This window comes from Hymenobacter terrenus, from assembly GCF_000972495.1.
Classification (GTDB): domain Bacteria; phylum Bacteroidota; class Bacteroidia; order Cytophagales; family Hymenobacteraceae; genus Hymenobacter; species Hymenobacter terrenus.
Genome location: NZ_LATM01000004.1, coordinates 114583 through 229925 on the forward strand (window position 1 = coordinate 114583; position 115343 = coordinate 229925).

General features: G+C 56.7%; 98 protein-coding genes and 1 pseudogene (2 of these 99 only partly in view). 29 read left to right on the forward strand and 70 right to left on the reverse strand.

The window, feature by feature from the left end; all coding sequences use genetic code 11:
* From chrA to WX88_RS08650, 3 genes are all read right to left on the reverse strand, one after another.
* Window positions 1–917, reverse strand: the 5' portion of a protein-coding gene (chrA, locus tag WX88_RS08640; RefSeq protein WP_082115926.1) for a chromate efflux transporter. It extends 376 nt beyond the left edge of the window; the window shows 917 of its 1293 coding nt (coding positions 1–917); it begins with the start codon at window positions 915–917; its stop codon lies off the left edge, out of view.
* Between the two features lie 335 nt (window positions 918–1252).
* On the reverse strand, window positions 1253–1753 hold the full coding sequence (locus tag WX88_RS29920; RefSeq protein WP_231590658.1) for a hypothetical protein: 501 nt from the start codon (window positions 1751–1753) through the stop codon (window positions 1253–1255).
* A 231-nt stretch (window positions 1754–1984) separates the two neighbouring features.
* On the reverse strand, window positions 1985–2962 hold the full coding sequence (locus WX88_RS08650) for an isopenicillin N synthase family dioxygenase (protein WP_046243954.1): 978 nt from the start codon (window positions 2960–2962) through the stop codon (window positions 1985–1987).
* Window positions 2963–3112: 150 nt separating this feature from the next.
* Between WX88_RS08650 and WX88_RS08655 the strand changes: the two genes are divergently transcribed.
* From WX88_RS08655 to WX88_RS08665, 3 genes are all read left to right on the forward strand, one after another.
* On the forward strand, window positions 3113–3955 hold the full coding sequence (locus tag WX88_RS08655) for a hypothetical protein (RefSeq protein ID WP_046243955.1): 843 nt from the start codon (window positions 3113–3115) through the stop codon (window positions 3953–3955).
* Window positions 3956–4082: 127 nt separating this feature from the next.
* A complete protein-coding gene (locus WX88_RS29925) occupies window positions 4083–5390 on the forward strand; it encodes an AAA family ATPase (protein WP_052732503.1) in 1308 nt (435 codons plus the stop codon).
* A gap of 106 nt (window positions 5391–5496) precedes the next feature.
* The gene (locus tag WX88_RS08665; protein ID WP_046243956.1) at window positions 5497–6534 is read left to right on the forward strand and encodes a 5-methylcytosine restriction system specificity protein McrC; all 1038 of its coding nucleotides are present in this window, start codon (window positions 5497–5499) and stop codon (window positions 6532–6534) included.
* 115 nt (window positions 6535–6649) lie between these two features.
* On the opposite strand, the gene WX88_RS08670 is transcribed toward WX88_RS08665, so the two are convergent.
* Window positions 6650–6913, reverse strand: a complete 264-nt coding sequence (locus WX88_RS08670) for a hypothetical protein (protein ID WP_046243957.1) — start codon at window positions 6911–6913, stop codon at window positions 6650–6652.
* A gap of 164 nt (window positions 6914–7077) precedes the next feature.
* Here WX88_RS08670 and WX88_RS08675 point away from each other — a divergent pair, with 164 nt between their 5' ends.
* The 3 genes and pseudogenes from WX88_RS08675 to WX88_RS32090 all read left to right on the forward strand — a co-directional run.
* Complete coding sequence (locus tag WX88_RS08675; protein ID WP_316932316.1) at window positions 7078–7656, forward strand: RNA polymerase sigma factor; 579 nt, start codon at window positions 7078–7080, stop codon at window positions 7654–7656.
* A 79-nt stretch (window positions 7657–7735) separates the two neighbouring features.
* Window positions 7736–8917, forward strand: a complete 1182-nt coding sequence (locus WX88_RS08680) for a S1 family peptidase (RefSeq protein WP_082115928.1) — start codon at window positions 7736–7738, stop codon at window positions 8915–8917.
* 468 nt (window positions 8918–9385) lie between these two features.
* Window positions 9386–9547 (forward strand): annotated as a pseudogene (locus WX88_RS32090) (YkvA family protein); the annotation flags it as partial.
* A gap of 468 nt (window positions 9548–10015) precedes the next feature.
* On the opposite strand, the gene WX88_RS08690 reads toward WX88_RS32090, so the two are convergent.
* The 5 genes from WX88_RS08690 to WX88_RS08710 all read right to left on the reverse strand — a co-directional run bounded on the left by WX88_RS08690 (window position 10016) and on the right by WX88_RS08710 (window position 17542).
* Window positions 10016–10282, reverse strand: coding sequence for an acyl carrier protein (locus tag WX88_RS08690; protein WP_046243959.1), 267 nt, complete (start codon window positions 10280–10282; stop codon window positions 10016–10018).
* Window positions 10283–10408: 126 nt separating this feature from the next.
* The gene (locus WX88_RS08695; RefSeq protein WP_046243960.1) at window positions 10409–13852 is read right to left on the reverse strand and encodes an efflux RND transporter permease subunit; all 3444 of its coding nucleotides are present in this window, start codon (window positions 13850–13852) and stop codon (window positions 10409–10411) included.
* Between the two features lie 110 nt (window positions 13853–13962).
* The gene (locus tag WX88_RS08700; RefSeq protein WP_046243961.1) at window positions 13963–15138 is read right to left on the reverse strand and encodes an efflux RND transporter periplasmic adaptor subunit; all 1176 of its coding nucleotides are present in this window, start codon (window positions 15136–15138) and stop codon (window positions 13963–13965) included.
* A gap of 71 nt (window positions 15139–15209) precedes the next feature.
* On the reverse strand, window positions 15210–16889 hold the full coding sequence (locus tag WX88_RS08705) for a TolC family protein (RefSeq protein WP_052732506.1): 1680 nt from the start codon (window positions 16887–16889) through the stop codon (window positions 15210–15212).
* Window positions 16890–16927: 38 nt separating this feature from the next.
* A complete protein-coding gene (locus WX88_RS08710; RefSeq protein WP_046243962.1) occupies window positions 16928–17542 on the reverse strand; it encodes a TetR/AcrR family transcriptional regulator in 615 nt (204 codons plus the stop codon).
* A gap of 328 nt (window positions 17543–17870) precedes the next feature.
* Here WX88_RS08710 and ispF point away from each other — a divergent pair, with 328 nt between their 5' ends.
* The 6 genes from ispF to WX88_RS08740 all read left to right on the forward strand — a co-directional run bounded on the left by ispF (window position 17871) and on the right by WX88_RS08740 (window position 24853).
* Window positions 17871–18350: a 2-C-methyl-D-erythritol 2,4-cyclodiphosphate synthase gene (gene ispF / locus WX88_RS08715; protein WP_046243963.1), complete on the forward strand. Its 480-nt coding sequence runs from the start codon at window positions 17871–17873 to the stop codon at window positions 18348–18350.
* Window positions 18351–18375: 25 nt separating this feature from the next.
* A complete protein-coding gene (locus WX88_RS08720) occupies window positions 18376–20046 on the forward strand; it encodes a M28 family peptidase (RefSeq protein ID WP_046243964.1) in 1671 nt (556 codons plus the stop codon).
* 154 nt (window positions 20047–20200) lie between these two features.
* A complete protein-coding gene (locus WX88_RS08725) occupies window positions 20201–21883 on the forward strand; it encodes a M28 family peptidase (RefSeq protein WP_046243965.1) in 1683 nt (560 codons plus the stop codon).
* Between the two features lie 53 nt (window positions 21884–21936).
* Window positions 21937–22308, forward strand: coding sequence for a GxxExxY protein (locus WX88_RS08730; protein WP_046243966.1), 372 nt, complete (start codon window positions 21937–21939; stop codon window positions 22306–22308).
* A 41-nt stretch (window positions 22309–22349) separates the two neighbouring features.
* The gene (locus WX88_RS08735; protein ID WP_046243967.1) at window positions 22350–23729 is read left to right on the forward strand and encodes a LutB/LldF family L-lactate oxidation iron-sulfur protein; all 1380 of its coding nucleotides are present in this window, start codon (window positions 22350–22352) and stop codon (window positions 23727–23729) included.
* 65 nt (window positions 23730–23794) lie between these two features.
* Entirely contained in the window at window positions 23795–24853 is a 1059-nt protein-coding gene (locus tag WX88_RS08740) for a hypothetical protein (protein WP_046243968.1), read from the forward strand.
* 149 nt (window positions 24854–25002) lie between these two features.
* On the opposite strand, the gene sdaAA is transcribed toward WX88_RS08740, so the two are convergent.
* The 3 genes from sdaAA to WX88_RS08755 form a co-directional block, all read right to left on the reverse strand.
* Window positions 25003–25908 (reverse strand): L-serine ammonia-lyase, iron-sulfur-dependent, subunit alpha, encoded by a 906-nt coding sequence (gene sdaAA / locus WX88_RS08745; protein ID WP_046244078.1) that lies wholly within the window; start codon window positions 25906–25908, stop codon window positions 25003–25005.
* 230 nt (window positions 25909–26138) lie between these two features.
* Window positions 26139–26594 (reverse strand): peptide-methionine (R)-S-oxide reductase MsrB, encoded by a 456-nt coding sequence (gene msrB, locus WX88_RS08750; protein WP_046243969.1) that lies wholly within the window; start codon window positions 26592–26594, stop codon window positions 26139–26141.
* Window positions 26595–26696: 102 nt separating this feature from the next.
* A complete protein-coding gene (locus WX88_RS08755) occupies window positions 26697–27209 on the reverse strand; it encodes an RBBP9/YdeN family alpha/beta hydrolase (protein WP_231590659.1) in 513 nt (170 codons plus the stop codon).
* Window positions 27210–27275: 66 nt separating this feature from the next.
* On the opposite strand from WX88_RS08755, the gene WX88_RS08760 reads away from it, so the two are divergent.
* A complete protein-coding gene (locus WX88_RS08760; protein WP_046243971.1) occupies window positions 27276–28841 on the forward strand; it encodes a bifunctional ADP-dependent NAD(P)H-hydrate dehydratase/NAD(P)H-hydrate epimerase in 1566 nt (521 codons plus the stop codon).
* Between the two features lie 117 nt (window positions 28842–28958).
* Here WX88_RS08760 and WX88_RS08765 read toward each other — a convergent pair whose 3' ends face one another.
* The 4 genes from WX88_RS08765 to WX88_RS08780 form a co-directional block, all read right to left on the reverse strand.
* On the reverse strand, window positions 28959–29837 hold the full coding sequence (locus WX88_RS08765) for a UbiA prenyltransferase family protein (protein WP_046243972.1): 879 nt from the start codon (window positions 29835–29837) through the stop codon (window positions 28959–28961).
* Between the two features lie 85 nt (window positions 29838–29922).
* Window positions 29923–30606 carry a DUF6766 family protein gene (locus tag WX88_RS08770; protein ID WP_046243973.1) on the reverse strand — a complete coding sequence of 228 codons (684 nt, stop codon included), beginning with the start codon at window positions 30604–30606 and terminating at the stop codon, window positions 29923–29925.
* Between the two features lie 100 nt (window positions 30607–30706).
* Complete coding sequence (locus WX88_RS08775) at window positions 30707–31273, reverse strand: inorganic diphosphatase (protein ID WP_046243974.1); 567 nt, start codon at window positions 31271–31273, stop codon at window positions 30707–30709.
* Between the two features lie 228 nt (window positions 31274–31501).
* Complete coding sequence (locus WX88_RS08780) at window positions 31502–33310, reverse strand: alkaline phosphatase family protein (RefSeq protein WP_052732507.1); 1809 nt, start codon at window positions 33308–33310, stop codon at window positions 31502–31504.
* Window positions 33311–33677: 367 nt separating this feature from the next.
* On the opposite strand from WX88_RS08780, the gene WX88_RS08785 reads away from it, so the two are divergent.
* Complete coding sequence (locus WX88_RS08785; protein WP_046243975.1) at window positions 33678–34394, forward strand: HAD family hydrolase; 717 nt, start codon at window positions 33678–33680, stop codon at window positions 34392–34394.
* Between the two features lie 49 nt (window positions 34395–34443).
* On the opposite strand, the gene WX88_RS08790 is transcribed toward WX88_RS08785, so the two are convergent.
* The 11 genes from WX88_RS08790 to WX88_RS28685 form a co-directional block, all read right to left on the reverse strand.
* Window positions 34444–35565, reverse strand: coding sequence for a PepSY-associated TM helix domain-containing protein (locus WX88_RS08790; RefSeq protein WP_046243976.1), 1122 nt, complete (start codon window positions 35563–35565; stop codon window positions 34444–34446).
* Window positions 35566–35578: 13 nt separating this feature from the next.
* Window positions 35579–37975: a TonB-dependent receptor gene (locus tag WX88_RS08795; protein ID WP_082115930.1), complete on the reverse strand. Its 2397-nt coding sequence runs from the start codon at window positions 37973–37975 to the stop codon at window positions 35579–35581.
* 259 nt (window positions 37976–38234) lie between these two features.
* The gene (locus tag WX88_RS30760; protein WP_197076724.1) at window positions 38235–38474 is read right to left on the reverse strand and encodes a T9SS type A sorting domain-containing protein; all 240 of its coding nucleotides are present in this window, start codon (window positions 38472–38474) and stop codon (window positions 38235–38237) included.
* A gap of 517 nt (window positions 38475–38991) precedes the next feature.
* On the reverse strand, window positions 38992–39876 hold the full coding sequence (gene atpG / locus WX88_RS08805) for an ATP synthase F1 subunit gamma (RefSeq protein WP_046243979.1): 885 nt from the start codon (window positions 39874–39876) through the stop codon (window positions 38992–38994).
* A gap of 145 nt (window positions 39877–40021) precedes the next feature.
* Window positions 40022–41605 carry a F0F1 ATP synthase subunit alpha gene (gene atpA, locus WX88_RS08810; protein WP_046243980.1) on the reverse strand — a complete coding sequence of 528 codons (1584 nt, stop codon included), beginning with the start codon at window positions 41603–41605 and terminating at the stop codon, window positions 40022–40024.
* Between the two features lie 9 nt (window positions 41606–41614).
* Window positions 41615–42175, reverse strand: a complete 561-nt coding sequence (atpH, locus tag WX88_RS08815) for an ATP synthase F1 subunit delta (protein WP_046243981.1) — start codon at window positions 42173–42175, stop codon at window positions 41615–41617.
* Between the two features lie 95 nt (window positions 42176–42270).
* Window positions 42271–42768 carry a F0F1 ATP synthase subunit B gene (gene atpF / locus WX88_RS08820; RefSeq protein WP_046243982.1) on the reverse strand — a complete coding sequence of 166 codons (498 nt, stop codon included), beginning with the start codon at window positions 42766–42768 and terminating at the stop codon, window positions 42271–42273.
* A gap of 151 nt (window positions 42769–42919) precedes the next feature.
* Window positions 42920–43195 carry an ATP synthase F0 subunit C gene (atpE, locus tag WX88_RS08825; RefSeq protein ID WP_046243983.1) on the reverse strand — a complete coding sequence of 92 codons (276 nt, stop codon included), beginning with the start codon at window positions 43193–43195 and terminating at the stop codon, window positions 42920–42922.
* A 121-nt stretch (window positions 43196–43316) separates the two neighbouring features.
* Window positions 43317–44378, reverse strand: a complete 1062-nt coding sequence (gene atpB, locus WX88_RS08830) for a F0F1 ATP synthase subunit A (protein WP_046243984.1) — start codon at window positions 44376–44378, stop codon at window positions 43317–43319.
* Window positions 44379–44417: 39 nt separating this feature from the next.
* Window positions 44418–44822 (reverse strand): hypothetical protein, encoded by a 405-nt coding sequence (locus WX88_RS08835; RefSeq protein ID WP_156176025.1) that lies wholly within the window; start codon window positions 44820–44822, stop codon window positions 44418–44420.
* A gap of 41 nt (window positions 44823–44863) precedes the next feature.
* Window positions 44864–45100 carry an AtpZ/AtpI family protein gene (locus tag WX88_RS28685; RefSeq protein ID WP_046243986.1) on the reverse strand — a complete coding sequence of 79 codons (237 nt, stop codon included), beginning with the start codon at window positions 45098–45100 and terminating at the stop codon, window positions 44864–44866.
* 167 nt (window positions 45101–45267) lie between these two features.
* Between WX88_RS28685 and porW the strand changes: the two genes are divergently transcribed.
* From porW to uvrC, 3 genes are all read left to right on the forward strand, one after another.
* A complete protein-coding gene (porW, locus tag WX88_RS08845) occupies window positions 45268–48417 on the forward strand; it encodes a type IX secretion system periplasmic lipoprotein PorW/SprE (RefSeq protein WP_156176026.1) in 3150 nt (1049 codons plus the stop codon).
* Window positions 48418–48501: 84 nt separating this feature from the next.
* Window positions 48502–50841 carry a penicillin-binding protein 1A gene (locus tag WX88_RS08850; RefSeq protein ID WP_231590661.1) on the forward strand — a complete coding sequence of 780 codons (2340 nt, stop codon included), beginning with the start codon at window positions 48502–48504 and terminating at the stop codon, window positions 50839–50841.
* A gap of 212 nt (window positions 50842–51053) precedes the next feature.
* Window positions 51054–52889, forward strand: coding sequence for an excinuclease ABC subunit UvrC (gene uvrC, locus WX88_RS08855; protein ID WP_046243988.1), 1836 nt, complete (start codon window positions 51054–51056; stop codon window positions 52887–52889).
* Window positions 52890–52983: 94 nt separating this feature from the next.
* Here the strand turns inward: uvrC and porN are convergent, their stop codons facing one another.
* The 10 genes from porN to lipB form a co-directional block, all read right to left on the reverse strand.
* Window positions 52984–53964 carry a type IX secretion system ring subunit PorN/GldN gene (porN, locus tag WX88_RS08860; protein ID WP_052732508.1) on the reverse strand — a complete coding sequence of 327 codons (981 nt, stop codon included), beginning with the start codon at window positions 53962–53964 and terminating at the stop codon, window positions 52984–52986.
* Between the two features lie 58 nt (window positions 53965–54022).
* Window positions 54023–55600: a type IX secretion system motor protein PorM/GldM gene (gene porM, locus WX88_RS08865; protein WP_046243990.1), complete on the reverse strand. Its 1578-nt coding sequence runs from the start codon at window positions 55598–55600 to the stop codon at window positions 54023–54025.
* A 56-nt stretch (window positions 55601–55656) separates the two neighbouring features.
* Window positions 55657–56463: a type IX secretion system motor protein PorL/GldL gene (gene porL / locus WX88_RS08870; protein WP_046243991.1), complete on the reverse strand. Its 807-nt coding sequence runs from the start codon at window positions 56461–56463 to the stop codon at window positions 55657–55659.
* A gap of 81 nt (window positions 56464–56544) precedes the next feature.
* A complete protein-coding gene (porK, locus tag WX88_RS08875; protein ID WP_046243992.1) occupies window positions 56545–57564 on the reverse strand; it encodes a T9SS ring complex lipoprotein PorK/GldK in 1020 nt (339 codons plus the stop codon).
* Window positions 57565–57811: 247 nt separating this feature from the next.
* Complete coding sequence (locus WX88_RS08880; protein ID WP_046243993.1) at window positions 57812–58810, reverse strand: PorP/SprF family type IX secretion system membrane protein; 999 nt, start codon at window positions 58808–58810, stop codon at window positions 57812–57814.
* A gap of 162 nt (window positions 58811–58972) precedes the next feature.
* Complete coding sequence (locus tag WX88_RS08885) at window positions 58973–59803, reverse strand: uroporphyrinogen-III synthase (RefSeq protein ID WP_046243994.1); 831 nt, start codon at window positions 59801–59803, stop codon at window positions 58973–58975.
* A 76-nt stretch (window positions 59804–59879) separates the two neighbouring features.
* On the reverse strand, window positions 59880–61010 hold the full coding sequence (locus tag WX88_RS08890) for a DUF4271 domain-containing protein (RefSeq protein ID WP_046243995.1): 1131 nt from the start codon (window positions 61008–61010) through the stop codon (window positions 59880–59882).
* Between the two features lie 66 nt (window positions 61011–61076).
* Window positions 61077–62168, reverse strand: a complete 1092-nt coding sequence (locus WX88_RS08895; protein ID WP_046243996.1) for an undecaprenyl-phosphate alpha-N-acetylglucosaminyl 1-phosphate transferase — start codon at window positions 62166–62168, stop codon at window positions 61077–61079.
* A gap of 62 nt (window positions 62169–62230) precedes the next feature.
* Window positions 62231–62647 carry a hypothetical protein gene (locus WX88_RS08900; protein ID WP_046243997.1) on the reverse strand — a complete coding sequence of 139 codons (417 nt, stop codon included), beginning with the start codon at window positions 62645–62647 and terminating at the stop codon, window positions 62231–62233.
* A gap of 45 nt (window positions 62648–62692) precedes the next feature.
* Window positions 62693–63463 carry a lipoyl(octanoyl) transferase LipB gene (gene lipB, locus WX88_RS08905; protein ID WP_046243998.1) on the reverse strand — a complete coding sequence of 257 codons (771 nt, stop codon included), beginning with the start codon at window positions 63461–63463 and terminating at the stop codon, window positions 62693–62695.
* 136 nt (window positions 63464–63599) lie between these two features.
* On the opposite strand from lipB, the gene WX88_RS08910 reads away from it, so the two are divergent.
* Window positions 63600–63959, forward strand: a complete 360-nt coding sequence (locus tag WX88_RS08910) for a YraN family protein (protein ID WP_046243999.1) — start codon at window positions 63600–63602, stop codon at window positions 63957–63959.
* A gap of 59 nt (window positions 63960–64018) precedes the next feature.
* Here the strand turns inward: WX88_RS08910 and WX88_RS08915 are convergent, their stop codons facing one another.
* Both WX88_RS08915 and WX88_RS08920 read right to left on the reverse strand, forming a co-directional pair.
* A complete protein-coding gene (locus WX88_RS08915) occupies window positions 64019–65071 on the reverse strand; it encodes a toxin-antitoxin system YwqK family antitoxin (protein WP_052732509.1) in 1053 nt (350 codons plus the stop codon).
* 121 nt (window positions 65072–65192) lie between these two features.
* Window positions 65193–66014, reverse strand: a complete 822-nt coding sequence (locus tag WX88_RS08920; protein WP_046244000.1) for a cyanophycinase — start codon at window positions 66012–66014, stop codon at window positions 65193–65195.
* 171 nt (window positions 66015–66185) lie between these two features.
* Between WX88_RS08920 and mgtE the strand changes: the two genes are divergently transcribed.
* Window positions 66186–67562: a magnesium transporter gene (gene mgtE / locus WX88_RS08925; protein ID WP_046244001.1), complete on the forward strand. Its 1377-nt coding sequence runs from the start codon at window positions 66186–66188 to the stop codon at window positions 67560–67562.
* Between the two features lie 6 nt (window positions 67563–67568).
* Window positions 67569–68315: a hypothetical protein gene (locus tag WX88_RS08930; protein WP_197076725.1), complete on the forward strand. Its 747-nt coding sequence runs from the start codon at window positions 67569–67571 to the stop codon at window positions 68313–68315.
* A gap of 297 nt (window positions 68316–68612) precedes the next feature.
* Here the strand turns inward: WX88_RS08930 and WX88_RS29930 are convergent, their stop codons facing one another.
* From WX88_RS29930 to WX88_RS31760, 7 genes are all read right to left on the reverse strand, one after another.
* Window positions 68613–68906: a hypothetical protein gene (locus tag WX88_RS29930; protein WP_156176028.1), complete on the reverse strand. Its 294-nt coding sequence runs from the start codon at window positions 68904–68906 to the stop codon at window positions 68613–68615.
* A 399-nt stretch (window positions 68907–69305) separates the two neighbouring features.
* Window positions 69306–69710, reverse strand: coding sequence for an alternative ribosome rescue aminoacyl-tRNA hydrolase ArfB (arfB, locus tag WX88_RS08935; protein ID WP_046244003.1), 405 nt, complete (start codon window positions 69708–69710; stop codon window positions 69306–69308).
* Window positions 69711–69796: 86 nt separating this feature from the next.
* Window positions 69797–70744 carry a 3-oxoacyl-ACP synthase III family protein gene (locus tag WX88_RS08940; protein WP_046244004.1) on the reverse strand — a complete coding sequence of 316 codons (948 nt, stop codon included), beginning with the start codon at window positions 70742–70744 and terminating at the stop codon, window positions 69797–69799.
* Window positions 70745–70844: 100 nt separating this feature from the next.
* Window positions 70845–71303, reverse strand: a complete 459-nt coding sequence (locus WX88_RS08945; protein WP_082115933.1) for a Uma2 family endonuclease — start codon at window positions 71301–71303, stop codon at window positions 70845–70847.
* A gap of 20 nt (window positions 71304–71323) precedes the next feature.
* Entirely contained in the window at window positions 71324–72058 is a 735-nt protein-coding gene (locus tag WX88_RS27400; RefSeq protein WP_052732511.1) for a head GIN domain-containing protein, read from the reverse strand.
* Window positions 72059–72144: 86 nt separating this feature from the next.
* The gene (locus WX88_RS31755; protein WP_316932319.1) at window positions 72145–72405 is read right to left on the reverse strand and encodes a Uma2 family endonuclease; all 261 of its coding nucleotides are present in this window, start codon (window positions 72403–72405) and stop codon (window positions 72145–72147) included.
* A complete protein-coding gene (locus tag WX88_RS31760; RefSeq protein ID WP_316932317.1) occupies window positions 72380–72631 on the reverse strand; it encodes a Uma2 family endonuclease in 252 nt (83 codons plus the stop codon). Before WX88_RS31760 ends, WX88_RS31755 begins: the two co-directional genes overlap by 26 nt.
* Window positions 72632–72981: 350 nt before the next feature.
* Here WX88_RS31760 and WX88_RS08960 point away from each other — a divergent pair, with 350 nt between their 5' ends.
* Entirely contained in the window at window positions 72982–73764 is a 783-nt protein-coding gene (locus WX88_RS08960; protein ID WP_197076726.1) for an alpha/beta fold hydrolase, read from the forward strand.
* A gap of 44 nt (window positions 73765–73808) precedes the next feature.
* Window positions 73809–74510, forward strand: a complete 702-nt coding sequence (locus WX88_RS08965) for an SAM-dependent methyltransferase (protein ID WP_046244006.1) — start codon at window positions 73809–73811, stop codon at window positions 74508–74510.
* A gap of 69 nt (window positions 74511–74579) precedes the next feature.
* On the opposite strand, the gene WX88_RS08970 is transcribed toward WX88_RS08965, so the two are convergent.
* From WX88_RS08970 to WX88_RS09030, 13 genes are all read right to left on the reverse strand, one after another.
* On the reverse strand, window positions 74580–75944 hold the full coding sequence (locus WX88_RS08970) for an ammonium transporter (RefSeq protein ID WP_052732512.1): 1365 nt from the start codon (window positions 75942–75944) through the stop codon (window positions 74580–74582).
* Between the two features lie 127 nt (window positions 75945–76071).
* Window positions 76072–77376, reverse strand: a complete 1305-nt coding sequence (locus WX88_RS08975) for a sensor histidine kinase (protein WP_046244007.1) — start codon at window positions 77374–77376, stop codon at window positions 76072–76074.
* A 121-nt stretch (window positions 77377–77497) separates the two neighbouring features.
* On the reverse strand, window positions 77498–78880 hold the full coding sequence (locus tag WX88_RS08980) for a sigma-54-dependent transcriptional regulator (protein ID WP_046244008.1): 1383 nt from the start codon (window positions 78878–78880) through the stop codon (window positions 77498–77500).
* Between the two features lie 165 nt (window positions 78881–79045).
* Window positions 79046–79753 (reverse strand): head GIN domain-containing protein, encoded by a 708-nt coding sequence (locus WX88_RS08985; RefSeq protein WP_052732513.1) that lies wholly within the window; start codon window positions 79751–79753, stop codon window positions 79046–79048.
* A gap of 195 nt (window positions 79754–79948) precedes the next feature.
* The gene (locus WX88_RS08990) at window positions 79949–81130 is read right to left on the reverse strand and encodes an ABC transporter permease (protein WP_046244009.1); all 1182 of its coding nucleotides are present in this window, start codon (window positions 81128–81130) and stop codon (window positions 79949–79951) included.
* The gene (locus tag WX88_RS08995) at window positions 81127–82383 is read right to left on the reverse strand and encodes an ABC transporter permease (RefSeq protein ID WP_046244010.1); all 1257 of its coding nucleotides are present in this window, start codon (window positions 82381–82383) and stop codon (window positions 81127–81129) included. The genes WX88_RS08990 and WX88_RS08995 overlap by 4 nt, the downstream gene beginning before the upstream one ends.
* A 40-nt stretch (window positions 82384–82423) precedes the next feature.
* Complete coding sequence (locus WX88_RS09000) at window positions 82424–83626, reverse strand: ABC transporter permease (RefSeq protein ID WP_046244011.1); 1203 nt, start codon at window positions 83624–83626, stop codon at window positions 82424–82426.
* Window positions 83623–84876 carry an ABC transporter permease gene (locus WX88_RS09005; protein WP_046244012.1) on the reverse strand — a complete coding sequence of 418 codons (1254 nt, stop codon included), beginning with the start codon at window positions 84874–84876 and terminating at the stop codon, window positions 83623–83625. The genes WX88_RS09000 and WX88_RS09005 overlap by 4 nt, the downstream gene beginning before the upstream one ends.
* A gap of 94 nt (window positions 84877–84970) precedes the next feature.
* Entirely contained in the window at window positions 84971–85663 is a 693-nt protein-coding gene (locus tag WX88_RS09010; protein WP_046244013.1) for an ABC transporter ATP-binding protein, read from the reverse strand.
* Between the two features lie 48 nt (window positions 85664–85711).
* The gene (locus tag WX88_RS09015; RefSeq protein WP_046244014.1) at window positions 85712–87172 is read right to left on the reverse strand and encodes a TolC family protein; all 1461 of its coding nucleotides are present in this window, start codon (window positions 87170–87172) and stop codon (window positions 85712–85714) included.
* Between the two features lie 12 nt (window positions 87173–87184).
* Window positions 87185–88432 (reverse strand): efflux RND transporter periplasmic adaptor subunit, encoded by a 1248-nt coding sequence (locus WX88_RS09020; RefSeq protein ID WP_046244015.1) that lies wholly within the window; start codon window positions 88430–88432, stop codon window positions 87185–87187.
* Window positions 88433–88637: 205 nt separating this feature from the next.
* Window positions 88638–90779 carry a ferrous iron transport protein B gene (feoB, locus tag WX88_RS09025; protein ID WP_046244087.1) on the reverse strand — a complete coding sequence of 714 codons (2142 nt, stop codon included), beginning with the start codon at window positions 90777–90779 and terminating at the stop codon, window positions 88638–88640.
* A gap of 36 nt (window positions 90780–90815) precedes the next feature.
* Complete coding sequence (locus WX88_RS09030) at window positions 90816–91094, reverse strand: FeoA family protein (protein ID WP_046244016.1); 279 nt, start codon at window positions 91092–91094, stop codon at window positions 90816–90818.
* A gap of 226 nt (window positions 91095–91320) precedes the next feature.
* On the opposite strand from WX88_RS09030, the gene WX88_RS09035 reads away from it, so the two are divergent.
* Window positions 91321–92220, forward strand: coding sequence for a carboxypeptidase-like regulatory domain-containing protein (locus WX88_RS09035; RefSeq protein WP_046244017.1), 900 nt, complete (start codon window positions 91321–91323; stop codon window positions 92218–92220).
* 99 nt (window positions 92221–92319) lie between these two features.
* On the opposite strand, the gene WX88_RS09040 is transcribed toward WX88_RS09035, so the two are convergent.
* Both WX88_RS09040 and WX88_RS27405 read right to left on the reverse strand, forming a co-directional pair.
* Window positions 92320–93585: an alpha/beta hydrolase family protein gene (locus WX88_RS09040; RefSeq protein WP_046244018.1), complete on the reverse strand. Its 1266-nt coding sequence runs from the start codon at window positions 93583–93585 to the stop codon at window positions 92320–92322.
* A 450-nt stretch (window positions 93586–94035) separates the two neighbouring features.
* Window positions 94036–94671 carry an OmpA family protein gene (locus WX88_RS27405; protein WP_052732514.1) on the reverse strand — a complete coding sequence of 212 codons (636 nt, stop codon included), beginning with the start codon at window positions 94669–94671 and terminating at the stop codon, window positions 94036–94038.
* 286 nt (window positions 94672–94957) lie between these two features.
* On the opposite strand from WX88_RS27405, the gene WX88_RS09050 reads away from it, so the two are divergent.
* Window positions 94958–95869, forward strand: a complete 912-nt coding sequence (locus tag WX88_RS09050) for a carboxypeptidase-like regulatory domain-containing protein (protein WP_046244019.1) — start codon at window positions 94958–94960, stop codon at window positions 95867–95869.
* 466 nt (window positions 95870–96335) lie between these two features.
* Here WX88_RS09050 and WX88_RS09055 read toward each other — a convergent pair whose 3' ends face one another.
* Entirely contained in the window at window positions 96336–97766 is a 1431-nt protein-coding gene (locus tag WX88_RS09055) for an alpha/beta hydrolase family protein (protein WP_046244020.1), read from the reverse strand.
* A gap of 475 nt (window positions 97767–98241) precedes the next feature.
* Complete coding sequence (locus WX88_RS09060; RefSeq protein WP_082115935.1) at window positions 98242–100776, reverse strand: bifunctional UDP-N-acetylmuramoyl-tripeptide:D-alanyl-D-alanine ligase/alanine racemase; 2535 nt, start codon at window positions 100774–100776, stop codon at window positions 98242–98244.
* Between the two features lie 173 nt (window positions 100777–100949).
* Here WX88_RS09060 and WX88_RS09065 point away from each other — a divergent pair, with 173 nt between their 5' ends.
* Window positions 100950–102407, forward strand: a complete 1458-nt coding sequence (locus tag WX88_RS09065) for a M16 family metallopeptidase (protein WP_052732515.1) — start codon at window positions 100950–100952, stop codon at window positions 102405–102407.
* 19 nt (window positions 102408–102426) lie between these two features.
* Window positions 102427–103893 carry a M16 family metallopeptidase gene (locus WX88_RS09070; protein WP_082115936.1) on the forward strand — a complete coding sequence of 489 codons (1467 nt, stop codon included), beginning with the start codon at window positions 102427–102429 and terminating at the stop codon, window positions 103891–103893.
* A gap of 101 nt (window positions 103894–103994) precedes the next feature.
* Here WX88_RS09070 and WX88_RS09075 read toward each other — a convergent pair whose 3' ends face one another.
* A complete protein-coding gene (locus WX88_RS09075) occupies window positions 103995–104555 on the reverse strand; it encodes a catalase (protein WP_046244021.1) in 561 nt (186 codons plus the stop codon).
* A gap of 48 nt (window positions 104556–104603) precedes the next feature.
* Here WX88_RS09075 and WX88_RS09080 point away from each other — a divergent pair, with 48 nt between their 5' ends.
* Window positions 104604–106043, forward strand: coding sequence for an amidohydrolase family protein (locus WX88_RS09080; protein WP_046244022.1), 1440 nt, complete (start codon window positions 104604–104606; stop codon window positions 106041–106043).
* A 39-nt stretch (window positions 106044–106082) separates the two neighbouring features.
* Here the strand turns inward: WX88_RS09080 and WX88_RS09085 are convergent, their stop codons facing one another.
* From WX88_RS09085 to WX88_RS09095, 3 genes are all read right to left on the reverse strand, one after another.
* Entirely contained in the window at window positions 106083–108728 is a 2646-nt protein-coding gene (locus WX88_RS09085; protein ID WP_052732516.1) for a DUF5686 and carboxypeptidase regulatory-like domain-containing protein, read from the reverse strand.
* A 161-nt stretch (window positions 108729–108889) separates the two neighbouring features.
* Window positions 108890–109864 (reverse strand): ferritin-like domain-containing protein, encoded by a 975-nt coding sequence (locus tag WX88_RS09090; protein ID WP_052732517.1) that lies wholly within the window; start codon window positions 109862–109864, stop codon window positions 108890–108892.
* Between the two features lie 43 nt (window positions 109865–109907).
* Complete coding sequence (locus tag WX88_RS09095) at window positions 109908–110684, reverse strand: ferritin-like domain-containing protein (protein ID WP_046244023.1); 777 nt, start codon at window positions 110682–110684, stop codon at window positions 109908–109910.
* Window positions 110685–111328: 644 nt separating this feature from the next.
* Between WX88_RS09095 and WX88_RS09100 the strand changes: the two genes are divergently transcribed.
* Complete coding sequence (locus tag WX88_RS09100; protein WP_046244024.1) at window positions 111329–111829, forward strand: regulatory protein RecX; 501 nt, start codon at window positions 111329–111331, stop codon at window positions 111827–111829.
* Window positions 111830–111887: 58 nt separating this feature from the next.
* Here WX88_RS09100 and WX88_RS09105 read toward each other — a convergent pair whose 3' ends face one another.
* Entirely contained in the window at window positions 111888–112523 is a 636-nt protein-coding gene (locus WX88_RS09105; RefSeq protein ID WP_046244025.1) for a DUF4230 domain-containing protein, read from the reverse strand.
* Window positions 112524–112586: 63 nt separating this feature from the next.
* On the opposite strand from WX88_RS09105, the gene WX88_RS09110 reads away from it, so the two are divergent.
* Window positions 112587–113768, forward strand: a complete 1182-nt coding sequence (locus tag WX88_RS09110; RefSeq protein ID WP_046244026.1) for a glycosyltransferase family 39 protein — start codon at window positions 112587–112589, stop codon at window positions 113766–113768.
* A 5-nt stretch (window positions 113769–113773) separates the two neighbouring features.
* Here the strand turns inward: WX88_RS09110 and WX88_RS09115 are convergent, their stop codons facing one another.
* Window positions 113774–114697 (reverse strand): 1-aminocyclopropane-1-carboxylate deaminase/D-cysteine desulfhydrase, encoded by a 924-nt coding sequence (locus WX88_RS09115; protein ID WP_052732518.1) that lies wholly within the window; start codon window positions 114695–114697, stop codon window positions 113774–113776.
* A 16-nt stretch (window positions 114698–114713) separates the two neighbouring features.
* Window positions 114714–115343, reverse strand: the 3' portion of a protein-coding gene (locus tag WX88_RS09120) for a YfhO family protein (protein WP_046244095.1). The gene runs 1956 nt beyond the window's last position; only the last 630 of its 2586 coding nucleotides appear in the window; its start codon lies off the right edge, out of view — the gene reads right to left on this strand; the stop codon is at window positions 114714–114716.

The window sequence follows — 115343 nt, forward strand, 5'->3', positions numbered from 1 at the left end:
ATGGCTAGCGCACCAATGTAGGCTGCAAACGAAAAATTGGGCCCCGGCATAGCCTGCACCAGGCCCAGCCCCGACAAGAATTCGGGCCCCGTGAGGTAATGCTTAAACTCCACAAATTCAGCATACAGTAACGGAGCCAGCACCTGCCCACCTCCAAAGACGAGAGAGCCGTTGCGGTAAAAATTCTCGAACAGCCGCACGGGCAGCAGTTGCGTATAGTGGCCCAGTATGGCCGCGCCTACCAGAATGCCCAGCCACAGCGCAAAATTGGCCCATTCAATGCGCAACGGCTTCTTCTCCTGAATGATGGCGTGCCGACGGTAGCGCGCGGTGGTCACGGCGCCACCAGCCAGCAGCAGCAGCGGCAGCATCCAGGGTAGCTGAAAGAAGTAAGCCAGCATAGCGGCAGCTACCATCAGGCCCACCGCGGTTTTGGTGTGAATAACTTTTTCGGCGATGCGGTAGGCTGAAAATGCTACGAAGCCCACCGCTACCGGCTGCACAAACTGCACCAGCGATGCCACCCGGACCGGGTCGAGGTGGCTGAGGGTGAGGCCGGCGAGGGTCATCAGCATTACCGCTGGGGTTATCCAGACCAGCAGCGTGAGGTAAGCCAAATTGGGGCCACCCAGCCGGAAGCCGATGACGGTAATGGTTTGGGTGGAAGTAGGGCCCGGCAGCAGCGCGCACAGCGCCTGTAGCTCCAGCAGCTCGGCGGCGCTCAGGTAGCGGCGCTTCTCCACCAGCAGCCGGAACATCATGGCCACGTGGGCCTGCGGGCCGCCAAATGCCGTGCAGGCCAGTAAGGCCACGTCTTTCAAAAAAATGATGCCTCGCACCTGCCGGGTACGTTTGCCCGAGCGCCGCGGGAGGGGCGTGAGCGAAACGGGGGCGGAGCGGGTAGGAATGGGGTGCATAGTCTAAAACAGCTACCTGGAACCGAAGGTAATGCAAACCAATAAGTCTATTGCAACTCTTTTAAAGGCATCTTAACAGTGCCGCGAACGGCCAAGCTCAACGCACCAATATTCACGTCGCTAATAAAATATTAGGAGCTGTAAAAGAGCCACTCAATAAGCCGGCAGTCAGTTCATCAAGGTATTTTACCCGTGATACTGCGTGCTGAATACGGAGAGAAAATGGGTCTTTTCTGGGTCGTTTTAAGCATAAATACTCGTCTGCCCCCCACGTATAGAACGCCAGATTTCAGTTTCACTTCCCAATTCATTTTTTCATTCTTTCCACCTATTATTTAGCTCATGAAACGTAAATGGCTTTCCCTGATGGGCGCCGTACTGTGCTCGTCATTAGTTCTTGTCACCTCCTGCGACGACGATGACGACGAGGCAACCCCCAGCACCACCTCGGGCACTACTTCCGGCAGTACGAGTGGTACCACCTCAGGCAGTACCAGTGGTACCACGTCGGGCACTACCACTAGCGGTACCACTTCGGGCTCTACCAGCGGCACTACCACCTCCGGCAGTACGAGTGGTACGACCTCGGGCACGACCAGCGGCACTACTACCTCGGGCACAACGGCCGGTTCGACCAGTGGTTCGACTTCGGGCACCACTTCTGGTACTACTACTTCTGGCACTACCAGCGGAACAACGGCTGGCTCTACTTCCGGAACGACGGCGGGCACAACGAGTGGCACGACAACTTCTGGCACCACATCTGGTACTACCACTTCCGGAAGTACCTCGGGCACCACATCTGGCACCACAAGCGGTACTACCTCCGGCAGCACCACCTAATCAGGGAGCTGACTATTGCCAACAACCTGTTTCGTAGTGCCAGCAGTGGCCTATTCGGAAAAGGGTAAATTGACAAAGTAAAAGGTCCCCGACAGCTAGTGTCGGGGACCTTTTACTTTTTTGGCTAATGAAGGCTGGACCGGCATCCGACCAGAAATAATTGAGCCTCCAAAAGCCTTGCCGCAGTAAGAAAAGTACCTTTTTTTAAGGTAGCAGCACAAGGCTTATTTTTTCTTCAAACCTAATTCAATCAGGCGCTCATTTAAGAATTCGCCGGCGGTGATGTCAGCTTCTTTCTTGGGATTATCGGGCGTGATGCAATGTTCGAGGGCGGCTAGGCTCATTTCTGAGCGCGGGTGCATAAAGAACGGAATGCTATAGCGTGAGGTATTCATTTTTTCGCGGGCCGGGTTCACCACGCGGTGAATGGTAGACTTCAGCACACCGTTGGTGAGGCGCTGGAGCATGTCGCCCACATTCACCACAATCTGGTCAGGCAGCGCGGTGATGGGAATCCACTTGTCGTCGCGGCGCTTCACTTGCAGGCCGTCGGCACTGGCTCCCATCAGCAGGGTAATCAGGTTGATATCGCCGTGTTCGGCGGCGCGCACGGCATCGGCAGGCACGGCGTCGGGGTCTTCGATGGGGAAATAGTGAATGGGACGCAGGATACTGTTGCCATTCTTCACTTTATCCTCAAAATAATTTTCGGGCAGTTGCAGGTACAGCGCAATAGCGCGTAGCACGTCCTGGCCGGCTTTTTCCAGGGTACGGTAAGCCGTGAAGGTACTGTCCTTAAATCCCGGCACTTCTTCGGGCCAGATGTTTTCGGGATACTCATTTTTGATGGGGTCGGTATCATCTTCCACTACCTGGCCCACGTGGTAAAACTCCTTTAGGTCGCCGGTATTACGGCCCTTGGCGTGCTCCTTGCCTTTGCTGATATAGCCGCGCTGGCCGGCCAGCTCCGGGTTTTCGTAGCGCTGCTTCGCCTCATCGGGCAGTTGAAAAAATGCCTGCACGTCGGCATACAACTTCTTGGTTTGTTCGTCGTTGAGGCCGTGATTTTTCAGCGCTACGAAGCCAATATTTTGGTAGGCCTCGCCAAGTTGCTGTACAAAGCGGGCCTTGCGCTCAGCATCGCCCGAACGAAAATCGGCGAGGTCGAGCGAGGGAATCTGGTCAAGGAGTTGGTCTTCCATAGGATAATTAAATTTACTTTGAGGCTTTTAAGCCCCACGATGGGCAACGATGCAAGTTAAGCAAAACCCCGCACCGTGCCTCTGCCGTAAGAAGCCAGAACTATACCTATAGTTCGGATTATTCCTACCCAATTTTTGAGCTTTCTCCGCATGAAACGTCCCATCTGGCTGCTGTGCAGCACGACCATCACCTTGGCCTTGTTAGCCAGCTGTGAAACCAGCAAGCCGGCCACCGACACCGGCACTGCGGCAAGCGGGGCTGGCCCCGTCGGGAGCGCCACCAGTGGGGAAAGTATGGAATCGAATGGTATTCGTCTGACGCCCTTTAATGATTCGCCCAGATTTGCTGAGGCTCAGCTGCAGCTGCGCACTCCCCCGCCCAACTCCTCAGCACCCAGCGGCGAAGTAACTTTTGACTACTTGGTTACCAACTTCCAGCTTACGAAGATGAGCGGCGGGGCGCGCATGGCCGAAATGGCTAACTCCACGAAAGGCCAGCATATCCACAACATCGTGGACAATGAACCCTACACGGCCCATTACGACGCCCGATTTAGCAAACCTATTCCCGATGGCCAGCACGTCGTGCTTTCCTTCCTATCGCGTTCCTACCACGAAAGCCTGAAGCACCGCGGCGCCTACGACCTGCGCATTATCAACGTGGGCAATGCCTCGCCGCCCGCCACGCCCATCCTCGACGTGAAGACGCCCCATCTGTTCTACAGCCGCCCCAAAGATACTTACTCCGGTGCCGATGCAAAGCGCATTATGCTCGACTTTTACCTCGTGAACACCACATTGGAAACTGGTGGAAACCGCGTTCGGGCCACCATCAACGGCTCCGAATTTATGCTCGACCACTGGATGCCTTACCAGATGGAGGGCCTGCCTGCCGGCGAAAACACTGTGAAGCTGGAGCTAATCGACAGCAGCGGCGCGCTCATTCCGGGCCCGTATAATTCCGTAACCCGCAGCTTTGTAGTAGCTCCGTAAAGACCAGCCAAACGGCGCGGGCAACACGCTTGTTCTTGTGTAAGTGTTTTTTCAAAAAGTCTCTTGGCCCAGCCAAGGGACTTTTTTAGTTGAAGCCGTTTGTTATTCTGGTTCTACCTTGCTTGCTATGCCCCCTGCCCTGCTTGATTCTGCTGCTTCGTCCTTGCCCGGCGCGGCCCCACTGCTTACCCGCGAGCAAGTGCTACGGGCCCTGCGCCAGATAGCACGCGAAGGTCGCCAGTTGCCCCCCAGCACGGTATATGAGCTGGTGTACCGGGGCCGTCGCTATCCACCCCGTGCCGTGGCGGAGCTGGCCTACCGCCTGGCCACCGGCAACCCCGCCGCCCCCTGGCCCCGCCCCGCTGGCGCCCCCACCAACACCCTCCTGGAAGGCCTCGATTTTACCATTACCACCAAACGACCCGTACTCACCTCCGGCTCGGGCCCCGATGGGGAAGAAACTGCCCGCCAGCAAGCTGAGGATTTGTACACCGGCTTCGAAGACGCAACGGCAGCAACAGCCCCCACCAGAGTGGCTGAACCCGCCGCTCCCTACCATGCTCCCGCATACCCCCGTTCTGCAGCTTTAGCGGAACTGTTCATCACTGAAGCGGAGTTGGATGCGGCGCTGGCCGGCCTGACGCGCCGCCGCAACCTGTTGTTGCAAGGGCCACCGGGCACCGGCAAAACCTTTCTGGCGCGCCGGCTGGCGTGGCTGCTGCTGGGCGCCCAAGACGAAAGCCGCATCGAATTGGTGCAGTTCCATCCCAGCTATGGCTACGAAGACTTTATGCTGGGCTTTCGCCCCGATGCGGACGGGCGCTTTCGCCTAGTGCCCGGCGTGCTGCCCCTCCTGTGCCAGCGCGCCGCCGCCGACCCGGATCGGCCGTATTTCCTGGTAATTGATGAGGTAAATCGGGGCAACGTGCCGCGCATCTTCGGCGAGCTGCTGCTGCTGCTCGAAGCCGATAAACGTGGCCCCGCTCACGCCCTGCGCCTACCCTATGCGCCCGCTAGTGCCCCACGGTTTTTCGTACCCAACAACCTATACGTCATCGGCACGCTCAACTTGGCCGACCGTTCGCTCAGCCCACTGGATTATGCTTTGCGCCGCCGCTTCGCCTTTGTTGAGTTGGAGCCTCAATTTGGTAGCCTGCTTCAGCAGTTTCTGGCCGGCCGGCAAGTTCCTAGCCCGCTCATCGAGCAGCTCTGCACTCGTATGCTGGCCCTCAATAAAACCATTGCCGATGACCCCGAGCTAGGTCCCGATTTCAAAATTGGCCATAGCTACTTCTGCCAGCCCCCGGCCCAGTCCGAGCAAGCCGCAGCATGGCTACGCTTAATAATAGAGCAGGAAATCGGGCCGCTTCTGGCCGATTATTGGCGCGAACAGCCAGCTACCGCCGCTACCCAATTGCGGAAGCTTTTGGCCTAGAAAAGAATCCAACAGTATGGTGAAAGAGCTCTCTTCAGAATGCGCTCCAGCACACTACATTAAACAAGAATCACATTCTGCGAAGACCACAAATCCGGCTAAATCCGTGATACCGATAGCCACGCTTTATTACTTTCTCTGCTATGCCTGGAACCGGCTACCCGAACCGGCCGTGCTGCAGGCCACAGAGGCCACGCCGTTTCACCGGCCGCTGGGACTACTGGCTCAGGTACTGCTGCACAGCACGCGCCGTCTGCTCAAGGCTGGGCTACCGCGCACGTTTCAGGCGCAGCAAGGGGAACTCACCAGCCTGCGCGGCCGCATCGAACTGGCACCTACCCTCAGCCGGGGCCTGCTAGAACGAGGCCGCGCCCTCTGCACCTTCGATGAGCTGAGCCCTGACTCGACACTGCACCGCCTTGTAGTTCAGACCTTAGCTACACTAGCCCGGGCTGCCGGCCTGCCCCTGGCTCTGCGCCGCGAGTTGAGTCAGGTACGGCAGCGGTTTCCCAACTCCCTTACCACCGCGCCGGTTATTGCGCCCACTGCTGGTTTATTTAGCGAGCTACGCCGACAGCGGCCAGGCAGCCAGGCGGCTTTTTTGCTACATGTGTGCGAGTTGGTATGGCAAACGGCCCTGCCCGAGCCCACCGCCGCCGGCCGGAGCCGCTTCACCGACTTCCGGCGCGACGAAGCGCTGATGGCCCGGCTGTTTGAGCAGTTCACCCGAAATTTTTTTCGCCGTGAGCAGCGTCGCTACCGCGTGTATGCCGAAACCATTGCTTGGCAAGCCGATGGCCAGACTGCTGACTTGGACCTCCTCCCCACCATGCTCACCGATACAACCCTGGAGGCGCCTGACCGCAAAATCATTCTTGATACAAAATACTACGCAGCAGCCCTGCGTCCGCGCTACGACCGGCAGCGCCTCATCGCCCCGCATCTGTACCAACTCTACGCTTATCTTCAAAACCAGCGCCCCGGCCCCGACCAGGCCCTGGAGGGCATTCTGCTCTACCCAGCAGCTACCCAGGCCATCGATGTGCGGTACACGTTGGGGGGGCATCCGGTGCGCGTCGTCACGCTCGACCTGCATCAGCCCTGGCCTGGCATTGCCGCCAATTTATTGGGTTTAATAGCCTGATTACTACGCTGATTATGTCAGCCAGGAATAAAAAAACAGCCTGAACTTTCCAGAAGGAAAATTCAGGCTGTTTTGAATGAGATAAGCATTGCGCTGGCACAAGGCCAGCGGCCAATTACTTCTTCTCTTCGGTAGTCGTAGTAGTGGTGCCAGCAGCAGGAGCGGTAGCATCAGCGGCGGGAGCAGCAGCATCCGTAGCGGGAGCAGTTGCATCAGCAGCAGGAGCAACAGCGGCGCTGTCAGTAGTCGTGGTGGTCGTGGTCTCGGTACCAGCAGCAGGAGTCTCGACAGTCGTTTCTTCAGTCTTCTTCGACTCGCACGACGACAGACCAGCGGTGAGGGCTAGGCCCAGAGCAGCAACTTTAAACAGGTTGTTCATTTTGAGGGTAATTTTGAAAATGGGTAACTAAAAAGCACCCTTTATCCCAACTTACTAAGAAGGTAACCCGGTCGATAAAAATATTTTTTTGTCGGGTTACTTGCGCCTCGCATTTGTATTAACCCCCAAAGTGAATGAGCAGGGGCAAATTAACATCCTCTTCTTTGACTCCTAACGATGACGCGCTGATTGCCGCTATCCGCAGCGGCGATGAGCGGGCCTTGGCCCACCTCTACCGGCTGCACTGGCCCATGGTGTCGCACTTCGTGCTGCAAAACAGCGGCTCGGAGGACGATGCCCAGGACGTGTACCAGGAAGGCGTGATGGTATTTTATGAGAAGGTTCGCGATGGCTCTTTGGAGTTGAGCTGCCAGATTAAAACCTACCTCTACGCTGTGTGCCGGCGCCTGTGGCTCAAGCGCCTAACCAGCAAAAGCCGCTTTGGCGTGCGCTTGCTCGACGATGAGGAGCATGGCCCCTACCTAAACACGGGGGCTGAGGAAGACCTACTCGCTGCTGAGGAACAAGACCGTCGCTTCACGACTATGAGCGAAGCGTTGAACCACCTTGGTGAGCCCTGTCGTTCGCTTCTGGAAGGCTTCTACCTGCTAGATAAATCGATGCAGGACCTAACCGCAGAATTCGGCTACACTAATGCTGATAATGCTAAGAATCAAAAATATAAGTGCCTTGTGCGGTTAAAAAAACTATTCTTTGCTCATTATAAGGAAGAGCCTATCTGATATGCATTAGTTGCGGGCCATTAGCCCGCATAATTCCTAATTCGCTTACCACTGCCGGTTCTGGCCGACAGTATTTACTATGATGACTGAAGCAGATTACTACGCCTTATTTGAAGCTTACTCACACGGCGAACTAGCCGGGCCCGCTCGTGCCAATCTCGAAGCGCGCCTCGCGGCCGACCCGGTCCTGGCCCTGCGCTACGCCGACTTCACCGAAATGACCGGCACCTTGCGCGCCTACGGCCAGCGCCACCAGGTGCGCCAGCGCTTGCGCGGCATCCACGCGGCCATGCTGGCCGCCGATGCGCCGGAAGAAATATCCAAACCTGAGACCACTGAGCCGGCCAAACTGACCTATTCAGTGAACCCAATGCTGAGCATTTCGCGCACCGAGCAGCGGCTGCGCGAATTCTGGAGCGGCCACCGTGCCACAGTGGGCGTAGCGGCTTCGGTGGCAATTCTGGCCGTGTTTGCTACACTGCTGGGCTTGGAACTGTATCGGACGTCGAAAACCCAGCCTTCACTCTACGGCTACCAGGTACTACGCCGGGAAGTCGAACGGATAAAAAAGAATCAGAAGGATTTAACACTAACGCTCAACCAATTCGGCAAGCCTAGTACAGGTGCTCCAGCTCCGGTGGTCAGCAAATTCAGCGGTACGGGCTTCGCGCTAACTTCGGAGGGGTACCTGGTCACCAGCTACCATGTCATTCAAGGAGCTGATTCGCTGCTGATTGAAGGCCGCGACCGGCAGCGCTACCACGCCGAACCCGTGTATTCTGACGTGAAGCACGATTTAGCTATTCTGAGGATTACTGACAAGAAATTCACCAGTTTCGGCCGCTTGCCCTACGCTATTAAATCGGGCCAGGCTGATTTGGGGGAGCGGGTGTTCACGCTGGGCTATCCACGCGAGGACGTAGTGTATGGTGAAGGTGCCCTGAGTGCCCGCTCGGGTTTTGAAGGCGACACGGCTTTCTACCAAGTGAGCATTCCAGTAAATCCTGGCAACTCGGGTAGCCCGCTGCTTGATGAGCGTGGCAACCTGATTGGCGTGGTAAGCGGGCGTCAGAACGATGCGCAAAGTGCAGCATTTGCCACCAAGTCATCGTATCTGGTGCGCTTGGTCGATTCGCTGGCGGCGGCCAAGCCCGCAGCACCTTATCACCTGCCGCGCTACGGGCAGCTGGGCTACGCTACGCGACCACAACAACTCAAGAAGCTGCAGGACTATGTGTTCGTAGTCAAGGTATTTGAATAGGCCTTGCGCGCTCCTAAGCTTGCACAAATGATGCGCTTCTAATCTCATATAAAAGCCCGTTTCTTCGCTGAAGCGGGCTTTTCTTTTTGCTGGATTTCCTATTAAAAAAGTTGCTACTACCTTCGCTCTGAAGCAGGCGAATCATTCGGGCAGACAGCTCCATTGGCAGATGCCCTTGTAACAACCTTGCACGCCTGAAATCAGTATTTAGGCTCAGGTAATCGCAGGTTACTCTCTTCTTTTTTGCATTCATTAATTCTGCACTCCGTGGCTCAAAAACAACAAACTCCGCCTACTGGTAACGATGTTGCCGGCTCGGCCATATTCAAAAAGTTTCTGCAGACGGCCGAAGGCTACATTCGTCAGCCCACCCGCATGAAAAAGCTGCTGACGGACGCTTACCAGAAAGCCAGTGAAAAGAATGACGTCGGCACGCTGGCCCATGAAGCCTGGGAAACCCTCCAGACCATGTTCCGGCTGATCAAAGCGTCAGTGTCGGGCGAATACACGGGCGTACCCGGCACCACAGTGGCAGCGGCCGTAGCCGTGCTTATCTACTTTTTGAGCCCCATTGACCTGATTCCGGACTTCATTCCAGTGCTGGGCCTGCTCGACGACGTGGCCCTGGTGGCTTGGTTCTCGACTACGTTGAAAGGCGAAATGGACAAGTTTCTGGAGTGGGAGTCGACTCGCCCGCAACTAGCCGCTATTGCGGCCACCTCGGCTGCGCCTGTTGCAACGGCTCCGGCTGGCTCCTCCCATGCTTCCGCCACTGCCTCTGACCGTGCCCAACCAGCTGCCGAATCGGCGAAGCAACACGGCACCACCGACGCGCCCACCAATCCCGCTTCTAATACCGACTCAGGACTGGGCTCGCCTGAAAGCAGCAGCCCTCGCCCGGTACATGAGGCTGGCCCCGATACCCAGCCTACGGGCACAAACAGCGGCACGGCCAACACCTGGGAAGGCAGCCGCAATGGCACCGACGCTGGCAATCTCGATACCGGCGGCAACGTGCGCTAGCTTTCGTTTCCGCTAAGCAAAAAAGCCCCGGCAACCTGTGTTGCCGGGGCTTTTTGCTGGAAATAACCCTTAGCCTTAGGCCGCCGCCGCGTGGTCGCGTACGTAGCGCACGAAGTCGCCCACTGTGTAGAGCGGCACCTCGTCGGGGATGACGATGCTGAAGTTGCGCTCCAGCTCAAGAATGATGTCAACAACGTCGACGGTGTCGAAACGCAGGTCGCGGGCGAGGCTAGCAGTTTTGCGCACACGGCTGGCCCGGATGGCCTTACGCTTGCTGATGATACGAAAAACCTGCTGCTCGATGGAAGCGGTGGGAGCTGGGTTAGTGGTGGATACGTACATAAATAGTGCAAAAAAGAGGTGAGTTCTGAGATATTGGGAATAGCTGGGGCGCGATTGCGGAGGTACCCGCCGATGGTTGATGCAGCAACAAGAACCGGCCGGCGGGTACCGACAACGCATAAATTATTAAGCTAGTACCGGCGGCGAATCCGCTTCTATTTTCCTAGAGTCTACCTCAACCGAATTGGTTGCAAGGGTATCCGGATTTTTTCCGGATATTTTTCCTTTTAGCGTTTCGCTCAGCAGGTACATTACCGGCACTACCACCAGCGTCACCAATGTGGCAAAGCTCAGGCCAAAGATGATGGTCCAGGCCAGTGGGCCCCAGAAAGTCACCGATTCGCCGCCAATGAAGAAGTGCGGGTGACCGGAATTGAACAGTTCGTAAAAGTCAATATTCAGTCCAATGGCCAGTGGAATGAGACCCAGGATGGCCGCGGTAGCCGTGAGGATAACCGGGTTGAGGCGAGTGCGGCCGGCCAAAATGATGGCCTCACGCATCGGCATGCCCTGCGAGCGGAGCATGTCAGTGAATTCGACCAACAGGATACCATTTTTCACCACGATACCCGCTAGGGCGATGATGCCCACCCCCGTCATCACAATGCTGATGTTCATGCCGGTGATGGCCAACCCGAGGAGTACGCCGATGATGGAAAAAATTACCTCCGACAAAATGATGAGCGGCTTGCTGAACGAGTTGAACTGCGTAACCAGAATGAGGAAAATCAGGCCCAGCGCACCGAGGCCAGCCATGGGCAGGAAGTCGCTGGTTTCTTTTTGGTCTTCTTCAGCGCCGCCCATTTTGATGGTGTAGCCAGGCGGCGTGGGGAAGGATTGAAGGGCGCGGCGAATATTGGCCACTACATCGGGACCGGTGAAACCGTTGAGCACGTTGGACGAGATAGTAATAACCCGCTTCACGTCTTTGCGTTTGATACCGCCGTAGGTGGTGCTGTAGGTAACATCGGCTACCGATGAGATGGGCACCTGACGCACCGAGCCCGTGGCATCGCGGAAGGTGAGTGGCGCGTTCACGATGGCATTCACGTCTTGGCGGTAAGGCTTGGCGTAGCGCACCTGAATGGGATATTCATCGTCGGATGTTTTGAATTTGCTTGCCTCAGTACCATAGATGGATGTGCGAACCTCGAAGCCAATCTGGCCGGTGGTGATGCCTTCGCGGTTGGCCCGCACACGGTCGATGTTGACGGCAATTTCCGGGTTGCGGTCTTCCAGGTTAGAACGCAGCTGCTCAACGCCCCCAATTTTCAGCGAGTCGATGTAGCGAGTCACTTTCTTGGAAAGGTTAGCCAACGCCACGTAGTCGTCGCCAGCTACTTCAATGGCTATTTCCTTGCCCGAGGGCGGGCCACTCGATTCCTGGTCTACCGATATCTCAGCTCCTGGAATGCCTTTTACCACTTCCCGAATTTTATCCATGTAAATACTGGTAGCCTGTCCCTTGCGCTCGCTGAGCTCCTTAAAAGCCACCGCTACCTTGCCCATATGCGACTGCGACACGCCTTGAGCAGTAGCTTCGGCTGGGTCGCCGGCACCAATGGCCACGTTGGTAATCAGCGATTCCACGTCGGGGTTATGCTCACCGATGACGCCATAGATGCGTTTCTCCAGCACACGAGTGATGGAGTCAGTTACCTCCACGCGGGTACCAACCGGCATCATGAGGTAGGTGTAAATGAACTTGGGGTCACCTTTGGGAAAGAAGGCGACTTTGGGCTGCCGAATGCCTACGGCCACGATAGAAATGATGAACAGGAACACCATACCAAGCATAACGAGGCCCTGGCGCCAGAGCGTGCCACCCGTCACGGTCCGCACCAGGTTGGCATAGCCGTTCTGGAAGCGCGGCAGAATGTTGCGCTGGAAACCAGCAATGAGGTGCACCAACACAAAGCGGTCGAGGAAGCAGAGCGCGATAATGGTCACCGTGAGGTTGCCCAGGAAGGTGGAGCCCGATACGTACCCGATGATGGCTACCAGCAGCAGCGCGCCCATGGCTAGCAGGAAGCCACGGGTCAGTTTGGGGCTACCTGCATCTTCAAGGTGCTCGTCACGCTTCATAAAGCTCACGGCAAATACCGGGTTCATGATGAAGGCCACGATGAGCGACGACATCAGTGTGAGAATGAGCGTGACCGGCAGATAATACATGAACGAGCCCACAATACCCGGCCAGAACAGCAGCGGCACAAACGGCGCCACTGTAGTCAGTGTACCGGCCAAAACGGGTACGAATACCTCGCCCGCCGCAAATTTGGCCGCCTTGGGCGTATCGAGGTTGGGGTGCTCGTGCAGCAGACGGTGGGTATTTTCGATAACCACAATGGCATCATCGACCACAATACCCAGCGCGAGCAGGAAGGCGAACAGCACAATCATGTTCAGCGAGAAGCCGAAGCCAGGAAGCATCACAAAGGCCAGGAACATGCTCAGCGGCACTGACAAACCAACGAACAATGCGTTGGTGGTACCCATGAAGAAGAGCAGAATCAACGTCACCAGCAGGAAGCCGATGATAATAGTGTTGATAAGGTCGTTGAGGGTAACGCGGGTGTCGTTCGACGTGTCACCAGTTACAGTGATAGTCAACTCCTTGGGCAATGACGATTTTGAATCAGCAATAATTTGCTTGATTTTATCGGAGGCATCAATCAGGTTCTCGCCCTGGCGCTTCACCACGTTCAGAGTAATGGCGGGCTTGCCATCGAGGCGAGCGTAGCTTTCGCGGTCCTTAAAGGCATCCTCGACGGTGGCGATGTCACCGAGCCGCACAGGCGAGCCATTGAGGTTCTTGATTTGGATATCGGCAATATCGGCGGCACGGACATACTGGCCGGCCACACGCACAGCCCGCTTCTGGGTGCCCACGTCGATAGAGCCACCCGATATGGTCACGTTCTCGCCACTAATGGCGCGGGTGATGTCGGAGAAAGCCAAGCGCGAAGCACGCAGCTTGTACAAGTCCACGTCCACGTTCACTTGCTGGTCGAGGGCACCAACGATGTCAACCCGCGTGATTTCGGGCAGGGCTTCCATCTTGTCCTGAAAGTCGTCGGCAAACTTTTTGAGCTGTACCACCGAGAGGTTGCCCGCCAGGTTGACGTACATAATGGGTTGCTCCGAGAAGTTCACCTCGTTAACCGTCGGTGGCGAGGGCAGGTCCGTGGGCAGTTCGGTAGAAGCCTTATCCACGGCATCCTTAATGAGCTGCTTAGCATACTGCACGTCTACGTTGGAGTTGAACTCCACGTCTACGATGCAATAGTCCTGGTTGGAGGTTGAGTTGATTTTCTTCACTCCGTTCACGCTCTTAATCTCTTTCTCTAACTGGCGCGTAACGAGGTTCTCAATGTCAGCCGGTGAGGTTCCGGGGTACACCGTGGCCACGATGATGCGCGGAATCACAATGTCCGGAAACTTCTCTTTGCCCAGTTTGATGTAGGCAAAAATGCCGGCCAGGCACAATATCACCGTGATGATGTAGATACTGGTTTTGTTGTTGATGGACCAACTGGTGGGGCCAAATTCTTTTTCGATGTCCTGCATGATTGGGTAATGCTAAGGAAAATAACTACTTATAACGCAACTTCTGACCTGTTGCCTCAGCACCAGCGGTACTAAAGGAGTTGAGGCAGCACCGACCTATCGAAAGCCCTCTAGCTAGCCGTCCCGGACACGGCTACTCGCTGGCCTTCATTGAGGTTCTGGTAGCCGCCGGAAATCACTTCGTCATTGGTAGCCAAGCCACTAATTACTTCTATCCGGCCGTTGTAGGTGTTGCCGGTCTTGATAAGGCGCTTCTTGGCTATGACCTTGCCGCCCTCCCGACCCACTACGTAAACGTAGCTGTTCTGCTCGTCTTTTTGCACCAAGTCTACAGGCAGCACATTGGTATTGACTCGGTTATAGTTCTGAATACGCACGGTAGCCACCATATTGGGACGCAATTGATTGGCCTTATTAGCCGGCAAGCGTAGCTCCACGGTGAAGGTGCGGCTGGTGGGGTCGATGGACTTGCCCACAGCGCGCACCGTAGAGGTAATTTCCTCACCACTCAGGTCCGGAATGGTCACGAGAGCTTTGTCGCCATTTTTGATGCCGTTGGCATAGGTCTCACTCACATCAGCCAGGATTTTACCGCCCGAGCCGCTGGTCAGGCGTACCACCGGCGTACCAGGAGCCACCGTTTCGCCTAGCTTAGGCATCACGTCGTCGACCGAGCCGCTGAAGGGTGCCACTACATTGTATAGCGCGCGCTGCTGGTTCAGAGTCGAGAGATTGCGCTGCAAGGCCTCGTAGTTGTTTTTGGCTTGTAGGTACTGGATTTCGGTGCCAATCTGCTGCTTCCACAGGCCACTTTGCTTTTCGTAGACCGTGCGGGCCAAGTCCATGCGGGTGCGTAGCTCGGCAATGCTGGCATCTAGAATGTTAGCGTCGATAGTAGCCAGCACTTGGCCTTTGCTCACCCGGTCGCCGCGCTGCACGCGCACACTGGTGAGGTTGCCCGCCGCCCGGGCTCCCACGGTGGCATTCTGGTCGTAGTCGACGCGGCCCTGCACTTCGAGGTAACTCCGAAAATTTTCGGGCTGCACCTTAATAATAGACACTGGCGTAGCGGCCACGGTGGCGGAATCGGCACCAGTGCCGGCCTTGGCTTCGAGCTCGGCTATTTTAGCCTGGGTCGCGGCTTGCTCTTGCTTCAGTTTGGCCAGCTCGGCCTTGGGGTCTTTGCTGCTACCGCCGCACGAAGCCAGAAATAAGCTGGTTGCTAATAGCTGATAGCTGATAGCTTTTTTCAGGAAGTTGTTATTGGTTGCAAAAGGAGTGTTCATCTGTTTCACGCGAGGTTTCAAAAATTGAGGGGAAGGCCATCAACTGCTAGCTGACAGCCGTGAGCTAACCGCTATTTCGTAGCCTGATACAGCTCGCCAGTCGCCTTATCGCGGTCGACCTTCGCCACGAGCACGTCGTAAATAGCACCGTAGTAGTTGGTCTGCGCCGTGCGCAGGTCGGTTTCGGCGGTGATGACTTCCAGGTTAGAACCCACCCCGGCGTTGAACTTGATGCGCGTGACGCGAGCCACGTCAGTGGCCAGGTCCAGGTTGGCTTTTTGGTTGTCGAGCACGTCGAGGGCGTTTACCAGCGTGGTGCGGCTTTGCGCGTCCTCCAGGTCGATGCTCTGCTTCAGTGTTTCGAAGCCTTTCTCAATGGTTTGCTGCGCGATGCGGCCTTGCTGCACCTGGTACTTCCGGCGGAAGCCGTCGAACACCGGCACCTGCAAGCTCAGCCCCACGTTGCCAAAGCCAAACCAGTTCTGGTTGGGGAAGCCATTGCTGCTGCGCGAGTTGGGGCCGCGGAAGGCAAATAAGTCGCTGGCCGATTTAGCCGAGCCCGTGAAGCCATATGCGCCCGTGAGTACGAGGCGCGGGTAAGCTCCCGCCTGCCGGTTGCGCAAGTCGAGGCCCGCCAGCGCCTGCTGCGTTTCCAGGGTCGTGAACTCGATGCGGTTGTTGTAGTTCAGGGCACCGCGGGCGGCTGGGGGCAGGCCACCCGAGAGCGCGTTTTGCTGGTCGAGGCGGTTTTGCACGGCCGCGTTATCAGTGTTGGGCGTTGTTGGCGCGGTGGGAACATTGCCTTGGCCGGCGCCCCCATTGGCAAAGTCGGCAGTACCGAGGCGCTGCCGAAGCGCGGCGGCATCCACCACCGCCGCCCCGAGGGAATCGGTGAGCTGCACGCTCTGCTGCTGGGGCAGGCCCATCTGAAACTTGAGCAGAGCCACGCTCAGCTCCGTTAGGCGCTGGGCTTTTTGCTGCTCTACCACCAGGTTGTTACGCTGCACACGTAGGCGGTCCACATCCAGCTTCTCAGCAAAGCCGGCTTTGAAGGTTTGGTTAGTTTGAAACAGCACGGTATCGAGCCGCTGCACATTGCGGGCCAGCAGAGCCAGGCGTGAGCGGGCTACGAGCGTGCTGTAGTAGGCCTTACTCACCTGTTCAACCACATCTATCTCAGCCTGCTGAGTTTGCTTTTTAGCCAGCTCAGTGTACACCTTAGCTGCCTTCAGCCCAATAAGATACGAGCCATCAAACAGCAGTTGCGACACCGAGGCGCTGGTGTTGCCGGCGTACCGCAGGCCGAAGGCAATGGCCTGCGGCGGTTGTGGTTCCGATGGCAGCGTAACGGGCCTGATATTAACTGTTTGACCCGATTGCGCAGCTGCAATATCAGTCGCCGTGAGGGGCGTAGCCGTGGGCCCGCCACCGAATCCGGAGAAATCGACAAGGCTCTTTTGCAGTTTGAAGTTGTCCGACAGGTTAGTAGCCAGGTTCACTTGGGGCAGGCCTTGGCTCTTGATTTCGCCCACGCGGGCTTTAGCCGTAGCTTCGGCCAAGCGGGTAGCCAGCAGTGAGGGCTTATTCTGCACCGCGTAACTAACAGCTTGTTGCAGGCTCAGGGGCATGATACCGGTAGCAGGCGGGGCCGTCGGCAGCGCCGAGGGCTGGGACTGGGCAAGCAGTTCTTGCGGCACGGCCGCACTCAGGGCAGCCAGCAGCAGGAATCTGGGTCGAAACAACATCTTCATAACAGCAAAAAGGGTAACGAGTAAGCGGGAATTGCGGGTTATTCTTCTTCAGTCACGTGGCGGTACTGGTTGATGAGCTTATGGCCCTTGATGGTGGCCACCCCCAGCATAAAATGCTCTACTAATGCAACTGAGACACGCTCGGCCCCAAACCGCTGGGGTGGGTAGAGAGTCGCGTCGAAGAGCAGTTCAATCTCTGCCAGACGCAGGCGAGCCAATACCTCCACGTCCAGGTCGGACCGATAGAGGCCTTCGGCAATGCCCCGGCGCAGGTTGTCGATGATTTGAGAGAGGATAAACTCGTGCTTGTGAACCATCCAGAGCTTCCAGGCTTCGGCGTGAAACTTCTGGAGGTCGTAAAAAATACTGGGGTGAATGTTGGTGAACTGCTGCTTCATCCACTCCATCATTCGAAACAGCTCGTCGATGGCTGACCCCGCGGCTTCTATCAAGCTAGTGCATTCGCGCTGAGTTGAGTCGAGGTGGTGAGTCATCATTCCAAGCACAATCTGGTCCTTGTTTTCGAACCATTTATAAAGAGTCTTTTTCGACATGGCCATATCAGCGGCGATGTCGTCCATGCTCACGCTTTTGATGCCATTGCGCATAAAAAGATTTTGCGCATGATGAAGAATTCGGTCTTTGATTTCCATAGTTAACACGACAAAGATACAATGGAAACTTTTATCGTCTCTAAAGTTTCCATTAATTTTATCGCAATCATCCTTTGGGTAGAATTCGTTCCCGCCCGGTGATGGACGAATTGTGGGACAATTTATTTTGGCCCTCATCGAAAAATTTCATTCCTCCGGCAACCTACAGACTAAATTCAGTAGCAATGTAAAGCTAATATCATTAGCTTACTTATCGCAACTAGTCCTATTATTAATTTATGAACAAGGGTCACCATTCGGTTAGTCTAAAGCACTATTGGCGGGTACTTTTGTATAGGCTCTGTCGGGCTGCTCTTATTTTACCCCCATGAAAATTCGCACTGGCTTCGGCTACGACGTTCACCAATTACAAGAAGGGTTGCCATTCTGGCTCGGTGGCATCCAGGTGCCGCACACGCACGGTGCCCTGGGCCACTCCGATGCCGACGTGCTCATTCACGTTATCTGCGACGCGCTGTTGGGTGCGGCTAACCTGCGCGACATCGGCTTCCATTTCCCTGATACTGACCCGCAATACAAAGGCATCGACTCGAAGCGCCTGCTCAGCGAGGTGATGCGCCTGCTGCGGGCCAAGGGCTACGAAGTGAGCAACATCGACTCCACTGTCTGCCTGGAGCAGCCCAAAGTAAACCCGCACATTGCCGAAATGCAGCGCGTGCTGGCCGCCGTGATGGGAATTGCCGAGGATGACATTTCCATCAAAGCAACCACCACCGAAAAACTTGGCTTTGTAGGTCGGCAAGAAGGCGTGGCGGCCTATGCCACCGTGCTCATTCAACAAGCCTAACAACCCTGTTATCCCTCTTCGCTTCATGAATAAAACGCTCCTCCTACTGGCCTGCTTAACCCTGGCTGATATTGCTCCGGCTCGTGCCCAGGGCAAGGTGAAAATCAAAACCAAAAAGAGCAGCCCCGTTCGGCCGGCAAAGAGTGAGGCCGCCACGCAGCCTACGCCAGCCAGTACCGACCTGAGCGTGAAATACGCCGACCTGGTATCGGCTGAGCGCTTGCGCACTCACTTAGCCGTGCTGGCTTCGGATGAGTACGAAGGCCGCGAAACGGGCACCAAAGGCCAGCACATGGCCGCCGCCTACATTACCGAGCAGTTCAAGAACGCAGGATTGCAAGGGCCAGTACCCAACACCGCCGACCTCTACCAGCAGCACTTCAACGTGGAGCAGGTGACGTGGGCCGAGGGCGCTACCTTGAAAGTGGGCAACACTAGCTACGCTTGGCTCACAGATTTCTATGGCTTAAACGACTCACCTTTCACGGAGGAAACTACAGTGAAGCCCGTGTTTGTGGGCTACGGCATTGAGCAGCCCGGCTACTCCGATTACGCCGGGCTGGATGTCAAGGGCAAAGATTTGCTCGTTGTCCTCGGCGAGCCGACCAGCGCTGACGGCAAAGCAGTGCTCAGCACCGACGGCTCGCCCACGAAATGGGGCAATGATTACCGCGCCAAGGCGTTGGTAGCGGCGCAGAAAGGGGCGCGCACGGTGTTTTTCGTGAGCTTCAACTCTACCAGCAATTTCGCTAAGCAGACGGCACGCCTCACGCCGTACATCACCCGGCCGTCCACCGTAATGGTGAGCGACGACAAACCCAGCCGGGCGCCGGCGTTTTTCGTTTCGCCGGCCGTGGGCCTGCAGGTGCTGGGCACCACCGATGCTGCGATACAGGCCTATCTGGCCAAAATCGCGGCGGCGAAGCAACCGGTACCGGCGCCGTTCAAGGTGAAGCCGATGCAGATTAAGGCGGTTCGGAAACGCACGACGCTCGACACGCAGAACGTGCTAGGCTTCCTCGAAGGCACTGATAAAAAGGAGGATGTCATCGTCATTTCGGCGCACCACGACCATTTGGGCATACAGGACGGAAAGGTCTTCAACGGGGCTGATGACGACGGGTCGGGCACTACGGCCATTATTAGCATGGCGGAGGCCTTTGCCCAGGCTAAAAAGGAAGGGCACGGCCCGCGCCGTAGCTTGCTCTTTCTGAGCGTGACCGGCGAGGAAAAGGGTCTGTTCGGTTCGGAATATTATTCTAAGCACCCGGTGTTTCCGCTGGCCAGCACCGAGGTCGATTTGAACGTGGACATGATAGGCCGCACCGACCCTGAACACGAGGGCAAGGCCGACTACGTGTACGTCATCGGCTCCGACAAGCTGGCCTCGGAGCTGAAAGTGATTAACGAAGCACAGAATAAGCAGTACACGCAACTCGACCTGGATTACAGGTTCGACGACCCGGACGACCCGAACCGCTTTTACTACCGCTCCGACCACTACAACTTCGCGGTGAACAAGGTCCCGGTAGCTTTTTTCTTCAACGGCGTGCACGCCGACTACCACCAGGATACTGACGAAATCAGCAAAATTCAATTTGACAAAATGGAGAAGCGGGCCCGCCTGGTTTTCCATACCGCCTGGGAGCTGGCGAATCGCGACGGCCGCATCGTAGTCGACTCCAACAAACCGTAGTGCAGCTGAAAAGCCCGGACGTCCTGTCGAGCTTGGTCCACCACCTCGTCCCTGTCCTCAAACGGCGGGGCTCGTACACGCGAGATGGATTGGCAAGCCCGACAGGGCGTTTCTGGTTTAATGCCCTTTGACAAATTCCCCTTTCCTAATTATCATGAAAAACATGGTGTTGTGCGGGCTGCTAGCCTTGGCCAACGGACTAACGGCTGCGGCCCAACAGGCACCTGCTAAAGCAAAACCCAAAGCCAAGAGCGCAGTCACGATTAGCAAGAGCGCGGCCCCGAATTGGTCGCGAACCTACGCCACCGGCATTCGGCCTGAAGAGCTGCGCCAGCACCTGACGGTGGTGGCTTCGGATGCCTTTCAGGGACGCGAGGCGGGGCAGCCGGGCCAGAAGCTGGCGGCAGAATATCTGGTAAAGCAGTTCGCGGAACTGGGCCTGCAAGGGCCCGTGACAGGCAGCGACAACCCGTATTTGCAGCACTTCCAGCTTACCCGAGGCAACTACGAAGGCGGAGGCTACCTGAAAGTAAATGGCCAACGGTACGAGTGGCTGAGCGACTTTTTCAGCTACGGACCGATGCCATCGCCTTTCCGGGCCGAGACCGTTACGCAGCCGATTTTTGTGGGCTTTGGGGTGGAGCAGGGCCCTTATTCGGACTACGCCGGGCTTGATGTGAAGGGCAAAGACGTGGTTGCCATTATGGGCGCGCCGCAGGACGAGCGGGGGCGTAACCTGCTCAAACCCTACGGCCGCAAGGCGGACTATTGGGATTCGGGCCTGCGCAAGGCGGCACTGGCCAAGGCCAAGGGCGCCCGCAGCATTTTTCTGATGACGTTTGCGCCCACGGCGGAATTTCAGAAGCAAGCCGTGCAATTTGCCGATCCACTGCACGAGCCCGCTTTTTCCCTGCCCGACCCCGGCCCGGAAATCATCGATACAGTACGGGAGGACCTCCCGCCGGGCATCGGCGTGTACCTGACTTCGCAGGAACTGGGATTGCAGCTGGCAGGCACTACCCTGCCGGGGCTGATGGAATACGTCCGGACCCTGGGGCAGGCGGGTGGGCCGGTAAAGGCCGGATTTCAGCCGCCCGCCGTGACTATTCACTTGCCCCAGGCGCAGGAGCAACTCACTACTGAGAACGTGTTGGGCTTCCTCGAAGGCAGCGATAAAAAAGAGGAAGTGCTGGTAATATCCGCTCACTACGACCACTTGGGCGTGAAACACGACACGATTTATAATGGGGCCGACGACGACGGGTCTGGCACGGTAGCGGTGCTGGCCCTGGCCAAAGCCTTTTCTCAAGCCAAGAAAGACGGCCACGGCCCGCGCCGCAGTATCTTATTTGCCACGATGACGGCGGAGGAAGAAGGCTTGTTTGGCTCGGAATACTACACCGCGCACCCGGTGTTTCCGCTAGCCAATACCATTGCCGACCTGAACATCGACATGGTGGGCCGCACCGACCGCAAGCATAGCCCGAAGAAGCGTTTTGTGTGTGTGGTGGGCTCGGATAAGCTGTCATCGGAGCTGCACCGGATTAACGAAGCGGCCAACCGCGACTACACCAAGCTGGAGCTGGACTACCACTTTAACATTCCCAACGAGCCCGAACATATCTACTACCGCTCTGACCATTACAACTTTGCACGCCGCAAAATCCCGGTGATTTTTTACACAACCGGCGAGCACGCCGACTACCACAAGGCTACTGACGACGTGGAGAAAATTGAGTTCGACAAGCTGGCCGAGCGGGCGCAGCTGGTGTTCCATACGGCGTGGGAACTGGTGAACCGGGAAGGGCGGATTGTAGTGGATTCCAACAAGCCCTGAGTTTATTTCGCACAGAGGTTAGGAGAGGTAAATGAGGTTTACAGAGTTATGTTATGGAGAAAGATGAGTTGACTGGTCAGATTTTGGGAGTGGCTTTTCGGGTGCATACCGCGCTTGGGCCGGGGTTATTGGAGTCGGTGTACGAGATTGTGCTGGCGCATGAACTGCGAAAAGAGGGTTTGCTAGTGGCTACACAGGTGGAAATGCCTGTCGTGTACGATGGCATTCGGCTGGACTTGGCTTTTCGGGCCGACATGATTGTGGAGAGCCGGGTGATTTTGGAGTTAAAATCTGTTGAAGCGTTAGCACCTGTGCATTCCAAGCAGCTGCTCAATTATTTGAAGCTTTCAGGCCTGAGAACTGGCTTGTTGATTAATTTCAATTCCATGCATTTAAAAGACCAACTCATTCGCCTTTCCAATTAGCTCGGGCAGACTCTTTTACCTCACCTGACCTCTGTGCGAAAATGAAAGCCGACCAATTCCTTAAAGACGCCGAAGCCAAAGCATTCGACCGCGAACACCGCCGCAAAATCCGCTTCAACATCGGCAAATACGACGCGGCCGTGAGCGCCGGGCTCAAGCTCTACGACCAGCATGACCTGGCCCGCGACCGCGGCGCCTATCTCAAAGCCACCGTGCTGGAAAAGCTCGACGAGTATCTGCTGCAATTCGAAGCTGCCTTCACCGCCCGCGGCGGCCGGGTGATTTGGGCACGCGACGCGGCCGAGGCACTGGCCGAAATCGGCAAGCTGGCCAAGGCGCGCGGAGCCAAAACTGTGGTGAAGGCCAAAAGCATGACTACCGAGGAAATCCACCTCAACCAGTACTTAAGCACGCAAGGCATTGAGTCCGTCGAAACGGACCTGGGCGAGTATATCGTGCAGCTGAACGGGGAACGGCCCTACCACATCGTGACGCCTGCCATGCACCTGAGCAAGGCCGACATCAACAACATTTTCGTGAAGCACCTCGGCACCGAGTCGACTGATGATGCCCAGCAGCTGGTGCTCACGGCCCGCCACCTGCTCCGCAACAAATACACCGCCGCCGAAGTGGGCGTGACCGGCGGCAACTTCCTCATCGCCGATGCCGGCGCCGTGGCCGTCACTGAGAATGAGGGGAATGCCCGCTTGTCGGCTACTTTTCCCAAGCTGCACATTGCGGTGGTGGGCCTCGAGAAAGTCATTCCCAGCCTCACGGATTTGGACCTGTTCTGGCCGTTGCTCAGCACCAGCGGCACTGGCCAGCAAGTCACGGTGTACAATACTGTGTACTTTGGGCCACGCCAGGCTGGCGAGGTAGACGGGCCGGAGGAAATGGTGGTTATCCTGCTCGACAATGGCCGCACCACCCTATTGGCCCAGCCCGACAAGCGGGCCGCCCTGCGCTGCATCCGCTGCGGAGCCTGCCTGAACGTGTGCCCGGTATACAAGAACATCGGCGGGCACACCTACGAAACCACTTATTCCGGGCCCATCGGCTCAGTCATTAGCCCGCACCTGTCTGGGCTGCCCGAGCACAAGCACCTGAGCTACGCCAGCAGCCTGTGCGGAGCCTGTACTAGCGTGTGCCCGGTGCGCATTCCGCTGCACAACCTACTGCTGCTCAATCGCCAGCAGAGTGTGCAGGAAGGACACGCCCCCACCGAGGAGCGCGCCGCCATCGGCCTGTGGAAGTGGAGCATGCAGCACCGCTGGGCCCTCGACGTGCTGCCCGCCAAAGTGAAAGACTGGAGCCTGGGCCGCCTGCTGGGCCAAGTGGGCTGGAGCAAGCGGCGGGCGGCGCTGGCGGTAGCGCCGGCCTCGTTCCGGGAACTGTGGAAGCGGCACGTGGCACCACAATAGCCAAGTTAATATTCTGGCAGTTCGACGTTTCTACGCATTTGCTCGTATCAAGCACTTTCGTTGGTATGCATCCGTATCTGCTTTTAGCTCTGCATGTGGTGGCTGGTTTAGGGGGTGTAGTACTGGTTGTCACCACCTTATCGGCAGCCATTCGCTCGTTCGTTCTGCCCCGCAACGAGGTAGTGCGACTGAACGTGTTGGTATTTGTCAGTATTCGGGTGTTCTTCGACTTGGCCGCCAAAAGGGCTAACTCCTACGAGCGGCGCGACAAGATTATGGCCCACTACGCGCCGGTGGCGTTGGTGGCGCTGCCCGTGATGTGGGAGGCGCTGGTCAGCCTGGGCTATACCTGCATCTACTGGGCCGTGGGTGAGGGCAGCTGGCTGCACTGCTACCAACTGAGCGGCAGCTCGTTGCTGACCCTGGGCACCATTGACAGCTTTAGCGTCGTAGGCGGGTTCCTTACTTATTCCGAAGCCACGCTGGGGCTGCTCTTGCTCACGCTGCTGCTGTCGTATCTGCCCACTATTTACCAGGCGTTTTCGCGGCGGGAGGTGACGGTGGCGCTACTGGAGCTGCGGGCGGGTACACCGCCTACCACCGCTACGCTGCTGTGCTGGCTCAACCCCGACGGCTCGGAAAAGAATGACGAGCTGCAGTGGGCCGAATGGGAGCGGTGGTTTGTGGAGATTGAGGAAAGTCACACCTCGCTGCCCATTCTCTCGTTTTTCCGCTCGCCCCAGCCGGGCCGTTCCTGGGTGACGAGCGGCGGCTTGATTCTGGACACGGCCGCCCTACTCTTCGCCGCCGTGGAAGGCCCCCGTTCCCGGCAGGTCGAACTCACTTTCAAGGCCGGTTGCCTGGCTCTGAATCGGGTGTACCGCTTCTTCGATAATGAGGCCGGGGCCGAATCTACCAGCTTGATGCCCAACCAGGCCCTGCCCGAGCCTGGCCGCGCCGACTTCGATTCGGCGTACGAAGAGCTTGCTGAACGCGGCATGGCCTTGTGCCAGGACCGGGACGCCGCCTGGAGCCAGTACCGCGAACTGCGTGGTCGCTACCTACCGGCTGTGGAATTTCTGGCGCGCCTCACCATGGCTCCGAGCTTAAAAACGACGATGTGAGGCGAAGCTTGTAGAGGACAGCCCTATTCGTTTCACTACCCATCGCCTCGTGCGCGAATAACATTCAGGCAAGGCGCACAAACAGGTTCCATTGTTGATACCAACGGAACCTGTTTTAAGGCAGGAATTGGGCTACTAAGGCTATATCACTAAGCCGCCCCATCATCGGGCAGGATGTTGATGTCTTGCACCAACACGCGCTGCTCGATTTCACGGCCGCGGGTGGTGTTGGCCAGGCCACCGAGCGCCGTTTCCTTGTAGCGGGTTTCCATGGACTGACCCACTTCGCCGAGAGCGGCCACGCACTGGTCAACCGGAATGACGGGGTCGATGCCCGCAATGGCAATTTGGGCCGAGCTGAAGGCAATGGCAGCCGCAGAGGCATTGCGAACCACGCAGGGCACTTCCACTAAGCCGGCTACGGGGTCGCAAATCAGTCCCAACATGCACTGAATGGTAACAGCCACGGCCGCAAACACCTGCTCCACCGGTCCACCCAGGCAATACACAATGGCGCCGCTGCCCATGGCGGCCGCCGAGCCGGTTTCGGCCTGGCAGCCGCCTACCGCGCCGGCCAGCGAAGCATTTTGCTCGATGATGAGGGCGATGCCAGCAGCCACGAGCAGGCCTTCGAGAATCTGACGGTCTTCGAGCTTATGCAAGTCCTGGAGCGTGACGAGCACACCGGGCAGAATGCCGGAGGCCCCAGCAGTGGGCGCAGCCACCACGCGCCCCATGCAGGAATTCACTTCCTTGGCTCCCAAAGCCCTTGTAATAAGCTGCTTGAATTCGGACGAAAGAACCGTGACCGGCGAGGCGGCAATCTTCTTGGCGCCATTATTTATCATGCCCGAGCGCGAGGTCATGTCGCCGGTCAGGCCTTCGTGCACGGCGTCACGCATCACGTTATAGGCGCGTTGCAGACCACTCCAGATTTCTTCTTCAGTGCGACCCTTTTGCTCAATTTCGTAGTCGAGCACGGGCTGATATAGCGGCTCGCCGGTGGCGGCGCAGTGCACTTGCCAGGAGGCAAAATCGTTGAAGAGAAGGGACATGATGGGTGGGATGAGGAGGGCCAAAAAACCGAAACACAAAGCTCCGGCCGAAGGTGTCTTCAACCGGGGCACAAGAGGCTGGAGGAATTGAGAAATTGACTTTTGCCGGGAGAGAGGAGCGCGCAGGGTATTTCGATTTGTTCGAGGCTCCTTCGCTACTCGTTCGAAGATTGTTCGTACTGCCCTTACCGTTAGAAACTGTATCTTTTCAAGAAGTCCGGTTTCCTGGCTTATGCCGTCTGACCTTCTGCTACCAGCTTGATGCTGGCCGAATTGATGCACAGACGCAAGCCGCTCGGGGCCGGGCCATCAGGGAAGACGTGGCCCTGATGGGCATCGCACACGTTACAGAGCACTTCCACGCGGGTCATGCCGTAGCTAGTGTCTTTCTTGTAGCGAATAGCGCTTTCATCGACGGGCTGGGTGAAGCTAGGCCAGCCGGTGCCCGACTCGAACTTCGTGCGCGAGTCGTAGAGCGGAGTACCACAGCACACGCAGGCGTAGAGGCCGGCTTCGTGGGCCTCGCAGTACTCGCCGGTAAAGGCGCGCTCGGTGCCGTGCTCGCGGGTGACGTGGAACTGCTCGGGCGTGAGGAGTTGGCGCCACTCAGCGGGAGTCTTCTCCACGCGGCGGGGCGACGGCGCGGGGTGGTTGGCGAGGCGGATGACGTCGTTCCAGGTTTGCATATGGTGGGGATTGAATGAAACAGGCAGTGAGTATTCGATAAACGCAGCCGTGACCGGGAGGTTTGTCGGGGCATAAGGACAGACGGACAAGCGGGCTTTTCCTTACTGCCAGTCGCGCAGTAGCTCCAGCCCAAACGGCCAATTGCCGTGTCCGCTGGCGGTGTTGATGTGGCCCGCCGCGCCGAGGTCAATAAGCTCGCTGCCCCAGGCGGTGGCAAACTGCCGGGCCCGCACCGGGGTCACCCATTCATCGGTGGAGCTGGCTACTACTTTGCTCGGAAAAGGCAGAGCATCCAGGGGCATGGGGGCAAAGCCGGTGGTGGGAAATGCCGCATAATGCGCGGTTTCTACGTCGCTGGGCGCCACTAGCAATGCTCCCCGGATGCGTAGGTCATACTGCGCGGCCCAATGCGCCACCGTGACGCAACCCAGGCTGTGGGCAATCAGTACCACGCGGGTGAGGTCTTCATTAGCCAGGGCCCGCGCTAGGGTTTCGACCCATTCCTGACGGTCGGGACTCTCCCAGTCGCGCTGCTCGATGCGCATAAAGTCGGGGTTGAGGCGCTCGAAATGAGTTTGCCAGTGGTCGGGGCCAGAATTGCCCAAACCGGGCATAATAAAAACGCAGGCTGTTCCTTGCATATTCAAAAGTAGCTTCTCCTGGCCTTAACCAGCTCTTCTATGAAAATTCTGACCGCCGCCCAAACCCAGCAATTCGATCAGGCCACTATCCGGGAGCAAGGCATTACCTCAGCCCAGCTCATGGAACGGGCTGCTCAAGCCCTGCTGTCCTGGTTCTATGAGCAGTTTGGGCACGAGGAGCAAACCGAAACGCTGCTGCTCTGCGGGCCCGGCAACAACGGCGGCGACGGCCTGGCCCTGGCCCGGCTGCTGCACGAGGCGGGCTTCCGGGTGCGCGTGGCCCTGCTGCCGGCCACCAGGCAGTCGGCCGATTGGCTGCACAACCGCCAGCGCCTGCCCGAGGCCGTACCCGTGGCGGATATCATCGAGGGCAACCTGCCCGCAATTGCCGCCAACACCGTTGTCATCGATGCCTTATTTGGTACCGGCCTTAGCCGGCCGCTCACCGGCCTCGCCGCCGCAGTAGTCACCCATTTGAACAAAGCCCACGCCCGCGTGGCAGCCGTAGACCTGCCCAGCGGCCTCTTTGCCGAAGCGCCTCAGCCGGCCGACAGCGCCGTGGTGCGCGCCCGGCATACCGTCAGCTTCGGCCTGCTCAAACTGGCTTTTCTACTCCCGCAGAACGCAAAATTTGTGGGCGAGTGGTTCGTTAAGGATATTGGCCTGAGTGAGCGTTTCATTGCCGAAGCGGCCACGCCCTGGCATTACACAGATGCCGCCACCATGGCCCACGCCCTGCCACCGCGCCCGAAGTTCAGTCATAAGGGCACCTTTGGCCACGCGCTGCTGCTGGCTGGCAGCCGGGGCAAAATGGGCGCCGCCGTGCTGGCCGCCGGCGCCTGCCTACGCGGCGGCGTAGGTCTGCTCACCGCTCACATTCCCGGCTGTGGCTACGATATATTTCAAATCAGTCAGCCCGAAGCTATGTGCCTGACCGACGCTCAGCTGGATTTTATCAGTGAATTGCCGGACCTGAAGCCCTATCAAGCCGCGGGCATTGGGCCGGGCCTGGGGCAGCACGACGCCAGCCGCGCCGTGTTGCGGCAACTGCTGGAAGCCGCCGCTGCCACCGAAACCCGCCCCAAACCGCTGCCCCTCATCATCGACGCCGACGCGCTGAACTTGCTGGGCCAGCATCGCGAGCTACTGGAGCTGCTACCCGAAAACACCGTGCTCACCCCCCACCCCAAGGAATTTGAGCGCCTCACCGAGCCGGCCCGCGACGACTACCACCGCCTCGACCTGCTGCGCGACTTCGCCCAAAAGCACCGCTGCCTCGTGGTGTTGAAAGGGGCTTACACCTGCCTGGCCACGCCCACTGGCGAACTGCATTTCAACAGCACCGGCAACCCCGGCATGGCTACTGGCGGCAGCGGCGACGTGCTTACCGGCCTACTCCTGGCTTTGCGCGCGCATGCCCAGCTGCCCGCCTTTGAAGCAGTGCGCCTGGGCGTATTCGCCCACGGCCGCGCCGGCGACTTAGCCGCGGCCGAAACGGGCCAGGCAGGATTAGTAGCTGGGGACATCGTGCGCCACATCGGCCCCGCTCTGGCGGGGCTGATAGCTGACGGCTCAGGGTATAATTCCGGTTCGCTCGAAGCATGAGGCCTCAAGAGAGGTGCCTAACCGTTGAATTAAAAAGGAGCATTCGAATTGCCGACCAAATCTTTTAACTCTCTTTCTCGGCTTCCCTCTCCACGGGAGAGGGGCTGGGGTGAGGTTTTATCCCACCAGATACAGCACGGCCGGCACCAATAGCACACCATCGGCCAGTAGAGCGAAGAAGTAGTCGCTCCGCCGCTCGTCGGCGAGGACGATGATGGAGGCGGCCGAGAGGCCGGTGAGCCCCAGCCAGAGCGGCGGCATCCCGCGCATCATGCCCAAAACCATGGCCGCAGCCAGGAAAACCAGCGCGACGGCTTTGGCGCCGGCCTGGCCCAGCACCACCGGGAACGTGCGGGTACCAGCGGCCCGGTCGCGGCTTACGTCGCGGATGTCGAACACAATGGCCAGGGCCAGCACCAAACAAAAGCGCTGGGCCAGCAGAATGGCCGCTTGGGCCAGGGGGTGACGGAGCGCCAGCATGGGCAGCCCCACCGTGATGGCCGACCATACGCCCGCAATCAGAAACACCTTGAGTAGCGGTATTTCGCGCAGGGCCCGACGCTGCCCGCGCCAACGGCCCAGCGGCCACGAGTATAGCAGCGCTAACGCGGCCAGGGGAAGCAAGCCAGGCAGGTAGCGCCACCAGCCATCAACCAGAAATAAGACGCCGCCTACCAGAGCGGCCCCGGCTGCCAGCAAGGCCAGCCCGTGGCGGTGCCGCTGCTGCCAGGCCTTGCGCCCGGAAGTACCAGCCGGCTGCCGGTGCTTGAAGGGCAGCACGGCATCGAGGTTGTAGACGAGCAGCGTGGCGGCAAATACAAGCAGCACCGGCCGGTAGCTCACAGCGCTGGCCGCAGGCACCTGCCGGAACGTGGCCGCCGTTTGGGCGGCCGCGGCGCCAGCCAGCCACACACTGCTATAGAGCAGTGCATCCAGCCCACGCCGCAAAACGGACGGGCGCGGGGCAGCAGGCAGGTTTTCGGCGCGAATGGGCATCAGGCGAAAGTAGCGCCAGCGGCGGAAAGGCCGTGCTATTTCTGTCTCAGACGCTGCTGCCCCGCATCAAAAGGATGGTGCTGCTTTACTTGCCGGTTTTGGTATGGGGTGCGTCTACTGGCTTGCTCTCAGGCGAGCCGTGCTGACGCAGGAAAACACTTAGCCCCACAATGCTTAAGATGCTGAGGAACTCGCTCTGCCAGTTCTGCAAGGATTCGAACCAGAAGCGCGAGGTGGCCATGTATTCCAGCGTGCTCACTGGCGGCTTGCCATCGTGCACCTGCTCGATGCTAAATACTTCGGCCCCGCCCCTGGCATGCAGCCACAACGCCGCCAGGAACAAGAAGAAAAATGCCAGACTAAGCGAGTTTTTGTAGAGCGCCAGTACCCAGCCGCCGCGCCGCACAGGGCCGGGAGCGTCCTTTTTGGTAGGGTCGGGCTCGGCGTCTACTTCCTCTTCTTCGTACAACTTTTTCGACTCGGAGGAGCCTTTTTGGCGCAGCCACACCGTGAGCAACACGTAGAGTCCCATCTGCAAAAACTCGCTTTCCCAGTTCTCAAACGTCGCTTCGAGGAAGTGGCCGGACTGGAAATACTGCCTGGCTGATAGCTCGGCCAGCCCCATTTTCTTCAGGTCGTCGTTGTACTCGTGCCAGCCGGTGGCAAACTGCCCGCCCAAGGTCAGCAGTACGAGCAAGCCAACTAGCAGCAACAAACTGTTTTCGTAGCAAAAACGCCAAAAAGGCGAAGCAGGACGGTTAATAGCCATGCTTCGCCTTTACGGGAAATATCGATTTGTTGCTAACTGTCATTGCGCGAAAGGCTGTCGGCGAAATAATGGCCGACAGCCTTTCGCGCAACGGCGGGGTCTACTTCAGGGCTTTCACTACCTGCTCGCCAAAGGTTTCTTCGTACAGCTTAATGCTGTCGTTGATAATGCGGTAAGCATCCTCCTTGCCCATGAAGCGCTCTACGGTGACGTGCTTATTGTGCTCAAGGGCCTTATAGTCCTCGAAGAAGCGCTGCATTTCGAGCAGCGTGTGCGGGGGCAGGTCACTGATGTCGTTGTAGTGGTTCACGGAAATATCGTGAGCAGCTACGGCGATGATTTTATCGTCTTCCTCGTCCTGGTCCACCATCTGCATCACGCCGATAACCTTGGCCTCTACCAGGCACATGGGCACGATGTCGACCGAGCAGAGCACCAGGATGTCGAGCGGGTCCTTGTCGTCGCAATACGTTTGGGGAATGAAGCCGTAGGCGGCGGGGTAATGCACAGCCGAGAACAGCACGCGGTCGAGCTTCAGCAGGCCGCTCTCTTTATCGAGTTCGTACTTGCCTTTGCTGCCTTTGGGGATTTCGATGATAGACTGTACAACTTGGGGGTTTTCATCGCCGCGCGATACGTCGTGCCAAGGGTTAAAATGTTTGCTCATGTAAACGTGAATGGGTTAAGGAATTAAGGTATAACAAAAAAACTCCCCCCTTGCTCAGGGGTGATACTTCAGCCGAAAGCTGAAACGGGGGCGCTTGGTTTGTTGAACGATGGTAGAACGTCGTAGCACTCCTCTTCGCGTGTCGTTCAACGGCTCAACCGCCTCAGCCGGCGCTGCGCGCCGGCGTCCCCTCCTTACCAAGGAAGGGAGCAATCGTGCTTCGAGGCGCTACTTCAGTACTTCCGCCAGCGGCACGCCCGAGCAGCCGCTCGGCTCCTGAATGTGCAGGAAGCGCGCCACAGTAGCCGCAATATCCACCACGTTTACTGGCGCCACTGATTCGCCGTGCTTTACGTGCCAGCCCCAAAAAAGGAGGGGCACGTGGGTGTCATACGCCCACGAGGCGCCGTGGGTAGTGCCTTTGCTGGCCGGGTACGTGTAAGACTCGTACCAGCCGGGCTCCAGTACCACCAGCACATCGCCGCAGCGCTTGGGGTAGTAGCCGTTTTCGAGGTACATCAGCGTGCCACTTTCCCAGTGCGATTTTTGGATATCTTCGGCGGTGAGGGCGCGGCTCACGCCGGGCTGGTGCACCATCACCTGCACCACTTCTTCGGCCAAGTCGGCCAGCTTAACATTTTTCTGCGCGGCCAGCTGGCGGTTGAGGTACACTTGCTGGTTCTCGAAATCGAGTATCCAGTTGCCGGGGCCGTGGCGGCGCACGAGGCGGTTTTGCAGGGTGTCGCGCATCACGCTGGTCCCCACAGCCCCGGCCGGCAGGCTATGGGCGCGCAGGAACTCGGGCGAGTGAGCCGCACCGTGGTCGGCGGTGAGAAATACCAGCGCCTGGCCCCGGCCCACGGTCTGGTCGAGATAGTTGAAGAGCCGGGCCAACTCCTGGTCGAGGCGCAGGTAGGTATCTTCCACCTCAATAGAGTTCGGCCCGAACTGATGGCCCACATAATCGGTGCTGCTATAGCTCAGGGCCAGAAAATCGGTGATGTCGCGCTGACCCAGCTGCTCGGCCCGAATGGCTTCGAGGGCGAGGTCGGTGGTAATACTGTTGCCGAATGGCGTGCTGGGCAGCAGGCCGAGGTTGGGAGTGGCCGCATTAGCGGTGCTGGCGCCGACCTGGGGGGTGGCGGAGGCATTTTTGCCATCGGCCGCAGTTTGGTTGGCGGGGCCGGGGCGGTTGTCTTTGCGGGCTGCGGCAGGCACCCCGCTGATGCTGGGCAGGTCGTGCGGAAACACTGGATTGGCTTCTCCCTTATAAGCGGCCTCCCAGCTCACATTATCGGGCGCACTTTCGGTATACTCGGCCAGGGGGCGCAGTGTGTTCCAGGGCTGCGAAAGGTACTTGGCAGCCAGGCCCCGCTGGTTGAATTTCACGACCCAGTCGGGCAGGGCTTTCTGGTAGAAGGTGCTGCTGATGAAGTTACCGTTGCCGCCGTCGTACCAATAGGCGGCGTTGGCGGAGTGGCCGGCCGGTAGGATGCTGCCCCGGTCTTTGATGCACACACCAATGACTTTGCTGCGGAAGTTGGTAGCCAGCCGCAGCTCATCGGTGATGGTGGTGGTCATCATGTGGCGGGGGCTTTGCTGCCCAGCCGCGCCAGTGCCCCCCACACTCTGCACGGTTTTGTCTTCGGTGACATAGGTGGCTTTGCCGGCTTCGCGCTCAAACCAGTTGTTGCCCACAATGCCGTTGACCGATGGCGTGGCCCCGGTGTAGATGCTCGCGTGGCCCGGCCCGGTGTACGTGGGCACGTAGTTGTAGTGGCAGCTCTCGAAGCTGAAGCCTTCGCCCAACAGCCGCTTAAAGCCCCCAGCACCAAACTTCTGCCAGTAGCGATACAGGTAATCATAGCGCATCTGGTCGACCACGATGCCCACCACCAGCTGGGGCCGGACGAGGACCGACGCCGTATTTTTTTTAGCCGAGCCGTTGGCCACGGAAGCCGTACGGGACTTGGAAGTTTGAGCGAAGGCAGGGCTACTCAGCGAGGCAGCCAAAACCAGGGCAAATATCTTTTTCAATAGAAAGCGGGTAAGGCTATGCAGCGGCAAAGATACCCCGCAACACGGGGTAGCCGCACCCTCGCTTTGGGGCCGAGTTGAGTACAGGCGGGCAGCAGGACTCATTTACGTGTTAATTATTAGTTACTAATTCGTTTTTCGTTCAAAGCCGCACCCATTAGCTGCTCCCTAGCTGGCACACCTTGCCGCGGCGTGGGCCCTGGTTTCGAGTCCCTGGCTCGCCGCCGGAATAACTCATAGTACCTGTTGCGGCAGCCAGCCGTGCAGCATCCCACATGCCGGCTAAGGGAATTACAAATGGTCACTAAAAAGCTCGTTCCTCGCACCCATTTCACCCCGCGCCTATTCCCCATTATTCGTTAACTAAATGAATCTAGCTCTCATCTTCGACATGGACGGCGTGCTTATCGACAACACGCCCGCGCAAGCCCGCGCCTTCCAGCTGCTGTTCCGCGACCTGGGCCTGACCACCAACGCCCGCCAACTGCTCAAGCGCCTGAACGGCATGCCGGCCACGACCATCCTCAAAACGGTGTTCCGCCACCCCGTGCCCGAAAAGCAGCTCAAAGAGTACGCCGCGCAGCGTGAGTTCCTCTACCGCACCCTGTATTGGGATAAGCGCCGCGCAATGCCCGGCCTCACTGCCTTCCTGGAAGCAGCCCGCGCCGCTGGTTTCAAAATCGGCCTCGGCACAGGTTCCCCACCCGAGACCATTGCCTACATCATCGACCACCTCGACCTGCGCCGTCACTTCGACGTGGTCATCGGCAAAGAAGACGTGGACCGCGGCAAGCCCCACGCCGACACTTTCTCTGTAGTGGCCAGTAAGCTAAGCGTCGCACCCGAGCATTGCATTGTGTTCGAGGATGCCGTATTGGGCGAGCAGGCCGCCTACAAAGCCGGTATGCGCGTGGTAGCCGTAGCCTCGTCGCTGCCAGCCAAGGCATTCCAGGCTCCCCTCACCGTCATTAAAGATTTCACGAACTTCCAGCCCCAGCAGCTGCTGGAACTACTGGCAGAACAGCCCCGCGCGCCCAAGCCCGACAAGCAGCGCGCCCAGCGGCAGTACATGCATTTGGAGTAAGAAGCAAAAGCCCGCAGCCAGTGGTGGCGCAAATTGACCTTTGAGAAGGCTAAACCGGCTGCGGTGTGGGCTGTGGTCCGGTGGCGCTTTGGCGGCGACGCACCACCGGCCGGTGCCGACGCCACCAAAGCGCGAAGCCTGTCAGGCTGATGGCAGCCGTAAGCAAACCGCCCGCGCAATACAGCAGCTTAACAGCCAAGCCGCCATATTGCCCAAAATGCAGCACTCCGAGCGCATTGCTTACTTGCGTACTCAGCGGCAGGTCCGCTTCCAGTGCCGTGCTTAACAATCGGCCGGTACGGGCGCTGTAGGTGACGGTGGTGGCCCACTCGCCCAGCCAACAGCGGCCGGGCAAGTCCAGGTAGAACTGTCCCGTGGTGTCGGCCGCCGTGCGCGGAAAATTCAGGTAAGTGAGCCGGGCGCCGGGTAGTTGCCGCCGGACCTGTCGCACCACGGCATCTAGCGAAATAGTAACCGGCTGGGCTGCAGCGGCGGGCGGCGCGGCCTGCCAGCTGGCCGGCTCCAGCAGGTACAGTAGAAACCAGACGCCGCTTACAGCCAGCACCAGATTGAACAGCCAGGTCCAGACGCCCAGCACCCGGTGCAGGCCCGAGGCTGCTGTGCGCCAGTTGCGCCAGCTTATCTTCTGCTGGAACAAAAGCACAGGTACCAGATGCTTACGGTACACAACCAGCCCGGTAAGCACCGAGCCTACCAGCGCCAGCGCGAACAGGGCCGCCAGTGCCTCGCCCACCTTGCCTAGAAAAAAGGTGTAGTGCAACTCGAGCAGCCAACGCGTGAGCGGACGCGGCTGCGGCCCAAGCACCTGCCCGGAGTAAGGATTGAGGTATACCGACGTGTACTCCTCGCCCCGTACCAGTAACACTTCGATGGTCTCAGTCGGTTGTGCGGGCAAGTCCCGGAATGCGCCCACGGTGTAGCCCCGCGTAGCGGCGTAGCGGCGGGCGCGGCCGTAAAGCACGTCCCAGGTCAGTGGGGCTTGTCCCGGCGCGGGGGCAGCCGTCAGGTGTTGCTCCTGGTTCAGGGCCCGGTCCAACTCCTTGCTGAACACCAATGCCGCGCCGGTCAGCGACATCACCAGAATAAACGCGCCCGCTACCAAGCCTAACCAAGCATGAACGGCGAAAACGTATTTGGTGAACTTAGCCACGATATAAACAAGATTAAAACCTCACTGCTACACTCAGCACTGCCCGGCGTACCCACTGCGGCTCCCAGGTCACGGGCGAAAAGTTCTGTAGGTAGTATGTGCGGTCGGTAAGGTTGCTCACGTTCAGGCGAGTCGAAAACTGCTTGTAAGTGTAGCCCACGGCGGCATCCATTGTCGTATAGCCAGCCGTGCGAAATAGGTTTTCGTTTGTCCCAAAATAGCCGGCGCGGTTAAACACGCCGTAGCCGAGGGTCAGCCCCCGGAGCTGGGCCAATGGCACTTGGTAGTCGGCCCACACACTGAAACCCGTGCGGGGAGCGCCGCCCAGGCGGTTGCCCGCCGTATAGGCTGGGTCACGGATAATGCGGGCATCAATCAGCGAGGCCGAAGCCGTCACCGAGAGGTTGGGCGTGATTTTGCCATTGGCGTCCAGCTCCAGGCCACGGCTACGGTGGCGACCTCCGTCGTACACGTAGTAGCGGAAATCGGCGGCCGCAGGATCGAGGCGGTCTTCGTAGTAGGTACCCACGACGTTGGTTTTCTCAATGTTGAAGGCTGTTAGTGTCACGCCAAGCCGCTCGCCGAGCAGGTTGGCTTTCACACCTGCCTCAGTCTGCTTGCCCAAGGTCGGCTTCAGGGTGCTGGCTTCGCTTTCGTTCACCGCCCCCACGTAGTCGGACGGAGAATTCACCTCGTAGCTTTCGGTGTAGGAAGCAAAGGCCGAAAGCCAGGGTTGGGGTTTGTACACAACGCCCACCCGGGGGCTGACGGGCCGAACCGTCACTATCTGGTCGGTAGCCGGGCGGTCAGCCTCATTGTCGTAGGCGTTGCCCTGGCGAGTGCGGTTCAGGCGCAGCCCAAGTAGCACTTGTACTTTGTCGTTGAGTACACTAAGCTGGTCCTGGGCGTAGAGACCGCTGCGCTGGTAGAAAAAGCGCGTGTTGCTATAGGGCGAATTATCGAAGCTGAGCTTGGCCTGATTGTATATCGGGTTGAAGATATTGAATGTGCTGTCTACCAGATTGTAGCCCGCGCTTTCGGTATAGCGCGAGTAGGTGCTGAAATAATCGGCGCCCAGCAGCAACGTGTGCTTCACGGAGCCGGTTTGCACAGTACCAGTCACATCCAGCGACACCGTACGGGTGTCAAACCACTGGTTATAATTGTATTCGAAGCGGCGCAGATTGCCTTGGGCGTCAGGCTGTCCCAGTTCCAGGGCGTAGGGGGTGCGCGTAGTATAGCCATAGCTTAATTGGTTGCGCACCTGCCAGTTATCACCCAGCTGATAGGCCGTCGTCGAATATAGACCCTGGTCGCGGAAAGTATACTGCATGCGTGCCTCGCCCAGGTAACGACTGCGCGGCAGCCGCTTCACCCCCGCAAACGTGCCATCGGGCGAGACCAGGCCAGGGTCATTGGCCGATTCGGTTTGCTTGAATACGTACTCGCCGGTCCAGCTCAGGCGCGGCGTCGGGTTCCAGGTCAACGTGGGCGCAAACATGATGGCGCGGCTGCTCACCTCATCGCGGAAGCTTTTGGACTGCTGGTAAGTCGTATTGACGCGATAAAGCAGCGTCTTCTTGTCGTTGAGTGGTCCCGACACGTCCAGGGTGGGCCGTAGTAGCCCGTACTGGCCCACTTTCAATTCCAACCGGCGGTAGTCGTACTGAAGTGGCTTCTTCGTCACGAAGTTCATCACTCCGCCCGGCGCCACGTCGCCGTAGAGAATGGCGGCTGGCCCTTTCAAAAACTCCACCGCCTCAATGTTATCATTGAAGTGAGTACCCATGTTCCATACCATAAGACCATTACGGCGGAAATTCTGCGCATTATTAAGGTTGAAGCCGCGGGCGTTAAAGAACTGGTAGGTGTCTTGCCCGCCGTAAGTGCCCTGCAAGTTCACACCGCTAATGTTGCGAGTGAGCGTGGCCAAATCGAAGGCATTCTGCTGCTGTACCACATCCTGCCCAATGACCTGAATAGACATCGGAATATCCAGCAACTCTTGGTTGGTGCGCGTAGCCGAGGCTGTACGGCGCTTCTGGCCCAGCACCTGCACCTCGCTCAGCTCACGGGTGCTCTGGCGCAGGCTCACGTCGGGCACCGTGGTGGTTTCGCCTCGGCGCACCTCCAACAACTGCTCTTGAGCTTCAAAACCGACGAACAAGATAACCAGCGTGTAGGAGCCAGCCGGTACATCGCGTAGCACGAAGCGGCCGCGGGCGTCGGTACTAGTCCCACGACCGATATCCTTCAGGGCCACGCTCACAAATTCGGCAGGCTGGCCATCCGCCGTCCGCACCATCCCGCTGACAGTGCCCTTATCTAGTATTGCCTGCGCTTGAGCAGAACTGATAAGTGCCAAAAAACAGCCTATCAACACGAAGCGGACAACGTTAGCAAAGCTCATACTTATTTAGAATTATTTTAAACAGAACAAAGTAAAGGGCCACGACGCCCAAATACAAGTTTTGTTTATAATCATTCTAAATAACAACGATGTCTATGTGCCTGTCCGCCGAAGGAACTGGCTACCAACTATTAGTTCGACCTTTTCACTCTCGACTGCGCAGTAGGAATAAAAGAGTGGGGATAATTGTTGATTGCAGCAGCCAAGACAGCTTCGGGAGCGCGGGTGCTAGCACTTTAGCGTCGGCATGTATTGCCACTTACTCCACCTTCAGCATCCGCGCCGCGCGCTGCTCACCGGCCTGCACCAGCACGTGATAGAGGCCCGGCGTCCGGCCCAGCAGCGGTATCTCAGCCTTGCCGCCAGCTTCCGTCAGACTCACGGGCTGCTCAAACACTACGGTTCCCTGCGCATCGCTCAGCTTAACGGTAGCATGGGTAACGTCAGGTACTGTCGGGACCTGCACTGTCGCACGGATGTGGGCAGGATTAGGGTACACATTGAGGTCAGTAAGCGCCGTTGAGGGCGGAGTTAAGGCTGGTGCTAAACTTGAATCCGGCGCCTGAGCATGGGCAGCAGCGCCCATTAATAACAGGCACAATGACAAAGTCAGTCGATGAGCATTAACGGATAGGCAGGATGACACGAATGTGAACATAGCTGAAGTGCGGAAAGAAAGAAGTAGCTAGGCGGCAGATTACACTATTGATCGTCAATACCGGTAGGAATAGGATTAGAGGAGCAACTCTAAAACTCAACTTCACTGCCTAAATGAGCGCTCCGGTCTTGGCTAAACCAATGCGCTTCCCCAGCGCCAGTCGTTCAACGAAGCAACGCGTCCAGTCGTGTGTTAACCATGATGAACTAGTAGGCATCCACGACCAACGGATAGCCTTCCTCGATGAAGGATTCCAAGTATCGACTTTTGCCTCTTCATTCTTTCTCCACTCGGCTTTTACCAAAAAAGGCCCGTTTCCACCGGAAACGAGCCTTTTCACTACATTACCAACTTACGGTTACCCCGCCGCTAGTGCTTCCGCGCCGCCCACGATTTCGAGAATCTCGGTCGTGATAGCCGCCTGACGCGTCCGGTTATAAGTCAGCTTGAGAGACTTGAGCAGTTCCCCAGCGTTGTCAGTGGCTTTGTCCATGGCCGTCATGCGGGCACCGTGCTCCGAAGCGTTGCTTTCGAGCACCGCTTTATATAGCTGAATTTTAATAGACTGTGGAATCAGTGTTTGCACGATTTCCTCCTTGCTCGGCTCGAAGATATAGTCCACGTTAGTCGTGGGCGTAGCCGAAACCGGAGCAGCCACCTGGACCAGTGGCAGTAACTGCTCGGTGCGGATAATCTGCGTGGCTACGTTACGAAACTCGTTGTACACTACCACCACCTCATCGTAGGTTCCGTTACGGAAGCCATCCATAGCTACCTCTGCCGCTTCGCGTACTGTCTCAAAAGACAGCTTGGCAAATACATGGGTGAAGTTACCTACTAGGTTTCCCCGGCGACCGTAGTAGTCATGCGCCTTTTTGCCGATGGCCAGGTACGAAATGTTAGCCATTGGCAGGTTAGCGTAACGCTCCGCAATAGCCGCATTCACACCCTTAAATACGTTTGAGTTGAACGCGCCCGCCAGACCGCGGTCCGACGTCACGGCAATGACCAGCACCCGGCGTACCTCGCGGGCCACGCCGTAATCGCTCACGATGTCGGCATCGGCCGTACGCGTCAGGTTCGCCAGAATGGTGTTCAGGCGCTGGGCGTAAGGCCGCATCCGGATGATATTATCCTGAGCCCGACGCAGCTTGGCGGCCGCCACCATTTTCATAGCTTTGGTAATCTGCTGCGTGCTCGTCACCGACTGAATGCGGCTGCGAACTTCTTTTAAGCTTGCCATTGATAGGTGTTAATGGGACGTCATGCTGAGCGAAGCGGAGCGGAGGCGAAGCATCTCTACCTCAGTACTGACCCAATCGATTGGATTACTTGCACGGTAGAGATGCTTCGACAAGCTCAGCATGACGTTCTTCAATAATGCTTGATTACTTCACAGCGTAATTCGCCGATACATCCTTGGCTACCTCGCGGATGGCCTTGGTGCCAGTGTCCTCCAGCTTGCCGGCCTTCAGCGCCTTCAGCACGTCGGGGTAGCGGGAGTTCATCACTTGGCCAAACTCCTTCTCGAACTCCCGCACGCGGTTTACGGGTACGGTGTCGAGCAGGCCGTTGGTGGCGGCGTAGATGATAGCCACTTGGTCTTCTACCTTCACGGGAGAAAACTGGGGCTGCTTCAGAATCTCCAAGTTGCGACGGCCGCGCTCGATAGTGAGTTTGGTAGAGGCATCAAGGTCGGAGCCAAACTTGGCGAAAGCCTCCAATTCGCGGAACTGGGCTTGATCAAGTTTCAGCGTACCAGCCACTTTCTTCATCGACTTAATCTGGGCGTTACCACCCACACGCGACACCGAGATACCCACGTTGATAGCCGGCCGTACCCCCGAGTTGAATAAGTTCGTCTCCAAGAAAATCTGGCCATCGGTAATGGAAATCACGTTGGTCGGGATGTAAGCCGATACGTCACCAGCCTGCGTCTCGATCAGGGGCAACGCCGTGAGCGAACCGCCACCTTTCACCAAGTGCCTGATGCTGTCGGGCAGATCGTTCATGTTCCGAGCAATCTCGTCCGATGCGTTGATTTTAGCGGCCCGTTCCAGCAAGCGGCTGTGCAGATAGAACACGTCGCCAGGGTAAGCCTCGCGTCCCGGGGGACGGCGGAGCAGCAGCGACACCTCGCGGTAAGCTACTGCTTGCTTCGACAAGTCATCATAAACCACCAGTGCCGGACGGCCCGTATCGCGGAAGTATTCACCGATAGCGGCCCCGGTGAAAGGTGCGTAGAATTGCAGCGGTGCCGGGTCGGCAGCCGGAGCAGCCACTACCACGGTATAATCCATGGCGCCGCCTTTGGTGAGGGAATTCACCACCTGAGCGATGGTCGAAGCTTTTTGGCCAATAGCCACGTAGATGCAGAACACGGGCTCGCCGCGCTCAAAGAACTCGCGTTGGTTCAGGATGGTATCGATGGCCACAGCCGACTTACCGGTCTGGCGGTCACCGATAATCAGCTCGCGCTGGCCCCGGCCAATCGGAATCATCGCGTCAATTGACTTGATGCCCGTTTGCATAGGCTCCGTTACGGGTTGACGGAAAATTACACCGGGAGCCTTGCGCTCCAATGGCATGTCGTATAAGTCACCGGCAATCGGGCCACGGCCATCGATGGGCTGGCCCAGTGTGTTTACCACACGGCCTACAATACCCTCGCCTACTTTGATGGAGGCAATTTTATTGGTGCGCTTTACCGTGGCGCCTTCCCGGATTTCCGAGTAGTCACCAAGCATTACGGCACCCACGTTGTCTTCTTCGAGGTTGAGAACCAGCGCTTGCAGGCCGTTCTCGAATTCAATCAGTTCGCCCGCTTGGGCTTTGCTCAGTCCGTAGATGCGGGCCACGCCGTCGCCAACTTGCAACACGGTGCCGACTTCTTCCAGCTCGGCTTCGGACTTGAAATTGGACAGTTGCTGCCGCAGGATTGCGGATACTTCGTCCGGACGTACTTCTGCCATGATGCTGCGTTATAGTTTATTTTGGTAAGTATTTTCTTGCAAAGAGATGCGCATCTTCCGAAGGCTGGTGCGCACTGAATCGTCAATTTGCTGGTCGCCCACTCGCAGCACAAAGCCACCGATGAGGTCCGGGTCCACCTTTTCGGTGAGTTTCACGTCGCTTAGGCCCGTTTGCTGGGTTACCAATCGCCGCATCTCGATACGTGAAATAGCATTAAGCGGGGCAGCTGACGTCACTTCTGCCATCTGAATACCCTGCATCGCGTTATACTGCACCTGAAACTCAGTGCCCATGCTTTCCAGCGCCGCCTCCCGATTCTTCTCCGTAAGAATAGTGAAAAAGCGCATGGTCACATCGGACACTTTGCCCTTGAAAATGGCATTCAGAATAGCTAACTTCTTGTCGTGCTTCACAATAGGATTGCGCAGCAACAGACGCAGCTCACGGCTCTCGGCCATGGTCTTGCTCAGCAGGTCCATGTCCTCTTTTACGCTTTCCAGCGTGCCCATCTCCTTGCCCAAGTCGAGGAGCGACTTGGCGTAGCGGGACGCTACTCGTTGGTCAGCCATATGGTTGTAGTTGTCGGTTGTTTGTTATTTGTTGTCAGGCTAGTTGGTTGTCACGCATTAGTATAAACTAACAGCCGACAACAAACAAGGAGCAACTAATTAAGCTTAACGTCTTTCAAATAGGAATCCACCAGCTGCGTTTGGGCGGCCGGGTCGCTCAATTCGCGGCGCAGGATACGCTCGGCAATGTCGAGCGAGAGCTGGGCAGCGGTGTTTTTTACTTCGGCCAGTGCGGCGTTCTTCTCTTGTTGGATGGCTTCGCGAGCTTGCACGATGATGCGGTTGGCTTCTTCGGTAGCACGGGCTTTTTCAACTTCACGATGCTGGTTGGCCATCACCGTGGCTTCCTGCATCATGCGGTCGCGCTCGTGGCGGGCATCAGCCAGCAACTTCTCGTTACCAGCTTTCAGCTGTTGCATTTCAATTTTGGCCTGATCGGCCATGCGCAGGGCATTATCGATGGTGTCTTCTCGCTCTTTGAGCGAAAGAAGGATCGGCCGCCAGGCAAACTTTGCCAGCAGAAATAGCACCAGCAGGAAAATAACCAGTTGCCAAAAAATCAGGCCGAGTTCGGGGTTTAAGAAAGCTGGCATAGGAACGTTATAATTAAGGAACAGTCGAATAGAAATCGACTAAGGCAGCTACAGGCATTAGGAGCAGGTAAGCCCGCCGCGCCAACTGCGGAGGCAGCTGCAGGCGGCGGGCTTCCAACTACTTCTGGGCGCGGTGGCCCAGCAAAATATCTTAGAGCTTGGTCCAGATAAGAACGCAAACCACGACCGCAAACAGGCCCAGACCCTCGATAAGAGCGGCAGCAATAATCATGGCCGTCTGAATTTTACCCGAAGCATCGGGTTGACGACCGATAGCATCCATAGCGCTGCCGCCAATGCGACCAATGCCGAGACCTACGCCCAGCGCAACCAAACCAGCACCGATACCGGCACCCATCACGGCCAAACCAGGACCGTAGTTAGTTGCCATTTGAGCAACAGCCTGCAACAACAAAGAAAGAAGCATAAAAAAAGAGAAAATGGAAAAAGAGAAAAATAAGCCAAGCCCGCAGCGGGGGGGGGGAGTGCCGCGGTCTGACTGAAAAAGCCAGTAGGTCAGGCGGGAACCTGCCTATTTAATAGTCAAATTAATGAGCGTGGGCGTGGGCTTGATTAGCCCCGTCGCCGCCGCCAATCTGATAGTCAGCATCGTGGTGCTCTTCCACTGCTCCTCCAATGTACATGGCGGTAAGCAAGGTGAAGATGAAGGCCTGCAGAATAGCTACCAGTAGTTCAAGAATGTTGATGAACAAGCCAAAAGCCAGCGTAACCGGCGCAACGGCCCACGACTTAAAAATGAATACCAGGCTAATAAAGCTCAACACCACGATATGCCCGGCCGTGATGTTGGCAAACAGACGAATCATCAAGGAGAAAGGCTTAGTGAAAATACCCAGGAATTCTACCACTATCATGATGGGCAGCAGCGGCTTCGGCACACCAGGGGTCGCGAAGATGTGAGCCCAGTAGTTTTTGTTACTAGAAGCCAGCGTAATAATCAAGGTAAGTACAGCAAGCACCAGCGTCACGGCAATGTTGCCGCTCAAGTTGGCGGCGCCGGGCATCAGGCCCAGTAAGTTATTGAACCAGATGAAGAAGAAGGCCGTGAGTAGATACGGCATGTAGCGCTCATACTTCGGACCGATATTCTTCTTGGCAATTTCGTCGCGGATGAAGATGATGATGGGCTCGAAGAAAGACTGCAGGCCTTTGGGAGCGCGGCCCTGGTTCTTTTGGTAGCCACGGGCTACGGCGGTGAATACCAACAGCATCAGCGCGGCGCTGAAAAGCAGCGAGGCTGTATTTTTCGTAATGGAGAAGTCGTACACTTTGCTGCCATCTTCGGCCACCAGCTTATCTTCTTCTAATTTCAGGCCGTTGTGGCTGTGACCGTGAGCTAACTGGCTGCCCGAAAATACATTCAGGCCTTTGCCGGGCTGATACGCAATAATGGGCAGCGGCAAGGTGATATGAGTGGCATGCTCACCAGCGCCGAGGGTGGCCAGATGCCACTCATGAGAATCGCCAATGTGCTCCAAAATCATTTCGCCAGGATTGAAGCCTTCAGCTTCGGAAGGCTCATTGGCAGGTTCGTTAGCAAAAACGGACAGGGATACGAAGCAAAGAAGAATCGAGAGTAAACGCTTCATTCAAAGTTGATTAGTGGCAAGTTTCGAGCTAACGCATTATCATTGCGCTACTTGCTTTCTCGAAATCGGCCGCAAGTTACTCAAACTAGCCCAGATTTCAAACCCGGCCCACGAAAAGTACAGGAGGAAGAAGGCTCCCAGGAAGGTCCAGGTGCCCCGTCCTTCGTGGGCTCCACCCCGGGCCAGATGCACCGTTACCAGCGCCAGTGACGCTAGCATTCGCAGAGTCATCCCAATCAAATGCCCAATGCCCAGATTGGTGGGCGAGCGAGCGACGAGCCGCGCTGTCAGACTGTATGTGACCAATGTGAGCCCGGCCATAAACCCGAACAGCAAGCCGGTGCGTGGATGTACCAAAGCTGGACCACACACCCGGTGCAATAGGTAAATTAGTAGTCCTAACCCAGTGGCAAAGGCAATAAACTGACGAAGAAATCGAATCATAAGCTAGCAAAACCGTAAACCGACAAGTATACATCCATCGGTCAGGATGGTTCCTTGGTTAAGCTACGGATGACCTGCAACAGTGCAACCAAAACTCCCAGTAACATGAGTCCAATAGTCAACCATGGATTGCGCAACTGGTAATAGGCGTCGAGCCAAGTACCTAACCACGTGCTGAGACCAATAATGGCCAACATCTGGAAAGCAATTCCGGAATACTTGGCAAAAGCGCGAACGCGGCTAGAACCGGTAGATGGAGACTCGGGTGGGCTGGGCATGAGTGGAGGAAAAGGCAACTAGACAAAGTTACGACGTGGGCCGGGGAGCATTTGCCCCGGGAAAAACGTAATTTTACTGCTCCGCCTTCGTTAAGGAACTGGCGCGTGCGAACATTTTGGGTCGCGTCATGCGTTCCTTCGGCGACTGATTGCCCTCACTCCACTCTTTGGCTTTGATACAATATCTGTTGAACTACCGCTGGGCCGCGCTGCTCACCTTCCTTCTGGGGCTGGGCGCGGCGGGCTGCGCTTCGGACAAAAACCTGGTCTCGCACGCTTTTAACAACGTGGCTGCCAGGGACAATGCTTATTTTCTAGCTCGCCAGAAGCTGCTGGAGACAGAAGATAAACTCTACACCGGACGCATCAACGACTACAACCAGACGCTGCCATTGTTCCCGACGCTGGACAGCACGACCGTGCGCGCCAGCCGTACGGAGTTGAACGATATCATCAAGAAGGCGTCGATGCCAATTCAGCACCGGCCAGGTTCCGACTGGACCGATGACGCCTACATTCTGGTGGGCTGGGCCCGGTTTTATCAGATGCAGTTCGACGATGCGGCGATGACGTTCAAGTACGTCAACTCGACCAGCAAGGATGCTAATGCTAAACATGAGGCTTTGATTGGCCTGATGCGCACCTTCGTGGCCAAGAGTGAGATGGAAAATGCCAAGGCGGTTTCGGACTTACTGGATAAGGAAACCGGCCTGCCCAAGGATGCCCGCCAACTCTTCCTGACTCGGGCTGATTATTACATCCGTATCGACGAGCCGGCCAAGGCCATTCCGCAGTTGGAAAAAGCGATTCCGCTCATTGAGTTTAAGAATGAACGGTCACGGACGCGCTACATTCTGGCGCAGTTGTACCAGGATGCCGGCGAGACCAAGAAGGCGTATGAGCAGCTCAACCTCATCCTGGCCCGTAACCCGCCGTATGAGCTGGACTTTTTTTCCAAGCTGATGCTCGCGCAGGTTTCTGACCTGGACACGCGGAACCGGGCGCGGCTGGACAAGTATTTCGCGGGTCTGCTGAAGGACTCCAAGAACAAGGACTACCGCGACAAGGTGTACTACGAAATGGCGCGGATGAACTACCGCCAGCAGAAATATCCTGAAGCGCTCCAATTGCTGAACCAGTCCATAAAAGCCACCACTACCAACCGGTTGCAAAAGAGCTACACCTACTTGATGGCCGGTCGTATCTATTACGAAAACCTGCAGAAGTACCCCCTCGCAGCCGCCTACTACGACAGCACAGTCCAAAACCTGCCCAAGGAGGCCAAAGCCTACGCCGCCATCAAGGAACGTAGTGATGTGCTGAAGGATTTTGCCAAACAGTATACCATCATCGTAACGCAGGACAGCTTACAAGTCTTGGCCCGCTTGAACAAAGACGTGCTGGACCAGCGCCTCAACCTGTACGCCGATGCCGAGATTGCTGCGAAGCAGAAGGAAGCTGCCCGGCAGGCCGCGCTGCAAAAAGTCAATGATAAAGCGGCTGAAATTGCTTCCCGCACCACAAGCAGCGCGTCCAACTCGCTGAGTTCCCTATCGGGCACAGGCACAGGAGCTAGTGATGCTGCCGACCCAATGGCATTTGACCCAACTGCTGTGGCCGCGGGGGCAAAATGGTACTTCGACAACCCGGCCACGCTGGGCACGGCGCGAGCCGACTTCATTCGGAAGTGGAAAAACCGGCCGCTCCAGGACAACTGGCGCACCACCAGCCAAAGCGGCGCTTCGCCCAATACCCCGGCTAATGGCGACGCACCCCTGGCCCTTTCCGGCAATGGTGATGCCCGGGCAAACGCTGGCCGCAAAGACTCCGTCGCGGCTCCTGTTGACCCCAATGCAGAGAAAAACAACCTGGTAGCTCAGTACCGCAAAGACCTGCCTCTAACCCCCGAGATGCTTGCCGCTTCGGAAAAGCAGGTGGAAGCGGCACTGTATGAGCTGGCCGGCATCTACAAAGAGCAGCTGAAAGAGCGGGAGAAAGGCTTTGAGACTTACGAAAAGCAGGTGACCCGCTATGCCCGAGGCGAGCACGCGCCCGATGCGTACTACCTGCTCTATCTGTACAACAAAGACAAGCCCGACGCAGCCAAGATGGCCCAGTACGCGGCCGCGTTGCAGCGCGAGTTTCCGAAGTCTATCTACGCTAAGCTGATTGCCGACCCGCTGTATCGCGAGCACGAACTAGCTTTGCACAACGCCGTGGCTAGCCGCGTGGATTCGGCTTTCACTCACTACAAAAATCAGGAATTCCGTAAGGCAACGGCCGTGCTGGCCCGCACCGAAAAGCAATACCCGAAAAGTGACCTGACCGACCGGGTAGCCTACCTAAAGACTTTGCTAACCATTCGCACCCAGCCCCCACTGACGGCGCGCTCGTCGGTCGAAAAGTTCTATAAGGATTACCCCGAAAGCCCACTGGTGCCCCAGGCCATGGAGCTGGCTCAAACGTACTCCAAGCAAGGAGCCGGGCAGATAGCTGGGGCGCTGGCATCTACTGAAAAGCCTGTGGTCTCAGTGTTCCGACCCGGCGAAATCGACAACCGGATGCGCATTTTCTACAAGGCGAATGAAACGCCGGCCATTGCGCTTAATCCCGGCGCGACAGTTCCCGCAACTGATAAACCCGCACCGGGGCCTACAACCAAAACGGATGCCGCGACCCCGGCCGCCCCCACCGGTACGGCAGTTCCGGTACCAGCCCCGAAAGCTGGCAAGGCCACGTCAGCAGGCACGGTGCCAGCTACTACGCCGCCACCAGCCGCCACTCCGCCGGCTACGCCGACAACGAGCCCGGCGGTTCCGGCGACGACTCCCGCAACTGTACCTCCGGCTGCGCCCGGCACGAACCCAACTACCGCGCCGGCCCCCGCTGCTCCTGCTCCTTCAACGGCGCCCACGGCGGGAGCCAGCACAGCTTCCTCGGCTCCGACCACCGCTTACGTTACCCAATTGAGCGGGGCCCATGCGGTGGTACTGGTTTTTCCGAAAGCTTCGCCGGCGGCCACCAATTTGGCGACGCAGTTGGGTGCTTACAACAACCGGTTTTTCCGGGCTAGCAATTTGCAAATTGAGACACCTTCGCTCGGTGCTGACCAGGACCTTTTTGTGGTGCGGGTACTACCTGGCGCGAAAGTGGCTCAGAGCTACGCCACCAAGCTGCGCGGGCCGCAGTCGCCGCTTGCCAAGCTGCACGGGGCGGGTTACCAAACCCTGGTTATTAGTGTAGAGAACCTGGCCCTGCTGCAATCATCAGGAGATTTGGCCGGGTATTTGAGTTTTTACCAGCGCGTTTATAAATAAGTTTTTGCGGGTTGGAAGTAGCTCACAGCCTCCGGCCCGCGCCGGGGGCTTTATTTTTGCTTAATTATTCCGTCTTTGCTACTTATGCCAACCTCCTCCCCCGCCCGCCGTTCCAAACCGCAGCCCCTGAAACCAGTACGGAAGGGACGGTTTACGGCGTTTATCCGCACCATGTGGCTGCTATTTGGCATAGGCGTGGTGAGCCTGGCTTTCTTCGTGCTCGCCGTGAGCACCAACTTCTTGAACTTGTTTGGGCGCATGCCGAACCTGAAGACGCTGGAAAACCCGCGCTCCGAGTTGGCTTCCGAAGTGTACTCGGCCGATGGGGTACTACTCGGCAAATATTTCCGGGAGAACCGCACGCCCGTTGAGTTCAAGGACCTGCCCCAAAACCTGATTGACGCTCTTATTGCTACCGAAGACGTACGCTTTGAGCAACACTCGGGCATCGACATGAAGAGCGTATTCCGGGCTGTGGTGGGCGTGGCTACTTTTAACCGGAATGGTGGCGGCTCGACGCTTACCCAGCAAGTAGCCAAGGTGCTGTTCCGCACCCGGGGCGACCTCAACGACGGGGCGCTGAACGGCAACGGCAAGCTTGGCCTGCTCATCACCAAAGCCAAGGAATGGATTCTGGCCATTCGCCTAGAGCGCAACTACACCAAGCGCGAAATTCTGCGCATGTACCTCAACACAGTGGAGTACGGCTCGAATTCCTTCGGCATTAATACGGCCGCCAAAACCTTCTTCAACAAGCGGCCTAAAGACCTGAGTACGCCCGAAGCAGCCACTCTCGTGGGTATTGTCAACGCGCCGGGCCGCTTCAGCCCGGTGGTGCACCCCGACCGCTCCCGTCGGCGGCGCAACTGGGTGCTGCGCCAAATGGCCAAATCGCACTACATCACGATGGAGGAACTCGCAGCTGATACAGCCAAGCCAATTGTACTCCACTATTCGGTGGAGAATCCCAGCAAGGGTCTGGCGCCCTACTTCCGGTCGGAGGTGGCCAAGTCGCTGCTGGCCTGGGCCAGGGAAACCGACCATGACCTGTATGCCGACGGGCTGAAAATCTACACCACCATTGATTCCCGGATGCAGGAGTACGCCGAGAAATCGGTGGCCGAACACTTGGCGTTGCAGCAGAAGTGGTTCACCGCGCATTGGAAAGGCCAGCTGCCTTGGCGCGATGAGAATGGCAAGGTCATCCCCAACTTCCTGAACATTGCCATGCGCCGCACCCAGCGCTACAAGTCGCTGATGAACCAGTACGAGGGCAACCGCGACTCGGTGAACTACTACCTGCGCAAGAAGTACAAAATGCCGGTGTTTACGTGGCAGGGCGAGAAGGAAATGTTGATGTCGCCGCTCGATTCGCTGGCTTACTACAAACGCTATCTGCAAGCTGGTTTTATGGCCATGAACCCACTCAATGGTCAGATAAAAGCCTGGGTTGGTGGCCCGAACTACAAGTTCTTCAAGTTCGACCACGTGCGGCAGGGTAAGCGGCAGCCGGGTTCTACGTTCAAGCCCATTGTGTATACGGCGGCCATCGACCAAGGCTACTCCCCCTGCTATCCGCGCCCTGATGTGGCCACGACTTTCCCGGCGGTGGCCGGCCGGGCTCCTTACACGCCCAAGAACTTCGAGGGAGGCTATTCGGGCCGCGTGTTCACGCTGCGCCAAGCACTGGCCCGCTCCATGAACTCTATCACGGCTTGGCTGGTGCTGAAACTCACGCCCGAAACCATTGTCAGCTACGCCAAGCGTCTCGGCATCACCTCGCCCATTGAAGCGGTGCCGGCCATTGGATTCGGCTCTTCTGACTGTAGCATTTTCGAGCTTTGTGGCGCTTATGCCACATTCGTGAACAAGGGTATCTGGACCTCTCCTATCATGGTGACCCGCATTGAGGACAAAAACGGCAACGTGCTCCGCGAATTCGTGCCCCAAACCAAGGAAGTCCTCAGTGAGGAAACCGCTTACCTCATGACGTACATGTTGCAAGCCAGCACCACCGAGCCCGGCGGCACCAGCACCATTTTGCACACCGGCTTCAAGTTTCCCTATGAAATCGGGGCCAAAACCGGTACTACCTCCAACTACTCCGACGCCTGGTTCATGGGCATCACCCCGGACCTCGTGTGCGGCATGTGGATTGGTGGCGAGGACCGCAGCATTCACTTTCGCAGTGGTACCTATGGCCAGGGTGCCCGCCTAGCGCTCCCGCTCTACGGCCTCTTCATGCAGAAGGTGTATAAGGATAAGAGCATCGGTATCAGCACCGAGCCTTTCCCCAAACCCGCGACGCCACTCTCTATCGAAATTGACTGCTCGAAGTACTACGGTGGGCAGCGCGACACCATCCCCAACGACCAAAAGATGGCACCGGCCGGGCCGGAGGACCTGGACGACCAGGATATTTAGAGCGGATATAGTAATGCCTGGGGCGGAACATATCGATGTCCGGCCCGACTCGGCCTATCGACTTTCCTGACTCGACCTATTGAGTTGCGCAAGTTGATAGGCCGAGTTCATTTTAGGCAGCTTACCACCAACCATCCTTCCTGAATCCGTGTTACTACTCACCGCGTCCGCTCGGTTTGCGTAAGCGTTCTATCGTTCTTTTTTGCCCTCTCATGGCTGCCAAAGACTTCCTCCAAGACCAAATCCGCCAGCTGCCTCACAAGCCGGGCGTGTACAAATACTTCGACGACGAGGGCATTATCTACGTGGGCAAGGCCATTGACCTGCGCAAGCGCGTGAGCAGCTATTTCACCAAGCAGGACCACAACAAGAAAACCCAACAACTGGTCCGCAACATCAGGCGCATTGAATTTACCATCGTGGATTCGGAATCTGATGCCTTCCTGCTCGAAAACAACCTCATCAAGCAGCACCAGCCCAAGTACAATATCCTACTGAAGGACGGCAAGACTTACCCCTACCTCTGCCTCACCAACGAGCGGTTTCCCCGCCTCATCCCCACCCGTAATAAGACCAACGACGGCTCGCGCTACTACGGCCCTTACGCCAATGGCACGGCCCTGAACGTGCTGCTGGAGCTTATCCGGGCGCTGTACCCGTTGCGCACCTGCAACTACAACCTGAGCCCGCAAAACGTCGAAGCAGGCAAGTTCAAAGCCTGCTTGGAATTGCAAATCGGCAACTGCAATGCCCCCTGCATCGCCCGCGAAGAAGAGGCTACCTATAACGGCTACATCCAGCAAATCCGCCAAATCCTCAACGGCGACTTGCGCGTGCCCAAGCAGTATTTCCGCGACCAGATGGCCGCCGCTGCTCAGGAGATGCAATATGAGCGGGCCCATCAGTTCAAGATGAAGCTCGACAAGCTGGAAGCGTTTCAGGCCAAGAGCACCATCGTCAACGCCGCCCTCACCAATATTGACGTCTTTGCCATCGCCAGCAACGAGAAATCAGGCTTCATTACCTACTTGAAGGTGATGAACGGCTCGATCATCCTCACTCAGTCGTTGGAAGTGCAGAAGAAACTGGACGAAGAGGACGCCGAAATCCTGGCCCCGCTCATCATGCAGATGCGTCAGGATTTCGAAAGCGAATCCCGCGAAATCCTCACCAACGTAGCAGTAGAGCTGCCGCTACCCGGCGTCACCGTCGCCGTCCCCCAAATTGGTGATAAGCGCAAGCTGCTGGAGCTGGCCCTCAAAAACGTGCTCTACGCTCGCAAGGAGAAGGAAAGCATGAACGACCGCAGCAAAGACCTCAACGAGGTGCGCATCATGGAAACCATCAAGAAGGACCTACGCCTCACCGAGCTTCCCAAACACATCGAGTGCTTCGACAACTCCAACTTCCAAGGCGACAATCCCGTGGCTGCCATGGTGTGCTTTCGCAACGCCAAGCCCAGCAAAAAGGACTACCGCCACTATCACATCAAGACCGTAGTCGGTCCTAACGACTTCGACTCTATGTATGAAGTCGTGTCGCGCCGTTACCGTCGCCTCGTAGACGAAGGCGCCAGCCTGCCCCAGCTCGTCATTGTCGATGGTGGTAAAGGCCAGCTCAGCATGGCAGTCAAGGCCCTGAAAGACCTCAACCTTTGGGGCCAGATTCCAGTCATCGGCATCGCCAAGCGCCTCGAAGAAATCTACGTTCCTAACGACCCGCTTCCCCTATACATCGATAAGAAGAGCGAGTCCCTGCGTCTCTTCCAACGCATGCGCGACGAAGTCCACCGCTTCGGTATCACCTTTCACCGCTCCCGCCGCGACGCCGCCACCCTCAAAACGGAACTCACCGACGTCAAAGGCCTTGGTCCTATCACCGCCGAAAAGCTCCTGAACAAGTTCAAGTCAGTCAAGAAAATCCGCGAACTCACCAAGGCCGAGCTAATAGCAGAAGTGGGCAAAGCTAAAGCCAAAGTCCTGCAAAACTACTTTGCCGAAAACGAAGCCCCTGCTGCGCCCACACTTCAACCGACCACCCAAACATAAACAAAAAGCCCCGACCATAAACAGGTCGGGGCTTTTCATTCTCATAACGGGCTAAATCACAAAGGTCCGTTTCAGTCCGTTAAACGTGCGGTCTTTAGAAGCTCCACAGGTTATACTCATACTCTACCAAGTCAGCAGCAGTCTGCTGAGCAGCTAGGATACCTTGTTGAGCACCACCGTAGATATCATCCAGACGGCTGTCACCGGCGTTTGATACTTTGGTGATATAAGAGTTGAACAGCCAAAGTTCGAAGGCATCAGCCAGGTTCTTATGCTGCGCATCATTCTCCGCGTTGAACCAGATAGCATTCTGCGGATTGTTGCGGAACACTTTTACCAGGTCGCTGTACTTGAAGGTCCCAATCGGCTTCTCAATACCCGATACGTTCGAAGGTAGTGTTGAAGGAACCAGCAGGGTAATAGACTTGATATCATGATACATCCTCGACCGCTTTTTGTCGAAAATCATATCCTCCTTCAATTCCATTTCATATAAGTCTTTGGGACGGTATTCGTTGGCTGCCGGCTTCGGGGGGGGCGGGGGTGCTACTGCTATTGTTTCGTAGACGGTCTTGCCTTTCTTGTCTTTCAGCGGCTTACCATTGGCGCCCAATTTGGGCTGACGTACTGTTTTAGCAGCCGTTTTACCCTTTTTGGGAGCGGGAGTACCCCAGCCGTCGTCGCTTCCGCCGCCCAAGTCGCTCTCGCTGAAACCAGCTGCTTTTTCTTCGTCCGTCAGCTTAATTTCAGCATCAGCATACGACATGTTGCTCGACACTTCTTGCGCGTTGAAGGTAGAAGTAAGCGAATCGTTCTTGTAAGCCTGCAGCTCGCCGCGCTTCACCGCATCAATGATAATGCGGCTAATTTCCTTGCCTTCCGAGAACATTGGCTTGTTCTGCTTCTCGCGCAAATCCACTTGCCGCCAGATGCTCTTGCGGAACATTTGGTCGGAAGGCGGAATCGGTCGGTGTGAGCCCGTGCTGCTCGCCGTAGTGGCTTGCTCTTGGGCCGTAGCCGTCAGCGATAGCGACAAGCCCGCCGCTATGGCGGCCAACGTGTGAATGGATTTCATAACGAGCAAAAGAAAATTAGCTTCAGGATAATTCGCTAACGTGGCAACGCCACTATTATTATAGCAAGGGAATATTGAAAGTGCGTGATACGTTAACGGGCTCAATGTTACCCTGGAAGTTTTGGCGTTGCACGTCCTTTACTTCAACATACAGACGGTCACCTTCGCGATAGGCATTTACTACATCGCTCAAGTCAGCCTGTGGGCCCGAGACGGTTTTAGTTGGAATAGCCGGACGCTTCCCGCGCACCAACGTCACCTCGTAACGCGAAACGCGGAAACGAGCATCATCGGGGAGAAAAGTAGCAAAACCAGCATCAGGGATAGCCTTCAGGCTAAACGACCGAACGGCAGTGCCAGGAGTGCCCTGCTTATCATTAACCGGACGACCACCAGCAAATGCTTCGATTGTAGGCTTGGGAATGGGACGCACTTGGAAGGTTTGCGAGCCAATGGCATTTCCACCGCTACTTACGCTCAAGGTTACTTCTTTGGAGTTAGGCACCAACGTTACATCACCAACCTTCTCACCCGACATAACCGATGCCCCGGAAGCCGAGAAACCAGGCTTGTACTGAGCACCCAAGGCGGGTACTGATACCGTCAGCTTATTACCGCACTTGAAATACAATGCTTGCACCGAAGCCGACTGAATCTGCATTACCGGTTTGGTAATAGTGTATTCAACTTTCTTCGTGAAAGTGGTGTCCCGGCCGTTCTGGTTGAAGCGGATAGTTCCAGTCCAAGAACCTTTGGCGTTACCATCCTTGTCAAAGTTGCCAGGACGTGCCGTAAACTCAATTTTACCATGACCATCAGGACCGACTGAGATTGGCGAGCCATTTAAGGTCATCCGTGGACTGAGGCTTGAAGCCGATGCTGTGAGAAAAAGCTCGGCCTTGTATTTTGTACCAGCTGCTACCGTATTAGACTCAGCACTGGCAAAAGCACCTATTTTGTCGAACACAATGGTTTTGGCACCTACTTTTTCTGCTTGCTTCTGCAGAGCAGCTGATTCCAACTCCAAAATCTCAGTCTCTTTCTGAGAGATAGTTGCTAAGGCTGCTACTACGGGAGTATTTTCAAAGTTCAACTCCGCGAAGTTTTTGTCGCTTTGGTCTTTGGTTACTCGCTTATCTTCTTTACCGTCGAGTGCAAGGGGAGTGGCGTCCGGCACGAACTGCTTCATGTACTGTGCATACTCGTTCAGTTTGGGCTTGAGCGAGGTGTAAGCAATACCATTCCGCTTACCGCCAAGCATTGTGATAGCCACTTTATCCTCACCGCTCATATTCTTAATTTCAGGACCAGTGTTTTCCGTAGCCTTCAACAACTGCTCACGCACGTCACGTAGATAAGCTACGATGTCTTTGGTTTTCTGACGAATCTCTTCGCTCTGCTTCAACACGGCTTGGTCACGAGCCTGGTTTTGGTTTTTTACAACCGCTGCCTGAATGCCCTTTACAGTACCATCTGCCGCTAAAGAAGTCTTATCATTGACGCTCAGCAAGCTGTCGTCGATAAACTTGAACTTCAGCAAAATTGCTGAGTTCACTTGGAGCGCCAGAAGAGCCGTTAGCACGAGGTACATCATGCCAATCATCTTCTGCCGCGGGGTTTCTTTTCCGCCTGCCATTATCTGTTTCCTCTAATAATTGGATGAAGACTGAATTGCCGCTTGAGTAATGGTAATTATGCCTGCGCAGGAGCCCGCATGGCGTTCAGCATATTACCATACACACGGTTGAGCGAAGTCAGATTACTCGTCAGGTCAGCTACTTGCTTCTGGAACTGCTCAGTGTCTTTGCCAGCTTGCGTCATGTTCTCCATAGCGTGGCTGAGCGTTCCGTAGAATTGATTCATGGACTTCAGGTGCGTGTTGGCATCCTGCAATTCCATTTCGTAAACAGCATTTAGAGCGCCCAAGTTCTTGGTCACATTCTGAACTTGCATGTGGTATTCCTTGGCATCCGAAGTCGCATTCGACATTGCGCTAATAGCTTCCACCGTATTGCCATAAGCCACATTGATTTTGTCAAGTGAGTCAGCAGCCGAGCGTACTTTCTTCGTGTACTCGTCGGTCACATTGGTAGCCTCACCAAGCTGCGATAATTGCGAAGTCGTAGTGCTGAGGCGGTTCAAACCCTGACCTAGGCTAGTGAGAGCTTCGGGGGTGACATTAGCATTCTTCAGCATGTCATCCAGCTTCATAGTCAAGCCTTTGGCGTTATTATCAGCAGGCTGCTTTTTACCAGTTGAAGGGTCATATCCCTCATTCAATTCGGGGTAAACTAATGACCAGTCGGGCTCGTGAGCCTGTGGCTGGAATGCACTTAAAAAGAAGATAACGGCTTCCGTAAGCAAGCCTACAACAAGCATAGTGTCGGCACCGGCCCAGTGCTCAATTTTGAACAATGCACCAACAATAACAACGGCTGCACCGATGCCATAAATTTTGGGCATCACCGTATCATATAGAAAACTTCCTTTAGCTGCCATGAGAATTTAACTGTTGAGAAGGGTTGAAAAGGTGTTGGAACGGGGAGGATGGTTGAAAGATGGCGTCAGCCTATTTGAATGTTAGTTTAGGGAGCTATTGGTGCCCATGCCAATCTGAATCATGGAGCAGCGGAAGCCGATATATGACCGTGCAGAATCCTGATATTCGAAATTGCGGGTACCTGTTTCGAGGAAATAAGCAATGTCTTTCCACGAACCTCCACGAACTACTTTGCGAGGCTCATTATCATCCGGGTTGGTAGGGTTCAAGTCCCATACTACCGGCACCGAGGCCTCCATGTAAGCATCATCACACCATTCCGACACGTTGCCAGCCATGTCATATAGACCGAAATCGTTAGGAAAGAAAGAACCTACTTCCGAAGTATAGGCGAAGCCATCGGAAGCATAATCACCACGACCAGGTTTAAAGTTCGCAAGCATGCATCCTTTGGTGTTGCGTAGATAAGGACCACCCCAGGGATAGGTGGCTAAGTCGCGACCTCCACGGGCAGCGTACTCCCATTCTGCTTCGGAAGGAAGACGAAAGTTGGGGTCATTGGCCGAACCAGCTTCTTCGCGGGCCGCATTGCGAAACTTCGTGCGCCAATTGCAGAAATACTTGGCAGCAAACCAGTCTACGCCAACAACCGGATAATCATCAAAAGCTGGGTGCGTGTAATAGTACTCTAACAAGGGGTCGCCCATGTGGTAAGTAAAGTCTCGCACCCAAACCGTGGTGTCAGGATACAACTCCGTCATCACATACTCTTCACCCAATACGTCCAGCGAATCCTGTCTGATAGCATCGACAAACTGACGATATTCGTTATTAGTAATTTCCGTTTCATCCATGTAAAAGCCGGCAATAGTCACCTGCTTGTTCATATTCACCATTGAAGCGGATATATCTTGATCCGTCTGCCCCATGTGGAACGTGCCACCCGGACAAGGCACCATACCAAATGGAACCTCTTGAGGGTTAAAGAAAGGACGGTCATCTGCGCCAACTAAGTCGCCTGTAGGACCTTTGCTGAATCCACATCCACCTAATAATGCTCCGGAGATAGCGAAAAGGGATATTGCTAGAAGCTTGTTCATGAGGTTTAGAAATCTGTTTAATTACCGATACCGCTAAAGTACAGTTGGATGGTCTGACAAATCTACACTATTTTAGGAACCTGTGCAATAGCCATTTTTCGCTACACACGGCCAAATCAAGGGTAAACACGCTGAATAGCACAAATAACTCGGTTAATCCGTAGCTGCTAGCAGTGTGTCGGACTAGAATTTATCCAAACTGAATAGGACAATGCCCATTATAGAGGCAGAGTAAGAAATAGGAAAATTAGAAGCTGTAACGTGGCGTGCGAATAGCTGGACGAGTGACCAGTCCAGGCTTAGGCAAGCGGTAGGAGAGCATAATTTCGTGTGAGCTGAAGGCTCGGGCATCTTGATTAAAGGCAATAAAGTCAAACGCGTAGCCAAGACGAACAGCATTGTCTTTGGCAAGGCTAATACCCACCAAGCCTGAAATTGATTCCTCGTGACGATAGTTTCCACCTATCCAATATTTGTCGTCGATAGTAGCACGAACGCCACCTTCGAAAGAGTAGTTCTTTGTGTTATCAAATTTGCTCTTGCTAGAAAATTCACCAGGCAATACAGCTTTTGCTAAGACCATAGGTGTGACCACAACGGAAGAAGAAGCCTCGATATTGTAGCCAGCTGTAAAATAAGCGTGATTCTCGGCTAAGTACTTGCTTGGGGTACCAGCAGTGCCGCCTGCGCTTTTGAACGAATATTCTGAACGCGCTAAATTATTGATACTAACGCCCGCGTAGAACTTCGGCGACTCGTACCAGATGCCAGCGCCCGCGTCAAACTTTTTGTCGGAAGCATTGTTAGGTACGTTAACGTCGTTAGGATCAATGGCGCGATAGGTACCTTTGCTGAGGTAAGTGTAGATGCCTTGAATACCGAACCCTAACTTACCGGAGCCCAGCTTGACATGCTGTGAATAAGATAGGGCTGCATTAGTCATTTTTGCTTGACCCACTTGGTCATAGTACACCATCAGCCCCACACCACCACTGAGAGCTTGGATGGGTAACGAAACGGTAATCATGCCTGTGCGAGGAGAACCGCCAGCATCCAAAGTGCCGTTATAGTTATAGTACTGATAGCGACCTATTAAGTTAATTTCGCCTTGACCTTTAATACCTGCGTAAGCTGGATTCAAAGACATCCCATTGAGACCATAGTGGGTGAACTGCGGCTGCTGTTGGGCAAGCGCCGAACCAGCCGCCGCCATGAGCAGCAGGGTCGCGAGTAAGGTTCCTTTCATAGGGATGGGGTGGTGAATGGTGGCGAAAGAAGAGGGGGTGGTGGGGGTGGAAGCTAATAGAATACTAGCTTCCAAATGTAAGGGAAAAACTGTCTCGAAAAAATTCAGGCAAAAAAAACCGGGGCAAAGGGAACTTGCTCCGGTTTTCAGTCTATTAACAAACTAGGCGTTAGGTTTGGCGTTCTTAGAATTGGCTTTACCCACATCAGGTTGGGCGTGACGACGAATATAGGCTTCGATAGCACCCGTCATAGAGGGAGCGTTTGGGTGGGGAGCTTCAATATCAAGGATGAGACCAGCATCGAGAACCGCCTTCGCTGTAGTAGGACCAAAAGCGGCAATGCGAGTGCCATCCTGCACAAAGTCGGGGAAGTTAATGAACAGCGAACTGATGCCAGAAGGACTAAAAAAAGCAATGCAGTCGTACTTCACATCCGACAGATCGGACAGGTCACTGGCTACGGTTCGATAAATCACCGCCTCGGTAAACTTGAGGTTGTTGGCTCGCATAAACACAGGTAGGTCATCTTTACGAATGTCGGAGCATGGGTATAAGAATTTCTCTCCTTTGTGTTTTTTGATGACTTCAAACAAGTCTGCCGCCGTACGCTCGCCCACAAACAGCTTGCGTTTGCGTAACACAATGTATTTCTGAAGATAATTGGCAGTTTGCTCGGAAATGCAGAAATACTTCATTTCGGCGGGCATCTCCAACTTAGCCTCTTGACAGATGCGAAAGAAATGGTCGACGGCGTTCCGGCTAGTAAAAATAACAGCCGTGTATTCAAGAATATTTATTTTTTCACGCCGAAAATCCTTGTAGGATACGGGCTGCACCTCTATAAATTCCCGGAAGTCCACCTGAATACCATATTTCTCGGCGATAGAGAAATATGGAGAAACATCATTGGTGGGCTTAGGCTGGGTAACTAGGATGCTACTAATGCGCTTGGCATGCCGGCCTGTCCCCGGCTTATCTGCACTCTCGGCCATACAGGAAGAAAAAGGGTAATGCTAGGACAATAAGAGGGGAGAAATGGGCTAATGCAGACAGTGAGGCGAAAGCCTATTAGTACGTAAAAACAATAAGTTTGAGTAAAACCAGCAAAGGCAGTACTTCAGTAGCACAAAGGTAGGCAAACAAATGCAGATTCAGCAGGGCGGTGTGGTGATGCAGCGTGCGGGCCACGCGTAGTACAGTACCGATGAGTACAATACCTATTACGGCACTCGCTACACCAGCCACAGTTTGTGGAAAACCGCTGTTGAGGCTGAGATAGAGCAGGAGCACCAAGGGTAGAAAGAGACCTGCGAGAAGTGTTGTACGTAAAAACTCCCGGTATTGAATGTTAATAAGGGACTGCAACCCGAAAATATACGCTAGGATGCCTACATACAGGTACTTGCCGAAGACGAACGTAGTAATGATGGCCGTATAAAGGAGCACCCGGGCAACAATGGCGGTCTCGGGCACATTGAAAAAGCGACGCAGCAAGGGCAGGTTTTGTAAATCGGTATGAATAGCGGTGAGCAACAGCGCAAACGATAATGAAAACAGCAGCACCAGCAGCAAGTTGAGCAGAGAAAAGGCCGGCTTGGCCAAGAAAGCTTGCTGGTCACTGCCATTACCGAACAGCTCCTCGATCTGGAAAATGCGGGCTAAACCTGATTGATACGTCGTTCGAACCGCACCGTAAGAAAGGCCCAATATCAGCAAAAATGCCAGGTACACATTCTGACCCTGAGGGCCTAGCACCCGGGGCTGAGCATGCCCAACCCGAGTAAGAGCGTGGCCGGCAATGTTACTACTAGCACTTACTCCCGAGAAAGATGCTAGGGCTGGTGACCCATCGGGCTGCCATACGGCAAGCAGGTGCGTGCCAGCGGCTAGGGTGGTCGGCAACAGGTGCGCTAGGTCGAGCGAGTAGGTAGTAGCAGTTTGAGCGGTGAAGATGAGTTGATTATCGAGAAACAAGCTCAGACCGGGCTGAGCCGCGAAGGACAGCGGAAAGGGTTGGCTACGGCTCACCTGTACCCATTGATAATACGCATGAGCGGGCTGGTGATAATCGGGCAGATAGAAAATGAGCCGATTGCGGGCTACGTCATGAATAAGCCAATCGTTGGAAAGGGCGGTGGAGGTAGCGGGAGGCAGTTGACGGTATTCGCTGGCGCAAACAGGACGCCAAGTGAAGGCCATCGCTAACAACAGGCTCCACAAAAGCAGCCGTGCCGCATGCCATGCACCAACTGTTGCCATGTGAGCTTACCTTATAACGGCTTCACTTTCAGCCGCCAACAACTGGCGACGAGAGATGCGGCTTTGGTAGACGCCGATGAAGAGGCTCAGCAGTGCTGAGAAGCAGACCAAGGCCGTGATTAACAAGGTGTTACCTATCGCTGCAAACCGAATGACAAACAAAATAACCAAGAGGTTGAGCAGACCTAGCAGTAGAACAGTGCTGATTTGCGAGAAGCCCATGGCTAGAATGCGATGGTGAATATGGTTTTTGTCGGGCGAGAAGGGAGAGCGGCCCGCCAGCATTCGCAGTGAAAATACTCGGATGGTATCGAAAAGTGGAACGAACAGAATGCCAACGGCCACGGATGGCGATGAGGAGGAAAAGGGCGAATTTACCTGGAGTCCCATTTCGATAAACTGAATGGCCAGAACCGATACAATGAACCCACAGACCAGGGAACCGGTATCGCCCATAAAAATGGGGGCCCGATGGAAGTTATACCGCAAAAAGCCCAGCAAGCCGCCAATCAGGCAAACGGCCACGAAGGCATAGTTACCGTAGCTGGCTCCGCCGTACAGGTAAAAATAGTAGCCGAACGTGCCACAGATAATTAAGACGATGGTGCCAGCTAGGCCATCGAGGCCATCAATGAGGTTGATGGCATTGGTGATGCCAACGATGACACCGAGGGTAAAGGCATAGCTGATACCTATGGGCAGGGTGCCAACGCCCAGAATCCCCTGAAAACTGGTGATGCGGACGTCAGCCATTATCATCACGATACCGGTGGCTAGTAGTTGACCCACAAACTTCTTCGAAACCGACATACCCACCAAATCATCTTTCAGGCCAACGAAGAAAAGGATGATGCAACCAGCCAACAATTCTTTTGCTCCGTTTTGGAGGGGGGCGAAAATAGTGAGGGCCGACATGAACCCTGCGAAAATGGCTACTCCCCCCAGGCGCGGCGTGAGCGACTGGTGCACAGTACGTCCATTAGGCGTGTCAAGCATGTTTTTGAGATGAGCAATGTAAATAATAGATGGCACGGCAAACAGCGACACCAGAAACGCCCACATCCAGGACAAGCCCAAGGGAATATCGAGGTGGTTCATAGATAATATGTTAGGTTACAAGATAACGACGACCAGTAGAGAAAGCCAGGAGAAAAGTGTGCTTAGCTATGTAACACACCTACCCGGTCGAGGAGGGCGATATGAGTAAAATTGTCGGACACGATGGAATCGGGTACGAAGATGAATTTCTTATCGAAAATCTGAGAGCCACGGTAGTAGCTCACCCAGTATTGGTTATTGAGGTGAAACAAAGCGGAGTCGATAGGCTCGACGGGTACGGCGGTGCGAGGAGCTACCTGCTCAAACAGGAAACGCAGGGTAGAAGTACGTACCTTCTCGCCATCCTCCTGCTGGCCATAGCCATTGGCATTCACGATGACGTTCTCCAAGGGGAAAGAATTGTGATTGAGTAGGTAGACTTGCCACATGGGCTGGCCTTCGGGCGTGAGGGCATCCTCATCAGGGATGATAGCTACCGAAACACCTTCTACGGGGTCAAAGGAAATATCTTGCTTCACAGGACCACAGATTTAACGGATTAAAACAGATTTAGTGGTTATCAATCAGGCGAGATGAGCACCTAGCAGATAGGTGAGGTGAGGAAGCAGACGCTCCTGCACTTCGGCAACCGACACGGAGGCGCTGCTGAGTTCCTGGGCCAGCGAGGTAACGGCTTTGTCGGTGATGCCGCAGGGGACAATGTGGCCGAAATACGTGAGGTCGGGGTTGACGTTCAGAGCAAAACCGTGCAGGGTGACCCAGCGGCTGCACTTCACACCGAGGGCGCAGATTTTGCGCGGGTTGGGGGCATCCTCTTCCCAATCGAGCCATACGCCGGTGAGGCCGGGAATACGGCCGGCGTTCAGACCGTACTCGAACAGGGTGCGAATGACGGCTTCTTCCAGGGTGCGGAGGTACCAATGGATATCGGACCGGAAGTTATCGAGGTCGAGGATGGGATAACCCACCAACTGGCCGGGGCCATGATAAGTAATGTCGCCGCCCCGATTGATGCGGTGGAAGCTGGCACCGTGGGCGGCTAGGGCGGCTTCGTCAAGCAGCAGGTGCTCGGGCTTCCCACTTTTGCCTAGGGTATAGGTATGCGGGTGCTCACAGAGCAACAGATGGTTAAGAGTTGGGGCTAGCTCATCTCCGGTTATTTCGGCCTGGCGATTTTGGGTTTTGAGAGCCAGCGTGGCAGCCATCAGCTCTTCCTGCAGGTGCCACGTGGGCACGTAATCGACCAAGCCCAGGCGCTGTACCCGTAGCCCCCGATTAGGCAAGGAGCTGGCGGCAAGCAGCGGTGGGGAAAACGACTCTACAGAAGAGGCCATAGGTGTGGGCTTATGAAACGGGACGCAAAGGTACTAAGCGTTGTAGGCTTTAGCAGCCCCTCCCCTGCCAGCTGGTTATTACCAGTTAAAGGCTAGCTTGCGGCTAATCCTTGATGACTTATCCCGGCTTTGCCTTATGGCTCACGCGCCCCACGAACTAGGCCAAGCCGGCGAGGCCGCGGCCGCTACTTTTTTTCTGGCGCTCGGCTACGAGGTACTGGCCCGCGGCTACCGCCATGGTCGGGCCGAAGTGGACCTAGTACTACGACGCAGCACCGAACTATTGGTCTTCGTGGAAGTCAAGACCCGCTCCTCCGAGCATTTTGGTCCACCGGAGACATTCGTGTCAGCGCGAAAGAAGGAGCTGTTTCGGGTAGCAGCCACGCATTTGCAGGAGGAAATGGACTGGCGCGGCGACATCCGTTTCGATATCGTGGCGCTGACCCTGCTCAGCCAGGGGTTCCGCATCGAACATTTTGAGGATGCCTTTTATTAAAGGAATGGCTCGCGTTAGTGCCCTCGCTTTTGTTGAGGCGAGTTGACCCTCTAGCGGTACTACCTCCTTTTGTTTTTGGGGGATACTTTGGCGGGGGCTTTGGGCACGGCGCGGGGGGCAGGCCGGCGCTGGCCGGGGCGGTCTTCAGCTTCGGGCTGGCCGCGCTTGTCGATGTTCTTCTCTTTATCGAAGATGGTGATGGCGTTGCGGTTATACTCGCGGACTAGCTCGGGCTCAGTCACCTCGGGGTCGTAGCCGGACTCAGCGTATTGGTACTCGTAGCGACGGCGGCCCCGGAAGCCCCAGTATTTGGTCCAGATGCCAACGCGACGGCCGTTCTCGAACTGCCCCCGCCAGTCGGGCTGGCCATTAATGAGAAACTTAGCGTAATCACCTTCGAGCTTGCCATTGACGTAAGGCACCACCTCGTTGATGAGGCTACGGTCTTCGCCGTAATAGCTCACATTGGCATCGCGCGGGAAACCCATTTCGTAGTGGGTTTTGGTGAGCAGCACGCCGTTTTTATCGAACCGCTCCCAGCGCAGGTGGCGGGTACCAAGGGAGTAATATCCGGTTTCGAGCACCTTGTTGTTTTGCAGCTTCTTATACGGACCGTGCAGGATTTTGAGGGTCGGCGCATCGTCTTCCACGGCAGCCATCTTCACCACTTTACGCTTCTTGGTGTCGTAGTAATAATGCGCGGGCGCGTAGGCATTGATGGTTTTCGGGTACTTCAGGAAGTAGAAAATTTCAATAATCTGGTTCCGGCCCTTGGGACCAGAGCGGGCAAAGGCTCGCTTGGTGCGCTCACCCAGAAACACGTTCTTCTTTTTCTTCTTGGTCTTGCGCTGGGCCTCCTTGTCGCCATCCTTGGCGGCGCGCTCTTGCTCCTTAGTAAGCAGCACCTTGCGGGCGGTACTCAACGATGGCTTGCCCTTGAGTGAGTCGGTAATTTGGGTCAGTGTGTCCGATGCGAGCACGGCCACGGACCCCTCAGAGGTGCTGTTGAAGGATACTGTTTTACGGGTGCAGGCCCACGGCAACAGCGTGAATAGCACCAGTGAAAGGCTCAGGGAACGTAGCGGCCGCAGCCACAGACGAGAAATACGCATGAACAACACGGAATAATTTCGCGGTATCAACGCAAAGGTAGGCCGGTTTGGTGCCCTCGTGGTAGGGGAGTTGTCTGGATGAGGCTGCAGCAACCAGAAAGACCACCTCTGCTCCTTACTATTACGCCTTTACCTGCCGGTTGCTCAGGTTGAGATGGTGGCCGGCTACCAGCAGATGCAGCTGTAAGCCGTGGCCACTGATGAAGTTGCCATCCGGCAGGCCCGGCAGGTTGTTGTGAGTGGCGGCGGCGGCGTCAATTATCACCACGACTTCCTCGCCGAATACTTCTACCGGCTCGCTGGGGCGCACGATGAGGCCCGTTTCCTCGCTCAGCCCAATGCCGAGCAGGGTGGGTTGGGAGAGCACGGCATTCAGCAGGCGGGAGTAGCGGCCGCGCTCGGCAAAATGCTGATCGAGCAGCACGCCAGGCAACAGGCCCAGGCCGGGCTTGGCCTCGGCGCGGCCGCCGAGCAGGCTGCGCCAGCCGTAGCCCTCAACGAGCATCGACTCGGCCATGGCGGCGGCGCCAGCGCTGGTCCCAGCCAAGATAAAAGTGTCCTCATCCTGGTATTTCTCCTTGAGAATGGTGAGGAATTCGGTATTCAGCAAGAAGTCAGTAAGGCGTTCTTGGTCGCCACCGCTCATGAATACGAGGCTGGCCTTGCGCAGTCGGGCCAGGGTGGCGGGGTCATCAGCGGGGTGGGTTTCATCCACGCGGAGGTGTCGTACGTGGGGGCAACCCAGTTGGTGCCAGGCGTGGGCGTAGGCGGCGGCAGTGCGGGCTGGCTGGCGGCGCGTGGCGGTGGTCAGGACTTCAATAGCGGCCGACGGGTCGGGTAGCAGGCTGGCCAGCAGGGCGAGCATGGGGTCGTCGTCGCCGCCGCCCAGCAGGACGAGCGTACCGCGCGGCGCGGCAACGGGAGAGGTCGAGGCAACAGGCATGGACTGCGGGTTTGGAGAGGCAAGAAAGAGCTTTGGGCCGCAAATGCGACCGTAGTCATAACAGCTAACGGGAATTTTTGGCCCGAAGCTGTGCTTTAGCCCTACTTTTGTGTTACCCTATTCTGTCCCCCAGCCCGCTTGCCTAGCGAAGCACTCTCCCATCCCCTCTTCATGCAGCCGCAGACCCTGGAAACCATCACGTCCCTGATTCAGGAGGGCGAATTTTTCAAGCTAAAGCAGGTTCTTCGCGGTTTTCAACCGTCGGAGTTGGTCGCCCTCATTGAGGAAGAGGAGGAACGGGAGCAGCTCATTATCTTCCGGCTGCTGCCTCTGAAGCTGGCCACTGAGGTGTTCGAATACCTTGACTTGGAGGTGCAACGACATTTTCTCGACAACCTGGCCCAAGACAAAATGGCCGACATCCTCAATGAGATGTCGCCGGACGACCGCACGGCCCTGCTCGAATTCCTGCCCGCCAACTTTGTGGCCGAGCTGGTGCAGAGCCTCTCGGAAGAGGAGCGCAAGGTGACCTTGCAGCTGCTGGGCTACCCCGAGTACTCGGTGGGCCGCCTGATGACTCCTGACTACATCGCCATCCGCGAAAACTGGACGGTGCAGCAGGTGCTCGACTACATCCGGCAGCACGGCGGGCAGTCCGAAACGCTAAGTATGCTCTACGTGACCGACGCGCACGGTGTACTCATTGACGACATCCGAATTCGGGAGTTTTTGCTGGCAGCCCCTACGGCCCGGGTGCGCGACCTGATGGACCGCCGCTTCGTGCAGCTCCAAGCCAACCAGGACCAGGAAGAAGCCATCGATATTTTCCGGCGAAACGACCGCAACGCCCTGCCCGTGGTATCAGACCAGGGCATCCTGCTCGGCATCGTGACCATCGATGACATCCTAAGCATTCGCGAGCAGGAGGACACCGAGGACATGCAGAAGCTCGGTGGCTCCGAGGCTCTCGATGAGCCGTATCTGGCCACGCCGCTCCTGCGCATGGTGCAGAAGCGGGCCGGCTGGCTGGTGGTGCTGTTTTTGGGGGAATTATTGACGGCCTCAGCCATGCAGTTCTTTGAAGGGGAGCTGCAAAAGGCCATTGTACTGGTGCAGTTCATTCCACTCATCATCAGTTCGGGCGGCAACTCGGGCTCGCAGGCTACTTCGCTCATCATTCGGGCCATGGCGCTGGGCGAGTTCACCCTAGGTGAATGGTGGCGGGTGTTGCGGCGGGAGTTATTGTCGGGCCTGGCGCTGGGGGTGATTCTGGGTATTGTCGGCTTTGCCCGCATTGCCGTCTGGCAAAGCCTCACCCCTATTTATGGGCCGCACTGGTTGATGGTGGCGCTCACGGTGGGCATCGCGCTAGTGGGCATTGTGCTATGGGGCTCGCTGGCCGGGTCTATGCTACCGCTGCTGCTGAAGAAAGCCGGCCTGGACCCCGCTACTTCGTCGGCACCCTTTGTAGCTACTCTGGTAGATGTGACGGGGCTTATTATCTACTTCACGGTAGCACTGGTGATGCTGCACGGTACGCTGCTTTAAGTCCTCATGCTGCCTTTCTCGCGCCGTGCCGCCAAATCAGCAGTCGTGCAATGGGGGGCTTACACATGGGTCTTAGCGGGTGGAGCACTAGCTTTTTCTAGCTGTGCCGTGGTAGGTAGAGTGGAGCAGCTGGACGATGACTACTACCATTTAGTGCGCAGCGCTTCGTACGACTCACTGGTTGCCGCCCTGCCGCTTACCAAGCAACTCTACGTGCAGCAGCACGCCGATACTCTGCTGCTAACGCCCGATGCCCCCGGGGCGCCCGTTACCTACCGCTACCGCCTCCAGCCCAATCACCGGCTGCTGCTGCTACGCCGCCGCCTGGACCTCGACGTTTTTACCATTCCGTTCAAGGTGCGGCCGCCCCAAGGAGGCGTGCCAGTACAGCTCAATACCAATTTCAACGCCGCTATTTACGTGGGACGTCGGCTCGATTTCTATTCCTTACGAACCAAGCACACCACACCCTTCGGAGCCACGGCACGGATTCAGGCTACAGGGCTCGGCTACGGCGCGTTTGTGGGGGTCGGCTCCACGCTCGTCAGCGCCGATGTGACCCGCCAGCGCCCCAGTACCACTGAATATGAGGGGCTAGTAGTACACAGTGGCTTAGCTACCATTTACGATGCCCGGGCGTTCAACATCGGCTTAGCAGTTGGCATCGACCAGCTTTGGGGCCCCGATGGCTCCTATTGGGTATACCAGCATAAGCCTTGGTTCGGGGTCCTCTTTGGGCTGGATTTGAACTAGCGCATGATCATGACACTCAGGCTTGGTGTACATGTCTCGCCACTTATGCCGGCTTATGTCAGTGCATCAGTAACATGGTTCGCCACTCGTGCCGGGCAGGTGGGCACACAACAATATGCGAGCCGGCCTTCGACGAATGCCTCGACTTATACCGCTAAAGTACGATGCTATTGGGTAGCCTAGAACAGGGACGGAAAAGACAATTAGCCAGTTACATGTAAAAAAAGAAGCTGCCGAGATACCTCAGCAGCTTCCTTACTTAATCAGCGACGGTGCAGCCCGTACGGTTAGGCTGGATTAGAAACGGGGGAAACCGGGGAAACTGGGGATACCGGGGAAACTAGGGATGACGATACCGAGGGCCCGAAGAGCAGCGTCAAAAGCGGCGCGGTCAGTAAACTGTACTCCGTTGATAGAACCGGAGAAGACACCGTTAGTGGTGCTGCTAGCAACGGACGTTCCACCACCAGAAGAACTGGTATTGGTGGTACCATTGCTGCTCGATGAAGAGGAGCTGGACGAAGAACCGGTTTGAGCGAAGGCGCCGGTGGCAACCAGCGAGAGGGCGAGAACACCAATTAGTTTTTTCATAGTGACAAAGTGAAAGTTGAGCATTGTTGAAAAAAAACGAAAAAGTGGGCTGCGGCCACTGCAATCTTTGGTGGAATCATGCCCCTGAAGCCACGAAGCAACAGCTGTAAGTGGAGCAACAGATTGCCTGATTTCAACGTTAAAACGCTAAGCCTACCCTGATGTTGTGTTGGTTACCTATTTTTTTTGCGGCGCTAAGCTATAAAGTTAGTCCTGATGATTTCTAATCAAAACTATAAATCCACAGCACCTCATCATTCAGAGAATATTACTGACTTTACGAGCAGCAAAAATTCTCCAAATAAAAAAAATACTAATTCGCTAATCTTCGTCGACGACCAAAAAGCGCGCAAGAATAACCATAGACTCAATTGCACTTATCCACTATTCCGTACGGTCCTACTCCAGCTTGCGGCGGTTGGCCTTCTTCTCGCCCAGAATCTTTTTAGCTTCTAGGCGCTTGCGCACAGCGGCTTTACCAGGCTTGGTGGCTTTGCGGGGCTTGGGGCGGCGCAGACTTTTTTGCAACAACTCGTAGAAGCGGGCCAAGGCAATTTCCTTATTGCGCAACTGGCTACGGTCGTCCTGGGCGGTTACCAGAAGCAGGCCTTCGGCAGTGAGCTGGTTGCCCAGCTTTTCCAGAATCAGGGTCTTCTGCTCTCCAGTCAGTACCTGCGAATTCCGCAACGGAAAGCGCAGCTCCACCCGCGATTCCACCTTATTTACATTTTGCCCACCCGGACCGCTGGACCGACTGGTCTGGAAGGTGATTTCGGGTAGGAAGGCGTCAGCAGGCGGAAGCATGGGATTGAGTTATCAGTTATTAAATTATGAGGTAAAATTGGCTGACTTCGCTAGACCAATTTTACCTCATAATTTATAACTCACAATTATTTTTCCAGCAGCATAGCACCGTAGGAGTATCCACCGCCAAATACGGTGATGATGACCTTATCACCGCTCTTCAGATTATTCCATACTTCGGCCAAGCCAATGGCGGCACCAGCGCAGCCCGTGTTGCCGAGACGCTCGATATTGCTCACGGCGCGGGCCGGGTCGATGCCGAGCTGCTTGGTCACGTTTTTCGAGATGCGCAGATTGGCCTGGTGCGGAATAAGATAGGTAAGGTCGGCCGTGGCAATGTGGTGCCGGTCGAGCAAAGTCTCGGTCACCTTGGCCATGTAGAGGCAAGCCTGCTGAAACACATCGCGGCCGAAGGGCATGACAATGCCCTTTTCCACCGGCTTTAGGGTTACGGCTTCGTCGGCCTTGCTCACCGGGGCCGCCCCGCCGGTGATAACCTCGGCAATGTGTAGGTCATCAGCGCTGAGGCGCTCTTTGCAGATGAGTAGGGCCGCAGCGCCATCCCCCCAAAGATGGCCCGCCATGGTATCTTCTTCGTTGTTGTAGGCGGTGTTGTGCTCGCTCACCACTACCACGGCGCGGGTGGCCTTGCCCATGGCAAAGTAGCCCTCCACAATTTCCACGGCGTTCAGCAGTGAAGAGCAGGCCGAGGAAATGCTGACCGTTGGGATTTCGTTCACGCCCAAGTCGCGCTGCACGGCGTGGGCGGCCGTGAAAATAGTATCGTGCGGCGTGTAGGTACCCACCACAATAAGGTCGACCGTATCCGGGGCAAAAGCGGGCGCAGCAGCCAGCACAGCACGGGTGGCAGCTATGGCCATGGTATTGGCATTTTCGCCGGGAGCCGCTTTGCGGCGCTCCTGAATGCCGGTTCGCTCAATTATCCACTCGTTGGCTAGGCCATTGAGGCGGGTGAAGTGAGCATTGGTCACGACTGCCTCCGGGAGGTAGGCAGCCACATGATGAAGATACACAGGGTAGTGTTGGATGGGGAATTTTAACTGCCTTGCGGCTGGTCAAAGGTACGGTACCCAGCCTGCGACGGTCGGGCCCGCCTGCTATTATGCCCGAATTTTATACCCCTGCTGCTTTTACCGACGGGTGGAAGATATCAACCCAGTCTAGCGCCAATTCGGGTAGCGTGTGGCACGCAATCGGGCCGGGCCTGTAAAAGCTGCCCACGGTCTGGTAGCGCTCCTCGTGCAACGCATATACCGCCATGCCCTGCTTGCCCGGCGATACTATCCAGTATTCCAGCACGCCGCTCTCCTCGTAGAGGTCGAACTTCACCTTCGTATCGTAGGCCATCGTACTGGCCGACAGAATTTCCACCACCAGCGTTGGGGTACCCACACAGCCCCGCTCGTCCAGCTGCCCCGCATCGCACACCACGCAGATGTCGGGCTGAACCACAGTCTGAATCTGCTGGTCACCATTGGCCCCGGCAGTGGTCAGCCGCACATCGAAAGGTGCCACGAACACTTTGCAGCTTTTAGCGGCAAGGTGGTTTGCCAGTGCCGTAATGTATTCTATAACAGCCTACCAAGTCGGGCTTACTCTTTGGCTATGCGTCCGCTGCCGCGCACCGAGCTACTCATTTGACCGCCACCAGCCACAAACACGTTGCCCGAGCCTGAGATGCTGGCTTCAGCTGTCTTGCTGGCATACACGTGGGCATTGCCCGACCCGCTAACGCGCACCGTGCAGGTTTCGGTTTTCAGGTTGTGCGCTTTCACGTTGCCCGAGCCGCTGATGCGAATTTCCTGGTTCGGGCAATTGCCTCCAATCAGCACAGTCCCCGAGCCGGCCACCGCCGTTTCGAGGCTGGAGGCAGTGAGCTGCGGCACCAGCAGATTACCCGAGCCAGCCATTGCCAGGGTTATAGCATTGGCTTTCAAAGGGCCCTCTACTTCGAGCTTGCCGGAGCCGCCCACGCGCAAGGCGGTAAGGTCGGGCGCCGTCACATACACCGTCACCGGTTCTTGGGATTTATTGTCGAACCAGCCTTTTTTATCATTGTCCCGACGGTGGCGCAGGTGGAGCTGCTTGTTTTCCACCACGGTTTCAAATCTGGCCAAGGCCTCGGGAGAGGCTTCTACCACTACGCTTTGTGGACTGCCCTGCTTAAGCACCACGTGCGCCGAGCCCCCAAGACTGACTTCTGTGAATGGACCCACCGACCGGGTTTCGCGCTGGGCTTCGAGCCGCACCGTGCTGAATGATGAAAGAATTCCTGCGACCACGACCACCAGCCCGGCCCACATTAATTGAATACGCAGCTTGTTCATTAGAAAAAGGTGAAAAGTAAATAATTTACGAAACGCTTAGCGCTAACCAAGGATGCTATTGTAACTACGAAGGTTGCCGGGTTGAGCTACACCTCCGCAAATACCTCGCTCCACTCCAGCAGGAGGCCCGGTAGGGGACGCACCGGAATGGGGCCGGGCGTGAAATACTCACCGACCAACTGGTACTGGCCATTTTCGAGCACATAAGCCGCCACGGTTTTCACCCCCAGAAAAACTATCCAGTACTCCAGCACCCCACTTTCTTCGTAGAGGTCGAACTTTATTTTGGTGTCGCGGGCGATGTTGCCAGGCGAGAGGATTTCAATAATCCAGTCCGGCGCGCCCAGGCAGCCGCAGTCGTCGAGCTTGGTCCGGTCCGCATACCACGCAGATGTCGGGCTGCACTACTGTCTGAATCTGCTGGTCACCATCGGCTCCGGCAGTGGTCAGCCGCACATCGAAAGGGGCATGGTATACTTGGTGTCGCTGGCCTTTTAAATGCTGTCGGATTTCGCCCAAAAGGTTACCTGAATAAATCTGATGCAGCCGATTAGGACCCGCCATCGGCCGCATCAGCCTTCCCCTGATAAGCTCCACCAATTCGTCGAACCGCTACGTCAGGTAGTCAGCGTAACTATATTTTTGGTCGGGGTCGAGCTGCGAAAGTGAGGTGATGAAAGCCATAGGGAAGGATGCGTTGCGCGTCAATAAAAATACGCGAGTCCAGCGCCCACGACTAAAATCCGACGTGCAGGCGAACGGCTATCTCGTGGACCGCCCGCTGTATTACAATTCCCCCATGCGTTCGATGCCCCTTCATTCCAATGAAGCCGTAAGCGCCAAGTAGGCGTGGTGTTTCAAACTGACGCCATTCTCCGAAACTTCTACGGTCTCGCCGGGAAGGCTTTCGCTATTTTTGCCCCATGCCTTTGCTTCACCATCTCGACCAAGGCCAGGGCCGGCCCCTGGTCATCCTCCACGGCCTGTTTGGCACGCTCGACAACTGGCAGACGCTGGCCCGACGCTGGGCCACCGAAGCCGGCCTGCGCGTCATCAGCGTGGATTTGCGCAATCATGGCCGCTCCTTCCACAGCCCCGAGCACTCCTACCCGCTCATGGTGGAAGATGTGCTGGCCTTGTTCGACCACCTTCAACTGGGAGCCGATACGACGCTCCTCGGCCACAGCATGGGTGGCAAGGTGGCCATGTGCCTGGCCCTGGCCCACCCTGAGCGGTTGGCCCGGCTTATCGTCATCGATATTGCCCCACGCTTCTCCGACATGCGCCACCAAGACGATATCCTGGACGGCCTGCACGCAGTAGACCTCGCCGCCATCAGTAGCCGGCAGGAAGCCGACACCGCCCTGGCTCCGCACGTTCGCAACCTAGGCACCCGGCAGTTTTTGCTAAAAAATCTGTACCGCAAGGAGGATAATTCCTTCGCTTGGCGCATCAATCTCGATGTGCTCGCGGCCCAATTGCCGGCCATCGGCGAAGCCACGGAAAGCCACACCCCCTTTCTGAAGCCAGCGCTGTTTATCCGGGGCGGCAACTCCGATTATATCACAGCGGAGGACAAGCTGCACGACATTCCGACACTATTCCCGAACTCCCAGGTAGCCACAGTGGTCGATGCCGGCCATTGGGTACATGCTGAAAAGCCAGAGGAAGTTTTCGGGTTGGTGCGCGCCTTTGCGCTGAGTTGATAATAGCCTCTTTAATTCTTCCCTACTTAACCTTCGACGCCTAATTGCTGTACCTCATCCCCACGCCGCTTGCCGAAGACACGGTGCCTCAGGTACTACCGCCCCAGGTAGTGGCAGCCGTGGCGGCCCTCCCCTACTTCCTGGTAGAGAACGCACGTACAGCCCGGCGCTTCGTAAAAAGCGTGGCTCCGCACCGCGTGATTGAGGACATCCGCTTCACAGTTATCGACAAAGACAGCACCGACGCCGAGGTGCGCGCCGCCCTGGTTCCCCTGACGAAAGAAGGAATCGACGGCGGCATTCTCAGCGAAGCGGGCTGCCCCGGCATTGCCGACCCCGGCGCGGCGCTGGTGCGCGAGGCTCATCGGCTGGGCATTAAAGTGGGGCCGCTGGTGGGGCCATCTTCGCTGTTATTAGCGCTAATGGCATCTGGCCTGAATGGGCAGCAGTTTGCGTTTCACGGGTACTTGCCCATTGAAAAGGCACCGCGCGTGGCAGCCATTAAAACGCTGGAAAAAGAAGCACAGCAGCGGCAGCAGTCGCAGTTGTTTATTGAAACTCCCTATCGCAACGGAGCATTGTTTGCCGATTTACTAGCCCACTTGCAGCCCGACACCCGCCTGTGCGTGGCTGCTGACGTGACCGGTACCGACGAATTTATCAAGACCCTATCGGTAGCCGACTGGCGGCGCCTGCCAGCCCCAGCGCTGCACAAGATTCCGACGGTATTTGTGCTCGGCACCTAGGACTGAGAAAGAAGCCTCCGGCCTCTGATTTGGAAGGCCGGAAGTCTCTTTCTCAGCTAATCGCGGCTCTTACGAGGCCTTAACCACAAACTGCAAGTTCTCGGTCCGCACTACCTCTTCCGCGATGGGCAATACAGTTTCGCCATGCTGGCTCATGTCGAGGCCATGGGCTTCGTGAATGGCATTTACTCGAATGGGGATGAGCAGGTTGGTAAACTTATAGAGCAGATAGGAGCCGCCGAAAGTAAAGACCGAGATGAAGGCCAGTGCGCCCAGATGGTGCCAGAGCAAGGTAACTGAGCCGGTAATCAGGCCGCCTTCTTTGGCGAAGATGGCCGTCATAATCATGCCCACGATGCCGCCTACGCCGTGGCAGGGAAACACATCGAGCGTGTCGTCGAGCGTAGTGCGGTTTTTCAAATCGACCGCACCGGCACTGATGGCCGCCGATACCACCCCAATGAACAGCGCCGGGCCATAGTTCACGTAGCCCGCGGCGGGCGTGATGGCCACTAAACCTACTACCGCCCCAATAGCCGCCCCTGCCGCTGAGGGCCGCTGCCCGCGCACGGCTTCAATCATCATCCAGGTGAGCATGGCGGCGGCTGAGGCTAAGTGCGTGGTCATAAAGGCCTGCACAGCTACCGTATTGGCGGCCAGGGCTGAGCCGGCGTTGAAACCAAACCAGCCAAACCAGAGCAGGCCCGTGCCGATGAGGATGAACGGCACGTTGGGGGGCACGTGGGTGTGGCCTTCGAGGTGGGAGTGCCGACGACCCAGCGCCAGGGCGCCGGCCAGCGCCGCGAAGCCCGCCGAGATGTGCACCACCGTGCCTCCGGCAAAGTCGAGCACCCCCCATTTGAGTAGGAAGCCATCGGGGTGCCAGGTCCAGTGGGCCAGGGGGCAGTAGATGAGCAGACTGAACAGGCACATGAACAAGAGGTAGCCCCAGAAACGAATTCGCTCGGCAAAGGCGCCACTGATGAGAGCCGGCGTAATGATGGCGAACTTCAGTTGGAACGCGGCGAAAAGCACCAGTGGCAAGTTTGTGGCTAGGCGTGGGTGCGGGGCGGTGCCCACGTGATTGAACATGAAGAACGTCATCGGATTGCCGATAACGCCGCCGATGCTGTCGCCAAACGCCAGCGAAAAACCGACCACATACCACAGCATTGAAATCACGCCCAAGGCTATAAAGCTCTGTAGCATGGTGGAAATAACGTTGCGCTTGCTCACCATGCCGCCGTAGAAAAAAGCCAGACCTGGTGTCATCAATAACACGAGGCCGGAGGCGGACAACATCCAAGCTAAATCGGCGGGGTTGAAGGCGTTGGGTTTAGCGTCGGGGTGGTCTTGAGGCAGAAACGCTGCCAAGCCGGCTAATAGTAAGATCAAGCCTAAGCAGGCGGTAGCTAAATATTGCTTGCGAGTCATAATATGAGTGAATTCAAAGGCACTCCGCGAAATTAAGCAACTATTTACTTGATACCCCATCACGAATGAGGGGTGATCTATAAAATTTCATCATAAACTGAATACCGCTACCTTCTTTCTCATACCCCTACTTCGTTTCCATGATGAATGCAGTGCGTTGCGTGGTGTCATTTGTTTCCAACCGAAACTGGAAGCCGTGAGCTAGTAGAATATCCCGAACCAGCGTGAGGCCGATGCCCTGGCCGTCGCGCTTGGTGCTGAAAAAGGGTGTGAACAACTGCTGGCTTATTTCGGGGGTGATGCTGGGGCCGTCGTTCTCTATTGTGATAGTGGCCGGCGCGGCTACAGTGCGCACCCAGATGTTACCATCCTGCCCAATGGCTTCGAGGGCGTTTTTGGCAATATTGAGCAAGACCTGCTCCATTTGCTGGGCATCGAGATTGAGCAGCAGCGGAGTCGGGGGGATTTCCAGATGCCAGTGGATGCGACGCTCCTCGCTTTGGGGTTGCAGCAGGCGGCAGATGCCGCGGAGCAGCGTGTGTACATCGGTGGGCTGCAGGGTGGGTGGCGGCAGCCGAACGAGGCGGGCGAAGTTGGCAATAAAGTTGGCCAACTGCGTATTGCGGGTGATGCTGACGTCGAGCGCCTGGGTGAAGTCAGGTTGGTCGTCGGCGGCTAGCTGCGGGGCGTAGTAATGGAAACTGTGCAGGATGGAGTTGATGGCTCCGATGGAGTTGTTGATTTCGTGCGACATCATCCGAATCAACTGTCCGTAGGCCTGTTTCTCTTGCTTGATAAGCTCCTGGGTCAACTCTTCGAGCAAAATGAAGCGGCGGGTGAACCCCCGATCGAGAAAGTGCGCGACGTGGGCACGGTAGGTTTGCAGGCCCGAAAGGCGCAGGGATTGCGGCTGGTTCTCGGTCAGGGCCGCCAACGCCGGGCCCCAGGCACCGGGCAGTTCGGCTGGCAATTGGCCCAGCAGGTCTTCGGCAGGCTGTCCCAGAAACCGCTCGGCGGCGGCATTCACGCTTTCGAGCCGGCCTTCAAAATCCAGAATGAGCACACCAGCCGGCGAGGCTTGAATGAGGTGTTCGAGCAGGAAGCTTTTTTCGTGCTGACTCACTCGCTCATGCCGCAGCTCGTCAATCATCTGGTTGTAGACGGTGATGAGTTGGTCCATCTCACGCTGCCCCACTGGCACGAACTTCATAGAGAAATCCTTGGCCTGAATGGCCGCCGTGCCCGCCGCAATGAGCTGAAACGGCCGCACAAAACCTCGGTACAATTGCACAGTGAGGACGATGCTTACCACCAATAGCGCTTCGGAAACAACGAACAGCACCGGATTGCTGGTGCGCAACTGCGTGGCCAGCGCAATGAGCACCACGTGAATGATGGCGACAAAAAGCAGAAATTTGGTCCGAAGAGTCATGTAGCGCGGAGCCTTCGCTCCGTGAGGCATTGAACGATATTACGCACCTTAACTGGTAATATAGTGCGGGAGCGGTGCGGGCATTACGCGAAGCCAAGGCTCCGCGCCACAAACGGGCAGATTATTGTTCGTAGGGAATGCCGTGCTTTTCGAACCTTCTGTATAGGGCGCCTCTGCTCAGACCCAGGGCTTTGGCCACGCGGCTGATGTTGCCGTCGTAGTGCGCGAGGCTCTGCCGAATCATTTGGGCTTCGAGCTCGTCGAGGGTCATGGTGCCGGGGGTGGGCAACTCGCCGGGCGCGGGCGCACGCACGGGCAGGCGCTGCGCGTTGGCCTGAAAGTCTTCGGGCCCCAGCTCATCTTTGCCGCTCACGAGCACGGCCCGCTCCACCAGGTTCTTCAGCTCGCGGATGTTGCCGGGCAGGGGTTGCTCGCGCAGCCAGTGCAGGGCCTGGGTGCTGACTTTGAGGGCGGGGCGCTGGTAAGTAGCCCGTAGCTGGTCGACAAAGTGCTGGGTGAGCAATGGAATATCGGCCGGACGCTCGCGCAGGGCGGGCAGGCGCACGGTAATCAGGTTGATGCGATAGAACAGGTCTTCGCGGAAACGGCCCTGCGCTACCATCTCGGCCAGGTTGCGATTGGTAGCAGCAATGACCCGGATGTCGAGGCGGCGGGTCTTGCTATCGCCAAGCACTTCGTAGGTACGGTCTTGTAGCACACGTAGCAGCTTCACCTGGCTGGCCAACTCCAACTCGCCAATTTCATCGAGAAAAATAGTGCCGCCGTTGGCCAACTCAAAGCGGCCCACGCGGTCGGCCTTGGCGTCGGTGAAGGCGCCGCGCCGGTGGCCGAACATCTCGCTTTCGAACAGCGAGGAGGAAATGCCGCCCAGGTTCACTTTCACGAAGGGCTGATTACGGCGCTGGCTGTTGCGGTGAATGGCCTCGGCGATAAGCTCCTTGCCGGTTCCGCTGTCGCCTTCAATCAGCACCGAAGCATCGGTGGCAGCCACCTGGCCCACGTTGCGCAGCACCTGCAGCAGCTGCGCATCTTGCCCGATGATGTCGGTAAACCGGTACTGCTTGTCGAGTTGGCGGCGGCTGGCGGCGGGGGTGTCAGCATCGGCCGGCGCGGCTTCGTACAGGCTGAGCACCGTGCCGATGGTTTGCAGCAAGGCGTCGTTATGCCAAGGTTTAGTCACGAATTCGGCCGCGCCGGCTTTCATGCCTTCCACCGCCAGGCTGATAGAGCCCCAGCCAGTGATAAGGATGACGGGCACCTGCGGGGCCAGTTGCTTCACCTGGCGCAGCAGGGCCAGGCCATCGGCACCGGTAGTTGCGAGGGAGAAGTTCATATCCATCAATACCAGCCGGGGCGGGGCTTCGCGCACCACGGCCAAGGCTTCGGTGGGTGTGGCCACAGCTTGCGCGGGGTAGCCGGCCTGCTTCAGCAGTAGCTTGAGTGAGGTACGAACGGCGAGGTCGTCGTCAATGATGAGGAACATGATGCAGAAAAGTAGATACGAGGTGAGCTAGAACGTCATGCAGAGCGCAGCGAAGCATCTCGCTTGTTAGTAGCCCAATTGATTGAATTAGTGAAAGCACGCGAGATACTTCGCTGCGCTCTGCATGACGAGCCAACGATTGATCTGCCAATGAGAACCAGCCCTCTAACGGCTACTGACGCTGCCGCCACTGCTGGTGTGTTTCATGATTCTTGGCGCCCCGGTGTAGCGCACGCCGCCGCCGCTCGACGCCTCGGCCGTCAGGCTTTCCTGCACGTCTACCGCGATGTTACCCCCGCTCGAAGCCGAGGCTTGGCAGGTAGCCACTTGTAGTTCTTTGCTCTTAAACACCGCGCCGCTCGATGCCTGCACATCCAGGCGCGGGATTTTACCACCCAGCGTGGCCACGCCGCCGCTGCTCACGCTGGCTTGTAAAGCGGGCGCCGTGAAGGTGGCGGCGGTGAAAGTGGCGCCAGAGGAAAGCTCCAATTTGAATTCGTTGGCAGCATAGGCGCCTTTCACTTCCACCTTGGCCCCACTACTGGCGCTGAGGCTGGTGAGCGGGGCCGCCGTCACGTTCACCCGCAGGTTGCGGATATAGTTTCTCTTGCCCCAGTTCTCATCCTGCTTGCGGTCGAAGCTGATTTTCAGCACGCCGTCGCGGACTTCCGTTTTAAGCCGGGCCAGTTGCTCGGGCGTGTCGGCACTGGCCTCCACTAGCTGAGTTGAGCCGGCCATTAGGTTTACTTCAATGCCGTTGGAAACCTGCAAGGCGTGAAAAGTGCCGACGGTGCGCACTTCGGGATTGATTTGGGCAATGGCGGGCACAAAGGCCAGCAGCCAAAGCAGCGCGGGTACTACTAGGTTTTTCATGGTTAGAGGTGAGTAAGCGAGTGAGAAAAATTAATGAGTCGGTCTAACTTAATTCGGCCCGACTACCGGGGCAAAGGAGCATTCGTTACAAGTCTGAGTAAAATAAACCGAACTTAGAAGCCGCGCCCCAGGCGTACTTAGCCTGAACTTATCCGTACTGGCCCGCCCGATTAATAGGTTAGCGGTAGGGCAAGCCTACTCCTCACGCAGCGCTACTGCGGGGTGAATGCCCGCGGCCAAGCGACTGGGATACAGCGCACAAATCGCCGTGAGGGCATAGATGAGCCCCGTGGCCAGCACCATGGCCGTCAGGTACACCCCCACGCTCACCCCCAGCACGCCCAGCAGCGGAAACTGCGCCGCCACCCCCAGCCCCAGCATCAGCCCGAACGTGGTCACGACCAGAATCTCGCCCACCACCTGCCCGCTGATGGCCCCGGCGCTGGCCCCCATGGCCCGGCGCAGCCCAATCTCGGACCGGCGCTGGTTGATGGTTTGCCACAGCACCCCGAACAGGCCCAGCGCCACGTTCACCACCAGGAACACGCAGGACAGCACCATGGCCACGATGGGCGTCAGCACCCTTTTCAGCTGCGCTGCCCGCTGCTCGGGCAGCGGCGTGATGCCCACACTCCAACCCTTGCCAATGGCCAGGCTTTCAATTGTCATCTGGCGCTCCAGCTCGGCGCCAGTTCCTGGCCGCACTCGCACTAGTAGCGTGAAGAAACCTACGTAGGAGGTATCCTGAGCGGTAAGCCGCCTAAGAATGGCTGGTTTAGGACTAGACAAATCGCCGTCACCTCGGAAATTTTCTACTACTCCCACCACCCGAAATTCTTTCTTGCCTTTGTACACAATTCGGCCCAGCGCAGACTGTTGTGGGAATAATTGCTCTTGCGCATCCTGGGTAAGAATGACTGGTGGAACGTTAGAGGCATCGTCGCGCTTGTCAAACCAACGGCCAGCCAGTACGCGTAACGACAATACGTCACGTATGTCGTCTTCCATCCAGTAGGAATTAACCTCTACTTTATGACCACCCTTGACTGCGTTCACATCGCCGGTGTTATGGTTGTCGGTAAACGGGGTATTAGAGTAAGTAAGACCGAGTGCCTGGACGCCCGACAGGCCTCTTAGTCGCTGTATTATCTGCCGCAGGGTGCTCAGCCGCTCGGCTTTGGGCTGGGTACCAGGGTCGAGGCCTACCCGCCAAACCTGCTCATATTCGAAGCCCAGTGGGTTCTGGTAGTTCTGCTGATTGTACACCAGCAGGCTACCTACCACAAACAGGACAACGAAAGCCAGAAATATTTCAGTGACGAGCAGAAAGTTGGCCCGACGCCGGTTCCAAATCAAGGTAAACAGGTGACGTATCATACGTTGGTTCCTCCTTTTAAGGCTTGTACGACGTGTAGCTTCGACATTTTATAGGCAGGGTATACGCCCGAGAGCAATCCAAAAAGCAGGATAGCACCGAGCGCGCTTAGAAAAATCCGGCTGTTGATACTGAACTGCGTGTGGGCAATCAGACCACTGCTATTGAGCAGATGCAACGCGCCCGCCGCCAGCCCTAGTCCTAATATTCCACCAAGTAGCGTCAGGAAAAGGTTCTCAATCAGAAACTGCCAGATGAGCGCGTCGCTGGTGGCACCAAAGGCCTTGCGTACCCCTATTTCGGAGCTACGGTCCAGGATACGACTCACATTGATGTTCACCAGATTCAGCGCCGGCAACAGCATGAATAGCAGCCCCAGCCCACTGATAATGGCCAGGAATTGGGCTACCCCATCGTCGGGACCGGTATTGTCAAATACATCCCGCACTGTGGTCGACAGCAGCGACCCAGCGTATATCTGTACTTTATCTATGTGCCAGCCTTCTTCCTTTGGTACGGGTATCCGGCTCACAACCTGGGCAAATTCCCGCTGCACAGTGGGCGCGTCGGCCGCACTGTGAGCTAACAGAATGGCCATACACGGTCCCTGATAACTGGGGTCACGAATATCCTGAGTACTGGTGGTAATAGGTTGCCATACTTCGGCATAGGAGTATGTGCGCGCAGCGGGCACGTCGCGCACCACGCCGACCACCCGGTAGCTCAGTTCGTCCGTGACGATAGTGCGTCCCACCACGCCGCGCGCAGTACCAAAATAGTTGCGGGCACCGCTTTCACTAAGAACGGCCACGTGCGCCGCTGCCTTTACTTCCGGCGCGGTATAGGGCCGGCCTTCCAGAAAATCAAAGTCAAGGACCTGCCAGAATTCCGCGTCTGTGTATTTGTGGTCCAGCTTTAGTTTTTGGTTGCCGACGTAAGCCACCGTCGTGCCCCCAAGGGTATTAATTGATACCTTTTCCGGGGTGCGCAACGGTCGGACGTAACGCTCCAGAAAAGAATAACTTGGCGGCGAGTCGCCAAGCTCGCCTCCTTGTCCCAATAGCGCTAACTGACTGATGAACAGCAGCCGGCTCAGCCGTTTCTCGGGCATTTGCGGCCCCACGGTAAAGTCGAACATGGCGTACAGCACCAGCAGAATCATCAGGGTAAAGCTGATGCCGAACAGGCTGATGAAGGTGAAGAACTTGCGCCGCAGGAGCACCTTCCAAGCAATTTTTAGATAAGAGAGTAACATGACTTTGACTAATTGAAACTTATGCATCAAAACCGCGAGCCTACTCCTCACGCAGCGCCACTGCGGGGTGAATGCCCGCGGCCAAGCGACTGGGATACAGCGCACAAATAGCCGTGAGGGCATAGATGAGCCCCGTGGCCAGCACCATGGCCGTCAGATACACCCCCACGCTCACCCCCAGCACGCCCAGCAGCGGGAACTGCGCCGCCACGCCCAGCCCCAGCACCAGCCCGAACGTGGTCACGACCAGAATCTCGCCCACCACCTGCCCGCTGATGGCCCCGGCACTGGCCCCCATGGCCCGGCGCAGCCCAATCTCGGACCGGCGCTGGTTGATGGTTTGCCACAGCACCCCGAACAGGCCCAGCGCCACGTTCACCACCAGGAACACGCAGGACAGCACCATGGCCACGATAGGCGTCAGCACCTTTTTCAGCTGCGCTGCCCGCTGCTTCGATAGCGGCGTGATGCCCACTTTCCACCCTTTGCCAATAGCCGTGATTTCGGTGTTCATCTGCCGTTCCAATGCGGCCCCAGCCCCCGGCTGCACCCGCACCAAGAGCCTGAACCCGGACACGAAACTCGATAGCTTAGCGAAAGAACTGTCCTGAAGACTCATTCGCCGGAAAATTGCGGGCTTCGGCGAAGCCAGGTCCCCATCGGCGCGGAAGTTCGGAACGACCCCTACTACCTGATATTCGCCCCCGTTATTGTATACGAGTTGCCCAACCGCCGACTGCTGCGGAAAGAGCGCTTCCTGGGCATCCTGCGAGAGCAGGATTGGTGGCCGGGTACCTGCATCATCGCGCTTGTCGAACCACCGTCCTTGGGCAATGCTCAGCCCCAGCACCTTCGCCATGTCGTCGCCCATACCATACACATTAACACCGATGCTGGCACCCTCTTTTTTGGTGCGGCTTATATCAGTGTTACTACTATTACCGGAAAAAGGAGTGTTAGAAGTAATATAGGCCAAGTACTGCACGCCCGGAATGCTCTGCAAGCGTTGCACCACCTGCTGGAGCGTGGCCGTGCGCTCGGCTTCGGGCTGGCTGCCGGGGTCTATTGTCACGCGCCAGACCTGCCCATATTCGAAGCCCAGTGGGGAGCGGTAGTTCTGCTGATTGTACACCAGCAGGCTACCTACCGCGAACAATACCACGAAGGCAAGCAGGATTTCGGTGACGAGCAGGAAGTTTGCCCGGCGCCGGTTCCAAATCAAGGTAAACAGATGACGTATCATACGTTGGTTCCTCCTTTTAATGCCTGAACGGCGTGTAGTTTCGACATTTTGTAGGCGGGGTACACGCCCGAGAGCACCCCAAAAACCACGCTGGCGACCAGTGCACCCAGAAAAACCCGCCCGTTGATACCGAATTGCGTGTGGGCTATCAAGCCGCTGCCATTGAGCAAGTGTAGCATGCCTGCGGCCATGGCCAGCCCGAGCAGCCCACCCAATAGTGTCAGGAAAAGGTTTTCGATCAGAAACTGACCGATAAGCGTGCCACTGGTGGCCCCAAAGGCCTTGCGCACCCCAATCTCAGAGCTGCGGTCCAGGATACGACTCACGTTGATGTTCACCAGATTCAGCGCCGGCAATAGCATAAACAATAGCGCTAGCCCCACTACTATGCCCACAAGCCGCCCCACCCCGGCATCGGCGCCGTGTTCGTTGGACTCATCCCGTACCGTGGCCGTCAGCAACGACTCGGCATATACCCGCACTTCCTTAAAAGCCATGCCGCCTAGCTTGGGCACCGGCGCCCCAGCTACTACTTGGGCAAATTCCCGTTGTATTGCAGGTATATCAGCCGGGCGACGAGCCAGCAGAATGGCGATGCACGAGCCCAAGTAATCGGGATTACGAATATCCTCGGCGCTGGTAGTAATCGGCATCCACACGTCGGCGTAAGAAAAACGCCGCGTAGCGGGCACATCGCGCACTAGGCCTACTACCCGGTAGCGCACTCCATCGATTTCGACGAAGCGGCCCAGCACGCCGCGGGCAGTGCCAAAATAGTTGCGACTGGTACTCTCATTGATGACTGCCACACGAGTCGCGGCCCGCACTTCCGACTCGTTGTAGGGTCGACCTTCCACGAAGTCAAAGTCGAGTACCTGCCAGAACTCCGCGTCGGTAAATCGCTCGTCCAGATCGAGTCTATTATTGCCAAGGTAGGCAACCGTGCTCCCCCCAGCGGTGCTGATGGATACCTTCTCCGGCGTGCGCAGCGGCCGGACGTAGCGCTCTAAAAACGAATAGCTCGGATTGGATGTAGCATCCGAACCTGGCATGGCCAATCCCAACCGGTTGATGAACAGCAGCCGGTCCACCCGCTTCTCAGGCGTTTGCGGCCCCACGGTAAAGTCGAACATGGCGTACAGCACCAGCAGAATCATCAGGGTAAAGCTGATGCCGAACAGGCTGATGAAGGTGAAGAACTTGCGCCGCAGGAGCACCTTCCAAGCAATTTTTAGATAAGAGAGTAACATGGACTTGGAAATTGTGAGTTTTGAGTCATGAATTATAAGTTGACATGCGCGTCCATTATTCCTTTATAATTCAAGCCTGAATCTATAATCAGCTTCACCCCACCTGGCTGCCGTCGAAAAGTCGAATCAGCCGCTCCGTTTGCCGGGCCTGCTGCTCGTCGTGGGTTACCATCACGATGGTGGTGCCTTCCTGCTGGTTCAGCCCCAGCAGCAGGGCCATGATTTCCTCACCCATCACCGAGTCGAGGTTGCCGGTTGGCTCGTCGGCCAGAATGATTTCCGGGCGGCCAATCAGGGCCCGGGCAATGGCCACCCGTTGCCGCTGCCCCCCCGAGAGCTGGCTGGGAAAATGCCCGGTGCGGGCACTTAGCCCTACCTTATCAAGGGCCTCCAGCGCCCGCTGCCGCCGTTCCTTCCCCCCAATGCCGGGCCGGTATAGCAGGGGCAACTCCACATTGTCGAGCACCGTGAGGTCGTTTATCAGGTGGTAGCTCTGAAATACGAAGCCGATTTTCAGGTTGCGCAGCCCCGCCAGCTCCTTGTCGGAGTACGACTCCACAGGACGGCTATTCACCTCAATCGTGCCGCTGGTGGGCTCATCGAGCAGGCCCATCAGGCTCAGCAGCGTCGACTTGCCGCAGCCGCTGGGCCCCATGATGGACACGAACTCGCCCTTGTAAATGGTCAGGTTCACGCGGTTGAGGGCGACGGTTTCAATGTCTCTGGTCTGATAGACCTTTTCTATTTCGCTCAGCCGAAGGACTGGCGTGAGAGGGGTGGCTTTCACGAGTGGAGGTAATGAGATGATGGAATAATGAGGTGAGGAGCGGCTTCCTTATTTGAGCAAGGAAGCTTGTCGTTCAAAGTCGTACAAGGTCAACGCCCGCAGGCGGTAATAGGCTACCCAGCCCGCCCGCAAGGCGAAGATGTAGCCGCGCCGCGCCGCATCCTTAGCCACCGAAGCCAGGGTCAGGTCGGTGAGGCTGATACGGCCCAGCACGTAGGTGGCGCGGGCAATGTCGTAGCGGCGTTGGGCCAACGAGTCGGCGCGACCAGCCAGACGCAGTTGCTCGGCCAGGGCGGCTTGCTGGCCGGCCTGCGTAAGCACCGTTTGCTCGAAGCTGCGCGCTTCCTGGGCCACGTCGCGGCGAGTCTGGTCCCGGGCTAGCTCAGCAGTTCTCACGATGGATTGGCGGCGGCCCCAGTCCACGAGCGGGAGCGTGAAGGCCAGGCGTACCTGCTGCTGGTTTTGCAGGTTGGCATAAGAATCCACCAGATTAGGCGCCTGGTTAACATAGCCAAGGTTGGCCGTGAGCGTGGCTTGAAAACCGGTAGTTCCCCGCGCCTGCGCCACATCGCGCTCGGCTTGCAGCAGGCGTCGGCGGAAGGCCAGCGTGGCGCTGCGGTGTTGCTGGGCCTCGGCCAGGGCCTGCGCGGGCGCCACAGTCGGCTGTGGCGCCCGCGCGGGCACGGCCAGCGTGCCGGCCCCCTCAACGGCTGGCTGGCCGGTGTAGGCCTGCAGGTCCACGGCCGCGCTTTCGGCATCGAGACGAGCCTGGGTTTGGGCCTGGCGGGCATCCAGCAAGTTCAATTCGAGCTGTAGTAAGTCGCTCTGCGAAAGTCGGCCCAGCGCAAACTTTTCGCGGCCAATGCGCAGCAGCTCGGCTGTAGCTTGGGCGTTCTGACCGGCCACGGCGGCGTTCACTTGTTGCAGCAGCACGTCGAAATACAGCTCCGTGACGCGCTGGGCCACGGTTTCCCGCTCTTCCACGAAGCTGCGCTGGCTTTCCTGGTAGCGCAACGGCTCAATAGCCCGCGCCCACTTCAGCCCATTAAACTGTCCCAGCGGCTGAGTAATGCCCACGGTCAGGGGCTGGTTGTTGTAGCGCCGCAGGTTGCCGTTGAAATCATCAAACCGCTGCACTTCGGCACCCACAAACACCTGCGCCCCGCTCCACCCCACGTTCTGGCTCAAGCTGAGGGCCACATTGGAGTTATTGATGCGCACGGCCCGGAAATCGGTGGTGCCATCGGGCTGCACCACGGGGGTAATCACGCGACTAAAATTGGGCAGCGTGCCCTGCAAACCCAACTGCGGGCGGTAATTAGCCCGGTAGCCGCGCCAGGCCCAGTAGCCGGTTTCGCGGTTGGTAATGGCCTGCTGGCCTGCGGCCGAATGGTTGAGCGCCTGGGCAATAACATCGGATAGTGTCAGGGTAGGCACCAGGGCCTGCCCGGTGGCGGGCTGCTGAAGCAGTGCCAGCAGCAATAGCAAGAAGAAAGCGCGGAGTTTCATCGTCGGACGGCCTTATTCGTTGATTGTCAGCTCTGGCGTATTCAGATGCTCCTTCATGTCTGACAGGACAATTTCTTCCCCCACCCGCAGCCCGCCCGCGATTTGCACGAAATCAAAGTTGCTGTCGCCGAAGCGCACCGTCCGCCGCACGGCGCGGCCATTGTTCACTACAAACACTGGTTGCTCCTTGCCACCTTGATAGAATGGCCCGTTTTTCACTCGCAGTACGCCGTGGTTGGCGCGGGTTATCACAAATACATCCACCCGCAGGTTGGGCCGCAGCGCCGGGTGGCGCGGGTTTTCAAGCTGGGCATAAAACGTCACCACGCCTTTCTCCACACTCGGGCTGATGCTGGCCACTGTACCACGCAAGTCGGTGCCGTTGATGCGCACGTTCACGGGGTCGCCTTGGCGCAGCGCATCAGCGTAGGTGTCCGAAATCGTGGCCCGCACCCGGAAACTGCTCAAATCGGCCACCCGCGCCAGCGGGTCGCCGGCCTGCACCGTGGTGCCAATGTTCTCATTCACCCACGTGAGCACTCCCGGCTGCTGGCTGCTGATATCGGCCTGCCGCAGCTTGGTAGCCAGCTCCGAAATACTGCGCTGCTGCATTGAAACTGTGTAGCCCAGCTCGCGCACGTCGGCGGCGTTAGAGCGCTGCTGCGTCTGAATCTGACGAGCCAGGCGTTTTGCTTCCAACTCCGCCACAGTCAGGTTCAATTCGGCCTGCCGCACGTTTTCGGCGGTGCCGCCCCCGATTTTCAGCAACTGCTGCTCGTCGCGCAGGGCCGACTGCAAGCTGCGCACCTTCACGGCCTGCACTTGGGCCTGCACGCGCAAGTCGTTCAGGCTGCGCTCCAGCGAGAGCTGCAGCTGCGAGTTCTTATTCTGATTACGAAGCTGCTCGTCGTCCAGCTTGGCCAGCGATGAATTAGCTAGTTCCTTGTCCAGCTCCAGAATGGTCTGGCCCGGCTTCACCCGCGCCCCCACCTCCACCGCCACCCGGCGAATAGTACTCTGTAGGGGGCTGGTAAGCACTGCTTCCCGCCCCGGAATCACTGTACCCGCCGCCGTCAGTGAAGCTTCTACATCACCGGTTTCCACCGTTGCTATCAGCAAATCGCCACGGCGGATGCTGGGCTTTAACATCGACCGAAAGGCCAGCACCGCTCCCACTAACAATATTAATACTGCTACCCCAAGCAGCCAGCGCCGACGCTGTCGTTGGTTCTTAGTAGCAGGGGCAATGGCTCTGTCCATTTTCGTGCAGGAATGAGGATGGTTCCCCCATTCATTGCCAAGCCGCGTGCCATTTGCACAACAACCTATTTATCAATCCCAAAGCAATTATATCAATTTACACCCGGCTGAAAAATGCGTCCATTTCTGGACACTTTGTTTCCAAACGGACAGTCTCGCTTATTGGCTTTCTAATTTGCACTTCGACAAACCATTACCGGCATTGCTAGGCCAGTACTTGGTACACTGCCAGCGCCGCCACGTAGGCCAGCCCAGTCATGTATAGCAGCTGCGCCAATGGCCACTTCCAGCTTTTCGTCTCACGGTAGGTCACGGCCAGCGTACTCATGCACTGCATGGCAAATACGTAGAATACCAGCAGCGAAAATGCCCGTGCCGGCGTGAAAAACGGCTGGCCATTGGCGTCTTTCTCGGCCTGTAACTTCTGTTGGAGCGTGCCCATATCGGCGTCCTGTCCGACACTGTAGATAGTAGAAATGGTGCCGACAAACACTTCCCGTGCCGCAAACGAAGTAAGCAGCGCAATACCAATCTTCCAATCGTAGCCCAACGGCCGGATGGCCGGTTCCAGCGCCTGCCCAAACGAGCCTGCGTACGAATTCTCCAATCGGGCCGAGGCCACCCGCCGGCCTACTTCATCTTCACTCCAATGCTGGGTTGCAGCCTGTTGACGTACCTGAGTTTCGGCCGTTCCCTGCTGCTGGCCCGGGCCGTAGCTGGCCAACACCCACAACAACACCGAGATGGCGATAATCACCTTGCCAGCCTGAAACACGAACGCCTGCACTTTCTGGTAAATGGTCAGCCCCACGTTCTTCCAGCGCGGCCACTGGTACACCGGAAACTCCATGATAAAATAGCTCCGCTCCCGCGCCTTTAGCACCTTTTTCAAGACCCAGGCCGAGCCCAACGCCGAAAACAAACCGAGCAAATACAGCCCCATTAGTGCCACGCCGCGCAGGTTGAAAATGCCCCACGCCGCCTGGTCCGGCACCACCAGCGCCACCAGCACCGTGTACACCGGAATGCGGGCCGAGCACGACATCAGCGGCGTCACAAAAATGGTTATCATCCGGTCTTTCCAACTCTCAATCGTACGCGCCCCCATGATGGCCGGCACCGCGCACGCCAGTCCCGATATCAGCGGTACCACGCTCTTGCCGCTCAGCCCAAATGGCCGCATCAGCTTGTCCATCAAAAAAGTGACCCGAGCCATATAGCCCGTTTCCTCGAGCACCGCCAGAAAGCCAAACAGCAAGGCAATCTGCGGAATGAATATCAGCACCCCGCCCAGTCCGGCTAGTACACCTTCGGTGAGCAGCCGCACCAGCGGCCCATGAAAATTATCCTGAATGCCAGCGCTCAATGCCGAAATCCCCTGGTCAATCCAATCCATAGGGTACTGCGCCCAGGCAAAAATGGCCTGAAACAGCGTGAACAGAATGCCTAGAAAAATAAGGTAGCCACCCACCCGATGCGTCAGCACCTTATCAATGCGGTTGCTCACGGGCTCGCGGGTTTCGGTGCGGGTCACCGTCACCGTTTCCAGCAGAATTTCGTTGATGCGCGTGTAGCGAGCAATGGTTTCGGCCGCCTGCGCCGGCGTGGCATCAAACCCATATTGCTGCGTTAGTTCCTGCAAATAGGCCTTGTCATCAGCACTCAGAAAGCCAATCTGGCGGTACTGCTGCGCGTAATGCAACGCCAAATAATCATTGTGCAGGTCGAAGTAATAGCGGATTTGCCGCACCAGTGGCAGCAGCTTTTCGTCGGGCTCCCAGAAGCGTACTGGCGGCGCATCCAGCCGCTGGGCCATCACAATCTTGAGTGCCGCCACCCCAATACCTTTCCGGGCATTCATCGGAATGATGGGCACACCCAATTCGCGCTCCAGCGCGGCTAGGTCGATGCGCACCCCGTGGCGCTCGGCCACATCCATCATGTTCAGGGCCAGCACCGCTGGCAGACCCAGGTCGCCGAGCTGCGTAAAGAGCAGCAGGCTCCGCCGCAGATTGTTAGCATCCACCGTCACTACCACGAAGTCGGGGTAGCTGGCCGCCGTTTTATCGTACAGTAAGTCTGTGATTACCTTCTCGTCCAGGCTTTTGGGGTAAAGCGAGTACGTGCCGGGCAAGTCCACAATTTCGGCCCGCTGCGCCGGCGTGAGCTGGGCAAAGCCTGACTTGCGGTCCACCGTCACTCCCGGAAAGTTACCTACTTTCTGGTTGAGCCCGGTGAGTTGATTAAATAATGAAGTTTTACCGCTGTTGGGGTTACCAATCAGCGCGATTCGCAGGGGCCGGGGACTAGCCGCCGGGCCGGTTTGCACCGCGCTGGGCGCTGCCATCACCGAATTGCTCGCCGTCACCGCCATCCTCTCCTCTTATTCTTTCAGCAAAATGGTGGCGGCCTCACTGGCGCGCACCGACAGCGTGTACTCTTGGTCGCCGAGCACCAGCATCAGCGGGTCGCCCAATGGGGCCCGGCCGCTTAAACGGACTTTTACACCTGGTACACAACCCATTTCCAGCAGCTTAAGCGCCATCTCGGGGTCCTCCAGGCAACAAATAGTTCCGGTTTCGCCCAGGCGCAAGTCTTTGGCAGTGCGCCGAACAGCAGCATCAGCAACGACAAATTGCGAAGAACGACGGAATAAAGTCACAGGTGCGGAGGGGGGATAGGTTCTTATTTAGAAAGAATACAAACAAAGATACGGCACTAAAAGCTTTTTGGCTATCTATCTTTTTAGACAGAAAAAATAAGTTGGTTTGGAGGCTTAGATTAAATAATCTCGCACCAGCCTCTTCTGTTAGTGTTGCAACTACTAATTATTTCTAATAACTTTCCGTCCCGATATTTGTAATTTTGTTTGTTCTACCTAATCTAATATGTATACACGCCTACTTTTAATAGCATTATTCTTTGCTGCCGCTGTAACTTCTGGCTGGTCGCAACAGTTCCAAGTTAAAGGAGTTATTATCGACAAGGACACCAAAGAACCACTGCCTTTTTCTTCGATTGGACTGAAAAACGAGCAGGTTGGTGCCCTGAGCAACGAGCACGGCCAATTTGTTGTGCCAGCACCCAGTAAGAATCCCGACGATTCTCTGGTTATCATCGCTCTTGGCTACGCTCGTCGGGCAGTGTATGTCAAACGCGACGTTAACGTACCCAATCTCACCATTGAAGTACCCAAGCGAGTTGTGCAGTTGGGCAATGTGGTGGTGAAAGCCGGAAAAGTCAAAAATCTGGGGCTTGGAGCTCGTTCTGATAACCCCGGTGAAGGCATGATTCAAGGCCTGCCCGGCAGCCAGTACGCCTTTTTCGTTAAGAACGACAAAAACAAGCGCCTCGGCAACGTGCGCACAGTGTCGTTCTACATTGGCGAGAACGGCTTCCCCCGCGAGCCCTTTCGCGTGCGCCTCTACAAGGCCGATGGCAACTACAACGCGCCTAATACCGACCTACTGACCGAAAATGTAGTCGTTTCGGCTCCCCAAGGTGGGCAGTGGTATACGGTCGACCTTACCCCCTATAACATTGCTGCGCCGGAAGAAGGATTCTTTGTCGCGATGGAATGGGTAGTTAGCGGAGATAAATTCTTCACCACCAACTTTATGGACGACTATACACCCTACGGTCAGATTATGCGTCCCACCTTTGAGTTTAAGGAGAGCCGCACCTGGAACTACTCCATGGGGAAGGGTTGGAGCCTCATCACAGCAGCCAACAGCCAAGGCTTGCGCTACAATGCGATGATCAAGGCTGAAGTAGACATGATTAAGTAAAAGCTTCTGTCATAAACGAATCGTCGATTGAGAGTTGGCTGATATACAATTATCAGTCAACTCTCAATCGACGATTCGTTTATGACAGATTCACGAGGATTATTTTTTGGAGAACCCTGTTATCCAATCTTGAATCACCCCCGCAGCTGAGGGCGAAAGCAATGGCTTCATCTCACCGTCCATCAGGGTCCAGTCCGTTTTTGCGGGTTGAAACAGGTGATTAACTCCCGGCAGGCGCTTGGCTGTGATGTTGTGGTTTATGCTTTTCAACTCCTTTTCCAAAGCAGTCTGGTGCAGCTCAGCGGGTGCTTCCCAATCATCAGTGCCGCTGAGAAGTAATACCGGGCAATGTACCTGGTCAAGTTCGGCAATGGGGTCGAAAGTCAGAAAATAGCGCTGCCAAGGCGTGAGCAACTGAGTAGCGGCTAATTGAGCAGCGCTGGGATCTAAGTTAGGCTCTTCCTGACGCAACATATTGCTTACAATAGACAGGGCCTGCGGTCTACTGGTATGGCAGATGACGTCGTACATAGTGCGTTGACGCTCATAGGTCGCTCGAATCAGTATTGGGTCAACCTTTTGGGCCCGCATTTGCGCCACTTTTTGTTGAAGCAACGTTTGCTCGCCGGTGAGGCCATAGCCAGCCAACGACACTACAAAAGCCGGCGGCAATGGCTGGCCCGCCGTTAGCAGAGCCACATTGGCACCTTCGCCGTGCCCCACTACCCCAATGCGGCTGATATTAACCTCCAACCGGGAGCGCAGAAAATTTAACGCCGTCTGCACGTCGCTGACCAGCGCGGCGGTGGTTGCCGTAGCAGTGTTGCCACCAGATTTGCCCACGCCCCGGTCGTCGTAGCGCAGCACAGCCACACCGTGCCGGGACAAGTGATCAGCCAGCGAGGCCATCAACCGGTAGTCGCCCACGGTGCCGTCGCGGTCTTGCATCCCGAGGTCACTCACCAAAACTACTGCCGGAAACGGCCCCGGCCCGGTCGGCAGGGTCAGGGTACCACCCAAGTTTAGCCGCGATGCTGGATTCTTAAATACCACGTCCTCCTCTCGATACAGCGGCGCTAGGCGCGTACCTGGCTTCATTAGTGTGGGCATAGGTGAATACCGCAGCAACACCTCCGATTTTATTCCTGCCTGGGTCCAGGTACCGCTGAGTTCCTGTTTGGCTGCATCGAAGCGGGCAGCATAGTAACTACCTACCCCTGACATATACAGCAGCACCGAGTCCCCGCGAACGGTGACCTCCACTGCCATACGACTGACTTTCTGAGCTGGCACATCCAGCGCCGCAAAGTATCCACCACCCGTCAATGGCACCACACTGATAGTTAAATCCAAGTGTTCACCCATTACAGGTAATGTACCTTTCCAAAGTCCTCCGAGCGGCAAGGTTTCCGCAAATGGCGTGCAAGTAGTGGTCCACGCAACGCCTCTATTTGGCAGGCACAGCAGGAACAGTACCCAAACAAAACACCTATTAACTATGTGAATATTTATCAATCAGGTCAAAACTTAAATAGGTGAACACGAGAATAAATTGACAGCAAGGTGCTTTTCAATCTAACTTATCCAAAATGATGACGGCACAAAATAACGGATAACTATTGGCAATATGGTACTATGATTTTACAAGCTTGTATTAACAAACAAACAATGCAAGTCAAACTCAATTTACCTACGCTACTTTTCCCAGCTAGTGCCCATCCTTCTTGAGCAGCAAGCAAAAAAGGCTCCCGCGACCAAACGCAGAAGCCTTTTTTAGTTACTGAGCAATACCTATTGGGCTCAGCCTTTCACGTCTTACTTAGTGCGCACAGCAATTTCCACCCGGCGGTTTTCCTGCCGACCAGCGGCCGTCTCGTTTGAGGCGGCGGGGTTAGTTTCCCCCATGGGCTCCACACTCACGCGAGAAGCATCAATGCTACCGTTGGCTACCAGGTAGTTTTTTACTGCCTCAGCGCGCTGCTCACTGAGTTCTTTGTTGTAACTCTTATCGCCCCGCGAATCGGCAAATCCCATTATCCGAACTTGGCTCTTGCCGTAGCGCTGACCAATCGAGCTAGTTATCTGCTTCAGGGCTTCAGCAGCCGTGGGCTTGATTTCAGCTTTATCAGTATCGAATAATACTTTTTCTTCTATGCTATACACGTTGTAATTATCGTCGCCGCGCACACTGATGTCGGGCAGTGAGATTTCTTTAAATTTCACATCGGCGAGCTTGGCTTTCGTCAAATCCCAAGCATTATCGATAGCTGTGCCAGCGCTACTAGCAGCATCACTGGCTACGTCACCGGCAGTTTTGCCATCGCGGGTCATAACTGCCGTATCCTGGCCGGCTTCGCTGAGCTGGTCTTTAGTCTCTGAATGTTTGGTTTCACAACTAGCTAATAAGATAATAGCTGTTGATGCGAGCAACGAAGGCAAGGATTTTTTCATGAATTAAGGAAGGTTAGTACAAGAAGTGGAACTTTGCCAATACGTAAGGTGAGCTGTCGTGTTGTTTTTTTCAGAGACGTACTACTTTACATATTGTACTCGCAGAGCTTGGCCCAATGGCTGGAAACCCATGATATGCAATAAAAACCTCGGCCCTGACGTTAATCAACTGGATATATTTTGCATTGGGCATGCCAGTTAATGCGCTCATCGGGTACCTATGATGATTAAATGGCTTGGAATTTGTAAATTTGCCAGTCTACAATCCATTATAGTATCTTTAGTAATGATGAAACGCTTACCTTTCCTCGCTTTGTGGGTTCTGTTGCTGTTGCCGGCGCTGGGCTGGGCGCAGGAAAATCGTATTACGGGCCGCATTGTGGATGCTAAAACCAAAGACCCGGTTCCCTTCGCATCCATCGGTTTACGCGAAGAGGGCACAGGTGCCCTCACCAATGAATACGGTTATTTTCAGTTGGCTGGTCTGGAAAAGACCAGCCAGGATTCCCTGATTGTAATGACGTTGGGCTATGAGCGTAGTGCTACATTTATCAAGCGTGGCAGCACCGAAGACCTCATCATCGAGCTAAAAAAGCGCGTGATTGACTTGAGTAATGGTGGCAAGGGAGTAGTCGTAACGGGTGGCAAGCTCAAGGGCCTGAAGATGGGTTCGGAAGAGAACCGCCCTGGCGAAGGCATGATTCAGGGTCTCCCCGGCAGTCAATATGCTTTTTTCGTGAAAAACGATAAACAGAAAAAGCTCGGCAACATACGCACAGTGTCGTTTTACATCGGCGAAAACGGTTTTCCTCGTGAGCCCTTCCGCGTGCGCATCTACAAGGCTGATGGCAACTACAACGCGCCCAACACCGACCTACTGACTGAGAACGTGGTAGTATCAGCATCACGCGGTGGTGAATGGTACACTATCGACTTAAGTACATATAGCATCCCTGCGCCGGACGAAGGCTTTTTCGTGGCAATGGAGTGGATTGTGGGTGGTGACAAGTTCTACACCACCAACTTCATGGATAACTACACGCCCTACGGCCAGATTATGCGTCCCACCTTCGAATATAAGGAGAGCCGCACCTGGAGTTACACTATTGGCAAAGGCTGGAACCTACTAACGCTGGCGAACGGCCAGGGCCGGCGCTACAACGCCATGATTAAGGCCGAGGTTGACATGATTAAGTAGTGCATAAGCAGTTGCGTTGCTTTTTACCTTTCCACTTTTAACAATAAAAAAGGCCCCGCTTGAAAGTGGGGCCTTTTCTATTGTTAGAACTTTCCTTCTGTGTTAATCCAAAGGTCTAAACAACCTGTGACTGTGAGCTGCTAGTCAATTTGGCTCTGGGGCTAATACTTTCATTGAAGCAAAGCTGAGGTTATTCGTATCGATAAGCATAACCTTGCTGGTAAGTGCCTTACCATTAGCACTGGCCTACGCCCTTAGCGAGGGCGCAGTCGTTCAATGACCAAGTTGAAAACTTGAACTCAGGGAGCAACGCATGGCAGCAAGCCAATCAGAAAAAGAATTGTACATGCAGCCAAGTTAAAGGTTTTTAACCATGAGGTTGTCTAAGGGCTGCAACTCCTAGCCCCTATGGGCCAGCATGCTATCCAGCGTGCTCAAGATGTTGAATTTAATCGCATCATAATAACTATTTCTTGGTCTGTGCCATAATCCATTCCCGAATAGTTTCTTGGGCTTCAGGAGAGAAATTGGGCTGGGGCTGGCCATTGACAATGGGCCACTTGGTGGACTCAGGCTGAAACAAGTGATTCACGCCAAGAAGCTTCTTATAAACAACATTTTTATTTTTGTTAAGCTTCAGACCTCTATCTAGGGCTGAGAGGTTAGCATCTGCGTTAATGGTGAGGTCAGAAGAACCGTTGAGCATAAGCACGGGGCAATTGACTGCCGTTAGCTTTTCTATGGGATTGAAGGCCAGAAAATAGCGATAACGCGGCGATGTCATCTCGGCAGCGCTCGACTGAGCAGTAGCGTTATCGATGGCCGAGTTGTTCTGCTTCAACATATTGGCTACGATGGCCTGGGCCTGGGCATTGTCGGTAGTTTGCCGAATGATTTCGAGCATGGCCTGCTGGCGTTTGGTCGCGGCTTCTATCTGGGCCGTTTCTGTGCCCAGCGTGCGCAGGGTTGTGGCCTGTTGTTGCACCACAATCTCACGGCCGGGCAAGCCATATGCGGCTAGTGTCACTACGAAGGCGGGTGGCAGTGGCTGGGCAGCCGTGAGCAAGGCTACGTTGCCGCCTTCGCCGTGACCTATCAGGCCCAGGTGCGACAAATCAATTTCGGGGCGAGTGCGCAGATAGTTTAGACCAGCTTGGGCATCACTAACGAGGTCGGCGGTGGTAACGGCGGGTACCCCGCCAGATTTGCCCACGCCCCGGTCGTCGAAGCGCAGCACGGCCACGCCGCGCCGGGTGAGGAAGTCAGCCAGCATGCCCAAGGGGGCAAAGTCGCCCACAGTGCCATCACGGTCATGCGGGCCTGTATCACTTAGCAGGACCACAGCAGGGAACGGGCCAGGGCCGGCTGGAATGGTGAGAGTACCACTTAGCCGTGCATTGACAGTTAGATTACTGAAGGTCGCTTCTTCTTCGCGATAAGGTGGAGTGAGGCGCACATTTTTCGCGTTCATAGCTGGCAGGGCACTGAAGGTGAGCACCATCGGCACCTTAAAGCCTGGCTGCTGCCACACACCAGTCATCTGCTTGCCATCAGCTGACACGCGGCCGACGAAACGGCTGTTGGCTTCTTCGGCGAACATGCGCACCGTGTCGCCTTTCACTTCCGTTTTCACAGCCATGTGGTTCACCTTTTGAAGCGGCACGTCAAGCGTAGCGAAGTACTCGCCACCAGTAAGCTTCACAAACCGAAAAATGACTTCAAGCTGGCCACCAGGCACTTTCAGTTGACCTTTCCACAGACCATCGAGCGCCGGGACGTCGGCCACAGCTACACGGCCCGCCGTGGGACGCGTGCCAGCCCATGTTGAAGCAGCCAGCGTCAGGCAAATAAGCACGCCACTAAACAGGTGAAGCAAGCGAAACGTAGTGATTTTCATAATAAGTTAAAGGAGCGTTCCAAGGCAGAGTACCCGTCTGATTTATTCGGGGCCCGTTACGCCACTGTAAAGTAGCAAAATAAATACCTTGCCAACATTAGCTGGCTGTACAGGAGGGATAAAAAAATTTATTTCAAAGCAGTTTTTCATCCTATTTGGCACGTGGCAGCAACGCAAGAGGTGTTTCCTAATCAGTCCTTCTCGTTTGCAGCACGAAGAGGTTGGCACGATGACTATAAAACTACTTTAGGTAGTAACATCGAGTCATAAAGCGGTTTCCAGTTTTAGTGCACAGACCACTAAGTTGTAATGCGAATCATGTAGCTCGCGTCTCCTTGCCAGTAAAGTCACTGAGCATCGTTCGAGGAGGCTAGCCAACTACAAAGTTGGCACTATCGACCTTATAGACTGATGCATAAACTGCGCTAATGCTGTTTTACCAGCAAAATTAACGCATAGCTAACAAGACTCAAGCTTATTCGCTCACAAAAACCCGTTTCACCCGCTCACTCACATTGGTAAGCAGTTCATACGCAATGGTGCCGATGCGGCTGGCCAACTCCGGCAGGGGCAGCCCTTCGCCAAAGAGCAGGGCAACGTCGCCGGCCCGTGCTTGGGGAATAGAGGTGATGTCGACCATGCACATGTCCATGCACACGGACCCTACGAGTGGAGCAGCCTGCCCATGGATGAACACCGTACCCACGCCGTTACCAAAGCGGCGGTCATAACCATCGGCATAGCCAATGGCCAGGGTAGCAATACGGCGCTCGTCGGCAGTGGCAGTGCCACGGCGGCCATAGCCTACAGTTTGACCAGCAGGCAAGGTTTTGACTTGAGAGATAGTAGTCCGCAACTGGCTGACGGGCCGCAGAGCATTGGTGGCGCGGTCAGTGGCGCCCACACCGTAGAGGCCGATGCCAAGACGCACCATATCGAAATGGGCCTCCGGGAATCGCAGGATACCAGCCGAGTTCAGCGCGTGCTTGAGGACGGAATGCCCCAGAGCCGCTTCCACGGTGGCAGTCATGCGGCGGAAGGCCGCCAACTGTTCACGGGTGAAATCGTCATGGTTCGGGTCTTCAGCCGCGGCGAGGTGAGTCATAAGGCTGGCTACGGGCAGGTGTGGGGCATGTTGGCGCAGCAGGGCGGCCAACTCCGGCAGGTCGGCTTCGTCGAAGCCGAGGCGGCGCATGCCGGTATCGAGTTTGAGGTGGATAGGCGGCAGGGGCTCTTCGGCACTGGTGGCAGCGAGGTATTCGCTCAGCATGTCGAAAGAAAAGATTTCAGGCTCCAGGCGATAATGGCGCAGGGTACTGAACGAGTCCGGCGCCGGATTCATCACCATGATGGGAAGGCTGATGCCAGCCTCACGGAGGACCACGCCTTCGTCGGCATAAGCGACGGCGAGGTAGTCGGCCCGCTGAAATTCGAGGAGGCTGGCCACTTCGTAGGAGCCCGCGCCGTAGGCAAAAGCTTTTACCATCACCATGAGCCTGGTACCGGGCTGCAACTGACGGCGGTAGTGCTGCAAGTTGTGGCTTAAAGCATCGAGGTTCACTTCGAGCACAGTACCGTGCTGCTGGGCCTGCAGAGCGGCCACAATGCGCTCGAAACCAAAGCGGCGGGCACCTTTCACGAGAATGGTTTCGCGCGCAAAAGCAGTAGTATTGAGAGCCGCCAGGAAGACCTCGGTGGTGAGATAAAACTCTGTTGCCAATGGCTGTTTATTCGCCGCTCGCAACTTATTGAACAGGGATTGCTGATCGTTGATTGCCGGCCCGATGCCAATGAGCCGCGTTACGCCTGCGGCCGGGAGCAGAGCCGCGACGCGGGCGTATAGCTCCCCCTCCGCCAGCCCCGATTCGAGCACATCGCTCAGAATCAGCGTGCGGCGACCGGGACGTGACTGTCGGGCTAAGGCCGTTAGGGCCAAGGTTAGGCCAGCGAGGTCGTTGTTGTAGGTGTCGTCGAGGAGGTAGGCGCCGTGGCGGCCCTGCTTCATTTCGAGGCGCATGGCCACGGGATGCAGGCGGTCGAGGCGGCGCTGAATTTCACTGTTTGGCGTGCCTCGCCACACCAACACAGAAAGGCAGTGCAGGGCGTTTTCGACCGATGAATCATCGGCAAAAGGCAGGGTAAACGTATAAACGTGTGGCTTATCATGGCGCCAGGACGAGACCCGGACCACCGACAGCCCCGCAGCGGACTGCACATCCAAGCTCAAGTCAGCTTCGGTGGGGGGGCGCAGGCTCCGCGTCCAAGTGAAACGCTTTTCTGCGGATAAGTGGCGCTGAGCGACGGTATGTACCAGCTCCTGGTCGATACAATAGAAGAGGATATCGACGCTGGGAAAGAGCCTCATTTTCTCTTCTGTCTTCTGTTCGGCACTGACAAAGCCGGCGTCGTGAGCCGTGCCCAGATTCGTGAAAATGCCTAGGGTGGGCTGGATAATGGCGGCCAGCCGAGCCATCTCCCCTACCTCTGAAATACCAGCTTCAAAAATGCCCAGGGTGTGCCGTTCGGGATTCAACTCCCACACGCTCAGGGGTACGCCAACTTGGGAGTTGTAGGAACGGGGTGAGCGGCAAATGTCCTCATCGGGGCTCAAAAGCTGAGCCAGCCATTCTTTGACAATGGTTTTGCCATTTGAGCCAGTGATGGCGAATACCGGATTGGTGAATTTGGCGCGGTGGGCGGCGGCCAGGGTTTGCAAGGCGGCCAGCGGGCTTTTTACGGCAATGAACCCGGCTTCAGGATAGGCGGCGAGGCCACCGGGCAGTTCCGCTGCTACTTCCACGATGAACAGGCGCACGCCTTGGGCGTAGAGGTCGGGCAGGTAGCGGTGGCCGTTGTGGCTGGGGCCGCGCAGGGCGAAGAATAGGGCCCCGGCAGGCAGGCCCACCCGTCGGCTATCGAGCAGCAGGTGGCGGACTTTGGCTGGAGCACCGGCGGGCGCTTGTAGCAAGTGGCCGGCCAGCAGGGCCGGAAGAACAGAGAAATCGAACACGATGTAAAGGTCGGTTCTACTCTTGAAAAAACGGTGCTCGTAGGGCGACCGTGCAGCCGTCTTGCTCTTTCTGAGTCGTTTACCAAAATGCTGATATTCGCAGGGCTATTGGAGTCTGCCGAATATTGTGTAAATCGAATTTGCATTCTTCTTTCATACCATTCCTTTTTTCTATGAAAAGCTTTAAAATATTCGACAGTAGCTTGCTGTGGGTGCCCGCCGCCGTGTTTGTCCTGGGCGGGTGTAGTCCTAAGGCGACATCAGGCGTGACAAATAGTGCTCCCACGGCTTCGGTTAGTTCTGCTCCTGCCGCCGCGCCGACAGCGGCGCCCGCTGGGCCGGCATTTCAGATTCCGGTAGAGTACTACACCCTGCCCAATGGGCTGCGGGTGGTGCTTTCGCCCGACCACACGGCGCCCACGGCCACGGTGGCGGCGTACTACGCGGTGGGCTTCCGCACCGAGCCGCGCAACCGCACAGGTTTTGCACATTTATTTGAACACCTGATGTTTCAGGGCTCGCAGAACCTGGGCAAGAATGAGTTTATTGGGCTGATTCAGAAGAACGGCGGGGTATTGAACGGCTCGACGCGCTTCGACTTCACGAACTACTACGAAGTGGTGCCGGCCCACAAGCTGGAAACCATTCTGTGGGCCGAGGCCGACCGGATGCGTGGCTTGGCCATTACCCAAAGCAACCTGACCAACCAGCAGGGCGTGGTGAAAAGCGAGGTGCGTGTGAACGTGCTCAACCAACCCTACGGCAGCTTTCCGTGGATTGACATGCCGATGAAGGCCAATAAAAACTGGAACAACGCCCACAATTTCTACGGCGACCTGGCCGACCTCGACGCGGCCAATCTGACTGATGTCAAGACGTTTTTCAAAACCTACTACGCTCCCAACAACGCCGTGCTGGCCGTGGTGGGCGACTTTGAGCCCGCCGAGGCCAAGGCCTGGGTGCAGAAGTACTACGGCAACATTCCCAGTGCTCCGCAGCCACCCAAGCCTGACTTAACGGAGCCTCGTCAGGAAAAGGAGCAGCGCTTTAGCCAAGATGATAAGCTGGCTACCAAGCCGGCCCTGGCCTTCGGCTACCACATGCCCGACCGCAATACGCCGGAGTATTATGCCCTAGTGATGCTCGACCAGATTCTGCTGCAAGGCAAGGACAGCCGCCTGTACCAAGCCCTGGTACAAAAGCGTGGGTACTCTGATAACGTGAGCGGCGGCATCAATTCCGACCTTGGCAACCAGTTTAACTACAACGGGCCGATGCTGTGGATGGGCAACCTGATTTACGACCCCACCGTGCAGGCCGATTCCGTGGTGAGCGTACTCGACCAGGAAATCAACCGCTTAGCAAAATCCGGTATCGACCAAGCCACTATGAACTTGGCGATGGTAAAAATCCGCTCGGCATTTTATGACCAGGTGAGCGGTGCCGATAACTTTGGCCGGGCCGATTTGCTAGCCGCCTTCGCTTTGTTCGACAACGACCCTGACCGCATCAACCGGCTGGAGAGCGAGTTCCGCAAGGTGACGCCGGAGCTGATGCAGAAAACCATTCGCGAGTACTTGCGGCCCACGAACCGCACCATCATCACCGTCAACCCGCTGGCCAAAAGCTAGCTTTCCCTCCTACTTTGCCATGAACAAGCTAGTTATCGGGCTGCTCAGTGCCGCCCTGGTTACCACGGGTGCGCAGGCCCAAAAGGCACCGGCCAAAGTCAAAACGACTGCCAGACCCACGAACACCCGCTCGGCGGGCGTAGCCAAATCCGTGGCGGCAAAGGAAGCCCCGCCTGTTGGCGCCAAGCCCCGCGACTTCACTCTGCCTGCTAAGGAAGAATTCACCCTGGATAATGGGCTGCGTACGCGGTTGGTGCCCTACGGCCAAGTTCCGAAAACCACCATGATGGTGGCCATTCAGGCCGGCAACGTGCACGAGGGCGCCACCGAAGTCGCCGTAGCTGACTTGCTCGGCAAGCTGCTGGAGGAAGGCACGGCGACGCTGCCGGCTACCCAGCTGGCCCAGCGCATCGCCCAAATGGGCGGCGCGCTGAGCATCTCGGTCGGAGCCGATCAAACCACACTTTGGGCCTCCTGCCTGAGCGAGTACGCCCCGGAGCTGGCCACGCTGCTGGCCGATGTGGTAATACATCCCGCATTGCCCGCTGCCGAGCTACCACGACTCAAAACCGACTTGAAGCGGCAAATGGCGCTGGCCCGTGCCCAGCCCGGCGTGCAGGCCCGGCAGAAATTCACGGGTGCTATCTACGGCAACCACCCCTACGGCCGCGGCCTGCCGACCGATGCTCAACTGGATGCGCTAACCTTGGAGCAGGTGCAGTACTTTTACCGAGCGCAGTTTGGCGGCCAGCGCACCAGTGTGTACGTGGCCGGGCGGTTTGATGCGCCGGCCGTACGCCAAGCCATCACCACGGCGTGGAGCGGCTTCCCGCAGGGCCCGGCTCCACGCATTGAAGTGGCCCAGCCCCTAACCAAGGGCGACTTACTGACCCAGGACCGGCCCAGTGCGCCGCAGTCGACCATTGTGGTGGGCCTGCCAGTGGTGGACCCCAGCAACCCCGACTACATTCGCCTGCGAGTAACAAACTCCCTGCTGGGCGGCTCATTTGGCTCGCGTATTACCCGTAACATTCGGGAAGACAAGGGCTACACCTACTCGCCCTACAGCTACATCGAAACCCACTACCGCACCGGCAACTGGACCCAGAACGCCGACGTGACCACCGCCGACACGTACAATTCGCTGCGCGAAATCATGTACGAAATCGAACGTCTGCAAAAAACGCCACCCTCCAGTGAGGAGCTGAAAGGGATTCAGAATTACGAGAGCGGCCTGTTCGTGCTGCGCAACTCTACGCCCAGCGGCATCATCGGCCAGCTCAACTCGCTCGACCTGCACGGCCTACCCGAGACCTATATAACGGAGCAAGTCAAAAACATCAACGCCATTACGCCCCAGCAGGTGAGCGAAACCGCGCGGAAGTATGTGCGGCCGGAAGCCATGACCATTGTGGTGGTAGGGGATAAAAAAGTCATCGACCCGCAACTGAAGAAGTTCCAAACGGAGCGCAAGAAGCCGCTGTAGACGGGCACCCCACCCCGGCCCCGTTTCTCCTGCAGGGAAGGGGAGCCTGACGATTTTAACTAAAAATAAAAAGTCCCGCGGCTATGAAGCTGCGGGACTTTTTATTTGATGGAATAAGGTTGAGCTTGTGCCGTGGCTCCCTTTCCGCCGAAGAGGGGCTCGGCGGGAGGATTACGCCAGGGCTGAGCTATGCTCGGCGGGCATTTCGACATCCACTCCGAGGCCTTTGGCAATGGCCATGCCCAGACGGATATCGGCGCGGAACCAGTGGCACAACTGGCGCTGAATGATGAGGTCTTTTTTGGGCCTTCAATGCCGCTCATGGCGCCTACTACGTTGTCGATGAGGTTGCGTTGGTCTTGGGCATCGAGCAGGCGAAATAGATTGCCAGCCTGGGTGTAGTGGTCGTCGTTGCCAGGGCCTTCATTGCGGTCGTAGCGGGCGGCGAAGCCGTCGAGCTCCTGGATGGGCTCGGCCACGGTTTTGTCTTCTATGGGACCGTCGAAGCTGTTGGGGAAATAGTTCGGGCCGGGGCCGCCGTTGTCGCCGAGGGCCATGCGGCCGTCGCGCTGGTAGTTGCTGAAGCCAAAGGGACAGGCATTTACGGGCAGGTGCTCGTAGTTGGCGCCGAGACGGTAGCGGTGCGCATCGGGGTAGCTCAAGATACGGCCTTGCAGCTACCTTTGCCCGCAGCCTGCCTCCGCTCCCGCATGAAATTCCCTCCATTATTCCTCGGCTTAACTGTAGCCACGCTGCTAGCAGGCTGCGCCCGCCGACCTACCAAGCTGGAAATTTACGATGTGGTTATCAACCACGTGGCTGTGGTGGACGTGCTAACGGGCCAGTTGCGACCAAATCGGGTAGTGGCCATTTCCCGGGGCAAGATAGTGGAGGTAGCGCCGGCTGATAAGGACAGCTACGCCGCCCGGCAATACGTCAACGGCAACGGCCGCTACCTCATTCCGGGTTTGTGGGACATGCACGTTCACTTTCGGGGCGGCGACAGTCTTATTGCGGCTAATAAAAAGAGCCTGACATTGTTCTTGGCGCATGGCATCACAACGGTCCGTGATGCAGGCGGCGACCTTACTACCAGCGTATTACAGTGGTCGCAGGATATGGATGCGGGCAAAATGCCAGGCCCGCGTATTTTCACCTCCGGCCCCAAGCTTGATGGCCCGGGCGCCTACTGGCCTGGCTCCCTGGAGGTGGAAACGCCGGTTCAAATCCGCAAGGCGCTGGATTCGCTGCAACGACTGCGGGTAGATTACGTGAAGATTTATGACAGCAAGATTTCTGGCCAGGCATACCTTGAAACCATCAGGCAAGCGCAGCGACGGGGCCTGAAAACCACCGGCCACATGCCTTATTCGGTAACCTTGGCCCAGGCCGTGAAGGGCGGACTCGATGCGACTGAGCACCTCTACTATGTCTTCAAAGCTTGTTCTAGTAGGGAAGACAGCATCACGGCGCTGGTGCGCAATAGCCTGAAAACGCCGCAACCGCTGGGCCTCTTTGCCACGCTGCCCGCCGTGTATGATACCTACAGCACCGCCGCGGCCGCCAACCTCTTCAAGCTGATGGCCGCGCGCCACACGGCCGCAGTGCCCACGCTCTACATCCAGAAAACCCTGGCCGAGCTGGCCGAAAACGACCACGCCCGGGACACCCTGCGAGCCTATATCGACCCCAGAATTCAGGCCACCTATGCCCGGCGGCTGACGAGCGCCCGCCAGCAGTCAACCGCAGCCAAGGCTTTCAACAAGAAGCTTAATACCAAACTAATGACCCTGGTACCACTGATGCAGGCGGCGGGCGTCACGCTGCTGGCCGGGTCCGACAGTGGTCCGTTCAACTCATTCATTTACCCCGGCAGCTCGCTGCAAGAGGAGTTGGTGTTGTTGGTGCAAGCTGGCCTCACACCACTCCAAGCCCTGCAGGCCGCTACCATCAACGGAGCTAAATTCATGGGCGTAGCGGGCCGCACCGGCACCATAGCCCCCGGCAAAGACGCCGATTTGGTTTTGCTCACCGGCAACCCACTGGAGAACATCGGCAACATCCGGCAAATCGATGCGGTTATTTCGCGGGGCAAGGCCTATCCGGCGCCGGCTTTGGTTAATCTGTTGCGAGGAATCAAGAATCCGTAGGGGGTGAGGCTCCCTTGGCCAGTCTAACCAAATTGTAATTTAGAAGCCGATGCCTACCCGGAAGCCGGTGCCTAGCCGCTGTCCGCTTTGCAGGGCCGTGTAGAAATCAACCCGCATCACTTTGAGGATATGCTCGATGCCTGCGCCCAACTCTATGTAGTGGCCGGCCTGAGCGGTGGTGAGGTAGTTGAACGAGGCCACTTCCTGCCATTTCAGCTGGCGTAGTAGTGGGACTTTATTGAGGATGAATCCGTTGAAATGATGGTCGTAGTGGGCTTCGAGGTACTTGTTGTTGGTGCTAAAGCGGTAGTAGTCGAGTAGCTGGAAGTTGCTGAAGTTGCCGGTGAGCAAGGTTCGGTTGCCGGAGAAGTGGCGGTAATCAATAAACGTCATGCCTTCTTGCTTGCCCACGAAACCGCCGACGTTGACGCGGAAGCTACTGGTACCCAGCAAACCCAGCGAAAGATTGTCGCGCACGCCAGCCTGCAACAGCAGGTAGCGGACGTCGGCCCCCAGCACCTCCGGCACGGCCAACCGGCCCTGCACGTTGAAAGTGGGCCACTTCGAGCCGAGGTTGAACTTGCCATCGGGCCGGCTGATGTAGCGCTGGCCCGGCCGGTAGTCGACCGACAAGCCCACGGTAAGAATAGAACTGCGGCCAAAGCCTGTTTCCGGTAGTTCCTCGCTCACGGGCCGGTTGGGGGTGAATGCGCGGCCGCGCACGTCGCGGATGAGTCGGTCGGTGGTGTTGAACAGTTCGTGGCGCTCGAAATAACCGGTAGTGGCGCGCAGGTTCAAGCCGTTTATTGGTTCGGTGAGGTAGGTGATTTCGGCCCCATCGCGGCGGTAGAGCTTGGCGTAGTTGCGGTTGTCCAGCAGCGTATAAATTGTATTGATAGCCGGCGTGAGCTGCGTATTTCTATCAAAATTCTCAATAGTACGGCCTGTTACAATACTGATTTGCTTGAGCTTGGCTGGATGCAGCTGCCAGGTGGCCGCCAGGCTGGGGTTCAGCTCTTCGCTGCTGAAGCCGTAGCGCAACGTGGGTGTGATGGTGAAATAGCGGCGGTCGTCGGTGCGCTGGCTAAAGATGGCCTGGGCGTTGAGCACGATGCCTTCTACGGTGTTGTACTGAAAAATCTGGGCCACTGGCAGCACCGACACCGACTGTTTGCGAAAGGTGTTGCTATACGTGTAGCCACCCACTGCTAAGTTAATGGGCTCGAACTTGTTGCGAACTTTGTCGAGAGAGTCCTGGTAGGGGCGCGAGTTGCGGATGACTTCCGTGCTGTCTTTCACGTGGTAGTCCTTCTGCTCCTCGGCTGTGAGGGGCACCGGGCGCACTTGGTCCCAATAGGCTGAGTCGCGCTCGTTCACGCCCTTTTCTACCAACTGCACTTCGCCGCGCGGCATCTGGGCCAGGGGGTCGTTTCGGAGCGAGTCGCGCTGGGCGCGCTTCACCTGCTTGCGCACCTGGGCGTTGAGGCCGCGCAGGTCGGGCTTGCGCTTGCGGATTTGGGCGGCGGTTTCCTGGCCGGCGGGGGCTTTATCGTTAGTTTCGGTTACGGGCGGCGGGGTTTTGGCCACGGGCGGGGTGGGATAGGTGGGCACCACGTTGGCGTAATTGGAAAGCACGGCCGTGATGTAGCCCGAGCCCTTAAAGCCCAGACCCGACAAATTGGCGCGCACTTGCTGCGACTGGATAAGCCAGACGTTGGGGTTACCGGGCGCGGGGGCATACTGTTGCGAGATATGGAGCTGGTCGACGTAATCAATTTGCGCGTCCTTATCCAAGCTTAAATCCAGGGAATGAATGCGCCACGAACCGTCAACGATGTAGATGTAGCCCGAAAAAACGGGGTCGGTGCGGCGGCGCGGAATCACCCGGATTTTGTGCACTACTTCGCCGCCCTGCGGGGTGCTGCCCACCAGCTCATACCGGTAAAACAGCATGGCGTTGGCCGCGATGGGCGACACGAAGCCGCGCTCCGAAAAAGCCGGCTTTATCAGGTTTTCGTAGAAACCCAGGTTGCGGCCGGCGCTGGCCCGGTTGAAGCTGATGCCCCGCGAATCACCGCTTATCCGGCTCGAAAGCATCCGCTCTTTGATAACGTTTGGCTGGGTGAAGCTGAAGTCGGAAAGGCTTTCGGAGAGGTAGAAAATGCCTTTTTTAATGTCGGGTCCGAGCTTAAACAAGCCCATGATTTTAGCCGGGGTATCATCAATGCGGCCCAGGGCTTTGATATAGATGCGGGCCCGGTAGGAAGCCACTTCACGCCGATGGTAGGCCCGCCACTGCTGCGCCTGCTGAATAATGGCGTAGGCTGGGTCGCGGTCAGTCGACTTCACCACTACTTCGCCCAGATTGTAGGCTTCGGGCTCCAGCGTAATGTTGACGGTCAGCACGGAGTCAGCGCCGAGCACCCGCACCGGCTCGACATGCTGCCGGTAACCTACGTACTGAAACACCAACTCGTACTGCCCGGCTGGCAGACGCAGCTGGAACTGCCCCTGCTCGTTGGCGCCGGTGCTGGTAGCTGAGCCACGCACGGCCACGTTGGCGAAGGCCAGCCCCTGCTTATTCGAGCCGCTCACCGTCCCCCTGATGACGCCGGCGCGGATAAGAGTGGGCAACCCGCACAACAGCAAAGCTGCTAGCAACAGACGAAATAGATTCAGAGGCATATAATTGGCTAAAGTAGAAAGAGCCCAAGGCAAGTTACGGCCTCAACTGATGCCAGCATAGGCGGAATGGTTGCTTGACCGGATGATGGCCTCCAGCCACAGCAGCATAAAAAAAGGCAGCCCGAACGGCTGCCTTTTTTAAGAACAAGTGCTTGTGTCCTTTAGTTGAACAAAGCAGCCGGGTCGGCGGCAAAGTTCTTGGCAATGGCTTTCACCGTCGCAGCATCAAGCGGCTCATCGAATGCTTCGGCACCGGCAGTTGCCGATACGCCCGTAATCAGCGTCTGCACGTTGATGCCGGGGGTAGCACCCTGATTGACATTGTCCTCGGCGGGAAAAGTAGTGGCGGAGTTGCCGGCCAGGTAAGGGCCTACTGAAGCGGGTGCACCGGGGAAACCACCATTAGGTAGCGGCGGCGTACTGGCCGTTTCATCGGGCGTAATCCAGCTTTTGGGAGTAGCGGTATTCTGAATGCCGCCGCGCCGGAACGAGCGAATGCGGGCCGAATGCCGGGCCTCCACCGAATGAATGTTGAGAGCCGCCTGCAGAATGTTCTTGGTCGCGTCCGTGTTCAGACTAGGAGCACCGCCTTTGTAGGCCCGCACGCCCGTGTCCACAAATTGCTGGCCTACCTTAAGAAAATCGTCCACGCTCGTGAAATTGCCTGCGTTAGGATTATCCAAACCACCCAAAGTGGGAAACAGGGCGGCACGGCGCTTGTTGTTCGAACCGGTATAGTCGAAGCCAGCACGACCAGGGTCAGGAATGGCATTGGCCGGGGTTAATACCGCCAGCAGGGTTTTGATGTGCAGATTCTCGTCATTGAGAATGATTTCAAAAGCTGCTCTCTGCTCCGGATTCAGGATATTCGAATTGAGGGCAGTTTGATAGAAGTACTTTTCAAGGTATTCCAGCTGCAGCGCTAGGTTCAGGGTGTCCTTCACCGCCTGGGGCAGGGCATTGGCCTGACCATAGGCTTTGGTAAATAAGGTACTCAGGCCCAGCGGCAGGGCCGCCGCCGTGGCTTTCCGGCCGAAGCCCAGGAAGTTACGAAAAGCGGCACGGCGTGAGTCGAACCGGTCGTACACCTCGGGGTCAACCTTGGAGATGTCGTCAATAATTTGAAATAAGTCCATTTTGAAGCTGAATTAGAAGGATGGGAGAAAGCACCGACGGGGCTTAGGCGAAATTGTTAGCGCTGAGCCTGGAACCCGGAGCCAGGTATCTGTTGGCGGTTTGCAATACTTCCTGTGGGCGCTTCGAGCGCTCCTGACCCGTGCCCGTGGTTGGGTTGATTTCCACCACATCGTCGGCGACGAAAGTATTAGGGGCCAACAGCTCACGAATAACGGCCGCGTGCCTGGCTTCTACCGACACGATTTTGCCCGCCAGGATGAGGTTGTCGTTGCTGCTGATGAAGCGACCCGCGCCGTTGTACGCAGCTACTCCCAAATCTTCAAATGCCTTGGCAGCATCCAGTACTCCTAACCGAGCCGAACCCGTCGGTGTCGTCCGCTGCGTGAAGTCGATGCTGCTGAAATCCGGAGTCAGGTCCCTAATAGCATTGGTGCCCAGTGTGCTTTTAAAGAATGCGGCGTGGATAGCCTCGTGGTCCTTCAGGTCTCTGAGAATGGCTTTCTCGCCCTCCGTAGCAGTGGTATTGAAGAACGACCCGGCTGTGGTGCCCACTACCTGGGCATAGAATGCGGCTTCGAGCTGCTCCAGCGCATAAGCAAAATTCAAAATACCAATATCGCCGGTGCCCACGTCCAACAAATTGGCGTTGGGGTCGATGCTGGTATCCTCGTCGTCATCGGAGCAGCCCGCGAGCAAGAGGCCACCTACGGCCAGGCTGGCACCCGTGTAACGGAGGAAAGAGCGGCGCGCCAGTGGACTGGTCAGGCCACGGCCGCGCTCATCGGGAGGGGCCACCGGGGAATTGTGGGAGTTGTGCATATAAAAGTGGAAAGTTGAATTGTGGAAGAACTCCCACTACTACGCCCACTCTCGCAACCCTGCCGTTGTATCAACCATAAATTAAGTAGAAATCCGGACGCATTTCCGTACAAATCCACGATACCTCCTGCTGAGTAACTATCTGTAAAACAGCCAGTGTTCAGGCTACTATCCTTCGACTGAGGCCACTGGATAAGGTTAGCAAAGCGTTCTGCAAGACTGACCGGGCACACGCCAAGCAGAACCAGGTGCATCGTAGCGGGAAAGGAGCCAAGCATTAGCAATGGTAGCTGAGCAAGGAGATTAGCAAGTCGTTCTGAAAAATTAAAGCGCTCCTGATGCTGTATGGTCAGGGTGTTCAGCGAGCCTGGTGTGGAACTGTTGCGCGAAGGAGAATAAAAATGAGAAGTCTATTCTTCTTCCAAAAACCGATATAAATCTCAAACATGAAATCAAGGTCGTATACAATCGTGTTGTTTCTTACCACGCTATGGTAGCAATATCATGTCGTCATAGCGGGCTATCTTCCGTCGAATTTGGAAAGAGGGTTTTGCGTCATGCAACCATGGTATAATCAGATGCGATAAGCTACGCATTACTTATCCTGCATTGGGCTGAAAATAAAATAACTGTTGATTGAGATAATGTTCAAAAGCCCCGACAAAACCCCCAAGCAGTACACGCCTGGCGAGGCGCTGCAAAAGATTGCCGCCTTCTGCGCCTACCAGGAGCGCACCCAAAAAGAGGTCGAGCAAAAGCTGCGCTCCTATGGCCTCGATGAAGACGAAGCCGGAGAAATCATCATCCGCCTGAGCCGCGAAAAGCTGCTGGACGAGGAGCGCTTCGCCAAGGCTTTCGTGCGCGGGCACTACCGCCAGAAAAAGTGGGGCCGCCGCCGCATCTTCCAGGAGCTGAAGCAAAAAGGCATCAGCGAATATTGCATCAAGGCCGGCATGAAGGAGATTGACGGCGAGGAATACTACCAGAACCTGGTCGAGATACTGGAGAAGAAGGACCGGCAGGAAAAGGAAACTAACCCCCGCGTGCGCCGCATGAAAATAGCCCAGTACCTCACCGGCAAAGGCTACGAGCAGGACCTGATAAAAATCGCACTCGACGACCTGGGCAAGCCAGAAGAAGAGTAAATAGAAGTGAAGTGGCGCGGAGCCTTCGCTCCGCGTCCCCCACACCTTACACAAGCACCTACTGCTTAGGCCCTGCCGCGGGCAGGCTCAATTGCTGCCCTAGCACCACGTGCCGCCCGGTAAGGCTCCGCAGCAGCGGCACGAGAATCTGCTCGGCATTGTGCTGCGTTTCGGCCAGAATACCCGATTGTAAAGCGGCGTTGCGGACCTGGGCTTCGGCGTATTTATAGCCTTCGTCCACCAATTCAGCATCCTGAAAAAAACCATTCTCCGTATTGTAAACGCGGCTCTGGTTGTGGTTAATCTGAAAGGTGCACAGCTCTGGCGGCGGCAGTGCCACGCGCACCACGGAATCGCCTTCCAGCACCACATCTTGGGGCTTCAACTTGCGTAAGTCGATGCAGCCCACCGCTTCGCCCCCCACGATAAGCGCCACTTTCGACTCGGGCAGAAAGCGGTAGGTGCGGCGCTTATACTCCACCACGTCCCGGAAATAGTAGCGCACCAGCTCCAACCGGCCCAGGGCTTCAACCTGTGTCAGCACCGTATTGTGGGTCACGGTGACTTGCGGCTCATTAATCCCCAGCGGGTTAAGGCTGCTGAGTGTCGGACCAATCTTTTTCCACAGCAACCAGCCCAAACCCGCTAAAAACAACAGCGGTAATGAGCGGCGGGCGAGGCGAATTAGATTCATATTGGCAAAGTACGGGTGCTTTACCTCGGCGTTGGGCCGGGGGCGGGACTAGCTTTGCAGCTTATGCAGCAGCTGTCTTTATTTCGTTCGCTCAGCCAGCGTTTTTGGCAGCACTACCCAGTCCTGCTGGCGGGGCTGTGGGTGCTGGTGCAGCTGGTCTTTCTACGGCGGTTTCATGGGCCGCACTTTGCCAACGACAGCGCCCGCTATCTGCAATACGCCGCCGATATTGCCGCGAGTGGCTACTTCGCGCCGGGCCACAACCTGCGTTACGTGCTCTACCCGCTGTTTCAGAGCCTTTGGCTCTGGCTGGGCCTCGGGTGGTGGGGAATAATAGCCGGGCAGCTGGCTATTTCAGCCCTGGCGACGCGGGCCATTTACCGGGGCACCCGGCGCCTGGCCGACGGCAGCCGCGGTGCGGCTGCCCTGGCCACGTTTCTGTTCATCGCCTGGCCTGACATCCAACAATTTAACGTATTTCTTCTGACCGAGTCATTATTTATCAGTCTGGTAGCTCTGTCGTTCGGCGCATTCACCCGAGTGCGGAGCGAGCGACCGATGGATTGGGCCGTGCTGGCGATTGTCTTGGTTCTCACGGCCCTGGCCCGGCCCAACGGCTTCATGGTAGGGCTAGCAGCAAGCCTGGCGGGGCTCGATGCGCTACGGCGGCGCCCCAACCGCCGGCCGTGGCAGGTGGTCCTGCTGGGGCTGGGGCTACTCTCGCCGCTGCTGTGGCGGGCGCTCAATCATCAACTCGCCACCTATTACCTGATGGACACCTATCAGCGGGGCGAGCTGATTTTCCGCTACCAGCTTTGGGCCGTGCATCAGTCAAAGCCCCTGACCATGCCACCGCCCGGCACCGGGCCAGCGGCCCGGGTGCTCTACTTTGCCGCCCACAACCCTGGCTACCTAATCCGCCTGATGCTGGGCAAGCTATTCGTCTTCCTCAGCTACCTCAAGCCTCACTATTCGCTGGCGCACCGCGTGATGGGCGTGCTCGTGCTCTGGCCCGGCTACGTACTCGCGGGGCTAGCTGCCCGCCGGGCGGCTATTTGGCGGCCAGCGCGGGTATTTCTGGGGGGTATTTTCCTGCTTCAAACGGCCATCATCATGCTCACCGTTGACGACTGGGACGTACGGTTTCTGGCGCCGGTACTGCCAGTGGTGTTTGTACTGGCCTCGCTGGAAATAATGACACGCGTCGGTCATCAGTCCAAAACGACACCGCTGGCCGCCGCTTAGCCGCTCTATGCCTCCGTTCCGAACCGCTGCTGCCAGCCGGCCCACGCCTGCAAGCCCCCAGTATGGACCGCCACCACGGTACTGCCCCGCCGAAAGTACCCTTTCCCAATCAAATCAAGCACCCCAAAAAGCAGCTTGCCGGTATAAATCGGGTCAAGCAGTATCCCGTGCTGCTCTCGAAACTGCCGAATAAACACCAGTAATTCCGCCGAATACTTTGCGTACCCGCCAAAGTGGTAATCGGTTTGCAAGGCGTAGTTGGCGAATACTTGGCCCACTGCCGCTTGCGTTAGCGCGTCGATTTCGGCGCGCAGGAACCCGCCATTTTTCAGCGCGACCACCCCGATGGCTTGCTGCTGCCCTCCTAATCCCACCAAAAGCCCCGCCAAAGTGCCGCCCGTACCAGCTGCTACAGCCACCGCATCGAACGCTGTTTGCTGCTGAATTTCAGCCACAAGCTCAGCACAGCCTTGTAAGGCCAAGGTGTTGGTGCCGCCCTCGGGTAGCAGGTAAGCCGGCCCAAAGTGTGCCAGCTGCTCCGCGATAAACCCAGGCTCGGTACGCCGACGGTAAGTACTACGGTCGAGGGAGTGCAGAATCATGCCATTGTCCTTGGCCTGCCTGAGCGTAGGATTCAATTGCGAAGCCCCAGACCCAGCAGTGGGCTCATCACCCCGAATCAGACCGATGGTTTTGAATCCGAACAACCGGCCGGCAGCGGCCACGGCAGCAATGTGATTAGAGTAAGCCCCACCAAATGAGAGTAGCGTGTGGTGGCCCTGCTGCCGGGCCGTTGTCAGATTATACTTGAGCTTGCGGGCCTTGTTGCCGGGCAGGTCGGGGTGCAGCAGGTCGTCGCGCCACAGCAGCAGGCGCACACCTTGCGCCTGCGCTATGGGTTCTTTTAGCTCCTGCAAAAAGTTACTCACCCCATCCTTGCTAATATTAAGCAACAGGCACAACGGCTTCGTCCTCCGACGACTCTTTGCGGCGCGCTGCGTACACGCCCGCGCCCACCATCACCAGCAGCAAGGCTACGCTGGAAGCCAGCGAAACGCCGTTGCCCACCACGTAAGCCTTGGGCTCGAACTTGAATTCGATGGTGTGGGCACCGGCCGGCACTTGCATAGCCCGCAGCACGTAGTTGGCCCGAATGTGTGGTGTCGGCTTGCCGTCGATGAAAGCCTGCCACCCGTCAGCGTAATAAACTTCGGAGAACACCACCAAGCCGTCTTGCGCTGCGCTGTAGCGGTATTTCAGCTCGTCGGGGCTGTAGTTGGTCAGGGCAATGGTGGAGCCGGCGGTATTGTAGGTAGCAGCTTTTTGCTGCGGAAACTTGCTCACATCCACTACGGCCTCGGTAGCGGGGTTCAAGGTGTTGAGGGCCGCCATTTCCTCGTCAGGGCTTTTCACGGTTCTCACCTGGCTCACAAACCAGGCGTTGCCGAGGGCCCCAGGGTTGCGCTGCACGGGCTGCTTGGGGTCGCCGGTGATGAGGTAGCGCATATTCAGCATATTGAGTACCTGCTGGTTGTTGTTCGAAATTTGGCGCTCAATCAGGTCCTGATAGCGGCG

Bases quoted from the DNA above. Each gene is read 5' to 3' on its own strand.
- WX88_RS08690 (WP_046243959.1), bottom strand. From the start codon at position 10,282: ATGTACGTATCCACCACTAACCCAGCTCCCACCGCTTCCATCGAGCAG.
- WX88_RS08795 (WP_082115930.1), bottom strand. From the start codon at position 37,975: ATGAGCTTTGCTAACGTTGTCCGCTTCGTGTTGATAGGCTGTTTTTTG.
- atpG (WP_046243979.1), bottom strand. From the start codon at position 39,876: ATGGCAAGCTTAAAAGAAGTTCGCAGCCGCATTCAGTCGGTGACGAGC.
- WX88_RS08890 (WP_046243995.1), bottom strand. From the start codon at position 61,010: ATGGCCTTCACTTGGCGTCCTGTTTGCGCCAGCGAATACCGTCAACTG.
- WX88_RS08910 (WP_046243999.1), top strand. From the start codon at position 63,600: ATGGCTCACGCGCCCCACGAACTAGGCCAAGCCGGCGAGGCCGCGGCC.
- WX88_RS09105 (WP_046244025.1), bottom strand. From the start codon at position 112,523: ATGAATCTAATTCGCCTCGCCCGCCGCTCATTACCGCTGTTGTTTTTA.
- WX88_RS08705 (WP_052732506.1), bottom strand. From the start codon at position 16,889: ATGAAGATGTTGTTTCGACCCAGATTCCTGCTGCTGGCTGCCCTGAGT.
- atpA (WP_046243980.1), bottom strand. From the start codon at position 41,605: ATGGCAGAAGTACGTCCGGACGAAGTATCCGCAATCCTGCGGCAGCAA.
- porK (WP_046243992.1), bottom strand. From the start codon at position 57,564: ATGAACAAGCTTCTAGCAATATCCCTTTTCGCTATCTCCGGAGCATTA.
- atpE (WP_046243983.1), bottom strand. From the start codon at position 43,195: ATGCTTCTTTCTTTGTTGTTGCAGGCTGTTGCTCAAATGGCAACTAAC.
- WX88_RS09020 (WP_046244015.1), bottom strand. From the start codon at position 88,432: ATGGACAGAGCCATTGCCCCTGCTACTAAGAACCAACGACAGCGTCGG.
- arfB (WP_046244003.1), bottom strand. From the start codon at position 69,710: ATGCTTCCGCCTGCTGACGCCTTCCTACCCGAAATCACCTTCCAGACC.
- WX88_RS08695 (WP_046243960.1), bottom strand. From the start codon at position 13,852: ATGCAGGACATCGAAAAAGAATTTGGCCCCACCAGTTGGTCCATCAAC.
- WX88_RS08835 (WP_156176025.1), bottom strand. From the start codon at position 44,822: ATGATTCGATTTCTTCGTCAGTTTATTGCCTTTGCCACTGGGTTAGGA.
- WX88_RS08785 (WP_046243975.1), top strand. From the start codon at position 33,678: ATGAATCTAGCTCTCATCTTCGACATGGACGGCGTGCTTATCGACAAC.
- WX88_RS08770 (WP_046243973.1), bottom strand. From the start codon at position 30,606: ATGGCTATTAACCGTCCTGCTTCGCCTTTTTGGCGTTTTTGCTACGAA.
- WX88_RS09000 (WP_046244011.1), bottom strand. From the start codon at position 83,626: ATGATACGTCATCTGTTTACCTTGATTTGGAACCGGCGCCGGGCAAAC.
- WX88_RS09085 (WP_052732516.1), bottom strand. From the start codon at position 108,728: ATGCCTCTGAATCTATTTCGTCTGTTGCTAGCAGCTTTGCTGTTGTGC.
- WX88_RS09040 (WP_046244018.1), bottom strand. From the start codon at position 93,585: ATGGGTGAACACTTGGATTTAACTATCAGTGTGGTGCCATTGACGGGT.
- WX88_RS08850 (WP_231590661.1), top strand. From the start codon at position 48,502: ATGCCAACCTCCTCCCCCGCCCGCCGTTCCAAACCGCAGCCCCTGAAA.
- WX88_RS08990 (WP_046244009.1), bottom strand. From the start codon at position 81,130: ATGATACGTCACCTGTTTACCTTGATTTGGAACCGGCGTCGGGCCAAC.
- WX88_RS08680 (WP_082115928.1), top strand. From the start codon at position 7,736: ATGATGACTGAAGCAGATTACTACGCCTTATTTGAAGCTTACTCACAC.
- porL (WP_046243991.1), bottom strand. From the start codon at position 56,463: ATGGCAGCTAAAGGAAGTTTTCTATATGATACGGTGATGCCCAAAATT.
- atpH (WP_046243981.1), bottom strand. From the start codon at position 42,175: ATGGCTGACCAACGAGTAGCGTCCCGCTACGCCAAGTCGCTCCTCGAC.
- WX88_RS27400 (WP_052732511.1), bottom strand. From the start codon at position 72,058: ATGAACAAGCTGCGTATTCAATTAATGTGGGCCGGGCTGGTGGTCGTG.
- WX88_RS09100 (WP_046244024.1), top strand. From the start codon at position 111,329: ATGTTCAAAAGCCCCGACAAAACCCCCAAGCAGTACACGCCTGGCGAG.
- WX88_RS09070 (WP_082115936.1), top strand. From the start codon at position 102,427: ATGAACAAGCTAGTTATCGGGCTGCTCAGTGCCGCCCTGGTTACCACG.
- WX88_RS08975 (WP_046244007.1), bottom strand. From the start codon at position 77,376: ATGACTCTTCGGACCAAATTTCTGCTTTTTGTCGCCATCATTCACGTG.
- WX88_RS08725 (WP_046243965.1), top strand. From the start codon at position 20,201: ATGAAAAACATGGTGTTGTGCGGGCTGCTAGCCTTGGCCAACGGACTA.
- WX88_RS09090 (WP_052732517.1), bottom strand. From the start codon at position 109,864: ATGGACTTATTTCAAATTATTGACGACATCTCCAAGGTTGACCCCGAG.
- WX88_RS08735 (WP_046243967.1), top strand. From the start codon at position 22,350: ATGAAAGCCGACCAATTCCTTAAAGACGCCGAAGCCAAAGCATTCGAC.
- WX88_RS09080 (WP_046244022.1), top strand. From the start codon at position 104,604: ATGAAATTCCCTCCATTATTCCTCGGCTTAACTGTAGCCACGCTGCTA.
- WX88_RS29925 (WP_052732503.1), top strand. From the start codon at position 4,083: ATGCCCCCTGCCCTGCTTGATTCTGCTGCTTCGTCCTTGCCCGGCGCG.
- WX88_RS08985 (WP_052732513.1), bottom strand. From the start codon at position 79,753: ATGAAAAACCTAGTAGTACCCGCGCTGCTTTGGCTGCTGGCCTTTGTG.
- atpB (WP_046243984.1), bottom strand. From the start codon at position 44,378: ATGAAGCGTTTACTCTCGATTCTTCTTTGCTTCGTATCCCTGTCCGTT.
- WX88_RS08895 (WP_046243996.1), bottom strand. From the start codon at position 62,168: ATGAACCACCTCGATATTCCCTTGGGCTTGTCCTGGATGTGGGCGTTT.
- porM (WP_046243990.1), bottom strand. From the start codon at position 55,600: ATGGCAGGCGGAAAAGAAACCCCGCGGCAGAAGATGATTGGCATGATG.
- WX88_RS28685 (WP_046243986.1), bottom strand. From the start codon at position 45,100: ATGCCCAGCCCACCCGAGTCTCCATCTACCGGTTCTAGCCGCGTTCGC.
- WX88_RS09055 (WP_046244020.1), bottom strand. From the start codon at position 97,766: ATGAAAATCACTACGTTTCGCTTGCTTCACCTGTTTAGTGGCGTGCTT.
- WX88_RS08995 (WP_046244010.1), bottom strand. From the start codon at position 82,383: ATGTTACTCTCTTATCTAAAAATTGCTTGGAAGGTGCTCCTGCGGCGC.
- ispF (WP_046243963.1), top strand. From the start codon at position 17,871: ATGAAAATTCGCACTGGCTTCGGCTACGACGTTCACCAATTACAAGAA.
- WX88_RS09095 (WP_046244023.1), bottom strand. From the start codon at position 110,684: ATGCACAACTCCCACAATTCCCCGGTGGCCCCTCCCGATGAGCGCGGC.
- WX88_RS08760 (WP_046243971.1), top strand. From the start codon at position 27,276: ATGAAAATTCTGACCGCCGCCCAAACCCAGCAATTCGATCAGGCCACT.
- WX88_RS08650 (WP_046243954.1), bottom strand. From the start codon at position 2,962: ATGGAAGACCAACTCCTTGACCAGATTCCCTCGCTCGACCTCGCCGAT.
- WX88_RS08920 (WP_046244000.1), bottom strand. From the start codon at position 66,014: ATGCCTGTTGCCTCGACCTCTCCCGTTGCCGCGCCGCGCGGTACGCTC.
- WX88_RS08885 (WP_046243994.1), bottom strand. From the start codon at position 59,803: ATGGCCGAGAGTGCAGATAAGCCGGGGACAGGCCGGCATGCCAAGCGC.
- WX88_RS31760 (WP_316932317.1), bottom strand. From the start codon at position 72,631: ATGCGGCCGATGGCGGGTCCTAATCGGCTGCATCAGATTTATTCAGGT.
- WX88_RS09110 (WP_046244026.1), top strand. From the start codon at position 112,587: ATGCAGCAGCTGTCTTTATTTCGTTCGCTCAGCCAGCGTTTTTGGCAG.
- WX88_RS29930 (WP_156176028.1), bottom strand. From the start codon at position 68,906: ATGAAAAAACTAATTGGTGTTCTCGCCCTCTCGCTGGTTGCCACCGGC.
- WX88_RS08970 (WP_052732512.1), bottom strand. From the start codon at position 75,944: ATGACTCGCAAGCAATATTTAGCTACCGCCTGCTTAGGCTTGATCTTA.
- WX88_RS09065 (WP_052732515.1), top strand. From the start codon at position 100,950: ATGAAAAGCTTTAAAATATTCGACAGTAGCTTGCTGTGGGTGCCCGCC.
- mgtE (WP_046244001.1), top strand. From the start codon at position 66,186: ATGCAGCCGCAGACCCTGGAAACCATCACGTCCCTGATTCAGGAGGGC.
- uvrC (WP_046243988.1), top strand. From the start codon at position 51,054: ATGGCTGCCAAAGACTTCCTCCAAGACCAAATCCGCCAGCTGCCTCAC.
- feoB (WP_046244087.1), bottom strand. From the start codon at position 90,779: ATGGCAGCGCCCAGCGCGGTGCAAACCGGCCCGGCGGCTAGTCCCCGG.
- WX88_RS08980 (WP_046244008.1), bottom strand. From the start codon at position 78,880: ATGTTCCTCATCATTGACGACGACCTCGCCGTTCGTACCTCACTCAAG.
- WX88_RS08960 (WP_197076726.1), top strand. From the start codon at position 72,982: ATGCCTTTGCTTCACCATCTCGACCAAGGCCAGGGCCGGCCCCTGGTC.
- WX88_RS08930 (WP_197076725.1), top strand. From the start codon at position 67,569: ATGCTGCCTTTCTCGCGCCGTGCCGCCAAATCAGCAGTCGTGCAATGG.
- WX88_RS08730 (WP_046243966.1), top strand. From the start codon at position 21,937: ATGGAGAAAGATGAGTTGACTGGTCAGATTTTGGGAGTGGCTTTTCGG.
- WX88_RS08655 (WP_046243955.1), top strand. From the start codon at position 3,113: ATGAAACGTCCCATCTGGCTGCTGTGCAGCACGACCATCACCTTGGCC.
- WX88_RS08710 (WP_046243962.1), bottom strand. From the start codon at position 17,542: ATGGAAATCAAAGACCGAATTCTTCATCATGCGCAAAATCTTTTTATG.
- WX88_RS09035 (WP_046244017.1), top strand. From the start codon at position 91,321: ATGTATACACGCCTACTTTTAATAGCATTATTCTTTGCTGCCGCTGTA.
- WX88_RS08670 (WP_046243957.1), bottom strand. From the start codon at position 6,913: ATGAACAACCTGTTTAAAGTTGCTGCTCTGGGCCTAGCCCTCACCGCT.
- WX88_RS08740 (WP_046243968.1), top strand. From the start codon at position 23,795: ATGCATCCGTATCTGCTTTTAGCTCTGCATGTGGTGGCTGGTTTAGGG.
- atpF (WP_046243982.1), bottom strand. From the start codon at position 42,768: ATGCCAGCTTTCTTAAACCCCGAACTCGGCCTGATTTTTTGGCAACTG.
- WX88_RS08755 (WP_231590659.1), bottom strand. From the start codon at position 27,209: ATGCCCGGTTTGGGCAATTCTGGCCCCGACCACTGGCAAACTCATTTC.
- msrB (WP_046243969.1), bottom strand. From the start codon at position 26,594: ATGCAAACCTGGAACGACGTCATCCGCCTCGCCAACCACCCCGCGCCG.
- WX88_RS09015 (WP_046244014.1), bottom strand. From the start codon at position 87,172: ATGAAACTCCGCGCTTTCTTCTTGCTATTGCTGCTGGCACTGCTTCAG.
- WX88_RS08775 (WP_046243974.1), bottom strand. From the start codon at position 31,273: ATGAGCAAACATTTTAACCCTTGGCACGACGTATCGCGCGGCGATGAA.
- sdaAA (WP_046244078.1), bottom strand. From the start codon at position 25,908: ATGTCCCTTCTCTTCAACGATTTTGCCTCCTGGCAAGTGCACTGCGCC.
- porN (WP_052732508.1), bottom strand. From the start codon at position 53,964: ATGAAATCCATTCACACGTTGGCCGCCATAGCGGCGGGCTTGTCGCTA.
- WX88_RS08915 (WP_052732509.1), bottom strand. From the start codon at position 65,071: ATGCGTATTTCTCGTCTGTGGCTGCGGCCGCTACGTTCCCTGAGCCTT.
- WX88_RS27405 (WP_052732514.1), bottom strand. From the start codon at position 94,671: ATGAAAAAATCCTTGCCTTCGTTGCTCGCATCAACAGCTATTATCTTA.
- WX88_RS08765 (WP_046243972.1), bottom strand. From the start codon at position 29,837: ATGCCCATTCGCGCCGAAAACCTGCCTGCTGCCCCGCGCCCGTCCGTT.
- WX88_RS09050 (WP_046244019.1), top strand. From the start codon at position 94,958: ATGATGAAACGCTTACCTTTCCTCGCTTTGTGGGTTCTGTTGCTGTTG.
- WX88_RS08720 (WP_046243964.1), top strand. From the start codon at position 18,376: ATGAATAAAACGCTCCTCCTACTGGCCTGCTTAACCCTGGCTGATATT.
- WX88_RS08700 (WP_046243961.1), bottom strand. From the start codon at position 15,138: ATGAACACTCCTTTTGCAACCAATAACAACTTCCTGAAAAAAGCTATC.
- WX88_RS09005 (WP_046244012.1), bottom strand. From the start codon at position 84,876: ATGTTACTCTCTTATCTAAAAATTGCTTGGAAGGTGCTCCTGCGGCGC.
- lipB (WP_046243998.1), bottom strand. From the start codon at position 63,463: ATGGCCTCTTCTGTAGAGTCGTTTTCCCCACCGCTGCTTGCCGCCAGC.
- WX88_RS08880 (WP_046243993.1), bottom strand. From the start codon at position 58,810: ATGAAAGGAACCTTACTCGCGACCCTGCTGCTCATGGCGGCGGCTGGT.